The organism is Aquabacterium sp. (genome assembly GCF_048860245.1).
Classification (GTDB): Bacteria; Pseudomonadota; Gammaproteobacteria; order Burkholderiales; family Burkholderiaceae_C; genus Aquabacterium.
In genome coordinates, this window is record NZ_JBLIZW010000048.1 from 1 (window position 1) to 114,730 (window position 114,730).

Below are 114,730 nucleotides of genomic sequence, written 5' to 3' on the forward strand. Positions count from 1 at the left end.
CCTGATCTGAGGCCATTTCGGGGTGTTTTGCCCTCATCACGCGACCTCCAGACGGACTTGTCCCAAGGTGCGCATGCGCACGAGGTTATAGGCGGCCATGGCCATCATGAAGACTTGGTCGACCTTCTTGATGCCGCGCACCATCACCTGACGGATCGGGCCAATGAACTTGGCCCAGCCAAAGCCCTGCTCGATGAGCTTGCGCTTTTGCATCGAGATGCCGTAACCCTCGGTTCTGGCGATCTCATCAGGCACCGCTGACTTGCGGTTGGACTTGTTCTGCGCCACATGCGGCGTGACCTTCATGTCTTGCAGCGCCTTGATGAACTCGGCCGCGTCGTAGCCCTTGTCGGCGCCCAAGGTGATGTTCCCTTCGGGGTTGGCCTGGCGCACATCGGCCACCATGGCCTTGGCCGCTTCGCGCTCAGCATGGCCATCAGCCTGCGTGACCATGGCGTTGACGATCAGGCCATTGCGGTTCTCCATCAGCGTGTGGCCCATAAAGCGCAACTCGCTGGCCGTCTTGCCTTTGCGAAACAGCCTGCTGTCTGGGTCAGTGCTGGATTCATGCGTCTCGTTGCTGCGCGACTTGCCTCGGAAGTCGCCGCCATCGTCGTCGTCCTTGCCGTCTTTGCGCACGAAGCTCTTGTGGCCCGCCCAGGCTTGAATCAAGGTGCCGTCCACGCTGAAGTGCTCCTTGGACAACCACCGCTTCTTGTCTGCCTGCTTGAGCACGGCGTTGAAGAAGGCCACCACAGCATCGTGCTCAATCAGCCGCTCGCGGTTCTTGGTGAACACTGTTGGCACCCACACCGAGTCGTCCATCGACAGGCCGATGAACCAGCGAAACAGCAGGTTGTATTGCGTCTGCTCCATCAACTGGCGCTCCGAGCGAATCGAGTACAGCACCTGCAGCAGCATGGCGCGCAGCAGCTTCTCTGGCGCGATGCTGGGGCGACCGCCTTTGGCGTCTTCCTCGTACATCCCGGCGAACAACTCGCCCATCTCGGCCAGGGCCTTGTTGACCATCGTGCGGATGACCCGCAGCGGGTGGTTGGCTGGCACGAAGTCGTCAAGCTTCTTGAGGGTGAACAGGCCTTCGGTGAAGGTGTCGGCGCCGCGCATGGTGGGTGTCGCTTCAGGTCGTTGAGGTGCTACGCTGATAACGCATCACGCCACTGGGGCGTGGACTTGGCTGTTGGGTATTTCCGCGGCCTGTTAGGGCTACGCCCGAACAAATTAGCTTGTTGACAACCCACTACCTTAGCGGGTCATGACTCTTATAAGGCAGGTGCCGTGCCAGCTTGTTGACCACCAAAGTATGTGACGAGTTGCACACTTTTCAACGCATCCGAAAGGGCGTGACACAATTTTCGTCAACCTTGTTAGGCATGTAACGACAAAATTTGTCACCCCTTTGGGTGGGTGACACTCCATGTCACTCAACTCTCTTTGGCCGGCGCGTGAAACCGCTGCCCCTCTCGCAGCGGTTCAATCAAGTGCTGACTATCCAGCGCCCGGATTTGCGACAGGACCGCTGGTACTTCACCAGGCTTCGGGTGCGTGATGTACACACACACCTCACCATCCAATTGCGCCAGTTCGCGAGCCAAGGACTGGGGCGCAAGATGCCCACTGATGTCGGCCAACCACGCCTCGTCGTTACCAAACGCGGTCTCGATCACCAGTTGCGCAATCTGCTGCCCATGCAGCGCCTGCCACAAGGCAGGATTGGGCCCCGTATCGCCGGTGAACACCCACAGCCCCTGGGGCGTTTCAACACCAAAACCCACGGCGGGAACGGTATGCGCTGCGGGCAAGACACTGACGCGCCGAGCGGGCAAACCGCCTCGAGCCGGAAAAGTCAGCACGTCTCCGACCGCAAACTCATGAAAAACCAGAATGGGATGGTCTGCAGAGGGCAAGCGTGTGAAATCAGGCCAGATGACGCCATTGAACACGTGCTTGCGCAACGCATCCAAGGTCTCAGGCAATGCATGGACATGGATGGGACGCAAAGAGCTTGGTCCCTCTGCGCCCATGCGCAGCTTCATGACCGTATCGGCCAGAAGCGGAATGCTCAGAACATGGTCTAGATGGCTGTGACTGAGCAGAATGTGGTCAATGCGTGCCAACTCGTCCAGCCGCAGCTCCCCGGCACCACTCCCGGCATCAATCAGGATGTCGTCATCCAGAAGGAACGCTGTGGTGTGGCAGCGAGCGGCAATCGAGCCGGAGCAACCCAGCACGCGAATCATGCAATCAACCTTGCATGAATTGCATCTGCGTCCCTGCCAACTCGATCACGTCGCCGTTGCGCAGGTGCACGGGATCATTGCCAACAGGGGCACTGTTCACCGTTGGGCGAGCGCCGCCTTCCACATGTGCAAAGACATAGCCACCCGGACGCTTGGTGATCGAAGCGACCTGCACGCCAGGCTTACCAACTGTGGTCACCACTTTGGTCAGCGCGACCTCGCGCCCGGCAGCCGCACCGTTGAGAACTTTGATAGAGGCCGGGGGCTGACTGGCCAAACCACCAAAGCCGCTGCTGGCACCCAAACCACCTGTCTGGGTGTTGCCAAAACCGGCGTGCGTCGACGCGCTCAATGGCGAAGCCACTGCACCGGCACCACCCGACGACATCGGTGAAGCGCCAGGCATGGGCATACCCGGCCGCATGATCATGGTCTTCTCGTAGTCCGTTCCTTCTTCAACCATGTACTTGATCTTGTACTTGCCAATCTCAACCGTATCGTTGTGTTGAAGAAGTTGCTTTTTGACCGCCTTGCCGTTGATGTACGTGCCGTTGGTGCTGTTGAGGTCCTCAATGAAGACGTCGCTGCCCACCATCTGCAAAACAGCATGCTCACCACTGACCGCGAGGTTATCGATCACGATGTCGTTGTAAGGGCGGCGACCGAGAGAGGTCTTGTCCTTGGTGATCTGGACCTCTTTGATGACGACGCCGTCGAGCGAAACAACCAGTTTTCCCATGCGAAACCTCTCGGGTATTGATCTTCAATGACGCTCAGTTCATGCCGCCCAGTCGCTTGAACGGCCACCAGGACTTTGAAACAGACTCGCTCGCACCTTGAGCATGGGCCAGCACCACAGCAATGTTATCCCTGCCACCAGACTCATTGGCAGCCGCCACCAACGCAGCACCCATGGCAGCCAAGTCCGTGTGCTGACTCAACACGTGGGCAATTTGCGGATCCGTCAACATGTCCGACAAACCGTCCGAACACATCAAATAAACATCCCCGGACTGGACATCGTGCTGATGGGTTTCCAGCAAAACTGTGTCTTCCACACCCAATGCCCGTGTCACCAGATTCTTGTTTGCGGCGAATTGCGCCTGCTCTGGTGTCAGGATGCCAGCATCAATTTGTTCTTGCAGTAACGAATGGTCTTTTGTGATTTGCTGCAACAAGCCGCCACGCCAGCGATAACCACGTGAATCACCAATGTGACCCATGATCAGTCGGCCAGGGCGAAACACGGCCAGAACCAATGTGGTCCCCATGCCCGCATACGTGGGATTTGAATTGGCTGCACCAAAAATGGCTGCGTTGGCGTTGTCGACGCAAATGTCCATTGCGCGACGCACGTCGCCGTCGCTGGCAGAGGTTCCCGCCTCCATCAACCAGCGCCCCAACTCGGACTTGATGAAATCACACGCCATGCCGCTGGCCACTTCACCGGCCGCATAGCCGCCCATGCCGTCGGCTAGCACAGCGACAGCACAGCGCTCATCCAAGGCAACGGAGTCCTCGTTATTGGTCCGTATCCGCCCTGTATCGGTTTGACTATAGAACTCGAAGTCCATTTATTGATTGTCGCCGGGATTTAAGGTCTTGGGGATCAGGGTAGTCGCCCGAAGTGGGGGGGAAAGATCACCCCAATTGAATGTCGATGCCCTGCAGTCCTGCCGCAACCGCTCGCAAGTCTTCGGCCATCTGCAAGCCGCTGGCGTAGCGAATATTCGGGTGTTTCTCCAGTGCCAATGCCACGATATCACCCAAAGCCGCCGGCAAATCAGGCCGCAAATCGCACACATTCGGAACGGGGTCGCGCGCAATGGCTCGCATCAAAATGGCCATCGAATCGTTGCGATAGGGCAACTGCCCCGTCAGCAACTGAAACATCGTGACCCCGAGCGAATAGAGATCACTTCGCCCGTCAATGTTCTGGCCGGACAACTGCTCGGGCGACATGAAGGTCGGCGTTCCCAGGACCACCCCGGTTCGGGTTCGGGTGGCATCGGCCACGCGCGCCACACCGAAGTCCATCACTTTGACGCAGTCGCGCTTCAGATCCACCATGATGTTGGCGGGTTTGATGTCGCGATGGGTCACGCCACGGGCATGCGCATAAGCCAAGGCTTCGGCCACACGCGCCATGATGGGCAGCAGGGTGGTGAGCGGCAACAAGCGATCCGGCAAGGTGAACTGGGTCAGGTCCGTTCCCTCGACCAATTCCATGGCGATGTACGCCAAGCCCTCGCTCTCCCCGGCGTCGATGATGCTGACGATATCTGGATGTTGCAAGCGCCCGGACATTTCTGCTTCCCGCAGAAACCTGGCACGGGCGTCCGCCAAGTCCGGCCCCGTGAACTCTTGCGTCAGGGCCATCGTCTTGAGCGCCACCTTGCGATCCGTCGTCGGGTCATACCCCAGGTAGACGGCCCCCATCGCTCCTTTGCCGATCTGCCCCTCAATGATGTACTTCCCCAACTGGCGCTGCCGCACCTCGGGCATGGGTCTGGGAGGCAAGGTTCCCCAGGTGTTCACCGTTGCCGACTGAGCCAGGTTACGCGCTCTCAGCAACCTGAGCTTGACCTGATTCCACTGTGCATCGATGTCCGCCATGTGCTCGTACACATCCCGCGCAGCGTCATACCGAGAGACTTTCTCGAAGGCCACGCCCAAGCGGTCCATGACTTCCAGCGCCACTTCCCTGTTGGCTGGCCCCGGCAAAAAGCCTTTGAGCAAATCCCACGCCTTGTCCACCTGACCGGAGGTCAAAGCCTGGAGCGCCATCCGGATGCGCGCATGGTCCGCATCCGTTGCCGCATCGTTGACAGGTGGAACCGATTCAGCAGGGCGAGAGGGCGCGTCATCCTCAGGGAAGAACGACGACAACTCGGACGGCAACTCGGATGGCGGTTGGGTGTACTCCTGCGCATCCATGTAGGACAGCACCGTCTCCGGGCCATAGTCCGTGTCGGTCCGCTTGGGCCGAACCTCCGCAGGTGCCGTATCCACGAAATCCTGCACCGCGCTCACCAATGTCTTCTTCCGAGCGGGGGGGCGGGTTGTCCGAGGCTTCTCATGACGCAGCAACCACCAAGCCATGCTGCTCAGCACGAGCAGCATGACAAACAGGATGATCAGAAACGTCACGATGCTCATGCGATCGCCTTAGGCCTCTTGTGCCGGCGCAGAGCGCGCGAGCGCCGTACCCACAGCCCAAACCAACACGGCACCCAGTACACCCGCGCTGTATCGAATCACCGTTGTTTCAGGCAAGTAGTGCGACAAAGCTGGGTCTGACACCGCCAAGGTGCCGGCAATCCAACCGAGCAGCATGCCGCCGGCCGTGATGATGAGCGGAAATCGATCCATCAACTTCAGGACCACACTGCTCCCCCACACGATGATGGGAATGCTGACCAGCAAGCCCAAAATCACGAGGGGCATCTGATGTCCTTGCTGCCCGGAGCTTTGCGCCGCCCCCGCAATGCCAATGACGTTGTCCACGCTCATGATGAAGTCGGCCACGATGATGGTCTTGATGGCGCCCAGCAACTTGTCGCTGGCTTGGAGGTTGCCATGCTCATCGTCATCGGGCGCCAGGAGCTTGACACCGATCCACAGCAACAATGCTGCGCCCACGAGCTTCAGGTAGGGCAGCGCCAGCAAGGACATGGCAAAGAAAATCAGGACCACGCGCAACAAAATGGCGCCCAGCGTCCCCCATACGATGCCTTTGCGACGCAGTTCTGGCGACAGATTGCGGCAAGCCAACGCAATCACCACGGCGTTATCCCCACCCAAGAGGATGTCGATCATCACGATTTGGCCAACCGCCAGCCAGAACTCGGGGGTCAATAAAGCTTCCATGTTGCGCAAAATAAATCAGCCCCTGAGTGTAGGGGCTGAAAAGTGACAACAAATCAAGCAGATGCCCGCATTTAGCGGGCATCTGTCACGATTTGTGAAAAGGTGCTCTTAGATCAGGCTCTTGAGCAGCTTACCCATTTCAGAAGGATTGCGAGTCACCTTGAAGCCGCACTCTTCCATGATGGCCAACTTGGCATCAGCCGTGTCCGCGCCGCCCGAGATCAGCGCGCCAGCGTGACCCATGCGCTTGCCCGGAGGCGCCGTGACGCCCGCGATGAAACCGACGATCGGCTTCTTCATGTTGGCCTTGCACCACTGAGCAGCTTCGGCCTCGTCCGGACCACCAATTTCGCCAATCATGATGACGGCATCGGTATCGGGATCGTCATTGAAGGCGCGCATCACATCGATGTGCTTCAGACCGTTGATGGGGTCACCACCAATGCCCACGGCACTGGATTGCCCCAAGCCCAGCTCGGTCAACTGCGCCACGGCCTCATAGGTCAGCGTGCCCGAACGAGACACGACGCCAATGCGGCCCTTGCGGTGGATGTGACCAGGCATGATGCCGATCTTGATCTCTTCAGGGGTGATCAGGCCTGGGCAGTTGGGCCCCAGCAGCAAGGTCTTCTTGCCGCCAGCAGCCTCCTTGGCCTTCATCTTGTTGCGCACCATCAGCATGTCGCGCACAGGGATGCCTTCGGTGATGGCGATGACCAGATCCAGATCAGCCTCAACGGCCTCCCAGATGGCATCGGCGGCACCGGCGGGCGGCACATAGATCACCGACACGGTAGCGCCAGTATCTTGCGCCGCTTCCTTGACGGAGGCGTAGATGGGGATGTCAGAGAACTTCTCGCCGGCTTTCTTGGGGTTCACGCCCGCCACGAAAGCGTTCTTGCCATTGGCATAAGCCTGGCAACCGAGGGTGTGGAATTGACCGGTCTTGCCCGTGATGCCCTGGGTGATGACCTTGGTGTCTTTATTGATGAAAATGCTCATGACGAAGTCCTTGTGTTCGGGGCTCAGGCAACGGCGGCGACGATCTTGGTCGCGGCTTCGGCCATGGTGTCTGCGGAGATGATGGGCAGGCCGGAATCGGCCAGCATCTTCTTGCCCAGGTCTTCGTTGGTGCCCTTCATGCGGACCACCAGCGGCACGTTCAGGTTCACGGCCTTGCAGGCCGTGATGACGCCATCAGCGATGGTGTCGCACTTCATGATGCCGCCGAAGATGTTCACCAGGATGCCCTTGACATCAGGGTTCTTCAGCATGATCTTGAACGCTTCGGTGACCTTCTCGGCCGTGGCGCCACCGCCCACGTCCAGGAAGTTGGCAGGCTCGCCACCGAACAGTTTGATGGTGTCCATGGTGGACATGGCCAGACCGGCGCCGTTCACCAGGCAGCCGATGTTGCCGTCGAGCTGGATGTAGGCCAGATCGAACTTGGAGGCCTCGATTTCAGCAGGATCTTCTTCGTCCAGATCGCGCAGCGCCACGATTTCGGGATGACGGAACAGTGCGTTGGCGTCGAAATTGAACTTGGCGTCCAAGGCAATGATGTTGCCCTTACTGTCGCGATTCAGCGGGTTGATTTCAACCAGCGACGCGTCCGTTTCCATGTAGCACTGATAGAGCTTCTGGCAAACATCGATGAACTGCGCCACCGAGTCGGCGGGCATGGCCACACCCTTGGCCAGCTCTTCACCCTGCGCCTGCGTCAGGCCAACCAGCGGATCGACGAAGATCTTCACGATCTTCTCGGGGGTGCTGTGGGCCACTTCTTCGATGTCCATGCCACCTTCGCTGGAGGCGATGAAGGCCACCTTCTGCGTGCCGCGATCGGTCACCACGGACAGGTAGTATTCCTTCTGAATGTCGGCGCCTTCTTCGATGTAGAGACGGCGAACCTTCTGACCTTCCGGGCCGGTCTGATGCGTGACCAGTTGCATGCCCAGGATGTCGGTCGCGCGTGCCTTGACGTCCTCGATGGACTTGGCCACCTTCACGCCGCCGCCCTTACCGCGACCACCTGCGTGGATCTGTGCTTTGACGACCCAGACGGGGCCACCGAGTTTTTCGGCCGCTGCCACAGCTTCGTCAACGGAGAAGGCCGGGATACCTCTTGGGACCGGCACGCCAAATCGGCTCAGGATCTCTTTGCCTTGGTATTCATGAATCTTCATCGGGATCTCGCAGTCAGGTGTTGCGTTCTATGTCGAAGATGACAAACCCGCCAAGGCCGATCAGACCCGAGCGGGGGCATGACATCCATGATGTTGGATGCAGTGCAGCAATCAGCATAGCATCGCAGCCCCCCAGGATAGAGGGGTAGTTTCCTGAGGGTAAACCGCGTTTGCTGTGGATTAAGACGCAATCGCGATCAGTCGTCTTCTGACAACGACAGGCCGTCGCCACGCACCACACGCCGAACCACCTCACCCGAAAAGCCGCGGGATGCCAGAAAGCGCATCTGCCGCGCCCGATCTTCGGGGGTCGCGGGAGGCTCGCCATAGCGACGCACCCACAGCGCGTGAGCCCGATCAAATTCGGTGTCACGCAGGGCTTGCACCGCTTCGCGGGCGACGTCAGCCGGCAACTGATGCTGCGCCAACTCGGACTGAATGCGGGCGGCCCCGTACCGGGCGGACTTGCGGTGCAGCAGGGATTCGGCAAAACGCTGCGCTGAAAGCCAGCCCTTGCCTTCCAGCTCGTTGAGCACCTGCTCGACCTGCTCCGGCGACTCAGCATGAGGCGCCAGCTTGCGGGTCAACTCGAGCCGGGAATGCTCCCGGGCTGCAAGATATTTAAGCGCCCGCCCCTTGAGTGACAAGGCCGGGCGCTTGGACGCCGAAGCGTCAGACTTCGTCATCTTCGACGGTGTCCACGGCCGCGACGGGCGGCAACAGTGCAATGCCCAGCGAGTCGCGGATCTTGTTTTCGATCTCACGCGCCAGATCGGGGTTCTCGCGCAGGAATTCGCGGGCATTGTCCTTGCCCTGACCGATTTTCTCGCCACCATAGGCGTACCAAGCCCCGGCCTTGTCCACGATCTTGGCTGTCACGCCCAGGTCGATGATTTCACCTTCGCGGCTGATGCCTTCGCCGTAGAGGATGTCGAACTCGGCCGTCTTGAAGGGGGGCGACACCTTGTTCTTGACGACCTTGACCTTGGTTTCGCTGCCGATGATGTCGTCGCCCTTCTTGATCGAGCCGATACGACGGATGTCCAGGCGCACGGACGAGTAGAACTTCAGCGCATTTCCGCCGGTGGTGGTTTCGGGACTGCCAAACATCACACCGATCTTCATGCGGATCTGGTTGATGAAGATGACCATGCAGTTGGTCTTCTTGATGGTGGCCGTCAGCTTACGCAGCGCCTGACTCATAAGACGGGCTTGCAGGCCAGGCAAGGCATCGCCCATTTCGCCTTCGAGTTCGGCCTTGGGGGTCAAGGCGGCCACCGAGTCCACCACGATCAGATCCACCGAGCCGGAGCGCACCAGCGCATCCACGATTTCCAGGGCTTGTTCGCCCGTGTCAGGCTGCGAGATCAACAGGTCTTGCAAGTTCACGCCGAGCTTTTGCGCGTACTGAACATCCAACGCGTGCTCGGCATCAATGAAGGCGCACACACCGGCTTGCTTCTGCATTTCAGCGATGACTTGCAGGGTCAGCGTGGTTTTGCCGGACGACTCAGGGCCGTAAATTTCGACCACACGGCCACGCGGCAGACCACCTACGCCCAGCGCGATGTCCAAGCCCAGAGAGCCGGTCGACACCACCTGAATGTCTTCAACTACCTCCCCCTCACCCAAACGCATGATGGAGCCCTTGCCGAACTGCTTTTCGATCTGGGCCAGAGCGGCCTGCAAGGCTTTGGCTTTTTCTGCACTGAGGGCGGATTTGGCAGCAGCGTCCATTCAAATTCTCCGGTGGCTAACGTGTGTTGTTGGTCGCCATTATGGCAAAAGCTGGATGTTTGTACAGTGCTTTTCTGAATTTATTTGCCCCTCTGTGGAGGGATTCGTTGAGCGCTGCTGCATCGCAACAAAACTCATTAGACTGTGCACATGGCCCCACCTTCGTCAGACGACCGGCCTCGTAGCCGGCAGCGCAAGCCCGTCGCCCCCGATATGCGTCACGCTCAACGCCCCGCCCGACGGCGACGGATGAGCGAGGCGCCCGGCACACGCCCTCGCGTGAATCTGGCCTTGCAAGGCGGCGGCTCACATGGCGCCTTCACTTGGGGCGTGCTCGACCGACTGCTGGAAGACGATGGGGTGGATCTGGCCGGCATTTCAGGCACCAGCTCTGGCGCGCTCAACGGTGCGGTCATGCTCACCGGCTACATCCAGGGCTTGAAGCAAGGCTCCCCCCAAGCTGCTCGCGCTCAGGCCCGCACGGCGTTGCACGATTTCTGGCGGGACGTCAGCCAGCATGGCCCATTGTTTTCGCCGCTGAGCCTGCAAGCCAACGGCACCTTGAGTACGGCGTTCAATTTTGATCAATTGCCCGCCTATCAATGGATGAATGTCTTCATGCGCGCATTCAGCCCGTATGAATTCAACCCCCTGAACCTCAATCCTCTGCAAGGCGTACTCAAGCGTCACGTGGACACAGACGCACTGCATGAGGGCTGCGCCCGCTGCGGGATTCCGTTGTTCGTCACCGCCACGGCCGTGCATTCCGGTCAGCCCCGTGTGTTCACCGCACAGGAGTTGTCGCTGGATGCCCTCATGGCGTCCGCCTGCCTTCCGTTTCTGTTCCAGGCCATCGAGATTGAGGGGGAGCCCTACTGGGACGGCGGCTACACCGGCAACCCCTCTCTGCATCCACTGATTTATCAAACCGAGCTGTCTGACATCTTGCTGGTGCGTCTGACCCCGCTGCACAAGGTGGACACCCCCACCCACACCATTGACATCATCGACCGGCTCAGTGAAATCGCCTTCAACGCCAGCCTGGTGGGCGAGTTGCGCGCCATCGCTTCGGTCAACCAGTTCTATCAGGAGCAGCGCCTGGACCTGGGCAAGTACAAGCGCCTGCACATGCACATGGTGGCGGACGACGAGGGGCTGAGCCCCTTCAACGCGTCCAGCAAATTCAACACGGATTGGTCTTTGCTGCAGCAACTTCATGCACTGGGCAGAGCAGCCGCGGACACCTGGTTAACAGCACATCGTGACAAGATTGGTGTCGCCAGTTCCTTTGACATCAATTCGGTATTTCTGCACCACGGCGGCCAACACCTTCCCCGCAAGCCTTGATCTGCGGCAAGACCTGCCTCGCGCGCTGGCGCAAGATAGAGACATGGCGAAATTGATTGGTTCGCCACCTTCATTCAACAGGAGACCCTATGGATTTGGACAACCACCCTCTGGCACGTGACTTTCCTGAGTTCAAGGACAAGATCCATGAACTGAAGACCGGCAACACCCACTTCGCGCGCTTGCATCGCGAATATGAAGAAGTGGACAAAGCCGTGGTGCGCCTGGAAACCGGGGTGGAACACGGCTCTGACGCCGAACTGGAACAGAAGAAGAAGCTGCGCGTGGTGCTCAAGGATGAGCTGTACGGCATGCTGAAGGCCTGATTTCGGCCGACCAGACAAGTTAAGGCACTCGCTGTAGCCGCCTGACCGGGCGGGTCTGACAGCGCCTCGGGGCACGACGCCACAAGCGTCGCGCCCTTTCTTGTTTTTGGCTTGGATCATATTGGTCGCACATCAGCGACGTACCCTCTTAAAATGGTGGGTTATGACCGAGTCTGCCCGCCCCTCTGCCGCCGCCACGTCCGGCGCGTCTGCCACCTCTCACACCGCTGCTGTCCCGCCCATGCGCCTGTCCGGCCTGGAGCCGGTGAGCATTGGTGAAGGCACGCTGTTCGTCAACGTCGGTGAGCGCACCAACGTCACGGGCTCGAAAGCCTTTGCACGCATGATTCTGGAAGGGCGTTTTGAAGACGCCCTGTCGGTGGCGCGGCAGCAGGTCGAAAACGGCGCCCAGGTCATCGACATCAACATGGACGAGGCCATGCTCGACAGCAAGGCTGCCATGGTGCGATTCCTGAACCTGATCGCCGGCGAACCCGAAATCGCCCGCGTGCCCATCATGATCGACTCGTCCAAGTGGGACGTGATCGAGGCGGGCCTCAAGTGCATCCAGGGCAAGGGCATCGTCAACTCGATTTCGCTGAAAGAAGGCGTCGAGAACTTTGTCCATCAAGCCAAGCTGATCAAGCGTTACGGCGCGGCCTCCGTGGTCATGGCCTTCGACGAAGCCGGTCAGGCCGACACGTATCAGCGCAAGGTCGAAATCTGTGAGCGCGCCTACCGCATCCTGGTGGACGAGGTGGGCTTCGCACCCGAAGACATCATCTTCGACCCGAACATTTTCGCCATCGCCACGGGCATTGAAGAGCACGACAACTACGCCGTGGACTTCATCGAGGCCACGCGCTGGATCAAGCAGAATCTGCCGGGCGCCAAGGTGTCGGGCGGGGTATCGAACGTGTCGTTCAGCTTCCGCGGCAACGAGCCCGTGCGCGAAGCCATCCACACCGTGTTCCTGTACCACGCCATTCAGGCGGGCATGGACATGGGCATCGTCAACGCCGGCATGATCGGTGTGTACGACGACTTGGATGCCCACCTGCGCGAACTGGTGGAAGACGTGGTGCTCAACCGCCAGCCGGTTTACAAGGAAGGCGAAGACACCTCGCTGACACCGACCGAGCGACTGTTGGGCATTGCCGAGCAGGTCAAGGGCGCAGCCAAGGATGATTCGGCCAAACTGGCCTGGCGCGGCACGCCCGAGCACCCGGTCAGCGTGGAAGACCGCCTGAGCCATGCGCTGGTGCACGGCATCACCGAGTTCATCACCACCGACACCGAAGAGTGCTACCAAAAGATCAAGGCTGGCGGAGGCCGACCTCTGCACGTGATCGAGGGCCCGCTGATGGCCGGCATGAACACGGTGGGGGACCTGTTCGGGGCAGGCAAGATGTTCCTGCCGCAGGTGGTGAAATCGGCCCGCGTGATGAAGCAGGCCGTGGCCCACCTGGTGCCGTACATCGAAGAAGAAAAGCGCCAACTGGAAGCGGCGGGCGGCGATGTGAAGGCCAAGGGCAAGATCGTGATCGCCACCGTCAAGGGCGACGTGCACGACATCGGCAAGAACATCGTGACCGTGGTCCTGCAGTGCAACAACTTCGAGGTGGTCAACATGGGCGTGATGGTCCCGTGCAAGGACATCCTCGACAAGGCCAAGGAAGTGGGTGCCGACATCATTGGTCTGTCGGGCCTGATCACCCCCTCATTGGAAGAGATGCAGTACGTGGCGGCCGAAATGGAGCGTGACGAGTACTTCCGCTCGCGCAAGATCCCGCTGCTGATCGGGGGCGCGACCTGCTCGCGCGTGCACACGGCCGTGAAGATTGCGCCCAACTACAGTGGCCCCGTGGTCTACGTGCCTGACGCCTCGCGCGCCGTGGGCGTGTGCTCGGAGTTGCTGAGCCCCGAGCGCCAGGATGCGTACATTGCCGAACTGAATGCCGATTACGCGCACGTTCGCCAACTGCACGCCAACAAGAAGGCCACCCCGCTGGTGACGCTGGCCGACGCGCGCGCCAACAAGGCCGAAGTGGACTTTGCCACCTACACCCCCGAGGTGCCCAAGTTCATTGGTCGCCGCGTGTTCAAGAACTACGATCTGGGTGAACTGGCGCAGTACATCGACTGGGGCCCCTTCTTCCAGACCTGGGATCTGGCTGGCCCCTTCCCCGCCATCCTCGACGATGCCGTGGTGGGCGCCGAGGCCAAGAAGGTCTACGCCGATGCGCAGGCCATGCTCAAGAAGATCGTGGAGGGCCGCTGGCTGACCGCCAATGGCGTGATCGGCCTGTACCCCGCACAAACCGTGCAGGACGACACCATCGAGGTGTATGCCGACGAGTCGCGCACCGAGGTGCTGATGCGCTGGAACCCCCTGCGCATGCAGACCGAGCGCCCGGTGGTGGACGGCGTGAAACGCCCCAACCGCTCGCTGGCTGACTTCATTGCCCCACGTGAGGCCAAGCCCGACTACATCGGCCTGTTCGCGGTGACCGCCGGCCTGAACATCGAGAAAAAGGAAGCCGAATTCCTGGCAGCGCAAGACGACTACTCGGCCATCATGCTCAAGGCGTTGGCAGATCGTCTGGCCGAGGCTTTTGCCGAGCGCATGCACCAGCGTGTGCGCACCGACTTCTGGGGCTATGCAGCCGCTGAACAGTTGGGCAACGAGGCCCTGATCAAAGAGCAGTATCGTGGCATCCGCCCGGCGCCGGGCTATCCGGCCTGCCCGGACCACACGGTCAAGCGCGACATGTTCAAGGTGCTGGATGCCGCCGAGGTCCACATGCACCTCACCGAGAGCATGGCCATGACTCCGGCCGCCAGCGTGAGCGGCTTCTACATGGCGCACCCGGATGCGGCGTACTTCAACGTCGGCAAGATCGGGCACGATCAGGTGGAAGACTGGGCCACACGCACGGGCATGACCGTGACCGATGCCGAGCGAGCACTGGCACCACAGCTGTAAAGCAGTGAAATAAGTCGCACAGGCGTCGGATCATCACCCCTCCTGTTGCCGGCGCTTACAAGGCACACGCCTTGTAAGCAGCCTTTCGGGCATGAACATGGCACCCTCCCGCCATGTCTCGCACACCCAGCCCTCTTCGCCCCTCACGGATACGCCTTTGGCCTTGGCTGGCAGCGGTGTGCGCCAGCCTGATCCTTTCAGCCTGTGGCGGGGGCGCAAGCAACACTTCCTCCGATCCTGACAGCAAGCTGACGGTATCGGCTGCCATGGTGCCCGGGTCTGATGCCGAAGCGTATCGCTTTCTGAGCCAAGCCACCTTTGGTCCGACCGAGGCCGATGTCGCTCGGGTCAAGCGCATTGGCTACGACAACTGGATCGACGAGCAGTTCAACACCGCGCTGCAGAGTTCACACCTTGCCATGGCCGAATCGGCCGCAGCAACCATGGGGCGGACTCAAGCGACCGCCGGCGAGGTGGGCTATAGCTGGTGGACGCACGCTGTCAGAGACCCGGCGCAGCTGCGACAACGCGTGGCCTTTGCGCTGTCCGAGATTTTTGTGATTTCGACGCTGTCGATTGACGATGGCCGTCGCGTTGCGAGCTATCTCGACATGCTGACCACCAAGGCAGATGCCAACTACCGTGACTTGCTGGAGTCCGTCGCCATGCATCCAGCCATGGGCCAGTATCTGTCACATCTGGCCAATCGCAAGGAGGATGGGACCGGCCGCGTCCCGGATGAAAACTTCGCCCGGGAGGTCATGCAACTGTTTTCGATTGGCCTGTACGAGTTGGGTGACAACGGCCGACCGAAGCTGCAAGCTGGTCAGGCGACAGAGACCTACACCGCCGCCGACATCAAGGGACTGGCGCGCGTGTTCACAGGCTTCAGCTGGTACTGGCCTTCGACCAAATCTGCGCTGGTCTGGTGGAAGTGCTTTTGGCGCACCACCGAGTGCAAAGATGCCAGCCAAGATGTCACAGCCATGAGCGCCTATCCGCAGGCCCACTCCACGGCGGAAAAACAATTTCTGGGCGTGACTGTGCCGGCGCAGGACACGGCCGATCCACAAGCCAGCCTGAAGGCCGCGCTGGATCGACTGGCCACGCACCCCAATACGGCACCGTTCATCAGCAAACAGCTGATTCAGCGCCTGGTCACCAGCAATCCCAGCGATGCCTATGTCTCAGACATCACGCGGGTTTTCCGCGGCAGCCAGGGCAACCTTCGCGCTGTCGTCAAAGCCATCTTGTTGCATGACGAGGCGCGGCACCCCGCCGCATCGGTGCTGCGAACCTACGGCAAGCTGAAAGAACCGGTTCTGCGACTGACCAGCCTGATGCGTGCCATCCCCCACACCAGCGACCGGTACAACGCCACGGCCTCATTGCCCTTCTATCAAAGCGACGACACCAGCGACCCAGGCAATCAACTGGGCCAGGCGCCGCTGCGTGCGCCCTCGGTGTTCAACTTCTTCCGACCGGGCTACGTCGCCCCCCAGAGCGCCATGGCCCTGCAAGGGCTGGTGGCCCCGGAAATGCAGATCACCACAGAAACCTCCGTGCTGGGCTACGCCAACTTCATCCTCCGCGCACTGGACCAGGGATTTGGGCAATGGAACAGCAGCACCACCAACTGGGACCTCCGCTTTGACCTCAGCAGCTGGGATAACCTGGTGAGCACCCCGGACACCTTGGTGGACACCCTGGCCAAGCGATTGATCGGGCACACCTTGCCAGATGATGCGCGCGCACAGGCCATCGCCGCCGTGTCCGCACTCCCCATCAATTCGAGCAACGCGACGACCCTGGCCAAACAACGCAGACAGCGCATTCAAGCCGCCATTGCGGTGATTTGTGTCACGCCCGAATTCATCGTGCAGCAATAAGGAAGGAGATCACGATGAACCACCATCGTCGCGCGTTTCTGAAACAAATGGCTGCACTGTCCGGCATGGGCGCTGCCGCACCGTTGGCCATCAATTTGGGTGCGCTCACCGAGGCCGCCGCGCAAAGCGCTGGCGGTGGCTACAAAGCACTGGTCTGTATTTTTCTCAACGGCGGCAACGATGCCTTCAACACGGTTCTGGCAACGGACAGCACTTCGTGGACCCACTACACCGCGCATCGCACGCCCGCAGACAGCAGCGCGGGCATCGCGCTGCCTGTTGCCGGCACCGCGGCGGATTCGGCTGCCGGCAACAACGACCCTGCACGTCTGGGCGGCATCTTGCCCATCGATCATGCGAATCGCGCTGTCCACAGTGGGCGGACATTTGCCCTGCATCCCGCGCTGACCGGCCTGCGCGGACTGTATCAATCCGGTCAGGCTGCGGTGCTGGCCAACGTGGGCCCTTTGCTGAGTCCCACCACCAAAGCCAACTACGCCGACCCGACGGTGGCCAAGCCGGCCAAGCTTTTTTCGCACAACGACCAGCAATCCACCTGGCAATCCTTCCAGCCCGAAGGCGCCAGCGAAGGCTGGGGCGGCTTGATGGGGGACTGCCTCATGGCAGCCAATGGAGCAAGCCGCAATGAGGTCGATGCAGCCATAATCCGCCGATCGTTCACCTGCATGTCGCCCTCTGGGACTTCGGTATGGCTGGCAGGCAAGTCGGTCTTGCCATACCAAAGTGGCTCATCCAGCGTGACGAGCTTGGGGAGCGGCGGCAAAGTCTACGGCCAGGCTGCTGTGTTGGATGCCATGGCTGCGGTGCTGGGCAAGGCCAGTTCAGACGGAAGCTACGCCGTCCCCGCCCGCAACCTGCTGCATGCCGACCACCAACAGGTGGTGCAACGCGCCCTGCAGGCAGCCGATCTGTTGGGCTCGGGCTTGGTCGGACAAGGTGTGTCGCCATGGGGCAGCACGGTGACCTCTGGCAACTACAGCCCTTCGAATGATCCGCTGTTGAAGTACACCAGTGTGGTGGACGGCACGCAAAAGCTCAACAGTCTGGCCTTGCAGCTTCAAATGGTGGCTCGCATCATCGCCACCAACACTGTGGCCAACCTGGGGCTGTCGCGGCAGTTCTTCATGGTCAGTCTCGGCGGCTTTGACACCCACGACAACCAGATTCGCGATCACGCCGAGCGCATGCTGCAACTCGACCATGCATTGACGTATTTCAATCAGGTGCTGAGCGGCATGCCTGCCGGAGACATGCGCAGCCAAGTCACCACCTTTACCGCCTCGGAGTTTGGCCGGACCTTCACCAGCAACGGCGACGGCACCGATCACGGATGGGGGTCGCATCAGTTCGTCGTCGGCGGCGCGGTCAATGGCACCGATGTGTACGGCACCTTCCCGCAATACAGCACGGCGGACAGCAAAGGCGCTTTCAGCAGCCCCGACCAGATTGAAAACGGCTCACTGATCCCCTCCACATCGGTCGATCAATACGCCTACACGCTGGGCAAATGGATGGGGGTCAGTCATGGCGAACTGAGCACCCTGCTGCCTCACATTGGCGCGTTCAACTCGCCCGATTTGGGCTTCATGAAGAGTTGATTCACAGCAGCGGCTTCAAGTAGCGGCCGGTGTGGCTGGCATCGAAGGCCGCAACGTCTTCCGGCGTACCGGCCACCAGCATCTGCCCACCACCCGAGCCCCCCTCGGGCCCCATGTCGATCAGCCAGTCGGCCGTTTTGATCACATCGAGGTTGTGTTCGATGATGACGATGGTGTTGCCCGCATCACGCAACTGATGCAGCACTTTCAACAGCAAGGCAATGTCATGGAAGTGCAAGCCCGTGGTCGGCTCGTCGAGGATGTAGAGCGTGCGCCCCGTATCCCGCTTCGACAACTCCAGCGCCAGCTTCACCCGTTGCGCTTCACCACCTGACAGGGTCGTGGCCGACTGCCCCAGGCGGATGTAGCCCAGGCCCACGTCCATCAGCGTTTGCAGCTTGCGGGCGATGCTGGGCACCGCGCTGAAAAACTGCAGCGCCTGCTCCACCGTGAGGTCGAGTATCTCGTGGATGTTCTTGCCCTTGTACTGGATCTCCAGCGTCTCGCGGTTGTAGCGCTTGCCATGACAGACGTCACAAGGCACGTACACATCCGGCAGGAAGTGCATCTCGACCTTGAGCACGCCGTCGCCCTGGCAGGCTTCACAACGGCCGCCCGCCACGTTGAAAGAAAAGCGCCCGGCGTTGTAGCCCCGCTCGCGGGCAGCGGGGACGTCGGCCATCAACTCGCGAATGGGCGTGAACAAGCCGGTGTAGGTGGCAGGGTTGCTGCGCGGGGTGCGGCCAATCGGCGACTGGTCCACGTTGATGACCTTGTCAAACAACTCCAGCCCGTCGATCTCGTCATGGGGCTCGGGCTCCATGTGGCTCTGATACAGCTTGCGCGCCACGGCGGCATACAAGGTGTCGTTGACCAGTGTGGATTTGCCGGAGCCCGACACGCCGGTCACACAGGTCAGCAAGCCCACCGGAAACTCGGCCGTGACGCCCTTGAGGTTGTGCCCCCGTGCGTTGACCACACGCAGACGCGGCGTCTCGTCGGTGAAGGCGTGTCGGCGCGCGGGCACCGCGATGCGCAAGGCGCGCGCCAGATACTGGCCGGTCAGGCTGTCGGGGTTGGCGGTCACCTCATCCGGCGTGCCCTGGGCCAGCACACGGCCGCCATGCACCCCGGCGCCTGGGCCCATGTCGATGACGTGGTCGGCGGCGCGAATCATGTCTTCGTCGTGCTCGACCACGATCACGCTGTTGCCCAGATCACGCAGGTGCTGCAGGGTGCCAATCAGGCGATCGTTGTCGCGCTGGTGCAAGCCGATGCTGGGCTCGTCGAGCACGTACATCACCCCCGTCAACCCGGACCCGATTTGCGAGGCCAGTCGAATGCGTTGCGCTTCGCCCCCCGACAGCGTGTCGGCGCTGCGATCGAGGCTCAGGTAGTTGAGCCCGACATCGTTGAGAAAGCGCAGGCGTGAGCGGATTTCGTTGACCACCTTGGCCGCGATCTCGGCCTTGGCCCCGTGCAATTGCAGGTCGCTGAAGTAGCGGTGGGCCTCGGCCAGCGTGGCATGTGCGATTTCATAGATGGCCTTGGTGTCGCCTGTGACGGCGTCCAGCAATTTGACGTGGCGGGCCTCGGTGCGCAGGCGGGTACCGTGGCAGTCCGGGCAGGCCTTGGGCTGCTGATAGCGGGCCAGTTCTTCACGCACCGTGGGGGAGTCGGTTTCCTTGAAGCGCCGCTCGAAGTTGGGGATGATGCCTTCAAAGGGGTGCGTGCGCTTGACCTTGCGCTTCTTGCCGCTGGGGCCATCGGCCTCGTAGCTGAACTCGATCTCTTCCAGCCCGGAGCCATACAAAACCACGTGCTGGATGCGTTCGGGCAAGTCCTCGAAGGGCTGGTCCATGTCCACGTCGTAGTGCTTGCCCAGACACTCGATGAGGCTGTAGGTGTAGGTGTTGCGTCGGTCCCAGCCCTTCACGGCCCCACTGCCCAGGCTCAGCGAGGGGAAAGCCACCACCCGCTGCGGGTCAAAGGCAATCACATGCCCCAAGCCGTCGCAGGTCGGACACGCCCCGGCAGGCGCATTGAACGAGAACAAACGAGGCTCAAGCTCAGCGAGCGAGTAGCTGCACACCGGGCAAGCGAACTTGGCCGAGAACAGGTGCGTTTGCCCCGAATCCATCTCCAGGGCCAAGGCCCGGCCATCGGCCAGGCGCAAAGCGGCCTCAAAACTCTCGGCGAGACGCTGCGCCATGTCGGGACGCACCTTCAGGCGGTCCACCACCACGTCGACGTCGTGCTTTTCGTTCTTGGCCAGGGGCTGCAGCGCACCGGCCTCCACGATCTGACCGTTGATGCGAAAGCGGATGTAGCCCTGGGCCTGCATGTCGGCAAACAGCTCGGCGTGCTCGCCCTTGCGGTCACGCACCACGGGCGCCAGGATCATCAGCTTGGTCTCTTCGGGCAGCGCCAGCACGGCATCGACCATCTGACTCACGCTCTGCGCCTGCAAGGGCTGGCCATGCTCCGGGCAAAACGGCGTCCCGGCTCGGGCGTACAGCAGGCGCAGGTAGTCGTGGATCTCGGTGACCGTGCCCACGGTCGAGCGGGGGTTGTGGCTGGTGGCCTTCTGTTCGATCGAAATCGCAGGCGATAGCCCCTCGATCACGTCCACATCGGGCTTGTCCATCAACTGCAGGAACTGGCGGGCATAGGCGCTCAGGCTCTCGACATAGCGGCGCTGCCCTTCTGCATACAGCGTGTCAAACGCCAGGGATGACTTGCCTGAGCCCGACAAGCCGGTGATGACCACCAACTCGTTGCGCGGCAAATCCACATCGATGTTTTTCAGATTGTGCGTACGGGCGCCGCGAATGTGGATGTGAGGAGCCTCAGCAGGCATGGGCGAACGAGAGCGAGCCATTGGAATCACCAGTACGACAGGGCAACCGAGCATCATAAATCGCAGCCATGACGCCTGTCACGCATTCACTGCAACCCCAGGCACCAAGCAAGAGTTTGGCCAAAAGTGCAAAAAATGCACAACAAGCCCGCCACCGCACACCCGATACACGACCAATGGCATACGATTACTAAACAAGTAACAAATTGTCACGATCATGTCCGGGCGCAGCGCCATCCGTCAACGCTCTGTCTCTGCGCTCGCCATCTTGGTGCTGGTCGGAAGTTTGTCGTTGACGGCCCTGGTGGCTGGCTGGCTGCAACAAAACATGCGCGACAACGCGCAAATGCGTTTCGAGCGACATGTTCAGCGACTCGAGGACAACATTCGAGGCCGCTTCGTCAAAGCCACTTACGGACTGAGTGGGCTACGAAGCACCTTCTTGGCCAATGGCGGCCGTCCGTTGGATCGAGCACAGTTCCGCACCTGGATGATGGCGCGCAACATCCCGGACGAATTCCCTGGTATCCGGGGCCTCGGCTTCATCGAACGCGTCGAACGCATCGATCTGGATGCATTCATGGCTCGCGAACGAGCAGATGGCGCGCCGGACTTTGCCGTCCGCACCACAGGGCAAGCCCCCAATCTGTTCGTCATCAAACTCATTGAACCACTGACCCCCAACCGTGCGGCCTGGGGCTACGACGTGGGATCTGAGGCCATTCGACGTGAAGCGGCCGAGCGAGCCATCGACACTGGTGCACCGGCACTGACCGGTCACATCACCCTTCTGCAAGATGCGGCCAAACGGCAAGGCTTCCTGTATGTCGTGCCGGTCTTCAAAAGCGCAGACGTTCCGCCGTCTGTCGAGCTCAGGCGTCAGCAACTGGTTGGCCTGCTGTATGCGCCCATCGTGTTGGACGAGTTCCTGGCCGATGTCGTCAAGGCAACCGACCAACAGTTGGCTTTTCAGTTGTACGACGCCATCACCCCCTTGTCGACACAGTTCATTGTCAACAAGGTCCCCGCGTCTCAGCAAAACGCAAGCCATCTCTACGCAGAGCGCACCTTGCACGTCGGTGGCAGGGACCTGACGTTGCGGATGCGAACCACCGCCGCCTTTGAGACCGAAGTAGACCGCGTCACCCCCGCCAGCATTGGCCTCTTCGGCATTGTGCTGAGTGTCATGATGGCGATGATCGTCTGGCTTCTGGGGATGGGGCACGCCCGTGCCGAAGCACTGGCGCAAAGCATGACCGCGGACATTCAAAGAGCGCGCGCGCAAGCCGAGGCGGCCCTGCGCGACACACGCGTCCTCCTCGACACCTTGAGCCGCTACATGCTCATCACGATGTCCGATCCGCAAGGGCGCATCACGGAAGTCAACGATGCGTTTTGCGAGGCCAGCGGCTATCGCCGGGAAGAGCTGATTGACCAGTCCCACAGCATGCTCAAAAGCGGCGTGCAATCGCCCGAGTCGTGGCGAGCCATGTGGGAAACGATCACCAGCGGCCAACCCTGGCGCGGCGAGATCTGCAATCTCACCAAAGACGGGCAGGAGTTCTGGCTGCAAAGCATCATCGCACCCATGTTCAATGCACAGGGCAACATTGAACGCTACATTTCGATTTGCGCAGAGATCACGCAGAACAAGCGTGTGCAGCAAGAACTGGCCAAGGTGACCGAACGCTACGCGCTGGCCACGGACGGCGGCGACACCGGGTTGTGGGAGTGCAAGGACCTGCACAAGGGCGAGTTGTGGTGGTCCCCCCAACACTACCGTCTGATCGGCTACGAGCCGGGCGACTTCACGCCCAGCTTGCATGGGTTCATTGAACGCCTGCACCCGGATGACCAGACTCGCATTTACGACGAACTGCTGCAAGCGGCCGATAAGGCAGGCTTCGACATCGATTTCCGGCTGCAGACACGCACGGAGGGATACCGCTGGTTCAGGTCACGCGCCAAGGTCTTCCGTGACGACGCAGGCACGCCGGTTCGCATGGCAGGCATCATTCGCGATGTGCACGATCACCGCATGGCACTGGTCAAAATCCAGGAACACGGCGACGCACTCCATGCCATCTTCTCGCTGAGCCCCGATGGCTTCGTCGCGTTCAGAAAAGACGGCACCGTCGGCTATGTCAGCCCAGCGTTCTGCAGGCTGACACAACTGTCTGCGGATGACGTGACAGGACTGAACGAATCCGCCTTCCTCACGCGCCTGATGGCGCTGAGCAAAGACCCGCTGCGATTGCCCACGCTGACGCGGCTGAGCAAAGAACATGCGCACGAACGCATGGTGATCGAAATGAAGCCCCCCCTGGCGCGCATGCTGGAATGCCAGTTGCACGAAGGCCATGGCGAAGGCGTCAACAAGGTCTTGCACCTGCGCGATGTCACCCATGAGACCGAAGTCGACGCCATGAAGAGCGAGTTCATGTCCATGGCCGCCCATGAACTCCGCACGCCCATGGCCAGCATCTATGGCTTCACCGAATTGATCCTCAAGCGCAAGATGTCGGACGCCATGCGTCAGGACATGCTCGAGAGCATCTACCGACAGAGTCAGGCGATGATCAAGATCATCAATGAACTGCTGGATCTGGCGCGCATCGAAGCGCGACGCGGCAGCGATTTCCAGCGGGTGCCGGTCGACCTCACACAAGCACTGGACGCGGTGGTACGCGACTTCAAGCCGCCCGAGGGGCGTGATACCCCCGTGGTGGGCGCGCCAACGACGATGCAAACGGTACTGGCCGACCCAGACAAACTGCGTCAGGCCATCGTCAACATTTTGTCGAACGCCTACAAGTACTCACCGCAAGGCGGTGCCGTCGAGATCGACTTCCCCAGCAAGAATGAATCGCAACCGTGGGTCGGCATCCGCATCAGTGACCATGGGATGGGACTGACTCCCGAGCAATTGGCGCACGTGGGTGAACGCTTCTATCGCGCAGACAAATCCGGCAACATCCCGGGCACCGGACTGGGCGTCAGCATCGTCAAACAAATCATGGAGTTGATGGACGGTCACCTCGACATTCAAAGCACACCTGGCGCAGGCACACAAGTAACCCTGTGGTTGCCAGCCATGCCCGCTCAAACGCCTTAAGCGCGAACCCCTCGCCTTATTCGGCTTCGTCGACGCAGTGCGCCACGATGGAGCCCAGGCTCTCGATCTCGACCTTGACAGTGTCACCGGCCCGCAGGAACTTGGGCGGGTTGAACGCCGCGCCCACGCCGGCACAGGTACCAGTGAAGATCACATCGCCCGGCTCCAGCGTCATCACTTGCGTGAGCTGCGCAATCTGTGCCCACACGTTGTGCATCATCAGGCGCGTGTTGCTGTGCTGGCGCAATTCGCCATTGACCCAGCAACGCAGTTCCAGCGCGTGCGGGTCATCGACCTCGTCGGCCGTGGTGATCCAGGGTCCAAACGGCGCATGGGTGTCAAACGACTTGCCCAACGTCCATTGCGAGGTGCGTTTCTGGATGTCACGCACCGACACATCATTGCCCACGGCATAACCAAACACCACTTCGTGCGCCCGATCAGCAGGCACATGGCGGCAACGCTGACCAATGATGGCCACCATCTCGCCTTCGTAGTCCGTCATCTGCGAGATGCGCGGCAGCACGATGTCATCAAAGGGCGCGTGAATGGCGTTGGCCAGCTTGGGAAACCAGATCTGGTGCTCAGGCACCGTCCGGGACTCGCCCACGATGTGCTCGTTGACGTGCTCCAGGTAGTTCAACCCGATGGCCAGGGTTTTGCCCGGACGCGGCACCGGCGCCAGCACGTGCACGTCGTCCAGCGAGGCATCGGCGGCCGCGTGTTCACGCAAGGCTGCCACCTCATCCTTGAACGCCGCCCAGCGCGAGATCAAATCGATCATGGGTTGGTGCGGCGACAACACGCCGCCCAGTGCACGCCCCAGAGAAATGATCTCGGAGCCGCGCACCAGCCCCACATCCGTCTGCCCCTGGTATTCGTAGGTGCACAGATGCATGGCCCGACCTCAGCGTGCGGCGTTCAGCGCGTCGCGGGTTTCTTGCGCCACGCGCCGCGCCGCGCTGGCAAAGTCATCGCCACTGCTGGCGTACAGCACCGCACGCGAACTGTTGACCACGATGGTGCCGGTGATGGCCCCGCTGGCATCGGTGGTCAGACCAGCCTTGACCGTGGCCACGGCATCGCCACCTTGCGCGCCCACACCGGGGATCAGCAAAGGCAGCGTCGGCGCCAGTTCACGTACGCGGGCAATTTCTTCGGGGAAGGTCGCGCCCACCACCAGGCCCATTTGCCCATTGGTGTTCCAGGGGCCTTGCGCCTGCTTGGCAATGTGCTCGTACACGCGTGGCTGGCCTTCCACATCGGCCAGACGCAGGTTCTGCAGGTCCGAGCCCCCCGGATTGGACGTGCGACACAGCAGGATGACACCCTTGCCTGGGTACTTCAAGAAGGGCTCCATCGTGTCAAAACCCATGAAGGGCGACAGCGTCACCGCATCGGCCTGATAGCGCACGAAGGCTTCGCGGGCGTACTGGTCGGCGGTCGAGCCGATGTCACCGCGCTTGGCATCCAGGATCACCGGCACCTGCGGGGCCGCACGGCGCATGTGCGCCATCAGCCGCTCCAGTTGGTCTTCCGCACGGTGGGCCGCAAAGTACGCGATCTGCGGTTTGAACGCACAGACCAAGTCCTTCGTGGCGTCCACGATGGCCGCGCAGAAGTCATAGATGCGATCAGGCTGGCCCTTCCAGGCCCCCGGGAACTTCGAGGGCTCAGGGTCCAGGCCCACGCACAGCAACGAGTTGTTCTGCTGTTGTGCGTGACGCAGTTGCTCGGTGAAGATCATCGCTGCGCCTTTGCCTTACTTGCCGATGCGCTGAGCCAGCTCAACGGCCTTGCCGATGTAGTTGCCAGGGGTCATGCCCATCAGACGGGTCTTCTCGTCTTCCGGCAGTTCCAGGGTCTCGATGAAAGCCTGGATGGACTCCTTCGTGATGGCCTTGCCGCGGGTCAACTCCTTCAGACGCTCATAGGGGTTGGGCAATGCGTAGCGGCGCATCACGGTCTGGATGGGCTCGGCCAGCACTTCCCAAGCGTTGTCGAGGTCATCGGCCAAGGCTTGCGGGTTGACTTCCAGCTTGCCCAGACCACGTGCCAGGCTGTCATAGGCCAGCAGGGTGTAACCGAGGGCCACGCCCATGTTGCGCAGCACGGTGGAGTCGGTCAGGTCACGCTGCCAGCGGCTGATCGGCAGCTTCTGGCTCAGGTGGGTCAGCACAGCGTTGGCCAGGCCCAGGTTGCCTTCGGCGTTTTCGAAGTCGATCGGGTTGACCTTGTGCGGCATGGTCGACGAACCGATTTCACCGGCCTTGGTCTTTTGCTTGAAGTAGCCCAGGCTGATGTAGCCCCACACATCGCGCGACCAGTCGATCAGGATGGTGTTGGTGCGGGTGACGGCATCAAACAGTTCGGCCATGTAGTCATGGGGCTCGATCTGGATGGTGTAAGGGTTGAAGGTCAGGCCCAGTTGGTTCTCGATCACGCTCTGGCTGAACGCCTCCCAGTCCTTGTCCGGGTAGGCCGACAGGTGGGCGTTGTAGTTACCCACGGCACCGTTCATCTTGGCCAGCAGCTTGACGTCGGCAATGCGCTCACGGGCATTGGCCAGGCGGGCCACCACGTTGGCCACTTCCTTGCCCACGGTGGTGGGCGAAGCGGTCTGGCCATGGGTGCGGCTCAGCATGGGGATCTCGGCCAGCGAGTGGGCCAGGCCGCTCAGCGTGCCGATCAGGCCGTCGATGGTTGGCAGCACCACTTGCTCACGAGCCGCCTTCAGCATCAGGCCGTGGCTGGTGTTGTTGATGTCTTCCGACGTGCAAGCAAAGTGCACGAACTCACCGGCCTTTTCCAACTCGGGGTGCGTGGCAAAGCGCTGCTTGATCCAGTATTCCACGGCCTTGACGTCGTGGTTGGTGGTCTTTTCGATGTCCTTGATGGCTTGGGCATCGGCTTCCGAGAAGCGGGACACCAGACCACGCAGGTACGAGCGGGCCGCGTCCGACAGCGGCGCAAACTCAGGCAGACCGGCGTCCGACAGGGCAATGAACCACTCGATTTCGACTTGCACGCGGCGGTGCATCAGACCGAATTCGGACAACAGCGGGCGCAGAGCGGACACCTTGGAGGCATAACGGCCGTCCAGCGGCGACAGAGCGGAGAGAGCAGACAGGTTCATGGCGTTGTCCGAATCGTGAAACGGTGAGACGTGCGTGCTCGCGCCCATGCAGGCGCAAGCCAATCTGCCATTTTACCGCCGCAGACCCACCAGAAGATCAAGCCCCAGCAAGGAGTTCACGAACCCTCATTCGCACTCAAAAACAGAACAGTATCGATCGCACCACACCTCCTCGACCACCCCCTTCGAGGGAATGACCCCAGATTCCGGCGTAAAGAAACGCAAATCGGCCACAGACTCATAAAATTGTCAGGACTCTCACACTGCGACACAGCATGAAACTGATTGGATCCCTCACCAGCCCGTTCGTCCGCAAGGTCCGCATCGTGCTGGCTGAAAAGAAACTGGACTACAAGTTCATCGTGGAAGACGTGTGGGCGGCCGACACCCGGATCGCCGAAGCCAACCCGCTGGGCAAGGTACCTTGCCTGGTCATGGAAGGGGGCGAGGCCATTTTTGACTCACGGGTGATCGTTGAGTACGTCGATACCCTGTCGCCCGTTGGCAAACTCATCCCGCTGACCGGCCGCGAACGTGTGGAAGTGCGCACGTGGGAAGCCCTGGCTGACGGTTTGCTGGATGCTGCTGTGCTGGCCCGCATGGAAGCCACCTGGAATGGGCGGACCGAGGCCCAACGCAGCCAGGCCTGGATCGACCGCCAGACCACCAAGATTGACGCCAGCTTGCAGGCCATGAGCAAGGGCTTGGGCGAGCGCCCCTGGTGCACCGGCACCCACTACAGCCTGGCCGACATCGCCGTCGGTTCGGCACTGGGCTACCTCGACTTCCGCTTTCCGCAGATCGACTGGCGCGAGCGTCACCCGAACCTGGCCAAACTCGCCGAGAAATTGGCGCAACGTCCCAGCTTCGCCGACACCGCTCCGCCCGTGGCCTAAGGCTTCAAGGCAAACGAGTCGGCACTGACTCGCCTCCAGAACTGTTCAAACACAGCCTGGGGCCACGCCCCTTCGCCCCGCTCGGCGGCCAGCAAGGCGCCCTCTGTGGCAAACGGCAACAAATTCGACAACCGTCGAACCTCGGTACCCGAGACACGTCGCACGATGTGATCGGCCGTGATCTCCGACGGATGATGCAAGCCAGCTGCCTGCATCAACTCCTTGAGCGCCAACAAGGTGTTGCGATGAAAGCGGTACACACGCTCAGCCTTGTCGGGCACCACCAGCGCCCGCTGCCGCAGGGGATCTTGTGAGGTCACCCCCGTCGGGCAATGGCCCGTGTGGCAGGTTTGCGCCTGAATGCACCCCAGCGCAAACATGTACCCACGCGCGGCATTGCACCAATCGGCCCCCAGCGCCATGGCCCGCGCGATGTCAAACGCGCTGATCACCTTGCCCGCACAGCCCAGCTTGATGCGATCACGCTGACCGATCCCGACCAAGGTGTTGTGCACCAACAGCAAGCCTTCCTGCAATGGCGCCCCCACATGGTCGGCAAACTCCAGCGGCGCTGCTCCGGTGCCGCCCTCGGCCCCATCGACCACGATGAAGTCCGGCCACAGGTTGGTCGTCTGCATGGCCTTGACCATGGCAAACCACTCCCAGGGGTGGCCAATGCAGAGCTTGAACCCCACCGGCTTGCCACCCGACAACTGCCGCAATTGCTCGATGAACTGCATCATCTCAAGGGGCGTTGAAAATGCCCGATGGGCCGCGGGGGACACACAGTCCTGGCCCATGGGCACACCCCGCGCCTCGGCAATTTCCGGCGTCACTTTGGGGCCCGGCAAGACCCCGCCATGCCCGGGCTTGGCCCCCTGACTCAACTTCAACTCGATCATCTTGACCTGCGGACTGCGCGCGGCCTGTGCAAACTTGTCGGGGTCAAATTGCCCATCGGGGGTGCGACACCCGAAGTAGCCTGAGCCGATTTCCCAGATCAGGTCCCCACCGGGCTCGCGGTGGTAACGACTGATTGACCCCTCACCCGTGTCATGGGCAAAGCCCCCTCGTTTGGCACCGGTGTTCAGTGCCAGCACCGCCGGCCCGCTCAAGGCGCCAAAACTCATGGCCGAGATGTTGAACACACTCGCGTCATACGGCTGGGTGCACGACGTGCCCACGCCACCAATCCGGATGCGGAAGTCCTCGGAGGCGATGTGTGAGGGCTGCATCGAATGCGTGATCCACTCGTAGCCCGTGGCACCCACATCCTTTTGCGTCCCGAACGGGCGCTTGTCAGGCTCCCCCTTGGCGCGCTGATAGACCAAGGAACGCTGCTGCCGTGAAAACGGCGCCGCCTCGCTGTCACTCTCGATGAAATACTGACGGATCTCGGGGCGAATGAATTCCAGCAAATACCGCAGATGCCCGATGACCGGGTAGTTGCGCAAGACCGCCCGAGCAGGCTGCCGAATATCCCGGATACCCAAGGCGACCAACGCCAATGCCAGCAGCGCCAACCACAGCCCCCAAAGCTGCCCTCGCCACACAAAGGCCTCTGCACCCAACACGCAGAGCAAGGCACACATCGCCAAGGGTGCATAGCGAATCGGCACGTGTTCATTCAACCGCGTCAACCACTTGGGCATCGCATCCTCCGAAGGCTCTTGCCATCCATCCTGGATGACCCTCATCATGCGCCAGCCAAACCCCTGACAGCAGCATGTTTCCCCTCATCGTGGCGGTTTGGCGCTACACTCCCGCACATAGCGCCGATTTGTCCGGATTGCGGGCGCTCAAAAAATTCCGCTAAAGAGGGCGCTGCTGACCGGCCCCTGCTTTGATGCGAGGCCGGTTTTTTTATTGTTTTGAACGTCGTAGCGTCATGTCTTCTCTCGGGGTTGTGACCCCTGCCTCCATGCACTTTGGCACCCCGCTGCCGCTGCAGAGCGGTTCGGTGCTCAAGGACTACACCCTGGTCTACGAGACCTACGGGCGACTCAACGCCGACCGCAACAATGCGGTTCTGGTCTGCCACGCACTCAACGCCTCGCACCATGTCGCAGGCCTGCATGCCGACGAGCAAGGTCAGCCTATTCCCAAGAGCCAGGGCTGGTGGGACAACATGATCGGCCCCGGCAAGCCGCTGGACACCGACAAGTTTTTCGTCATCGGCATCAACAACCCCGGCTCCTGCTTTGGCTCGACCGGCCCGATGCACACCAACCCCGACACGGGCAAACTGTATGGTGCTGACTTCCCGGTCGTGACCGTGGAAGACTGGGTCAACGCCCAAGCCCGCCTGCTGGATCGCCTGGGCATCGAAAAACTGGCCGCCGTGCTGGGTGGCAGCCTGGGCGGCATGCAAGCCCTGAGTTGGACGCTGCAACACCCCGAGCGCGTCAAACACTGCGTGGCCGTGGCCACGGCCCCCAACCTGTCGGCACAGAACATTGCCTTCAACGAGGTGGCCCGACGCGCCATCGTCACCGACCCGGACTTCCACGACGGCCACTTCTACGAGCACGGCGTGGTGCCCCGCCGCGGCCTGCGTGTGGCCCGCATGATCGGGCACATCACTTATCTGTCGGATGATGTGATGGAAGAGAAGTTTGGCCGCGAAATGGTCGGACGTGAGTTGGGCGGCGCCCCCCACTACAGCACCCAGGACATCGAGTTCCAGGTCGAAAGCTACTTGCGCTACCAGGGCGACAAGTTCAGCGACTACTTTGATGCCAACACCTACTTGCTGATCACCCGCGCGCTCGACTACTTCGATCCCGCACGCACACATGGCGGCAACCTGTCTGCGGCCATGGCACAGGCCCTGGCCAAGTTCCTCGTCGTCAGCTTCACGACCGATTGGCGCTTCTCGCCAGCCCGCTCACGCGAGATCGTCAAAGCCCTGGTCGACAACCGCCACGACGTCAGCTACGCCGAGATCGATGCCCCCCATGGCCACGATGCCTTCCTGCTCGACGACCCTCGGTACCACAACGTGGTGCGCGCCTACTTTGAGCGCATCCACTCTGAACTGACGGCTGGCTGAGGAGCGCAACATGAGTGAAACCCATCTGCATCATGTGATTGCGCAGCTCATTCCCCCTGGCTCGCGCGTACTGGACTTGGGCTGCGGCGATGGCGCGCTGCTGGCCCTGCTGCGCGACACCCGTCAATGCACGGGCTACGGCGTGGAGCTGGACGACAACAAGGTGCTGGCCTGTGTGCAGCGCGGCGTCAACGTCATCCAGCGCAATCTGGAAGAAGGCCTGAGCATCTTCGAAGACAACAGCTTCGACGTGGTGCTGCAACTCAACACCTTGCAGCATTTGCGCAATACCGAAGCCATGCTGCGAGAGACCGCTCGGGTCGGCCGACAGGGCATCGTCAGCTTCCCCAACTTTGCGCACTGGCCGCACCGGTTCAGTGTGCTGCGGGGACGCATGCCCGTCACCAAGACCCTGCCCTACCAGTGGTACGACACGCCCAACATCCGGGTCTCGACTTTTGCAGACTTTGAAGTGCTGGCGCGCAAGAACGGCCTGCACATCCTGGAGTCGTTTGGATGGCATGAAGGCCGCCGGGTCGATCAATGGCCGAACCTGCTGGCCAGCACCGCGGTCTTCAAGTTCGACCGCGCTTGATGAAAAAGGTGAGGGAGCCCCCCCTCACCTTCGTACCCATCAGAAGTTGTGACGCACGCCAACGGCGTAGGTGTAGCCATTCTTGTAGCCTGCCTGCTTTTCATCATCCAGCATGAAGGCTGCGTACACATCGGTGCGCTTGGAGAGCTTGTGGTCATATGCCAGCGACAAAATGGCATGTGTCACGCGCGGCGCGGTACCACCATGCGCTGCTTTCTCCGTGCTGGCACCGTACGATGCCAGCACCTTTCCAGCCGAGCTCACGGGCACCGAAGCGCCCAATTGGTACAGCGATGTTGCCATGCCTGCAGTACCGGCAAAGCCATGGTTCTCAATTTGGCCATACTGACCATAGAACTTGGCAAAGCCAGCGTCATAGCTGGCGCTCATCAAACCCAGCGTCTGGCGCTGCCCCTTGGTGAAGTTGGCCTTGGGTGCCTCCGCAGCTCCCACAGTTTGCCAAGTGCCCGCGAGTGCCAATGGGCCGGCACTGTAGTTCACTGCCACCGCGTAACTGGCGCGCTCACTGCCATCGGTCTGCTCACCTGGCTGCCCCTGAACCGTCGCGGAGAAGCCGGAGACATTGGGCGTGGTGTAGCTCACCGCATTGCTCCAGCCTGAGTCACCTTTGTCATTACCCCAGGTGCCATAGGTCAGCAAAACAGCCGGGGCAAAACCAAACGAACCACCAAATGGGTTAAAGATGGCCGTGTGCAGGTAGGGCAGCGCGATCTGACGACCCAGCGTCACCTTACCCCAATTGCCCTGCAGCCAGAGGTTGGCCGCACGGGACCAGAATGGATCAGACGTTCCGAATCGACCAGCAGCGCCCGTGTCTGGGCGCAAGAAGGCCTCCAGCACATAGCCTGCCTTGAGGCCATCGCCGAGGTCTTCCGTACCCTTGAAGCCGATGAAACTGGTCTCCATCGGATTGCCATCCACCTTGGTCAGCCGCGTATTGGCCGCGCTGCCTTTGAGACCGCTGGACTGAAAAGACCCCACCGACAGATCAATCAAACCATAGGTTTGAACCGTACTTTGCGCCTGAGCAGCCGAGGCAGCGCACAAGACAGTGATCAGTGCGGGGATAAAAGACTTCTTGAAGGACATGCCAACTCCTGAAAGCAAGTTTGGAAACTGTTCAATCGCCAAATTGCGTGAACTGTATACAGTTACGCAGTTTTCATGCCAACCCAAATCAGTGATTTGAGCGAAGTTACGCACCAGAAAATGAAAAAGGCGCCCCGAAGGGCGCCTTTTATGCACAAATCAGATCAGATGATGATCAGAAGTTGTGACGGATACCGATGGCCACGGATTGACCGGATTCCAGATCGGTGTTGCGCTCGTTCACGAAAGCGCCGTACACATCGGTACGCTTGGACAATTGATAGTCATAGCCCAGCGAGAACACTTCGTTCTTGGTCGAGTCTTCGCCTGCAGCCTTGCCCTTCTTTTGGCCGAACGAAACCAGCACAGCAGCCTTGTCGTTCAGAGGCACGGAAGCACCCAATTGCCAGATCTTGTCCTTGTAGTCTTCTTCAGTGGTGCCGACACGAGTCGTCTTCACGTCAGAGTACTGCAAGAATGCCTTGGCGACACCCAGATCGTAGCTGGCACCCAGGTTCCAAACCTTTTGGTCAGCCAAGTAAGCGGTGTTGGCGCTGGTGTAACCAGCCTTCACGTAGGTCAGCATGGCGCTCAGCGGGCCAGCGTTGTACGAACCAGCCAAGGTGTAGCTGTTCTTGGTAGAGGAACCAGCAGCTTCCTTCAGAGCAGCCTGGGCCACCACGTTGAAACCTTGCAGGTTGGGCGACTCATAGGTCACCGAGTTCACCCAGCCGGTGTCGAAGCCGAGAGCTGCGGAGTCAGCAGCGGATGCACCCAGATTGTAGAAATGACGCATGGTGGGCGACACCAGCATCGAGCTACCGAAGGGGTTGTAGGTGTAACCCGAGGTGAACAGGGGGTTGTCGTATTGGCCCAGTGCCACGCGACCAAAACCACCGCTCAGGGCAACGTTCGAAGCACGGCTCCAGAAGCCGCCAGCCATGTTGCGCGTATTGGGGCCGCCGGCTTCGCCAGTATCCGCAGCCAAGAACGATTCCAGCGTGAATTCAGCCTTCAGGCCGCCGCCCAGATCTTCCACACCAGCAAAGCCGATGAAGCTGGTGGTCATCATGCCGCTACGCACTTGGGTCGTACGACCAGAGTCACCCTTGTCGTGTGCGCCTTCCAGCGAAGCAACGCCCATGTCGACCAGACCATACAGCTTGACGCTGGATTGAGCTTGAGCAGCGCCAGCAGCAGCCAGCAGAGCGGCCACGGCCACCAGGGATTTCTTAGCAATCATCAAGTTCTCCTGTTGAGATGAACGAATCTGAACCGATTCACAACCAAAGGTGGGGCTCGTGAATCGTTGAGATCATTGTGGGACGGAAATTCCAACAAGTGCACTACAAGCAAGATGCATGCACACCAGTAGGTGGGTTTTCCCGCCTTTTTTGTGGCCGCTACACAACAAAAACCCTGCTGAAGTGCCGGCCAAAGACCTTAACGCACCCCGACGTCATCACGTCGACACATTGGCATGGCTCGATGTCTTCAGGCGCCGGCACTCAGCAGCTCACCGACCGAGCACCAACAGAATGGCGTCCCCGTAGGCCTGCAACTTTTTGGCGCCCACTCCGCTGATCTGCGCCAGCTCGCCCAGCGTCTGTGGCGCCGTCCGAGCCATGTCGGCCAGCGTCGCATCGTTGAACACCAGATAGGCAGGCAAGTTGTGTTCGCGTGCCACCTCCGCACGCCAGGCCTTGAGTTCGCCGAACCGGGCCATTGCGTCACCAGTCAGATCGGCCAGCATGGCGGCCTTTGCACCAGATTGGGGCGAACGACCTCGCGCACGCTTGGGTGCATCGGCGGGTTCGCGCAGTGTCAGTTGCACCGTCCCCTTCAAGACCGCTCGTGCGCTGTCGGTGAGCGCCAAGGTGTTGAACTCACCTTCAGCGACGACATATCCGAGGGCCACCAATTGCCTCAAGACGGCACGCCAATGGTTGTCAGACAAGTCAGCCCCGATGCCAAACGTGCTCAAGGTCTGATGTCCATACTGCGCCACCTTGTCGGTGTGCTTGCCGCGCAAGACGTCAATCAGGTGCCCCGCCCCGAATCGCTGCTGCCCGTGCTGCCAGAAGCGGTAAATGCAACTGAGCAATTTGCGGGCGGCCTCCGTGCCATCCCATGTGGCGGGCGGGTGCAGGCAGTTGTCGCAGTTGCCGCAAGGCTGACTGGCCTCACCAAAGTAGTCCAATAACCGCATCCGGCGGCAGTCATGCGCTTCCGCCAGCGCCAGCAAGGCGTCGAGCTTGCCGCGCTGAATGCGCTTGAACTCGTCTGAAGCGGGGCTCTCGTCGATCATCCGGCGCTGGTTCACCACGTCGGCCAGCCCATACGTCAACCAGGCATCGGCCGGCAGACCATCTCGCCCGGCCCGGCCTGTCTCCTGGTAATAGCCTTCGATGTTTTTGGGCAGGTCCAGGTGCGCGACAAACCGAACGTCGGGCTTGTCGATGCCCATGCCAAAGGCCACGGTGGCCACCATGATCAAGCCATCTTCGCGCAGGAAGCGGTTTTGGTTGCGCTGCCGAATGGCGGCGTCCAACCCAGCGTGATAGGGTAAGGCGGGAATCCCCTGCTGCGACAGCCATTCCGCCGTTTCCTCCACCTTGCGCCGACTCTGGCAGTAGACGATGCCCGCATCACCCTCGTGCTCATCGCGGATGAAGCGCAGGAGTTGCTGGCGCGGGTTGTCTTTTTCCACCAAGGTGTAGCGGATATTGGGGCGATCAAAACTGCTGATGAAGACCCTGGCCGACTGCAAATCCAGGCGCTCGATCATGTCGGCGCGGGTTTGATCGTCGGCGGTGGCCGTCAAGGCCAGGCGCGGGACATCCGGGAATCGCTCATGCAGGACGCTGAGTTGGAGGTAGTCCTCCCGGAAGTCGTGCCCCCACTGGCTGACGCAATGCGCTTCGTCAATGGCAAACAGGCTCAACAAGCCGCGTTCATGCAGGCTGGCCAATTGCGCCTGAAAACGCAGATTGGTCACGCGCTCAGGGGCGGCATAGAGCAAGACCAGTCGCCCCGACATCAGTTCACGCTCGATGCGCTGCGTGTCTTCGAGCGTGAGGGTGCTGTTCAGGAATGCAGCATGCACCCCCACTTCTTCCAAGGCCCCCACCTGGTCGTGCATCAAGGCAATCAGGGGGGACACCACGAGGGTGACGCCTAAGCCCGCACGATGACGTGCGATGGCGGGCACCTGGTAGCACAAGGACTTCCCGCCGCCAGTGGGCATCAGAACCAGGGCATCGTGGCCGGCCACCACATGGTCAACGATGGCCTGCTGCTGCCCTCGAAATGCGGTGTAGCCGAAGACTTCCTGAAGGATGGCCTGGGGCTGAGACGAAACGACAGACACGATGAGGGCAAGGACGCGACGAAACGCGCAAAGGCAAGGACGAAGTCCGCCATTGTGCGCCCGTCTGCCCGAGATCATGGCCCCATCGCACTTGAGAGCGATGGGCGCCCAACTCAGGCCTCTCTAAAGAAGGCGACGGAATTTTGAAGTGCCTGAGCTTGCTGCTCCAGTGACGCTGCTGCGGCGGCAGCTTGTTCGACCAACGCAGCGTTTTGCTGCATGACCGTGTCGATCGACCCGACGGCCTGGCTGACCTGGTCAATGTCCATGGCCTGCTGGCGCGTGGTGACGGTGATCTCCGAGACCACGTCCCGCACATGCCGCACGGCGTTGACAGCATCGGCAATGGTTTGACCGGCGCCGTCGACCAAACCGGAGCCACGCTCGACACGCGCCACGCTGTCGTCAATCAGGGTCTTGATTTCGCGGGCGGCCGTGGCGCTGCGCTGCGCCAACGAGCGCACTTCAGCGGCGACGACGGCAAAGCCTCGTCCCTGCTCGCCAGCGCGTGCAGCCTCGACGGCGGCGTTCAACGCCAGGATGTTGGTCTGGAATGCAATGCCATCGATGACACCAATGATTTCTGCCATCTTGCGCGAGCTGGCCTGAATGTCCTGCATGGTCTGGACGACGTCATTCACGGCGGAACCACCGCGTTCGGCCACATCGCTGGCGCGGGCGGCCAATGTTTGCGCCTGCTCGGCGTGCTCGGCACTCAGGCGCACCGCGGTCGACAACTGCTCGATGGTGGCGGTGGTTTGCTGCAGGTTGGACGCCTGTGTTTCGGTGCGGGACGACAAATCCATGTTGCCAGAGGCGATCTCTTTGGCGGCATGCGCCACCATCTGGGAAGCCTCACGCACCTGGGACACCACCCCGAGCAAGCTGTCATTCATGCGACTCAAGGCCCCATTCAGCAAGCTCACCTCATCGGTGCCATGTTGATCTAGGCGCCGCCCCAGACGACCGTCGGCCACGTCCTGCGCCACGGCGACGGCGGCCTGCAAGGGCTGCGTGATGCTGCGCATGATGATCACACTCAGCGCCACACCCAAGCCCACAAACACCACCAGGATGACCAGCAACTTCACACCCGCGGCTTGACCACGCTCGTGCATTTCATCCAGCCCGGACGCCCGGCCCTGCTGGGCGGCAGCCATGACAGCCTCAACCAACTTGTCCAAGTGTTCGGTGGGTGGGCGATCCTTGCCTTTGACGAGTTTGTCCACCGCATGCGCGCTCTGATCGGCATCGGCGACGGCGTAATGTTTCAGCGCCTCCAGATATTGCTGGCTCAGTGTCGACAAGGACGCCTGCGCCTGACTCACAGGCGAAGAGTCCAGCGCCAGCTGCGCATACAGCGTGGTCAGTTCTTTGAGTTGAGCCTGAGCCTTGTCGCCTTCTTTGATGAAGGCGGCTTTGTACTTGTCGAAGGCGGCCTGATCACCCCCGCGAAGCAACAAGTTTTTCCACTCTTGAATTTGAATTTTGAAGGTCACCTGGACCTCGCGCGCCAGGTTGACCGCCTTCTCGAAGTCGGCTGCCCGCTGCCCGCATGACTCAAATTGGGTCACATCCGCGCGATGCACTTGCCACGCCAATCCCCCCATGAGCACCATGCCCAGCAAGAGACTGATGGCCAATGCGGCCACGCGCACGCCGATTTTGAATTGATCCAATCGCATGGATGCTCCTTGTGTTCTTGTACTGCAGAGGCACCGCACCGGAACCACGTACACGCCAGCCTCCCCAGACCAGCCGCTCCGGTATCCATGAAGGCCCATCGGCCCCTGTTAAACAAACTTGAACAACTCGCGTAGATTGACGCAGAAATGCCGTGAATTGTCCGAATCCCTATCCATTCAGTGGCACAGCTTGGGGTTTGAACGGCTGCCGTGCCCCGCTTCATGGGGTCACACTGCCGCCCAACACATCGTGAGAAGGAGTCGTGTCGTGAAGCTGGCTGAATGCGTGGTCTTGGTGACTGGGGGAAGTTCGGGGCTGGGCGAGGCGGTCGCCAACATGGCGCATCAGCAGGGGGCCCGTGTGATCGTCGCCGACCGTGTGGCGCCACGCCCTGAAAGCGTGCTGCGTCAAGCAGACCCCGAGGGACAACGCTGGCACTGGCAAGAAACCGATGTCAGTGACGAGGCCCAGGCCGAACAAGCGGTGGCGGCCGCGATGTCGCGCTTTGGGCGACTGGACGCCCTGGTCAATGCCGCCGGGGTGGCGGTGGTGGAGAAGCTGCAGGGGCGAGAGGGCCCGCACCGACTGAGTTCGTTTCAGCGTGCCATGACGGTCAACCTGATGGGCAGCTTCAACATGATGAGACTGGCTGTGCCGGCCATGCTGCAATCCCCTGAGCCCGAAGAGCGCGACGCGCAGGCTTCGCGCGGCGTGATCATCCACACCGCGTCCGTGGCCGCCTTCGATGGCCAGATTGGTCAAGTGGCTTACGCGGCATCCAAAGGCGGCGTGGTGGCGATGACCTTGCCTGCGGCACGCGAGTTGGCGCGGGACCGCATCCGGGTCATGACCATTGCACCCGGCGTGTTCATGACCCCCATGATGGCCAGCCTGCCCGAGGCCGCGCAGGCCTCGCTGGCCGCCACGGTGCCGCACCCATCCCGCCTGGGTCAACCCGCCGAGTTTGCGGCCTTGGTGCTGCACATCATCGAAAACGATTACCTGAATGGCGAAGTGATTCGGCTGGATGCCTCGTTGCGCATGGCGCCACGCTGAAATCTGAGTCAAACTCAAAATGCGACACCCTTGAATGACACGATGCATTCAAGGGTTAGCCCTGCTCAGCAAGATGGCATGAGGACGGCATGATGAGCACATTTCTGAGTCAGACTCAAATTCATAGTGCCCACCGTCCAGCGACTCCCCTCCCGCAGCGCCCGTTCGCAGTCCCGCCTTCATGAATTGTTGAGTGCGGCTCGACGCGTGTTTTCCGAATGCGGCTACCAGCGCGCCACGATGGCGCAAATTGCGGAAGCCGCCGGGGTGTCCGAAGCCACGGTGTTCACCTACTTCGCGGGCAAGCGCGAGCTGTGCATCCAGGTCATCACGCATTGGTATGACGAGCTGAGCCGTGAGCTCGAACGCGATGTCCCCACTTTGCCCAATGTGCACGCCAAGCTGCGCCATGTCGTGCGAGCCCACCTGGTGACCCTGCTGGCCGATGGGTCGGGCATGTGCGCCCTGGTGCTGGGTGAAGGCCGCGCAGCCGAGCCGGAGTTGTCTGAAGCCATTGCCACCTGCAAGCGCCGCTACACCGCGCCCTTGATGGACGCGCTGTCGGCGGGTCAGGCACAAGGACTGGTGCGCGCCGACATGCCGCTGCGCCTGTTGCGTGAGCTGGTGTATGGCTCGATGGAGCATGTGCTCTGGGACGCCATCGCATCCGCCAAGCGCCCCGACATCGACGCCACCGCCGAGCAGCTGACCGAATTGCTGTGGAGCGCCCTGCAACCACGCGACGCCACCTTGTCTGCCCTGACCCGTCTGCGCGACGAAGTCAGTGCGGCCCTGGCGCGCGTCCCCTCTTCTTCTGCCGACCTGCCCTCGCAGGCTTGATTTGCCATGCCCGTCATCGAGAGCCAACTCAATCCGCGCAGCGAAGCCTTCAAGGACAGCGCACGCGCCATGCAAGCCCTGGTGGCCGATCTGGAAGCGCAATGGGATCGCATTGCCCAAGGCGGGGGGAAAGGCCCGCGCGCCAAGCACTTGGCACGCGGCAAGCTGCTGCCCCGTGATCGGGTCGAGCAACTGCTCGATGCCGGGTCGCCATTTCTGGAAGTGGCGCCGTTGGCGGCACTGAATGTGTACGACAACGCCTCGCCTTGCGCGGGTGTGATCGCAGGCATCGGGCGCGTGTCGGGCGTGGAGTGCATGATCGTCTGCAACGACGCCACGGTCAAGGGCGGCACGTACTACCCGCTGACCGTCAAGAAGCATTTGCGCGCCCAGGAAATCGCGCAGCAAAACCGCCTGCCCTGCATTTATCTGGTGGACTCGGGTGGCGCCAACCTGCCCAATCAGGACGAGGTGTTCCCGGACCGGGACCACTTCGGTCGCATCTTCTACAACCAGGCCAACATGAGTGCCGCCGGTATCCCGCAAATCGCGGTGGTGATGGGGTCGTGCACGGCAGGCGGCGCTTACGTACCTGCCATGAGTGACGAAACCATCATCGTGGCCAATCAAGGCACCATCTTTCTGGGTGGCCCCCCTTTGGTCAAAGCCGCCACTGGTGAGGTGGTGACGGCCGAAGACCTGGGCGGCGGCGATGTGCACACGCGCTTGTCGGGAGTGGCCGATCACCTGGCGCGCGACGATGCCCATGCCCTGGCCCTGGCACGACAAGCCGTGGCCCGACTGAACTGGCGCAAACAACCCGAGCTGGCTTTGCTGCCCGCGCGCGCACCGGCTTACGACGAGCAAGAACTCAACGGCATCATCCCCACGGACACCCGCAAGCCGTTTGATGTGCGCGAAGTGATTGCCCGCCTGGTCGATGGCTCCGAGTTCGACGAGTTCAAGGCCCGCTATGGCAACACCCTCGTGTGCGGCTTTGCGCACATCGAAGGCATGCCCGTGGGCCTGATTGCCAACAACGGCATCCTGTTCTCGGAAAGCGCCAACAAGGGCGCGCACTTCATCGAGCTGTGCTGCCAGCGCAAGATCCCGCTGGTGTTCTTGCAGAACATCACCGGCTTCATGGTGGGCCGCAAGTACGAAAACGAGGGCATTGCCCGCGCCGGCGCCAAGATGGTGACCGCGGTGTCGTGTGCGCAGGTGCCCAAATTCACCGTGATCATTGGCGGCTCGTTTGGTGCAGGCAACTACGGCATGTGCGGCCGCGCGTTCAACCCGCGCTTCATCTGGATGTGGCCGAATGCCCGCATCAGCGTGATGGGCGGGGAACAAGCCGCCAGCGTGCTGGCCACCGTCAAGCGCGATGGCATCGAAGCCAAGGGCGGCACCTGGTCGGCCGACGACGAAGAAGCCTTCAAAGCCCCCATCCGCGCGCAATACGAGGCGCAGGGGCACCCGTACTACGCCTCGGCCCGACTGTGGGACGACGGCGTGATCCGCCCCACGGACACCCGTCGCGTGCTCAGCCTGGCCCTGAGCGCGGCGCTCAACGCCCCCATCCCCGACACGCGCTTTGGCGTGTTCCGCATGTAAGCCCACACGCCCAAGGACCTCAGCATGTCGACCCTCGATTTTCGCCATGAAGGCGCCGTGGCGCACGTGTGGCTCAACCGCCCTGAGCTGCGCAATGCCTTTGATGCCGGCACCATTGCCGACCTCACCCAATGTTTCCGCCAACTGGCACAGACGCCGGGGCTGCGGGTGGTGGTGCTGGGCGCGCATGGCAAGGCATTTTGCGCAGGCGCCGATTTGAACTGGATGCGTGACATGGCGGGCTACTCGTGGGACGAGAACCACGCCGACGCCACCCGCCTGGCCGACATGCTGTGGGCCATTGCCAGCTGCCCGGTGCCAGTGATCGCCCGCGTGCAGGGAGATTGCTATGGCGGTGGGGTCGGACTGGTGTCCGCTTGCGACATCGCCATCGGCACCCATGCAGCAGGCTTTGCCCTGTCGGAAGCACGGCTGGGATTGGCCCCGTCCACGATCAGCCCATATGTGTTGCGGGCGATCGGTGAGCGTGCCGCGCGACGCTACTTCCTGACCGCCGAGCGCTTTGACGCCGCCCAGGCCCATGCACTGGGCCTGCTGCATGAGGTGGTGGATGCCGATGCGCTGGACGAGCGGGTCCACACGCTGGTGCAAGCCATGGTGAGCAACGGCCCGCAGGCCGTTCGGGCAGGCAAGCAACTGATTGGCGACATCGCCGGTGCGGCCATCACCCCCGCCTTGCGTGACCAGACCGCGCGGCACATTGCCGACCTCCGCGCCAGCGAAGAAGGACGCGCCGGACTGCACGCCTTCCTGAACAAATCCGTGCCGCCATGGCAGCAAGGTGAGTGACCATGTTCCAGAAGATCCTGATTGCGAACCGCGGTGAAATCGCCTGCCGTGTCGCGACCACCGCCCGACGCCTGGGCATCCGGACCGTGGCGGTTTACTCGGATGCGGATGCGTCAGCACGCCATGTGGCGATGTGCGATGAAGCCGTGCACATTGGCGGCAACCGCCCGCAAGACAGCTACCTGCGCGCCGACCGCATCCTGGCCGCTGCCGTGGCCACAGGCGCCCAAGCCATCCACCCCGGCTACGGCTTCCTCAGCGAGAACGACGCTTTTGCACAAGCCTGCCACGACGCCGGCGTGGTGTTCATCGGCCCACCGCCATCGGCCATCGCAGCCATGGGCAGCAAGTCGGCGGCCAAGGCGCTGATGGAGCGGGCGGGCGTTCCCCTGGTGCCCGGCTACCACGGCGACAACCAGGGCCCGGCCTTCTTGCAAGCGCAAGCTGACCGCATGGGGTACCCCGTGCTGATCAAAGCCAGTGCAGGTGGCGGCGGCAAGGGCATGCGCGCAGTCCATCAGTCGTCGGACTTCGCGGCGGCCCTGGCCTCGTGTCAGCGCGAGGCGCAGGCCAGCTTTGGCAGTGCGCACGTGCTGGTCGAACGCTATGTGACCCAGCCCCGCCACATTGAAATCCAGGTGTTTGGCGACACCCACGGGCACTACGTGCATCTGGGTGAGCGCGACTGCTCGGTCCAGCGTCGCCACCAGAAGGTGCTGGAAGAAGCCCCCGCGCCCGGCATGACCGCCGAGCGCCGCGCACAGATGGGCGAAGCCGCGGTGGCCGCCGCGCGCAGCGTGGGCTATGTGGGCGCAGGAACCGTCGAGTTCATTTGCGAGCAGGACGGCCGGTTCTACTTCATGGAGATGAACACCCGCCTGCAGGTCGAGCACCCGGTCACCGAGGCCATCACGGGCCTGGACCTGGTCGAGTGGCAACTGCGGGTCGCGGCCGGCGAGCCCCTGCCGCTGGCGCAAGCCGACATCCGTTTTTCGGGCCATGCCATCGAAGCCCGCATCTGCGCCGAAAACCCGGCGCAACAGTTCTTGCCGGCCACAGGTACCTTGCAAGTCTTGCGTGCCCCTGCACACCAAAGCTTTGCGGTGGCCCCGGTGCGCATGGACTGTGGCGTGCGGGAAGGCGATGCCATCACCCCGCACTACGATTCGATGATTGCCAAGCTCATCGTGTGGGGCGAAGACCGCAGCGCCGCGCTGGCACGGCTGGACGCCGCGCTGGCCGATCTGCACATCACCGGCTTGAGCCACAACGTGAGCTTCCTGAGACGCGTGGCGGCCACCCGCTCGTTCTCGCAAGCCCAACTGGACACGGCCCTGATCGAGCGTGAACATGCGGCCTTGTTTGAGGGCCCGCCCTTGCCCATCGAACACGCGGTCGCGGGCGCCATCTTGCGCCTGCACTGCGACGAAACCCGTCAAACCGGTGCCGACCCCTGGTCGCGCCCGGATCACTGGCGGCTGCACGGCCAGGCCCGCCGGGAGATTCGCCTGCATGTCGACGAACAGTCCCTGCGGGTGATTCAGACCGTGCAGGCCGACGGCACCTGGCAACTGAGCTGGGATGCGGTCACGGTGTCTGTGCGCCCCTTCAGCCTCTCTGACGGGCCAGTGCTGGACGCCGACGTGCACGGTCAGCGGCTGCGCCTGAGTGTGTACCGGCATGGTCAGGATCTGGATGTGTTCACCCCGGCCGGGCATGCCCGGGTGCAACGGGTGGACCCCTTGCATCAAGGGGATGCCAGCGGTGCCGGATCGGGGCGGCTGACCGCGCTGATGCCCGGCAAGGTGGTGGCCATTCTGGTTCAAGAGGGGCAGACCGTGAAGCAAGGCGATGCGCTTGCGGTGACCGAAGCCATGAAAATGGAGCACACCCTGACCGCTCCGCACGATGGCACGGTATCCGCCGTGCTGTGCGGGGTCGGCGATCAGGTGGCCGAAGGCGTGGAATTGCTGCGCCTGGACGTGGCTGCCTGACACCCTTACCAGATCACACCATGAGCCAGACAATGTTTCCTCCCCACGTCACCCTGGTCGATGTCGGACCCCGTGACGGCCTGCAAAACGAATCGCAACCTGTCCCGGCTGCGGCCAAGATCGAACTGGTCCACCGCCTGCAGGCCGCCGGCCTGCGCGAGATCGAAGTCACCAGCTACGTCAGCCCCAAGTGGGTCCCACAGATGGCCGACAACGCCGAGGTGATGGCCGGCATCCAGCGCCAAACCGGCGTGCGCTACAGCGTGCTGACACCCAATATGAAGGGCTTTGAAGGCGCACTGGCCGCCCAAGCCGACGAGGTGGTGATCTTTGCGGCGGCCAGCGAAGCCTTCAGCCAGCGCAACATCAATTGCTCGATCGCCGAATCCATCGAGCGCTTTCGCCCCGTGGCCGAGGCGGCCCGTGCGCACGGCATGAAGGTGCGTGCGGCGGTGTCGTGCGCGCTGGGGTGTCCCTACCAAGGCGAGGTGTCACTGGACACGGTTGAAGAGGTGGTGCAACGCCTGCTCGACATCGGCACCCAGCATGTGGGCGTGGCCGACACCATCGGGGTGGGCACAGCCGGCCGCGTCAAGGCCGTGATGGCGCGCGCCTTGAAGCATGTGCCCGTGGCCGAGTTGAGTGGTCACTTCCACGACACCTATGGTCAGGCACTGACCAACATCTACGCCAGCTTGAAAATGGGCATCCACACCTTTGACGCCAGCGTGGCCGGCCTGGGGGGCTGCCCCTACGCCAAGGGCGCCACCGGCAACGTCGCCACCGAAGACGTGGTGTACCTGCTGCACGGCCTGGGCATCCAGACCGGCATTGACCTGGACGCATTGGTCGATGCGGGAGCCTACATCTCGGGCGTGCTGGGTCGCAAACCGGTTTCACGCGTCAGCAATGCCTTGCTGGCCAAGCGGCAAACGTCCTGACGACGGCCTGCCCCGTTCCTTTTCCCATCGCTTTCGCTAACGAGACTGCTTACCGAGGAGACAAACATGAGCCTGCCGGGACTGAATCATCACCTGGGCGAAGACATTGATGCCTTGCGCGACAGCGTGCGGACCTTTGTGGACAAGGAACTGGCCCCGCGTGCGGCCGACATCGACCGCGACAACTTCTTTCCCATGGACATGTGGAAGAAGTTGGGGGACCTGGGGCTGCATGGCCTGACCGTGTCCGAGGCCTACGGTGGCACCAACATGGGCTACCTGGCCCACATGGTGGCCATGGAGGAAGTCAGCCGGGGCAGCGCCTCGGTGGGACTGAGCTACGGCGCGCACTCCAACCTGTGTGTGAACCAGATTCACCGCAACGGCACCGAGGCCCAAAAGCAGAAGTACCTGCCCAAGCTGGTCAGTGGCGATTTTGTGGGCGCGCTCGCCATGAGCGAACCCAATGCGGGTTCGGACGTGGTCAGCATGAAGCTGCGCGCCGACAAAAAGGGCGACCACTACGTGCTCAATGGCAGCAAGATGTGGATCACCAATGGTGGCGACGCCGACGTGCTGGTGGTCTATGCCAAAACCAACCCCGAGGCCGGCGCCAAGGGCATGACGGCCTTCCTGATCGAAAAGGGCATGAAGGGTTTCAGCAAGGGCCAGCACCTCGACAAGCTGGGCATGCGAGGCTCAAACACCTACCCCCTGTTCTTCGAAGATTGCGAAGTCCCCGTTGAGAACGTGCTGGGCGGCGAGGGCAATGGCGTCAAGGTGCTGATGAGCGGCCTGGACTACGAGCGTGCGGTGTTGTCGGGTGGCCCGCTGGGCATCATGCAAGCCGTGATGGACAGCGTCGTGCCCTATGTGCACGAACGAAAGCAGTTTGGTCAGGCGATTGGCGAGTTCCAGCTGCTGCAAGGCAAGTTGGCCGACATGTACACGGTGCAGCAAGCCGCCCGGGCGTTTGGCTACACCGTGGCGAAAAACCTGGATGCACTGGGCAGCGCGCATGCCCGCCACGTGCGCAAGGATTGCGCTGCGCTCATTTTGTGGACCGCAGAAAAAGCCACGTGGATGGCCGGCGAAGGCATCCAGATCTTTGGCGGCAACGGCTACATCAACGACTATCCGCTGGGGCGCTTGTGGCGTGACGCCAAGCTGTACGAGATCGGCGCAGGCACCAGCGAAATCCGCCGCATGCTGATTGGCCGCGAGCTGTTTGCCGAAACCGCCTGATCAGCCAGCCTGACAGGCCACCGCACCGTCCACAAAGGCCAGCAACTGGCCTTTGTGCATGGGCACCCAGGGCTCATCGGTGGTCAGGGGTTCGGTGGCCACCACCACCACGCGGTCGCCCGCCTGGGTGAGGTCAGCAAAGTCCACCTCAATGTCTTCGTCTTGCAGGCGTGCGCGCCCAAAGGGGTGCTGCCGGATCAGGTACTGCAGCTTGGTCGTGCAATGAGCCCACAAGGCATCGCCCTGACTGAGCATGAAGTTGAAAGTGCCGTGGGTGGCCACCTGGGGCACCAGCTCGCCCAGGGTGTGCGTCAACTCGGCCACCGAGGGCATGCTGGCATGGCTCTTGGCCAACTCCTGCATCAACCAGCAAAAGGCACGCTCGCTGTCGGTGTCGCCCACCGGGCGAAACGCGGCATGCAGCTTGGGCGCAAAGTCCACCAGATTGCCGTTGTGCGCGAACACCCAGTAGCGGCCCCACAGCTCACGCACGAAGGGGTGGCAGTTTTCCAGCACCACACGCCCCTGTGTGGCTTTGCGAATGTGGGCAATGGTGTTGCGGCTCTGAATGGGGTAGCGCTTGATCAGCTCGGCCACCGGCGAGTCTGCGGCCGCCAGATGGTCCACAAACAAACGCACGCCACGCCCCTCGAAGAAGGCGATGCCAAAACCGTCTGCATGCTCGCGCGAACGCTGGGCAAAGCCTGAGAAGCTGAAAACGATGTCGGTGGGCGTGTTGCCGTTCATGCCCAAGAGCTGGCACATGGGACGTGTCCTAAGGAATGCAATGCGAGATGCCGCGATGATACGGCGTCCAGCTTGGCGACCGTGCCGCTTTAGCCGCGCTGACGAACGTCTCGCGGCGGATCTTTCGGCAATGCGCTGCAAATGAGCAGGTTGTCGTCATGCTGCTGCACGAACGCGATCATGCCCATCATTTCCAGCGTCTCCGGGTCGCAAGACTGGTACTCCACCCAGTCGTGCGACATTTCGGCGGCGCGCCACAGGGCTTCCTGCAGCAGGAAGCCATCGGTCGACGCCAGCATGGGCAGGTGCTGACCCGCCATCTCAGGCTCATCGCTCTTGAAGAGATAGGTCCCTTCACGGTCGATGCCAAACACGAACAGGTCCCGGTCCCGGAACGGGCCATCGGGTTGATGCAATTGCTCCAGCGCCCCGTCCAGACCGCGCTCCATGATCAACAGATTGGCGTTGATCACCAGGTCTTTGGCCTCGTCTGCGCCGCCGTGAGCCAGGTGAACGCCCTTGACCGAATCCGTGAGGCCATCGGCGCGCTTCATCAAGGTCTCGGTGGCTTTGTAGGCCTGGTCGATGACTTCGGTGTTTTCGCGCGTCAGGTTGTCCAGGTTATCGAGTGAGTGGCTGATTTCTTCGAGGGTTTCACGCTGCTGAGAGGTGGTGTTCGACAACACCGTCACCCGACTGGCAATGCCGTGCACGCCTTTTACGACCTCACCCAGCGTGGCAGACAGCTCCTGAATGTGCCGCGTCCCGTCGCCCACGTGCCGGGTCGACGCTTCGATCAAGTCACTGATTTCGGCAACGGCCTGCGCACATCGCTTGGCCAGTTGGCGAACCTCGCCGGCCACGACCGCAAAACCAGTTCCGGCCTCGCCGGCTCGGGCGGCCTCCACCGCGGCATTCAAGGCCAGCATGTTGGTTTGCAACGCGATCTCCTCGATCATGTTGACGACCTCACCCATGCGCCCGGCCCCTTCTTCGATCGCACGCATGGTGTCGACCGCTTCCGGCATGGATGCCGCGCCCGCTTCAATGGTTTCGTTGACCTGTTTGACCGACAGCGCAAGGTGCTCGGCTGCATCGGCTCCGGCGTCAACGACCCCATGAATCCGACGAATGCGACTGGTGACTTCCTTCAAAGATTGCGATTGCTGCTCGGTGCGCTGCGCCAACTGCACCGTGTCTTCACTCAACTCTTTGCCGGCCATGGCCACCAGCACCGCGTGGCTGCGAATCCCCGACACGAGTCTGGAGAGCTTGCTGGCCATGTCCTCCATCACGGCGCCCACATGCGCCAGTTCATCAGCCCCATCCACACGCCGGGGTGGGGTCAGGCGCCCCTGGCCCATCTCGTCAATGTTGTAGGTCAGCTTCTTCAAGGAACCCAGCAACGCCGAATGCATGGCCAGCACGGCATAGCCCAGCACCAGAAAATCCAGCAACACCACCAGGATGTAGCCCGCGATCACCCGGTACTGATGATGCAGCCGCGACTCCAGCCGCTCGGTCAGGCGCTGTTGCAAGGTCTGGTTCAGCGTCATCAACCCTTGCAGAACCTGGCTACCACGCGCCATGACGTCCTGAGCCGACGCATTGGGTTGATCCGCTCGCAGGATCTTCACGGTTTCAGCGGCGTACTGGTCCATGAGTTGCTGCGTGGTCACCCAGCCGGCTGAGGGCATCTGCCCCGCCCGTTGCGCCGCATCGAACATGTACTGCATGTCCACGACCTGATCCACCACCTGCTTGGACAAGCCCAGCACCGCACGCTCATCGGCCGCAGACACCACGCCACTGCCCAAAATGGATGCTGCTTCACCATGCATTTGTGACACCGTCTCCATCAGTGGGATGTAGCGGTCCACCAAGGCCACAATGAGGAAATACGTTGCGGGCTGCGGGTCCATCAGCAGATATGACTCTTCACCCGCGATCAACAGCAGATGTCGCAAGGACTGCACCTGCTGCGTGTGTGCCGCAAACACCCGCTCGGCCTGCTGCTTCTTACCAAGGGCATCCACGGGCTTGCTGCGCGCATCCATCAAGGCCATCAGGTTTTGCTGGATGCCTTGCCATTTGTCCACCATGAGCGGCGAGCCTGACTGCTTCATGGCCGCGTCCAGTTCACTGATGGCCGCTTTCAGTTGCTCGACGGTTTGTGCTGGCTCGCCAGCAGGCAAAGACACGCCTGCGGCCTCCATGTTCGACAAGCTGCGGTGCCGCTGGGTGTAATGCACGACCTCCGTGATCTTGGGCAGCCAGTGCACGCCCTGAATCTCGTGTCGCGCCACGCGCATGGTCTGGACCTCACTCCAGATGCCATAGCCACTCAAGCCCAGCACAATGATGAAGGCCAGGATGCTGAGTGTCGCAATCTTGACCGACAGGTTCCGGCTCCGCATGAGGTTCATGCCCGGATCCAGCAAGTGCTTGAGCAGTGCTTTGTTCATCGCAATATCAGGAGTTGGCCGACGACAGCCCGACGCGCCGTTGTGCAGCGCGCAGCAGCCACCCCGGTATATCGTCCAAGGAAACGACATCCTGAGCCCCGCCTTGCCGCAAAGCTTCCTTGGGCATGCCGTACACCACGCTCGACGCTTCGTCTTGCGCGGCCGTCAGCGCCCCGGCGGCACGCATGTCCTTGAGCCCCCGAGCCCCATCATCCCCCATGCCCGTCATGACCAGCCCAATGGCATTGGCCCCGGCACATTGCGCAACAGACTTGAACAGCACATCGACACAGGGCCGGTGGTGATTCACGACCGGGCCGTCAAACACCTCGGCAACATACTGGGCGCCGCTGCGCTTGAGGCGCATGTGCTTGCCGCCCGGCGCAAACAGCACGCGGCCGTTGATGACTCGGTCGCCATCCTTCGCCTCCATCACTTCGAGGGCGCACAAGGTGTTGAGCCGTGCGGCCAGACTGGCCGTGAAGTTGGGGGGCATGTGCTGCACGATGACCATGCCGGGTACGGTGCGGGGCAAACGGGTCAGGACGGCCTCGATGGATTGCACACCACCGGTCGAGATGCCGATCGCGATGACCCGATCCGTCGTCTCGACCATGGCCTCTGCCCCGGTGTGCGTCACAGGTGGCAGGACGTGCGTCACGGGACGCGGTGCACCGGGCTTCATCGGGGCTGCGCCCGCAATCGTTCGGCGCAAGGCCGACAAGTTGGCCTTGGCTGCTGCTTTGACGGCCGCCACGATGCCGTTGCCGTCGTCTTCCAGAAAGGCCTTCAGCCCCAGTTTGGGCTTGGTCACAAACCCCACAGCCCCTGCAGCCAGCGCCTGCATGGTGGTCTGTCCGCCCTTTTCGGTCAGGGTCGAGCACATCACCACCGGCGTCGGACGCTCCGCCATGATCTGCTTGAGAAAGCTGATGCCATCCATCCGGGGCATCTCTACATCCAGCACGATGACGTCGGGCCAATTCTGCTTCATGCGTTGCATGGCAAAAATGGGATCCGATGCCGACCCCAGCACCGTCAACCCGGCCCCCGTGAGCAAATCGCCGAGGTGCTTGCGCACCACCGCCGAATCGTCCACGATCATGACTTTGATCTCACTCATCACTCTCAGCCTTTGGTGGGCACGCGCGCACACCCTCGTGTCATCGTCACCTGACCTTGGGCCAACTCGATCGCGACATTGCGCGGCTCATTGCCGCCCACATCCACGCACTGGAGTTGGAACCCGTAGCGGTCAATCAGCGACCATGCCTGCTCCACATTGCGTTCACCAATGTTGAACTTGACTTTGACCTCATTGGGCATGGTGTCGGCACCGCCGTACAGGTGCACTTCGTAGTCTTGTGTTTTTGTACCGGTCTTGGCAATTTCGCGCACCAGCAACTCCAGCGCCTCATCGCCAAATCGACCATCGAGCACGGCCTGAGGGGGCCGCTGGCGAGACGGCAACAGAAAGTGGCACATGCCCCCAATCTGGCGACGCGGGTGCCACAGCGTGATGGCCACGCACGACCCCAGCAAAGTCTTGACGGTGGCGCCCGTGGTGCCGAAGTACCACTGCCCAGGCAGCAAGAACACTTTCTCGCCGCTGGATGGCTTGAACCGCGCGGGCTTCTGGCTGTCAAACTCGAGCATAGATCGCAGGCTTGACTGCTACCAGCCCCGTGTTGAGGTTGCTGAGGGACTCGGAATGCCCCGTGAACAGGTAGCCACCCGGCTTGATCAGGGGCATGACACGGCGAACGATCTCCGCCTTGGCATCGCTCTCGAAATAAATGAGCACATTGCGCAAGAACACCACATCGAACATGCCGATGTCAGGAAGCGGCTGCATCAGGTTGGCCTGCATGAACTGCACATTAGCACGCAGCTCTTTTTTGACCAACAACTGCCCATCGTAAGGACCGTTGCCTTTCAGACAAAAGCGCTTCAGGTAGGCGGGACTGGTATTGCGCGCCCGCTCCATCGGGTAGAGCGCACGCCGTGCGGCGTCCACCATGGCGGTCGACAAATCCGTGCCGACGATTTGCCACCCCCGCGCACCGATCTTGTCTGCCAACAGCATGGCAATGCTGTAGGCCTCCTCTCCGGATGAGCTGGCCGCGCTCCAGACACGGAAGTCGCCGCCACCTGGACGTCGCTGACGCAAGAGATCGGCCAGAAACTCGAAGTGCTGTGGCTCGCGGAAGAAGTAGGTTTCATTGGTGGTCAGGCGATCCACCACCTTGACCAGTTCAGCCTGGTCTTTGCCCTTGATGACCAGGTCCACATAGGCATCCAGATCACTCAGGCCCCGCTCACCTGCCAGCTTCTGCAGGCGGCCAATCACCAGTTGACGCTTGGCCGGCACCAGCTTGATCCCTGAGATCTGATGGAAAGCTGCCGCGACGGCATCAAACGATTGCTGCGACAGTTTCATCCCTCAATCCCTTGTGCCGACTCGGCGGCCATCAGTGGTGTGCGTATTCCGCGATCAGGGTGGTCAGCGTTTCACGCGCCAGCACCCGCTCCAAATCCAGCACCGACAAAATCGTGCCCTTGGCCTTGGCCATGCCCAGCAAGAACTCTCTGGGCATGGGCGTCCCCAACGGCGGAACGGGCTCGATGTCGTCCTCGGTCACTTCCAGCACTTCCGAGACCCCATCGACCAGCAGCCCGACGACCAACGGACCGTCGGAATCACCATGGCCCACCGTCACGATCACCACGCTGCTGCGCCGACCAATCTGCGCAGGCTCTTGTCCGATCCGCGCCTTCAGGTCGATCACGGGGACCACCGCACCTCGCAGGTTCATGACCCCTCGCACAAACGGTGGGGTCAAGGGCAGGGGCGTGATCCGCCCCACTTCCAAGATCTCGCGAACCTGCTCGATGCTCACCACATGCGTATCCTGTCCGACCAGCAGGCAGAGGTACTGCCGCGTCAGCACGCCATCCGACGAAACAGGATGACCATGTTGATCCAGCACAGCAGGCAGGGATGCATGACTCATCTCACACCTCACGCAACTGGAAGTAGGACATCAGCTGCTGCAGGCTGGTGGCCTGCGCGGCCAGCTCTTCAGACGTGGCCGACAGTTGCTCGGCGGCCGATGCGTTCTGCTGCGTGGCGCCATTGAGGTGATCCATCGCGCTGTTGATCTGCGCGACACCATCAGACTGCTCCCCGCACGCTGCGGCAATTTCCTGGACCAGCTCGCTCGTCTTGTTGATGGACGGCACGATTTGCTGCAAGAGGCCGCCCGCGCGCTCTGCCAGCACCACACTGGAGCCAGCCAGTTGGCCAATTTCCTGAGCCGCGACCTGGCTGCGCTCCGCCAGCTTGCGCACCTCGGCCGCCACCACCGCAAAACCACGGCCATGCTCACCCGCACGCGCGGCCTCAATGGCGGCGTTCAGTGCCAGCAGGTTGGTCTGGTACGCGATGTCGTCAATGATGGAAATCTTCTTGGCAATGTCCTTCATCGCATCGACCGTGTGCGTCACAGCCTGACCACCTTCTACCGCTTCCTGCACGGCCTTGGCCGCCATGCCATCGGTCACATTGGCGTTGTCCGCGTTCTGGCTGACGGAAGCTGCCATTTCTTGCAGCGAGGCACTGGTCTGCTCAACGCTTGCCGCCTGCGATGCCGCCGACTGCGACAAGGATTGCGAGGTGTCCGACACTTGGGCTGCGGCCGCTGTGAGCTGATTGGCCGACTGCCGCACTTCCACAATGGTCTCACTGATGGTGTCGATGAGGCCGTTGAACTTCTCACCCATCATGCGGAAGAAGGGCTCCTTGCCTTCCAGGTTCATGCGCTGCGAGAAGTCGCCCTTGTTGGCCCCGTCAACCAGGTCAGAAATTTCCTTTTCGGCCAGCACTTCGGCCGTACGGTCTTTCCACTCGACCACCGTGCCCAATCGCACCCCTTGTGGATCGACGATCGGATTGGCGGCCAGCGAGAAGGTCAAACCACTCAGGGCAATCTGTGTCTTGTGCTCGCTCTTCAGGCTGCCCAGGATGTTGCGCTGGTGCGCCGGATTGCGATGGAAGCTGTCAAAGCTGCTGCCCACAATCCGGTTGGCATCGAAATGCGGCAAGGACTGGCGCAGGGCCATTTCATTGCCACGCAGCATGGCGAGCACCGCGTCGTTGGCGTACACGATTTGCCCATCAGCATCGGCAATCATCAAGTTGGTAGAACAACTGTCGAGGGCCTGACGCACACGTGCGTTTTCGGACGCCAGTTGCGCCTCACGCTCACGTGCGGCCAACTCGTCGGTCATGTCTTTCCACTCGACGACAGTGCCCAGGCGAACGCCTTGTGCGTCCATCACAGGCGTTGCGGCCAGATCAAAGCGGCGACCACCCACACTCAAGCGCGTCTGGTAGGTGCTGGTGAGTCGATCCAGCACCGCACGCTGGTGCCCGGGTGACTTGTGGAAGTCATCCATGTTGCTGCCCACAATCCGTGTGGCATCGAACTTCGGCAAGGCGGTCCGCAGATCGGCCTCCGCCGCACGCATCATCGACTGCAGCGCCTTGTTGGCGTACACGATGTTGTAGTTCGAATCGGCCACCATGACATTGGTGGCGGCGACATCCAAGGCCTGCTTGATGCGCGTGTTCTCGGCCAAGACGGCCGCATCCCGCTCATTGCGCTCACGCAACCCGGTCTGCATCGACTGCAGGGCTTGCATCAGCTGTGCGGTTTCATTCTGACCTTCTGTGTCCAGACGCTGCGTCAGGTCGCCCGCCTTGATGGCATCGGCGGCCGTCACGGCACGGCGAATGGGCTGCGTCACCGAGCGCACCACGGCAAAACCAATCGCAGTGGCCACGGCCAGCAGAACCAGAATCGCTGACATCAGCTTGAGTCGAGCCGCCTGCGCAGTCGTCGCACGGGCCTGCAACACCTTGTCCAACGCGGCATAGCCGGACCGGAGCATGTCGAACTGCTTGTCGACGACCTTCGTCATGTCGCCGAAGTACGCCAGCGGGTCACTGTTGAGTTCCGAGGCGCCCAGAATGCGGCTGTTCACCATGTCCAATGCCGCATCAATCTGACCCAGCGCGTCCTTGACGACACCGTCCAGAGACTTGGCAATGCTGTCATCGGCTTCGCTGGCAGCCGCCAGTTGTTTGCTCAGGTGGCGGCGGCTTTCCTGCAAGCTGAACCCCATCGCGATCAGGTCACTGCGCTCCAGATCGGTGAGCGACTTGCGCATCAGCAAGCCCGTCCCACGACCACGCAGTTGCGCCAAGCTCTCGGTGACACGCACGCCATCGATCACCAAGGCCGACTGCAAGAAGTACCCCGATGCTTCCGGATCCAAGGTCAAACCATAGCCATCGGCCAGAGACTCCAGCAAATCCGCGCTCTCAGCAATCAGCGCGGTGTGCGCCTTGAGCGAAGCAGGCGAGTCCAGCGCACCGGTTTCCACCTGCTTGGCCAGCAAGCCCCACCGAGACTTGATGGACACCCATCGGCTTTGCAGCGATTTGTTGGGCGCATTGGCAATGGCCTGCGTCACCCCGTCAATGCGGTCCGTGATCTGCTTTTGAACGTCTGCGCGCTGCGCTGCCATCTGCTGATTCCCCAGTAACACCAGGGTGGACAAGCCACGATGCTGTTGCAAGCCGTGCAGCAGTTCCGTCATCCCCTGCACAGCGGGCAGACCTTGCCGCTCCAGGTCAGTCGCCTCAATCTGCTTGGCCGCCTCTTGCAAGTACAGCATCAAAGGCACCACACACATCACCATCGACAAAATGCCGATGACGGCGAACTTCTGCCAAAGCATCAGTCGGGACAAAACATGTTTCATACAAGGCGCTCCGATGGCAAACCAGTTTCAGCAGAAGAAATCAGAAGGACGAGAAGTGGCTCTCATCAATGTCATGCGAGGGATTCATGGGGCGCGCCATCACCGTGGTTTGTCGATGAGGCTGATTGGAGGACGAAGACGCCGTCGCTTGCGGGGCTCGGGCAACGGGGCGCTCCATCACCTTTGCCACCGCGGGCGCCGGGACATGGTTCAAACGAGATGTTGGTGCACTGGATGTGCCGCCCGACTGACGCAACCTGAAATACGCCATCAACTCTTGCAACTGGGTTGCTTGTGCAGACAACTCTTCAGAGGTTGCCGACAACTCCTCAGCCGCCGAGGCGTTTTGCTGCGTCGCACCGTTGAGGTGATCCATCGCACTGTTGATTTGCGAAACGCCCTCGGACTGTTCGCCGGACGCGGCCGCAATCTCTTGCACCAACTCACTCGTCTTGTGGATCGACGGCACGATCTGCGAGAGCAACTGCCCTGCCCGCTCGGCCAACGCCACACTGGAGCCGGCCAACTGCCCGATCTCGTGCGCCGCCACCTGGCTGCGCTCGGCCAGCTTGCGCACCTCGGCAGCCACCACCGCAAACCCACGCCCATGCTCACCGGCCCGGGCCGCCTCGATGGCGGCATTCAGCGCCAGCAAATTAGTCTGGTAGGCAATGTCGTCAATGATGGAAATCTTCTTGGCGATCTCCTGCATCGCCTCCACGGTGCGATCCACCGCCTGACCACCTTCAACGGCCTCTTGCGCAGCCTTGGTCGCCATGCCGTCGGTCACATGGGCGTTGTCAGCGTTCTGGCTGACCGATGCGGCCATTTCCTGCAAGGAGGCACTGGTCTGCTCCACGCTGGCCGCTTGCGACGCCGCCGATTGCGACAGCGACATCGAGGTGTCTGACACCTGCGCGGCCGCGGAGGTCAATTGCTCGGCCGCAATGCGCACCTCCACAATCGTCTTGCTGACGGTGTCGATCAAGTCATTGAACTTCTCGCCCATCATACGGAAGAAGGGCTCCTTGCCCTCCAGATCCATGCGATGCGAGAAGTCGCCCTGGTTGGCACCATCCACCAACGAGGTGATCTCACGCTCTGCCGCCACCTCGGCCGTCCGGTCCTTCCACTCCACCACCGTGCCCAAACGCTGGCCTTGTGCGTCATGGATGGGGTTGGCTGCCAGCGCGAACGTCAAACCGCTGAGTTGAATCTCGGTCTTGTGCTCGCCCTTCAGGCCCGACAACAGGTTGCGCTGATGCGATGGGTTGCGATGGAAGCTGTCAAAGTTGCTCCCCACAATGCGGCTGGCATCAAAGCTCGGCAAGACGCGGCGCAGCGCCATTTCATTGCGACGCATCATGGTCAACACCGAGTCGTTGGCATAAACGATCAGGCCATTCGCATCCGCAATCATGACGTTGGTCGAACAACTGTCGAGCGCCTGTTTGACGCGCGCATTGTCGGCCGCCAGTTGGCGTTCACGCTCCAGCGTGGCCAGCTCCTGCGTCACATCACGCCACTCGGCAACCACGCCCAAGCGCTTGCCATCTTGCCCCATCACGGGGTTGAGGATCAGGTCCACACGGCGCCCGCCCAGATCCAGACGTGAGCGGTGCACCGTGCGCAACTGTTCCAACATGCCACGCATGACGGCGGGCTCTTTGTGGAACTCATCCATGTTGGCACCCACCACACGCGACGCGTCAAAGCGAGGCAGATCCTTGCGGAAGTCGGCCTCTGCCTCACGGAACATCTCTTTCAGTGAGTGGTTGGCGTACACGACGTTGTACTCGGCATCGGTCACCATCATGTTGGTGGCGGCCACATCCAGCGCCTGCTGGATGCGCGTGGCTTCATCCGCCCGCTTGCGCGTGTCGGCAAACTCGAAACCCAATCGCGTTTGCACACGCTTGAGCGACAGCATCATGTCGGCGATTTCGTCATGCCCCGAGGCATCGACCACGCCGTCGAAATTCCCCTGACCATACCGTTCCATGTGACCTTCTGCCGAGCGCATCAGCTTGGTGATGCGCTGTGCCAAACGCACGCCACCCCACAGCATCAGCGCACCCGTCACCACCGGCCAACTGATGAGCAGCGGATCCGGCTTGATCGATGCCACCACGCTGCCCGCCACGGTCAGTGCAGCCAAGACCCCGAGCATCGAGAACTTCCCGCCCACCGAGGCATGCGTCCACACTTTGGACAACACATTGATGCGCGCCAGCCCGCCCGTCTTCACCGGCTTGCCTTCAATCACGGAAATACCGGGAGCGCGGCCCTCACGGATGCGGGCATACAAGTCCTCTGCCGTCTCCACCTGCTCGCGCGTCGGGCGCGTGCGCACCGACATGTAGCCCACGACTTCCGAGCCTTCGCGAATGGGCGTGGCATTGGCCACCACCCAGTAATGGTCCCCATCCTTGCGGCGGTTCTTGACCAGCCCTGTCCAGGGTCGCCCGGCCTGCAAGGTTCGCCACAAGTCGGCAAACGCTTCAGCAGGCATGTCCGGGTGGCGAACCAAATTGTGCGGTTGGCCAATCAATTCGGAGGACTGAAAGCCACTGGCCTCGATGAAGTCCTCATTGATGTAGGTGATGCGTCCCTTGAGATCGGTCTTCGACACAATGGTCAAGCCATCACGCAACAGGAACTCTTTTTGGGTAACAGGTAGATTGGTGCGCATGATGTTCAGATCTCAGGTTGAACACGAACATGTCCTGCTGGACGTGTTGACTCAATGGCGTAATGCACAAGCGCCGGTACATCGACCACCAGGGCCACTTCACCAGACCCCAGGATGGTGGAGCCCGCAATGGCTCGCAAATGACGGAACAGACTGCTCAATGGCTTGATGACGGTTTGATACTCGCCATGCAGCTTGTCGACGATCAGGCCGATGCGGGTCTGGCCATCGCGCGCGACCACGAGGCTGCGCCGCCCCGCAGGAGGCGGCTGCAGTCCATGCAACCTCGCCAAGTCAAAGAAAGGCAAGACCTCGCCGCGTAGGTTGAAGTAGCCCACGCCCGGCTGTGGCGACTGTGCACATTCGGGCGGCACATCAATGCACTCCGACACCACCTCCATTGGCAGCACGTAGTAGGTGTCCCCCACACAGGTCAAGAAGCCATCGATGATGGCCAGCGTCAAAGGCAAGCGAATTTGCGTCGTGGTGCCACGGCCCCACTCGCTGGCGAGTTGCATTTGGCCGCGCAAGCCTTCGATGCTGCGCTTGACCACATCCATGCCCACCCCGCGTCCCGAAATGTCGGTGACCTGATCTGCCGTGGAAAAACCCGGCGCGCAAATCAGCTGATCGATCTCGTGCTCGCTCAAGGACTGCTCGGCAGAGACCAGGCCGCGCTCCATCGCCTTGCGTAAGATGCGTTCACGGTTGAGCCCGCGGCCATCGTCACTGACCTCGATCATCACCTGCCCACCTTCGTGGTACGCATGCAGGGCCAGGGTGCCGCGCTCCGGCTTACCTGCCGCCAGCCGCTCCTCGGGCGTTTCCAGACCATGATCCAGACTGTTGCGAACCAGGTGCATCAGCGGGTCGGCAATCACCTCGACCATGGACTTGTCCAACTCGGTCTCGGCACCGGTGATGACCAGGTCCACCTGCTTGCCCAAGTTCTTACTGACGTCCCGCACCACACGGTGAAAGCGGGCAAACGTTTCCCCAATTGGCACCATGCGCAAGGCCAGTGCCCCATCCCGCGCCGACTCCACCAGGGTGCGGATGCGCAAGGCGGCCTCCGCAAACGTTGCGGAGCCTTCCTGCTGCGCCACCAACTGGGCACCCGAGCTGGCAATCACCAGTTCGCCCACCAGGTCGATCAACTTATCCAGCTTGTCGGCCTGCACACGCACAAACCGCGGGTCGTCTGACGCGCGACGGTCTCTCGATCCTTTGCGGCGGTCACCCTGACCGGTTCGGCGATCGCTGGGTTGGGCATCCAGCAGAGGCGTCACCTCAGGCTCATCAGACGATCCACTCACCGTCACGGACTCGACGACCACCGGCAACATGGCCGGCGCTGGCTGTGACTCGGCTTCCGTCGACAGCAGCGCAGCTTCGCCGCCCAACGGCTCGATCACCAGCTCACAGTCATCCACGGCAAACTCGAACACACTGACGATGGAGGCGCGGTCGCCCGTGGTTTCGTAAACCGCTTCAAAACCCAGGTGGCAGTCCTCCGCGTCCAGCGCCTCAATGTCTGGCACGCTGTCATCCAGCAATCGCACGCTGCGCAGGGTCCCTTGCGTTCCCATGTACCGCAGGAAGGACAGAGGGTCGAGACCATTGCGCAGCGCATCTTTGCCAAACTGCACCCACACGCGCCACAAGCCTTCCAGCTCATCCGCCTGAAGTGCAGCCAACTCCGCGGCCGGCGACGACGCAGTGACCTCTGCCCCACCACCGAGCAAGGCCATCAACTGCCCCGACAGCTCCACACTTCTGGCGCTGATCTCCGGATCACCGTCGTGGGACTCCACATCCCCCAACAGCATCTCCATCTGATCGCGACTGGCCAACAGCAAGGCCATGGCCTCGTCGTTCAATTGATATTGGCCGGACCGCACTTCCTCCAGCAAGGTTTCCACACTGTGTGTGAAGCTCACCACGCGGTCGCAGCCAAACAGCCCTGCCGTCCCCTTGATCGTGTGCGCTGCCCGAAAAGCCGAGTTCAGCGTTTCGGCATCGTCAGGAATCTCATCCAGCGCCAGCAACGCTGCCTCGAACTGCTGCAGCATTTCGCGCGCTTCTTCCAGAAAGCCTGCACGCGCTGCCGCCAGGATGTCATCGTCGCTCATGTCATGCACGCTCATCGCTGCTCCTCATGCGCGCCTGGGTGCAACGTGGCATCCAGTCCATAGAGGTTCAGGACCTCCCTGACAGACGATGACAAGGGGTGCAAGCGCAACTCCAGCCCACGCCGGGCCAGGCCACGCTGCAGCGCCAACAACAACTGCAAGCCAGCACTGTCCAACTCGGTGATGCCACTGACATCCACCTCCGTTGTCCCCATATCAAGCAGCGGCAGCACCGATTCACGATGCTGCGCAATGGAATGGATCGTCCATTCTCCAGACAGTGCAGAACTGTGGTCGCTCACGGGCGCATCCCTCCGGGCTGAGTCAGATCCATCCGGCGATCACGCCGCGCACAACTTCGCAACGGCATCCACCAACTGGGAGGGCTGGAAAGGCTTGGTCACCCACGCCCGCACACCCGCCGCACGCCCCTCGGCCTTCTTGGCCTCTTGCGACTCGGTGGTCAGCATGATCACCGGCGTGAACTTGTAGTTCGTGGTTTTCAAATGTTTGACAAACGTCAGGCCGTCCATGCGGGGCATGTTCACGTCGCACACAATCAGGTTGATCTTGCGACCGTCCAGCTTGGCACAAGCGTCCATGCCGTCAACAGCCTCGATGACCTGATAGGCGGCCTTCTGCAAGGCCATCTTCACGACCTGGCGGAAGCTGCCAGAGTCATCAACAATCAGGATGGTTTTACTCATGATGGGACGTCCTCAAAAAAACTCGATTCCGGTTTCCCGTTGAATCGTTGTATTGCCGTGATGCTGCGAGCGCTGCTCTTCCATGGTGTAGCTCGCATCCAGTTGGGCCAGCCATTCACCGGCCTTGGTCATACTGAGATCACCACCCTGCTGGAGATGCTCACCCATGCGTGCCATGTCCTCCATGACACACGTCAGGATCTGACTGAGTCGATCCTGCATTTGGAAATTCATCAGCACGCGCTCCACTTCGTCGCGCACCAGCACGCCGGTCTCCTGCAGATCGCGGGATGAACGGTTCAAATCATTGAGGCTGCTCAACAACGTCGAGATCACCGCCCGCGCCCGTTGATCCACCAGCAAACGCAGCGATTCATCGCTGTCATCAAAGCCCGAGGTCTTGATCCGCAAGGACTGCAAGGTTTCATCCAGGGCAGTCACGCGCGACATCATCTGATTGGCCGCCGAACCCGACTGGTTCGACAACTGACGCACCTCTTGCGCCACCACCGCAAAGCCGCTGCCTTGCACACCGGCGCGCGAAGCCTCAACCGACGCATTGAGCGCCACCATATTGGTTCGCCGCGCCAGCTGACGGATCTGCGTGGCGGTCTGACGCAAGCCCGCCACCTCCACATTCAACTCATCCAGCCTGCGGTAAGCCTCGCGCCGCGCCTCCATCGACTGCTGCAACGGCTCCATCAAGGCATTGACGGCGTCCTGACTGTGCGCCAACACCTCATCCACGCCCGCATCGGTCAAGCCCGCTGCATGCCCCTGCGTCACCTGAACAGCTTGATCCAGGCGTTCCGATATGGAGCCAAAAGACGACAAGATGCTGCTGGTCGACTCTTCAGAATGCTGCTTGGCACTTTCGATCTGACGACTCCAGACGGGCAACACCTCGGCCACCAAGGGGGCCTGTTCGCCCCGCATGTTCGTCAAACCGCTGTCCTTGTCCCGTGTCATCAGGCGCACGCCAAACAAGGTCATGCCACCCAACAAAATGGCCGCCCCCCCGGACGAAAGCCCCAGCCACTCCCCCGCAAAGCACGCCATCACCACACCGACCGTCGCGACGAGCGCCGGCGCCCAGCGCCCAGCAGGGCTGCCTGAGTCCGAGGGCTGATCTTCGTAGGTGGAAAGGGGCATCTTGTGTCCTGCAGGGTTGACCAACCGACAGAAAAAAGGAAACACATCGTCTATTCGGCCATCTCACGGAAATCTTGAATCGTGAAAAGCGCCCCTGAGCCGCAGAAAAGGCCGCCAAGCCACGCCATTCTTTCCACATTGCGGCAAACATCTGCATTTAGGAAACCGCAACTTCGACCGATAAGCCTGAGATAGAGCCTTACCCACGAGAAGGGGCGTCCGTCATGCCACAGCCATTCCGCCTACCGGAACGACTGAACTTTCATCTGCCCAACTGGCGCCCCAGCCCCGAATGGCTAGAGGGCATGCGAGAGTTTTTCCGCTACCACGGCATTCTGGCACCCATGGTCCGTTTAATGCGTCAAATTGGTTTTGCGCACAAGGCTTTACTGGTCGCCGCGGCTTTTGCTGCCCCCACCAGCTTCATCGCCGTGATGCAATTGCAGACACAGTGGTCGCAATGGCAACGAGCCAAAATTCAGTACGATGGCTGGCACTTTCTGGTCAAGGCGCAAAAGCTCCGCCACGCCATTGATTTCATACCAGGGCACGACACACCCGCCTCACGCCAGCAAATTGAGCAAACCTACCTGGCACTGGCCGCCACACACGACGAATTGGTCAGTACGCTCGGCAGCAAGGAGGCTTGGTCCACGCTTCAAGCCGCCTACCTCAAGCTCAACACCCCCAACAAGCAGGACTGGGATGCCAGTCAGCCGCTCAAGCAACTCGCCCAAGCCACCGATGCGCTCAGCGACGTGGCCGCCGATCAGGCTCGACTGACGCTCAACTCCTCCCCGGCCATTCAGATGCGTGCACACATCTTGGTGCATGGGATCGCCGCCGTGAGCACGCAACTGGAAGCCTTGCAGTCCCTTCAGCAACAAGCATCGACCCCGCGCTCCACCGTCGCCCCGTCGCTGCTGGCGGAGTCGACCATTTTGAAAGTCACGCTCAATGCCCTCATCCACGACACACGGCGACTGCAGGGCGAAGATCAAACCGTCAGCCCCTCCCTGCCAGACGCCTTGATCGCGCAGATCAAGCAGTTGAGCGCCAGCGTCTCGCTGGTGGCCACCGTGGACCCAGAGAAGCAAGCCAGCGTCCTCAACAGGATCCCCCCCATCCTGCAAGCATTGCGTCAGCACGAGCAGCGACTGATGGATGAGCTGGGCCTCGCCCTGTCCCAGCAAGAGCAAGCCATGTGGCACCAGTTGCTCAAATTGCTCACCATCGTGATCGTCGGCACACTGGCCTCGGCTTACATGATGGCGGCCTTCTCTCGCGTCATGCGCGGGGGCATGCACCTCATCCAGCACGAGGTCGAGCGCATGGCACGCGGCGACCTCAGCGGACGCAAACTGCCCCAGGGGGATGACGAGGTGGCACACACCCTGCTCAGCTTGCGCGAGTCACTGGCCCGTCTCTCCGACCTGTTTACCGTCGTCCGACGCGGCGTCGCATCGGTCTCGCATGCCTCAGGAGACATTTCATCGGCCAGCGAGTCCCTGGCCGAGCGCATTCAGACCGCCACGGATGCCATCGCTGGCTTGCAACAAGGGGTGGCCACCACCCTGGACTATCTTGAATCCAACCAGCAGTGCGTCGCACAAGCTGTGGAGCGGGCCCACCATGTGACCGCCGATGCGCGCCGCAGCCGCCGGGCCATGACCAAACTGGCCGATGTGATTGAAAGCCTGCAAACACGCAGCCGCGAAATCAGCAAGATCGTGACTTTGATCGATGGCATCGCCTTCCAGACCAACCTGCTGGCCCTGAACGCGTCCGTCGAAGCGGCCAAAGCGGGCCCGGCAGGCAAGGGCTTTGCCGTCGTGGCCTCAGAGGTGCGCGCGCTGGCCTTGCGCGTGGGCGAAGCCGCACAACAAATCGGCGAGGTGGTGAATGCTTCCACGCACGAAACCGCGCAAGGGCAGGAGATTGCACGCACCACGGTCGAGGCCGTGCGCGCCACCGAAGCCAATGTCGATGACATGGGCCTCATCCTGCACCGGTTGGCGCAGATCACCCGAGACGGTCGCCAAAACACCGAGCTGATGGGCCGCACCATGGGAGAGGTCGACAGCAACAGCGAGCAAACCAGCGCCCTGGTCGTTCAGGTCGCGCATGCCGCCCGAGAGCTGCGCCACCAAAGCCTGAAACTGGCGGAACAAGCGTCGCGCTTCAAGCTGGGGTAGCCGGCAAGGGCCCCAAAGGAGCGCCCCAGCTTTGGGGAGGAAAGAGTGTGCCCGTTGGAGGTGATAATGCCTCGGCTAACTAACGGCACCCTCATTTAACCAACCTACGTTTTCAGGAATCGGCCATGGCCGCCATCAACAAAGTCATCCTCATCGGCAACCTGGGTCGCGACCCCGAAGTGCGCTACACCCCCAACGGTGCAGCGGTGTGCAACGTGTCCGTCGCCACCACCCGCAACTGGAAGGACAAGAACAGTGGCGACCGCGTTGAGGAAACTGAATGGCACCGCGTGGTTTTTTATGACCGTCTGGCCGAAATCGCTGGCGAATACCTGAAGAAGGGGCGCCCCGTGTACGTGGAAGGCCGCCTGAAGACCCGCAAGTGGCAGGACAAGGACGGTCGCGACAACTACACCACGGAAATCGTGGCAGAACAAATGCAATTGCTGGGTGGCCGCGAGGGCGGCAGCTCAGGCTACGGCGGTCAAGGCGGTGGCGATGACTTCAGCCAGGAAGCACCGGCAGCACCAAGCCGTCCTGCCGCACGCCCTGCGCCAGCACCTCGTCCCGCGCCCGCACCTGCGCCCAAGTCGTCGACGGGCTTCGACGACATGGATGACGACATTCCGTTCTGACCCCTCACGGCGTCCCCCACACACCCAAGCCCGCAGTTCCCTGCGGGCTTTTTTCATGCTGCGCCGAACACATCCCCGCCATGCTGGTCGGCATGACGATCCAGCAATCCCAAGACCATCGCCTGGGAATAGCGGCTGGCCACAGTACTGATGAAGCGAGGGAAGTCCACGTGCGCAGTGTCATCGGCACGATCCGAGATCGTGCGCAGGATCACGTACGGCACCTCAAAGTCATGACAAACCTGGGCCACCGCAGCCCCTTCCATTTCCACCGCCAACACGTCAGGAAGGTGGTGCCTCAAGGTATCGCAGTCCGCAGCAGAACTCACAAACTGGTCCCCGCTGACGATGAGCCCCATGTGCACACGCGGGGCATGGAGGCCCAGCGCATCCAGATGCACCTGCGACAACGCCCCACCGGCGGCCAGCGATGACACATCCAACACCTCGGCCACGCGATCACGCACTCGTCGGGTCAACGACCGCTCAGGGTGCAGTCGCGTGATGCCCTGACCTGGCAACTCGTACTTCGGGAACAAGGGGGAGGCATCCATGTCATGCTGCATCAAGGCATCCGCCACCACCACATCGCCCACGCGCACCGCAGCCCCCAGGCCGCCCGCCACCCCCGTGAAGATGACGGCACACACGCCAAATTCCGCCACCAGCAGCGTGGTGGTCAAGGCCGCAGCCACTTTCCCGATGCGTGACAGCACCGCCACCACCGCACGCCCCTGCAAGTGCCCGATCCAGAAATCACGGCCCGCTCGGCGAACGACCTCGGCATCCGGCATGCTGTCAATCAGTGCCTGGAGTTCTTCCGGCATGGCGGCCATGATGCCAATACGATCTGCAACAAACGACATGATGTGCGACGCGAAACAAAGCGCACATCATCACACCAATCGAGCAGGCAGAAAAAAACCACCCAGAGGGTGGTTTGTGGAAAGCCGGACGGCATCAACGCGACCGTGGCACAAGTGCCCCTGCGCATTGCCCAACCCCCGAAAGGGCCGAGATATAGAAAATTCCCTGAGCGGCGCCTTTTCGAGATGTTTTGTAACCAGCGCACCAAAACATTCTAGGATGCATCCAAATCTATTCCGCGCAAAAATGATCGTTTGTTACCATTTCGCATCGGACGCCCCCGAAACAGGGGCACGCGAGGATAATGCCGCCCATTGAGCGTCAAACCAACCATGGAACCCACAGAAGCACCAGATAGCGCCGAATTCTCAGCAGATGCTGCCACCAGCTGGGTGTCGGTCTGCCTGAGCAACATGCTGGCACGACACGGCATCACGGCGCGCAGACAGGCCGCGGAAATCGCGCACATTTGCGCGATTTCGGTCAGCCAGGCTCGTCGCAAGCTGCGTGGCGCAGCCTGGCTGTTTGATGAGGTCCTCCTGCTGTGCTCGCACTTCGGGGAGTCCATGGATGTCGTCTTCAGCCAGGCGCACGGTGGTCTCGGCACCACCACCAAGGTGGCCGTCTGTCAGGCCACGCTGTTGATGGATGGTCAGCGCATTCCTTGTGAAGTCGAACTGGGGCCCCTTTGCAGCAATGCCGAGGAATCCCCCACCCAACTCTTCGCCAAGCGAGACAGCGAGGGCTGGTTTGCCGGCACCCGCGCTGGCCTGAGTCGCATGGGCCCATTGGGGCCGTGTTACCTGGTCAAACACCTGCAACTGGTCACACCGGAGCCGGATGCCAAGGCACGCATCGCCGTGCTGGACGACGACCAAGGCGCGGCCGAGGCCCTGACCGACTGGTTCAATGAAGTGGGCTATGACGCCCACGCCTTCACGCAGGCGGATCAGCTGCTGAAGGCATCCGCCAACCCGTTCGATGCCTATGTGCTGGACCTGTTGCTGGGCCATGGTCAAACCTCTCAACACGTGGTGGAACACATCCGGCTGCGGCAGCCGCGCGCGCCCATCGTCTTGCTGACAGGGCAGTTGCGCGAAGGCAATGCCTCCGAGTCCACGCTGGCCACGTTGCTGCGCACGCAGGATCTGACCTTTTTTGAAAAGCCCGTTCGCCCCGCCATGTTGACCGCGGCCATTCAAAGCACCCTTGATCGGCTGAGCCAACTGCCATGATGTTGCTGGTGCGTCAACGCTTGACGGAAGCTTCCACACGCATGCGCGCCCAAGGCCGACGCCTGCTCGCCTTGCCGCTGATCCTCGTCAGCATCTGGTTCCTGGTTCGCATCACGGCGCTGGCCAGTCCGTCGGATGCCTTGGGCTGGCATGCGCTGGCCGCCTATGCGCAGTTCATGCCGCTGCTGTACGTCGGCGCCTACATTGCGCTGCCTCAGCGGGGCGCCTGGCTGTGCTGGGCGCACTATGCGGCGCTGTGCGTTCTGTACGCATGGCTGTTCGCTGTGGGCGGGCACGTGCCCCCGTCGTCGATGTCGGGCCTGGCGGATGACTTTTGGTTCACCATGCTGCTGAGCCATCCGTGCTACATCCTGGCGCTGCATTACATCTCGGCGCTGCGCGGCCGCATCCGCGCCGCCAAACAAGCCGCAGGGCAAGACAAGGAGCGCTTCCTGGCCATGCTGTCGCACGAGATCCGCTCGCCCTTGCAGGCCATGCTGGGCTCCATTGATCTGCTGGCCCTCAAAGTCAAAGAAGGCACCGCCGAGCAACGCGCCGTCAACCGCATGCGGGTGGCCGCCACACAGCTGGACACTTATCTGCGAGATGTCACGGCGTTTGCTCGCCTGGAGAACCCCACCTGGAAGCTGAACGTCGGCCCCGTGGTACTGGTGCCTTTGCTCAAGGATGTCTGCGACCACTATCAGCACAAGGCGCAAGACAAGGGGCTGAGCCTCAGCCTGGACGTGTGCGAACTGCCTGCTGACTGGCCCATTCAGACCGACCCGCAGCGCCTTCGCCAGATTCTGGACAACCTCGTCAGCAACGCGCTGAAATATTCCGAGCATGGCACCGTGCAGGTTCGTGCCGCACTGGCCGGGGTGGCGCTGGACGAGGTCACCATTGAGGTGCAAGACACCGGCATGGGCATCCCGGCAGAGGCCCAAGACAGCATCCTCGAACCCTATGTTCGCCTGGACGAGTCCATCGACCCCAGGATTGAAGGCACTGGTCTGGGCCTGTCCATCGTGCGCACCTTGGTCGAGCGCTTGGGCGGGCGACTGTCGGTCGACAGCATCCCCGATCTGGGCAGCTGCTTCCGCGTCACCTTTCCCTGCAACCCGGGCTTGCAGAAGAGACAATAATCGTTCGTTTCAACGTTCGAGCACCGCCCATCAGCGGCCATTGTCATGAGCACGCCCTTGCAAACTTTGCCTCTCGGCACCCCTCTGTCCCCCTCTGCAGCACGCGTCATGCTGCTGGGTTCCGGTGAACTGGGCAAAGAGGTGCTCATGGCGCTGCAACGCCTCGGCGTCGAAACCATCGCTGTCGATCGCTACGACAACGCCCCCGGCCAGCAGGTGGCTCACCACGCCCGTACCATCACCATGAGTGATGCCGAGCAGTTACGCACGCTGATCGAAGCCGAGCGCCCCCATTTGGTCGTCCCGGAAATCGAGGCCATCGCCACGGCAGAGCTGGAGCGCCTGGAAGCCGCAGGCGTGGTACGCGTTATCCCCACAGCACGTGCGGCACGCCTCACGATGGACCGCGAAGGCATTCGCCGACTGGCGGCCGAAACCCTGGCGCTGCCCACCAGCCCCTATCGCTTCTGTGACTCCCAGGCCGAACTGCAAGCGGCCATCGATGGCACAGACGGACAGCCTGGCATTGGCTACCCCTGCATCGTCAAGCCCGTGATGAGCTCTTCAGGCAAAGGGCAAAGCAAGATTGACGGCCCCGCCGACGTGGCCGCAGCATGGGACTACGCCATGGCCGGTGGCCGCGTGAGCCACGGTCGCATCATCGTCGAGGGCTTCATCGACTTCGACTACGAAATCACACAACTCACCGTGCGCGCAGCGGGCCATGGCGATGCCGCCCAATCGGTGTGCACCCATTTCTGCGAACCCATCGGTCACCTGCAGGTCAGCGGTGATTACGTGGAAAGTTGGCAGCCTCACCCCATGAGCCCCACGGCATTGCAGCGCGCCCGAGACATCGCCAAGACCATCACCGACAACCTCGGCGGGCAAGGCCTTTTTGGCGTCGAGCTGTTCGTCAAGGGGGACATGGTCTGGTTCAGTGAGGTCAGCCCCCGCCCTCACGACACTGGCCTGGTGACCCTGAGCACCCAGACGCAAAGCGAATTTGAACTGCACGCCCGTGCCATCCTGGGCCTGCCCGTGGACACCAGCTTGCGCAGCCCTGGCGCCTCGGCAGTGATTTATGGGGGCGTGGACACCCAGGATGTGGTGTTTGACGGCGTGGCCGACGCCTTGGCTGAACCCGGGACCGACCTGCGCCTGTTCGGCAAACCCGAAAGCTTTGTCAAACGCCGCATGGGTGTGGCACTCGCCACAGGCGAGTCCATTGACACCGCACGCGACAAGGCCCGACGTGCGGCCGCCAAGGTCAAACCGCGCGCCGTCGCGCGCTGACCCACCGCACTCAACGACCGTGCAAAGGTGGCATCCAGCCGCCGGATGACAACAATCCGGCATCGATGCCACCGGTTCGCGACAACAGCCCGGGCAGATCGATGATCTCGATTTCGGCATACCGCAAGATGACCACGCGCTCCCGCTCCAGCGCTCTCAGTGCCTTGTTGACGGTCTGACGGGACACCCCCAGCATGCGCGCCAGATAAGCCTGCGGCAAACGCACGTGCCGCCGCGCGGATTCGGGCTGCAATTGCCCGAAGTTCAGCGCCGAAAACAGCAGGCGCCGAGCCAGTTGCTGCTCCATCGTCAAGGTCGCCTGATCTTCCATGGCTGTGAGCATCAGCCGCAACTTGCTGCATGCCAGACGCGCCACATCGCGCCAATACTGCGGGTGTTGTGCCAGCCAATCTTCAATGTGGGTCTGCGCCACCACCAGCACCGTGGAATCGATGTCCGCCACGGCATCCTGGCTTCTTGGCAACTGATCCAGCAGCGAAATCTCGCCAAACCAGTGATAAGGCTCGACGTAGAGCGTCAAGCGGTGGCTGCCATCAAAAGGATGGCTGGACCCCAACTGCAACGCACCGGCCACCACACAACACAAGGCGGCCGATTTGTCCCCACGCGCGAACAAGCTTTCCCCAGCACGCAGGTGGACCAGCCGAGAACGCGCCAGCAAGGCCTGCTGCAAGGGCTCGGGGCAACTGCCAAACCACAAATGGGTTTTGAGCGCGGGCAGCAGACTGCTCGGTGTGGGCTCGGATCTTTTGATCATTGTCGATTAACGGCAAACAGATGGGGATTTATTCACATCTGGGCAAAAAGGTTGAACGGGGCGCGTGAGATTGTCCAACATTTGACAATCTATTAGGGATTCTTCCCATAGGATCGAGCCCATATCTGGAAAAACCCTTAGAAAACATGACCCAAGCAGTACACCCTGGATCCATTCTGCGCGCCAAGTTCATGGAACCCAATGGCCTGTCGGCCAGCGGCTTGGCCATTCGCCTGCATGTCCCCGCGCCTCGCGTGAATGACATCGTGCGTGAGCGTCGTGGCATCAGCCCTGACTCGGCTCTGCGCTTGGCTCGTTTCTTTGGCACCACCCCTCAATACTGGATGGACCTGCAAACCGCCTACGACCTGCGCGTCGCAGAAGACCTGGCTGGCGAGCAGATCTGCCGTGAAGTGAACCCCATTCAGACCCTCAGCGACAACCGCGCTGCGGCCTGATTTTCCGGGCCTCAGAGCCCACCGCTTGGCAAGCCTGATCAACTTGCTGGCAACGAAGGATTAACCCGATGCCCTGCATCGGGTTTTTTTTCGTCTGATCACTGGAATGCCACTTCCGCAAAGCTGCGCAGCTTGCGGCTGTGCAGTTGCCCGGACAAATCAGCCCGCAAACGCTCGATGGCCCGCAAACCAATGCGCAGGTGCTGATCGACCCGCTCCCGGTAAAACTGATTGGCCATCCCCGGCAACTTCAGCTCGCCGTGCAGCGGCTTGTCACTCACGCACAGCAAGGTGCCATAGGGCACGCGAAACCGGAATCCGTTGGCCGCAATGGTGGCGCTTTCCATGTCCAGCGCCACCGCCCGGCTCTGGCTGAAGCGCCGCTCGGGCTCGCGCTGGGGCAACAACTCCCAGTTGCGGTTGTCAGTCGAGGCCACCGTGCCCGTGCGCATGATGCGCTTGAGCTCATAGCCGTGCAGTTGGGTCACATCGGCCACGGCCCCCTCCAGCGCCAACTGGATCTCGGCCAGAGCCGGAATCGGCACCCACAGCGGCAGATCCTCGTCCAGCACATGGTCCTCCCGCACATAGCCATGCGCCAGTACGTAGTCACCCAGTTGCTGTGAGTTGCGCAGCCCTGCACAGTGGCCCAACATGATCCACGCATGCGGCCGCAGCACGGCAATGTGGTCGGTGATGGTCTTGGCATTGGCGGGCCCCACACCGATGTTGACCATCGTGATGCCGCTGCGATCCCGGCGAATCAGGTGATAAGCCGGCATTTGAGGCAAACGCGGCGGCACCGCACCCAAGGCATCTTCGGCCTCGACCGATTGCCCCACACGCCGGGTGACGACATTGCCCGGCTCGACAAAAGCGATGCAGTCGTCGTCATCGCGTGGGTGCGCAGGATCCGGCGCGCGCCGCATCAACTCGTGCCCCATGCGCACAAATTCGTCGATGTAGAACTGATAGTTCGTGAACAGAACGAAGTTCTGGAAATGTGCCGGAGACGTCCCGGTGTAGTGCTTCAGCCGGTGCAAGGAATAGTCCACGCGCGGTGCGGTGAACAAAGCCAAGGGCCGGGCCCCGCCTCGGCTCTCGTAGGTGCCATTGGCGATGCCATCGTCCATGGCACCCAGATCAGGCAGGTCGAACAAATCACTCAGCAACACGCGTCGCTCTGGTGGCAGGCTGCCTTCCAGATGCTGATGCTCGCTCAGCGCAAAGTGAATGGGAATGGGCGCTGTGCCCAAGCCCACCTCAAGCGACACGCCGTGGTTTTCGAGCAGCAACTCGAACTGCTCCCGGTAGTAATCGGCATACAGGTCCGGACGCGTCAGCGTGGTCTCGTAGGTGCCTGGGCCGGCCACGAAACCGTAGGACAGCCTGGAATCCGCGCGGGCCACCGTGTCGGTATGGATGCGCACGAACGGGTACTTGCCTCGCACCGGATGGCGGAACGTCTCCCCCGCCACGAACCGCTTGAGGCAATCCCGCAGATGGTTCACCTGTGCGTCATACACCTCGAAGACGTAGGCCAAAGCCTGATCGGCCTTGCCAAATCGTTGGGTGCTGAACTTGGGCGCTGCCATGGTCACCTCCTGAACGCGAGTCAAGATGAAGACCATTGTGCGCGCGACTGCATGACATCCCGGCGCAAGCGGCAGACGCGCGCCCGCGCTGTCGCAATCAGCCGACAGGTCAGCGCGATGAGGCGGCGCTGGCGCCCGCCGCGCCTTCGGTCACGAACGCCACCCGGTTGAGTCCGGCGGTTTGCAAAACCCCGATCAGCTCGGCCACGCGCCCGTATGACACGGCCTGATCGGCGCGCAGTTGCACTTCGGTGTCCGGCTTGACACGCGCCTGCTCGGTCGCACGCTTGGCCAGTGCCTCTTGTGTGATGACCACATCGTCCAGATACAGCTTGCCGTCGGCGTTCAACCCGACGTTCATCACCACGGGCACCGGCTGAGTCGGTGGCGGCGTTTCAGCATTGGGCAAATCCAGCTTCAGCTTGGAAGTCATCATCGGCGCCGTGATCATGAAAATGATCAACAGCACCAGCATGACGTCGATCAGCGGCGTCATGTTGATGTCACTCATGGGCTGACTGCCCTGGGGTCGCTCAAGCCGGCCGAATGCCATGATGCTGTGCCTGTTGAAGAAAGGTCAGCGCGCCTGACGCGCCAGCAAGGTCTCACGCAGGTCGTGCGCAAAGCCTTCCAGATCAGCTTCGCAGGACGACACGATCTTGCCAAAGATGTTGTAGGCCAGCACGGCCGGAATGGCGACCGCCAACCCCGCAGCCGTCATGATCAGGGCCTCGCCCACCGGGCCGGCCACCTTGTCCAGGCTCACCGAGGCCTCGGTGCTGATGCCCATCATCGCGTGATAGATGCCCCAGACGGTGCCAAACAGCCCCACGAAAGGCGAAACAGCCCCCACAGAGGCCAGCAACACCTGCCCCGCCTGCAGTCGAGCCAGCACGTCATGCAGGCTGTCACGCAGGCGACGCGTCAGTTGCGCCTCCAGCTGCGCCTCGGCCTCCAGCGTACCGACTTCGGCGGGCGTGTTCACGGCTTCCACCAAAGGCAGGAGCACGGCTTCGCGATCTTGCTGAGCCAGTGCTTGCTGCGCTGCGTCCATCGAGTTGGCACGCCAGAAGGCTTGGGCGCCACGCGTCAGATCGTGACGGGCGCGTGTCAGCATCCAGCCCTTCCACAAGATCACCACCCACGCCCCGATGGACATCAGCAGCAGCAAGATTGCCACCGCACGCCCAATGGCATCACCTTGCTCCCAGTACTGCGCCAGACCACCCATGGTGTTGTGCTCCCTTGTGTCTCAGCCTTGATCGGATTACTTCAGGCCCAGCACGTCGTCCATGCCGAACAGACCGTGCGGCTGGTTGGCCAGGAAACGCACCGCGCGCAGGCTGCCCTGTGCGTAGGTGGCGCGGCTGGATGACTTGTGTGTGATCTCGATGCGCTCACCAATGCCCGCAAACAGCACGGTGTGGTCACCCACCACGTCGCCGCCACGGATGGTGGCAAAGCCGATGGTGGACGGATCACGCTCGCCGGTCACGCCTTCGCGGCCATACACGGCACATTCCTTGAGGTCGCGCCCCACGGCCTCGGCCACCACTTCGCCCATCTTGAGCGCGGTGCCGCTGGGGGCATCCACCTTGTGACGGTGGTGCGCTTCAATGATCTCGATGTCGTAGCCTTCCTTCAGCGCCTTGGCGGCCTGCGCCAGCAGCTTGAAGACCACATTCACGCCCACCGCCATGTTGGGCGCCATGACGATGGCGATGTCACGGGCAGCGTCTTCGATCTCGGCCTTCTGCTCGTCGGTGAAACCGGTGGTGCCGATCACCATCTTCACGCCCAGCTCGCGGCACACGCGCAGGTGTTCCATCGTGCCTTCCGGACGCGTGAAGTCAATCATGTACTGCGCGTCCTTGAAGCCGGCCAGCAGATCCGACGTGATGGCAACGCCGCTGTTGACGCCCAGGAAGGCGGCTGCATCCATGCCCAATGCGGGGCTGGACGCCAGATCCAGTGCCCCAGCCAGGTGGGCATCGGGCGCATTCTGAACAGCCTCAATCAGCATGCGGCCCATCCGACCGGAAGAGCCCACGATGGCAATGGCGTGCGAAGTGCTGGCAGAAGAACTCATGAGGAAACTCGGTAGGAATCAGGAATTAGGGGGCTGGACACTGCGCCGGTCAAACTTCAGCGCGAACCGCTGTCCAGCGGTGGGTAGTTGCGCACGGCACCTTGCGGCGCTTTGCGCACCACATCCACCTTCGGTGGGCGTGGCAAGGCCGCAATCTGCTCAGGCGTCATGTCTTTGGGCGCCTCTTTGCCTTCTACAGGCTTGTCGATCGACGCCACAAACTCGCGCTCGGAGGGAAGCGGCTCGGTGTCAAAGCGATCCACCACTTCATTTTTGAAGAAGATGGTGACGCGGCGCTTCTGATCCGGCACGCCTTGACGACGGATGGTGAAGGCATAGTCCCAGCGGTCGGCGTGGAAGGGATCCATCAGCAGAGGCGTGCCCAGAATTTCGCGCACCTGCATGCGACCCAGACCGGGCTGAATCTGTGCCATGACCTCTTGCGTCACCACGTTGCCCTGGACGACGTCAATGCGATAAGGCTCCAGCGCGCCAAACAGGGTCTCGGGCTTACGCCAGGCCGAGTCACTGCCACAGGCTGTCAGCAGCACGGCAGGCACCAGCACCGCAAAGGCGCGGCAAATCGAAGTCAGCGTCATGAATTAGCTCGTTTGAGTCAGAGAAACGTCGCAACCAGGCTCGACATGACCCGAGAGTTTCTCAGGTTACGGGCATGTCGATATCATTGGGCATTCTAGCGGGGGCCGATCAAGGTTGTGCCGCATACGGAGCAGACCATGAATCAAGCAGAAGAACTCAAGAGCAGCGGGCTGAAGGCCACCCTGCCCCGCATCAAGATCCTGGAAGTCTTTCAGCGCGCCAGCCAGCGCCACATGACGGCCGAAGAGGTCTACAAGGTTCTGCTCAACGAGGGCTCCGACATTGGCCTGGCGACGGTCTACCGCGTGCTGATGCAGTTTGAACAAGCCGGTTTGTTGTCACGCAACCATTTCGAAGCCGGCAAGGCCGTGTTCGAGCTGGATGAAGGCAAGCACCACGACCACCTGGTGTGTGTCAGCTGTGGTCGCGTCGAAGAGTTCTACGATCCGGAAATCGAGCGCCGCCAACAACAAATCGCCGAAGAGCGCGGCTACCGCCTGCAGGACCATGCCCTGTCACTGTACGTGGTCTGCAACAACCCGGAATGCCAGTCCAAGGCCGGCCTGGGTGGGCTCCACCATCACGGTCACGGCCACTCGCACGGCGCCTGATCGCGCCGGGGCGATCAGCCGAGGTCGCCCCGCTCCATCGCGCGCTGATGCCGCTCGATGAACTCTTTGTAGGTGTCGATCCCGCGCAATTGCAAGACGGTGTTGCGCACCGCCGCTTCGACCAGCACCGCCAAGTTGCGGCCCGCATCCACGGCGATCACCGCCTTGCGAATGGGAACGCCCATCACTTCTTCGTACAAGGGCTCGTAGGGCAGACGCTCGAACTCGCGCTCCATGGTTTCCTTGCGGACCAGGTGCACGATCAGCTTGAGGCGCATCTTGCGCCGCACGGCGGTTTCACCAAAGATGGCCTTGATGTCCAGCAGGCCAATGCCGCGCACTTCCAGCAAGTTGCGCAGCAACTCGGGGCAACGCCCTTCGATGGCCGTACGAGACACCCGATACAGGTCCACCGCATCATCGGCCACCAGGCCATGTCCGCGTGAGATCAATTCCAGGCCAAGTTCGCTCTTGCCCAGGCCCGATTCGCCGGTCAGCAACACGCCCAACCCCAGGATGTCCATGAACACGCCGTGCCGGGTCATGCGCTCGGCGAAATGCTGCGTCAGGTAGCCCCGCAGCACGTCGATCACGTGGCCGGCCGATTCCTGCGTCACGAACAGGGGAATGCCTGCTCGGCCACACATGGCGATCAGTTTGTCGGAAGGGGCTTGCGCATCGGCCACCACGACCACCGGAGGCTCCAGCGTCACGATGCGCTGAATGCGGCGCTCCTGGTCTTCAGGCGACGAGTTGGCAAAGTAAGCCGTCTCACGCCGCCCCACGATCTGGACGCGGTAGGGATGGATGTAGTTGAGGTAGCCCACCAGGTCGGCCGCAGACTGGGCGGTCTGCACCGCCTCTTCGTCAAAGCGACGCTCGGGATGCGCGTGACCGGCGATCCACTCCCAGCGCAAGGCTGAGCGGTTGGCTTCGAAGAGCGCCTCGGCGCTGATGATGGCTAGGTCTTTGAGGCTGGGCATGCTGGTGCAAAAAACTCAGATGACCATGATGCCGCAAACCTCGGACGCCGGGGAATCAGGCCACCGATTTCAGCGGCTGCCAGCGCTCAATCAAGCCATGAACGTGTGCTGCGTCACCTTCTGTGCGCAGCTTTTCGCGCAGCTCACGGTCGGACAGCAACTCGGCGATCTCGGACAGGATTTCCAGGTGACGCTGGGTGGCGGCCTCGGGCACCAACAAGAAGATCAGCAAGTTGACGGGCTCATCGTCCGGCGCATCAAACGGGATGGCCTGGCTCAGACGGATCACAGCCGCCAAAGGATTTTTCAAGCCCTTGATGCGCCCGTGTGGAATGGCCACACCATGCCCTAAGCCGGTCGAGCCCAGACGCTCACGCGCGAACAGGTTGTCCGTCACGGTGGCGCGCGCGATGGCGTGTTGATTCTCGAAGAGCAACCCCGCGGCTTCGAAGACGCGCTTCTTGCTGGTGGCGTCCACGTCCACCAGAACCTGGCTGGCGGGAAGAATGGCTGAAAGTCGATTCATCTTGTTACAAGCAGAGGCGACGGCGGAAGCCTTGACCCATGCTTCCCGGGACGGATGAAGGGCGGATTATAGTGACAAGCTGAGTCGATGCGGCACATGTCTTGTCACCTGATTTCGGTGATTTTGCACTGCCTGCTGCACCGCAGCAAGCCAGTCTGATTCCAACATGAAAAACGGCCCCGAAGGGCCGTTAACTTGGCGTAGACCTGCGCTGGCGTCCCGCAATCAGGCTTTCACCAAGCACGCTGAGCGAAGCTTGAAGCAACAGCGCGTGCTTATTGAACTGCGTCCCAACCAGAGTCGTGACGCTTCAGCGATTCGTGATGGTGTTCCTGAACGCGATCCTTATGCTTGACAACCTGGCGGTCCAGCTTGTCCATCAGTTGATCAATGGCGGCGTAAAGGTCTTCGTGCGAGGTCTCGACAAAGATGTCCTTACCCTTGACGTGCAGAGTGACTTCAGCCTTCTGGCGGCGGTCCTTTTCCTTTTGCTTTTCAACGGACAGGATGACGTTGACATCCACAACCTGATCGAAATGGCGGGTTACCCGATCGAGCTTCGTCAGCACGTACTCACGCAGAGCAGGGGTAACTTCGAGATGGTGACCACTGATCGTCAAATTCATACTGCCTCCTTTCGAGAGCAGAAACGTTGCAAACACTCCCGAGCCTGACTTTGAACTGCTTTTTGACAGCACCCAAATTTGCGACCCGGGGAATTCAGTGTGCCCCTGTCCGCATCGGATGACAAGGGCGTGACATTGGTGTTTGTCTGGATTTAGAAACCAGTTGTGCCGACATCGCCTCAACCGTTGTGTCAGGTCAAACAAACGTTTTCAGCAGGGACTGACCCCACCAAAGCTGTGGCAGGCAAGTCGCCTCCCGACAAAGCCAGATGACAATAGCGGTCATGAGCAACCTGCGTCCTGCGGCCCCGGCGGCCATTCCGTCTCCCGAACTGTGGGCCATGGCCCTGTTGGCGGTCACGGCCCCCACCCTGATCGCACCCCACGACCCACCGTCGGTGACCTTCTACAACCAGGCCCTGGCGGTGCTGGGCTGGGGGGTGTTCATTGCGTATGCCGCGCGCCTGGCCAGCCCGGCCCGGTGGGTGTCTGCCGCACGACCGCTGCGCGCCTTGCAGGCTGCGCTGGGCATCATCGGCGCCGCCGCCGCGTGGTCCAGCACCATGGGGCATTTGCCTGGTGGCCTGGGCATGATGGGATGCGGCATGAGTCTGGCCGCCATCGTGGCGCTGGAAGCGGGCTGGCGACATGGCCAGCACGCCAACGCGGATACCGTGGCCGAAGTGTTTTTCGGCGCGCTGGCAACCGCCGGCGCCATGGGCATGGTGCTGGCCATGATCCAGGTGTTTCACCCCGGCTGGGCGGATGGCATCCTGGTGGCGGCCCCCACCATGGTCGGCCGTGCGGTCGGCAACCTGCGGCAGCCCAATCACTTCAGCACCATGATGGTGTTTGCGGCTTGCGGCGCGGGCTGGCTGGGTGCTCGCAGGCGGCTGGATGGCTGGCTGTCCGCGGCCTTGGTGGCCGCCTTCATCGGCATCGTGGTGTTGACCGCGTCACGCACCGGCATGGTCGGCATGGTGTTCCTGAGCTTGTGGGGCCTCTTTGACAAGCGCATGCCGCGCCTTGTGCGCTGGACGCTCATCGGTGCCCCTTTGGTTTACGGTCTGTTCTGGGGCGGCATGTGGTTCTGGGCCCACGCCGACAAGTCGGTGGCTTTTGCTGCCGAGGCCCGCCTGCATGACGGCAGCGACATTTCGTCGTCCCGCTTCGCGATCTGGGCCAACGTGCTGGAAATGATTCGACAGCAGCCCTGGACTGGGGTCGGCTACGGCGAATTCAATGTGGCCTGGACCCTGACTCCCTTCCCGACCCGGCCCGTGGCCTTCTTTGACCACACCCATAACGTGGTGCTGCAATGGGCCGTCGAACTGGGCTTGCCTGCGGCTTTGCTGCTGTGCTTGCTGTGTGGCTGGGGCTTTGTGGCCCTGGCGCGAGGTCTACTGCAGAACGACACCGAAGGCCAACCTTCCGAGCATCGCTCCACCATTGGCGCGGCCAGCGCGATGGTCGCCATGGCCGGCCTGCACAGCCTGCTGGAGTACCCCCTCTGGTACAGCTACTTCTTGCTGCCGACGGCTTTTGCGTGGGGGCTGGGTCTGTCGGTTCTGGCCACTGCACGTGCAGGCCTCCCGGCCGAACCGGTCACGCAAGGCAACTCGGCCAGCCCGCTGTTGGCGTGCGGCATCATCATGGCCACCGCCGCCGTCTGGTGTGCTGCGGACTACCAAGCGGCCGCCAACATCTATGCCCCGCGCCCCGGCGCTGGCGCGCTGGACAAGCGCATTGCCTTCGGCCAAGGCATGCCGTGGTGGGGCTATCAGGCGGACTACGCTGACGTCACCATCGGCGATGATGATGAACCCGCCAAGCCCCCACAGGATTTCCGTCGCACGCTGCACAACCTGCTGGATGTGCGTCTCATGATCGCGTATGCACGCTCATTGGCCGAAAACGGCGAAGTGGACAAAGCGCGCTTTGTGGTGGCGCGCATGAAGGAATTCAAAAACACGCTGGGCACCCGTTTCCTGGATGAGTGCAAAGCCCCTCAGGAAGACGGGGATGAGGCGCCGCCCTTCCAGTGCGCGCCCCCGGAGAAGGCCTACACCTGGCGCGAACTGTTGCCCCAGTAAGCCCAGGTGCCCTGCAAGCCCCGCCTTCCGCCCTCAGGCGCCGCGCACCCAATGCCCCGACTTGCCACCCTGCTTTTCCAGCAGGGCCACGTCGGTGATGACCATGCCCTTGTCGGCGGCCTTGCACATGTCATAGATGGTCAGCAGCCCCACCTGCACGGCCGTCAGGGCCTCCATCTCCACGCCGGTCACCCCCACGGTTTGCACGGTGACACGGCAGACCACCGCACACGCAGGCTCGTCCAAGTCGAACTCAACGGCCACACGCGACAAGGCCAGCGGGTGACACAGGGGGATCAGGTCCGCCGTGCGCTTGGCCCCCTGGATGGCCGCAATGCGCGCCACGCCCAGCACATCGCCCTTACCGGCCTTGCCTTCTTTGACCAACGAAAAAGTCGCTGGCTGCATGATGATGCGCCCTTGCGCCACCGCCACACGCACGGTCGCTTGCTTGCTGGAAACATCAACCATGTGGGCCTGGCCCTGCTGGTCAAAATGGGTGAGTTCGCTCATGGCTGAAGATGTAAAGAAACGCGAAAACAAGAACTCGGGGCAAGCACTGCGATCCGAGCATTCTGGCTTCGCAGCATACTGCGCAGTCTGATCATCCTGTTGGCATACATGGCATCGTCCTTTCGAAGCATGGCCTTTTGGCCCCGCCTGCGCCCAGCCCGGGTGCCACGCTCCCTCGCGCTGACGTTGGCCGTCGCATGCTGGCCGCTGGCCTGCGGGGTGCCCGCACAGGCCCAAGAGGCTCACACTTCCGGCACCCCCAACGCGGTGGCCTTGCCCGCGCTGGGAGACTCGGTGGGACAAGACCTCTCGCCCATGGCCGAGCGTCGACTGGGGGACCGCATCATGCGCAGCATCCGGCGAGATCCGGACGTGATCGATGACCCGCTGATCCTGAGCTACGTCGAAGAGATCTGGGAGCACTTGCTCAAAGCCGCCCGACAGCGTGGCGAGATCGGCACCGACCTGGATACCAGTCATGCCTGGGAGCCGTTTCTGGTGCGAGACAAGACCGTCAACGCCTTTGCCTTGCCAGGCGGCTACATCGGTGTGCACCTGGGCTTGCTGGCCATGACGACCAGTCAGGATGAGCTGGCATCGGTGCTGGCGCACGAGTTGTCGCACGTGACCCAACGCCACATTGCGCGCATGATGGGGCAACAGGCTCGCCAATCTTGGGTGAGCCTGGCTTCGATGGTTTTGGGCATCCTGGCCGCCAGCCGCAACCCGGCTGCGGCACAAGCCATGATCTACGGAGGGCAGGCCGTGGCCATTCAAGGCCAGCTGAATTTTTCAAGAGACATGGAGCGCGAAGCCGACCGTGTCGGGTTTGGGGTGTTATCCGACGCTGGGTTTGAGCCCGCTGGCATGGCACTCATGTTCAGCCACCTGGAGCAAGCCTCTCGCCTGAACGACGATGGCAGCTTCCCGTATCTGCGCACGCACCCTTTGACCACCGAGCGCATCGGCGAAGCCCAGGCACGCTTGGGCATCCAAGGCTGGCATCAGGCCCTGAGCAATGGGCCCGCATCCGACTCATCGCTTGCGGCATGGCATGCCTTGATGGCTGCACGGGCACGGGTCTTGACCGACACACGCAGCGACGCACTGCACACACTGGCTACCGCCGTTCCGGCCAAGAACGCATCCAGCCTGCAAGCGGTCAGCACTTTGTACGCCGCAGCCGTTGCGCAGCAGCGAACCCGTGATCTCGTGCGGGCGCAGCAAACGCTCCAACAGGCGCGCCTCAGCGCCAAACTGCTTCCGCCAGCACAACAAGGCGTCGTCGATCGTGTGGTGGCCTACAGCCAAGTCGACATGCTCCTGGACGCAGGCCAAGCTGCCGAAGCCGCCAGGACCCTGTCCAAACTGTCTGAAGCGCCTCGCATCAGTGAGCCCCTGTCCCCTCGCCCGGATTTGTTGCTGCGTGCGCGGGTGGCCCTGGCGCAGCATGCCGCGCCCGACATGTGGCAGGACGCGGCCTACCGTCTCCAGACTCACGTGAGCGACCACCCGGGCGACGCCAGTGCATGGGCGCTGCTGTCAGAGCTCTGGCAACACCTGAACCAACCTCTGCGCGCAATCCGAGCCGAAGCCGAAGCGGTTGCCGCCCTGGGAGACCTGCCGGGTGCCATTGACCGCATTCAAGGCGCAGTGCGCCGCTTCCGGCAGCCCGATGCCGCCGATGTGATCGAGTTAAGCGTCATGGATGCACGACTCAAGGCGTGGCAGCGCCAGCAGCGCGAAGACATGCGCGACGAAGCCGCGCAATGACCCTGCTCGCAACACAAAATTTGCAAACGAGAATCATTCGCAATATGATGCATCCATGGCTCGGCGCATCGCGCTGACAGGGGACACCAGAGCCATGGTGTAGATGGGGTGTGGGGCTCCATCTTGATGTTCACCGCCGAGGGGCCAAACCCTCGGCGGTTTTTTTTCGCGATTGCTTTTCGGTTCAGGGCACCCGCCCATGCAAGGTTTTGCTGATCTGGCTATGATGTTTTGAACCGAAGGGGGAGTAGCACCGAGCCATGGGCGCGGGTGACACCTCGTCAGCACGTTGAGGACGCAGAGGCGCCACTCAACCGGGGCTCACGGCAGGCGATCCAACCTGTCTGCAAGACCTTTCGGCGCTGCATGTTGCGCTGCCCAGCGTGGGTGGCCCATGTCCGTGCCGAAAGGAGCATCGCATGTTCTCTCTAGCCCCAACCTGGCTCTGGCTGGTCTTTCTTGTCTTCGTCGTGCTGGCCTTGGTGGTGGACTTCGTCGTCCTCAAAAAACAAGGCGCTCACGAGGTCAGCGTGCCCGAGGCCATCCGATGGTCCGCCATCTGGGTGGCACTGAGTCTGGCCTACAACGGCTTGCTCTGGTGGGGCTTTGCCGAGGCCCACGGCCCCGAGGTGGGCCAGACCAAGGCGCTGGAATTCCTGACGGGCTACCTCATTGAAAAGTCATTGGCGGTCGACAACATCTTTGTCTTCCTGATGATCTTCACCTACTTCTCGGTACCCGCGGCTTACCAAAAGCGCGTGCTGATGATCGGCATCATTGGCGCCATTGTGCTGCGCACCGCCATGATTCTGGTGGGGGGATGGCTCATCAGCCAGTTCCACTGGATCCTGTATGTGTTTGGCGCATTCCTGGCCCTGACAGGCATCAAGATGTGGTGGGCGGCCGATCAGGAACCGGACTTGGAGAGTAACCCGGCGTTGAAGCTGCTGCGCAAGCTGATGCCCGTGAGCCCTCACTTTGACGGCGAGCGCTTCTGGACCCGGCACAAGGGCGTTCGCATCGCCACCCCCTTGCTGCTGGTGGTGGCCCTGGTGGGCTTCACCGACGTGATCTTTGCCGTGGACTCGATCCCGGCCATTTACGCGATCACCGCCGACCCCTTCATCGTGCTGACGTCCAACATTTTCGCCATCCTGGGCTTGCGCGCCATGTACTTCATGCTGGCCGCCATGGCCGCGAAATTCCACCTGCTGAGCTATGGGCTGGCGGTGATCCTGGTCTTCATCGGCACCAAGATGATGCTGATTGACCTCTACAAGATCCCCGTGCTGGTGTCGCTTGGGGTGGTGATCGGCATCCTGGCCGTCACGATGGTATGGAGCGTCAAAACCGCGCCCGCCATTGGGGGCAGCAAGACGGTTGAGCGCTGAAGCGCGCCTGGGTTGACCTGCCCTTCGCATCCGCCCCAGCGTGGCGGATGCACCTCATGGTGATAGGGTGACTTCACAATGTTGTTGAGAATCGATATCATTTGCATCAACAACCGCATTCATCACTTTACTCGGATCGAACCCATGACCATTTCTGCCGTGCCGGGTCGCGCTGCGACTGACACCGTCCTCGCCAACCCCTTGCCGCTGGGCGCCCTCGCCGCAGGCGTCGGCCTGAGCCTGTTGAGCGGCGCCGTCCTGGCCCAAGCCAACGCCACTGCCGCAGCAGAGGGTGGCAATGGTGAAGCCCAGACGCTGCCAACCATTTCCGTCAAGGCTCAAGCCGACCGCAAGCCCGAAGCCAAATCGACGTACCAAGCCGTGACCACCACCATCGGCAAGGGCAAGCAGGCTTTGCGCGACATTCCCCAGTCGGTGACCGTGGTCACCGAAAAGCTGATCAGCGACCGCCACCTCGACACCGTCAAGGAAGTGCTGCACAACACATCCGGCATCAGCTTCCAGGCAGCAGAAGGCGGCGAAGAAGACATCCGCCTGCGCGGCTTCTCACTGCAAACCACGGGCGACATCTTCTTGGACGGCGTGCGTGATCCTGCCATCTACGACCGTGACACCTTCAATCTGGACCGTCTGGAGTTGCTGCGCGGTTCAGCCTCCATGCTGTTCGGTCGCGGCTCCACAGGCGGTGCCGTCAACCAGGTCACCAAGGCGCCGTATCTGCAAAACGCGAACGAGGTCAACGTCACCGCGGGCAACCACGCTTACCTGCGTGCCACGGGCGACTTCAACATCCAGACGGGCGAAGACGCCGCCCTGCGCATCAATGCCATGAAGACCAAGGCCGACAACAACGGTGCCGGCTCCAGCATTGACAAAGAAGGCTTGGCCCTGGCCTACCGCTGGGGCATCGGTAAGGCCGTTGAGCAGCAACTGAGCTACCAGCACATCGACAACGACAACGGCATCAACTACGGCCTGCCTTGGATCAAGCCCACGTCGTCTGCCACACAGGGCACACAGACTGTGATCTCGAGCCTGGATCCGTCGAACTACTACGGCATGCGCAGCGACTACAACTCCAGCCAAGGCGACACGCTGACCTATACCAATCAGGTCAAGCTGGGCGGCGGATCGGAGTTGAAGACGGCGGTTCGTCGTGGTGAATACAAGCGCGATTTGCATGCCAGCACCATCCGTTTGACCTCCGGGTCAGCGCTCGATAATTTCAGTGACGCCACGGTCTTCACTCGCCCGGGATCGCAACTGAAGATCCAGAACATGGAGCTGCTGCAGGCGCAAACCGACTACACCGGCAAGCACAAGTTCTTTGGCATCAAGAACGACATCGCCGCCGGGATTGATTTCTCGCGCGAACGTCGCTCGGTCTATGCCGCCAAAAATGCGGCCCAAGGCGGCATCACGATCACCAAGCCCACCACCACCGCAGGCACCCCGAACGATGGCGCATGGGTCAATGAGAGCTCGCGTGTTCTGGGCCTGAACAACGAGTTCACCGCAACCGGCGCCGGCACCTACCTGCAAGACCTGGTGCAAGTGGCCGATCACTGGAAGGTGCTGGGCGGTTTGCGTTACGACTACATGGAAGGCGACTACACCACCTACAACCTGGCGACCGGTGTTCAGAGCGCCAACTACAAACAGAACATCCACGCCTGGAGCAAGCGTGTGGGCGTGCTGTATCAACCGAATGCACTGCACTCGTTCCATGCCTCGTATGGCACCTCGTTCAACACCTCGGGCGACACGTACTCGTACAGCACGCTGAGCGCCAACACGCCCCCTGAATCGAGCGAGAACATCGAACTGGGCGCCAAGCTGGACTCGGAAGATGGTCGCGTGACCACGCGCTTTGCGCTGTTCCGCGCCACGAAGAACAACGAGCGCAACACCGATCCAGACAGCTCGGCCACACAACTGCTGCTCTCCGGCAAGCGCCACGCAGCGGGCATCGACATGGATGTCACCGGCCAGATCACGGATGCGTGGGAAATCTATGCGTCGTACACCTGGATCCCTGAGGCGCGCGTGGACCGTGCAGTGCCCGGCCTGACCGGCGGCAACCGTGCCGGTGATCGCCCTGGCCTGACACCGCGTCACAGCGGCACCGTGTGGAACACCTACCGCATCCTGCCGCAGTTGCGCGCAGGCATGGGTCTGAACTTCCGCAGCAAGATTGCCCCGGCAGACATCCCGAACCCTGCCAACGGCTTCTACTACGCGCCAGGCTATGCCACCGTGGACCTGATGGGCGAATACACTTTCAGCCCGACCTACACGGTGAAGGCCAACATCACCAACGTCGGCAACAAGCTGTATGGTGATCAGGTCTACCGCGGCCACTATGTGCCGGGTACCGGCCGTCTGGTGCAAGTGACCCTCAACGCCAAGTTCTAACGGCGCATTCATCAGGTGGCGTGCCCCATGGGACGCCACCTGCTCGTCCATTCAGAAGTGCTTTGTCATGCTGCTCCACATCCCCAATGTCCTGACCGCCGATGAGTTGCGTCAGTGTCGTGCCATCCTGGACGATGCACCTTGGATTCCAGGCCAAGTGACAGCTGGCCGTCAGGCCGCCCTGGTCAAGGACAACGAGCAACTGGCCCAACAAGGCGAGCATGCCAAAGCATTGCGTCAAATCATCGTGCCCGCCCTGGACCGGCACAACTTGTTTTTCTCGGCCGCGCTGCCTCGCCGCATCGTGCCCCCGCTGTTCAACCGCTACGGCGTGGATCACCCTCGCTATGGCAACCACGTGGACAATGCCATCCGCGTGAACAACGAACTGGGCCAACGCGTGCGCACCGACGTCTCGGCCACGCTCTTTTTCGCGGACCCCGATGAGTACGACGGCGGCGAACTGGTCATCGAAGACACCTTCGGGAAAAAAGGCGTCAAGCTGCCTGCGGGCGACATGGTCATCTACCCCGGCACCAGCGTGCATCGCGTGGAGCCTGTGACCCGTGGCCATCGTCTGGCCAGCTTCTTCTGGATCGAAAGCATGGTCCGCAGCGACGAGCAACGTCGTCTTCTGTACGAAATGGACATGAACCTCATGCGCTTGCGCGAGCAGCACGACCACGACGATGCGATCATCGGTCTGACCGGGACGTATCACAACCTGCTGCGCATGTGGGCTGAAGTCTGACCCTCTCTCCTCCCCTCTTGAAATCAAAAACACCATGACTCTGTTGACTCGCACCCTGTTCAGCGTCGCCCTCGTGGCATCGAGCACCCTGGCCAGCACCGCCTTTGCGCACGGCGCATTCAAGTGCGACGTGCCCAGCAAGGAGTGGAAATTGCGTGAAGACCTCGAAGACAAGCTGAAGGAAGAAGGCTGGGACGTTCGCAAGATCAAGATCGACAACGGTTGCTACGAGGTATACGGCTTTGACAAGAAGGGTCGCAAGCGCGAGGCCTACTTCAATCCCAAGACCTTTGAACTCGTGGGCGACGTTCAGCAGTGATGTACGTCTGGGATCCGCTGGTTCGACTGGCACACTGGACCTTGGTGTCGGCCGTGTGCGTCGCCTGGTTGTCGATGGAAGACATCGGCCTGCCGCACACCTGGCATGAACCTGCAGGCTATGTGGCTGCGGCGGTCGTGCTCACCCGCACGGTATGGGGACTGATCGGCCGCGGGCATGCTCGATTCACATCGTTCGTGCGCTCACCGCAGGCCGTGCTCACCTACGGTCAGCAAGTGCTCAGGCATGCCGAACCCCGCTACATCGGCCACAACCCGCTGGGGGGGTGGATGGTGATCGCCCTGCTCGCGTGCGTGGCAGGCATCGCCTGCACAGGTTGGCTGCAAACCACCGATCGCTATTGGGGATCCGAGCCCCTGGAGGTCGTGCATCGCTCGCTGGCCTGGGGCTTGTTGGGCCTGGTGACGCTGCATGTCAGCGGCGTCGTGTTCACGAGCCTGCGCCACAAAGAGTCCCTGGTTCGGGCCATGATCACCGGGCGCAAGCCCGTTCGTTCCGAATTGGACATCCACTGAACGTTGCTGTCATGTCCGTACCGCCTGCCCCCCACGAAATCCCGGCCGATGTGGTCCATCTTGAAGACTATGCTCGCCACGCCCAGGCACGCTTGCATCCGGCTGTCTGGGCCTACCTGAGTGGTGGTGCGGGCGACGAGCTGACGCTGACCGCCAACCAGCAGGCGTGGCAGTCGATCAAGTTGTTGCCGCGCGTGTTGCGCACCCTGCATGGGGGCCACACACACACCACGCTGCTCGGTCAATCTTTGAGCCACCCCATCATGCTGGCGCCTGTGGCCAGTCATCGACTGGCGCACCCGGATGGTGAACTCGGCGTGGCCTATGCCGCCGCAGCGCAAGAAGCCGGCATGATCCTGAGCACACAGGCCAGCACACGACTGGAAGAGGTGGGGCAAGCCTTCCTGCATGAACCCGGCCACGGCCCCTTATGGATGCAGCTGTATGTGCAGCACGACCGTGCGTTCACACTGGAACTGGTGCGGCGCGCCGAAGCGGCCGGCTACCAGGCCCTGGTGATCACGGTCGATGCGCCCACCAGCGGTGCCCGAGACCGTGAACGCCGGGCACACTTTCAACTCCCGGCAGAACTGGCGCAGGTGAATCTGCAAGGCATGGCCACACGCAACACGCCCCCCCAAGGCAGTGACCCGCTGTTTGATGGTTTGATGGCTCACGCCACCACGTGGGACGACATCGCCTGGTTGCGCGCCAACACGCATTTGCCCATGGTGCTCAAAGGCGTCCTGCATGCCGACGATGCACGCCAGGCGCAGCAACTCGGCATCCAGGGCCTGATCGTGTCAAACCACGGCGGACGCACACTGGACACCGCCGTGAGCACCGCCTGGGCACTGCCCCGCATCGCCGATGCCGTCGGCCAGGACCTTGAACTGATCGTGGACGGCGGCATTCGCCGGGGCACCGATGTGCTCAAGGCCTTGGCCTTGGGCGCGCAGGCCGTGTTGATCGGACGCCCGTACGTCTACGCGCTGGCCACCAGCGGCGCGCTTGGCGTAGCCCATGTGCTGCGCTTGCTGCGAGATGAGCTGGCCATTGCCATGGCGCTCACCGGCTGCAAAACACTGGCCGACATCCACCCGGGCTTGCTGATTCAGGATGGCTCAGGCGCCATTGGCGCGTAGCCGCTTCGGACTGCGCTTGCGCCCCAGGCCCATCTGCTTGGCCATGGTCTTGATGAAGACCCACAGGGCGCTCTCGGTCGGCTTCGGGGGCTCACCTCGGCCAATGCGCTTGAGTTGCCCGGTGTACCAGGTCACCTCCATCAGCCCCATGCGATCAATCATGGGGATGCCGGTCTTCTGCGGCTTCACTTGGTGCCTCGGTTGTTGCCCCGCCAGCAAGCGATGGCACACATCGGGTTCGATCGCCAGCGCACGCGCCAGGCCCACCATGTCCACCGCACCGGACTCAATGGCCGCAGCCATGCCCTGCAGGCTACGAAAGCCCCCCGTCACCACCAGCGGCGTCTTCACGGCCTGCCGCGCCTTCTCTGCAAAGGCCAGGAAATAGGCCTCACGCTGGCGTGTGCTGTCCTTGACCGGCGCCTGCTCGGCCTTCACCCCGGTCATGGCCGGCGCCTCGTATGTGCCGCCCGAGATCTCGATCAGGTCAATGCCCGCCTCTGCCAAGGCGCGGATGGTGTCCAGCGACTCCTCTTCGGTGAAGCCGCCTCGCTGAAAGTCGGCCGAATTGAGCTTGATGCCAATCGGGAAACCGGGACCCACGTTCTCACGCATGGCTTTCAGCACCGCCAGAACAAAGTGGCGACGCTTTTCCGGCGTGCCACCCCATTCGTCCGTTCTGCGGTTGTGATGGGGCGACAGGAACTGGCTGACCAGATAGCCATGCGCGCCATGGATCTGCACCCCGGTGAATCCGGCCTGCTTGACGATGCCTGCCGCACGGCCAAACCGAGCCACCAGTTCACGCACTTCAGCATCCGTGAGTTCACGCGGCGTGGGGAAGAAGGCCTGCATCTCCTGACGAAATGGCACGGCCGATGGCGCCACATTCTCTTTGTTCAAGCCTTTGGGCGCCTGCTTGCCAGGGTGGTTCAACTGCACCCAGCAATGCGCGCCGTTGCGGGTCGCCGATTGCGCCCATGCGCGCAACTCAGGCAACTGACGGTCATCTTCGATCACCACGTTACCTGGCTCGCCCAAGGCCCGTCGGTCGATCATCACGTTGCCGGTGATGCACAAGCCCACACCACCATCGGCCCAGGCGCCATACAAGGTCGCCAGTTCTGGTGTGGCCTTGCCCTCACGGGTGGCCAGGGCCTCGCTCATGGCGGACTTGAAGAAGCGGTTTTTCACCGTGGCCCCATTGGGCAAGGTAAAGGACTGCGCCAGCACGGCTTGAGGACTCATGTTTTCACTCCCGAACGCGAATCAATCAACAGAGCACGGTCTGAATTGAACACCAAAGTGATCAAATATTGATGTGCATGGGCCACATCGCCTCGCAAACCCTGAGGGAGCCTGGTTTTGCCCATGAAAAGCAGTACCATCGCTGGATAAGCTCATAGACGGGCCGTCTGACTTGCCTCAGACCCCAGAGCACGATACGAGACACCAAGCTGACACCTAACGGAGTGATTTGACATGGCAACTGCAAAGAAGGCCCCGGCCAAGACCGCCGCCCCCGCCAAGCGTGCACCCAATGCGGCTTTCCTGAAGCCCCTGACCCCTAGCCCCGCTCTGGCCGCTGTGATCGGCGCTGGTGCCCTGCCCCGCACCGAAGTGACCAAGAAGGTTTGGGACTACATCAAGCAGCACAACCTGCAAGATGCCGCCAACAAGCGCAACATCAATGCTGACGCCAAGCTGAAGCCCATCTTCGGCAAGGACCAAGTCACCATGTTTGAACTGACCAAGCTGATCAGCCAACAACTGAGCTGATCTGGTCATCAGACCAAGCAAAAACCCGGCGATGCCGGGTTTTTTTACGTCGGTTCGCTGTGCGTCAGCCCCGTATGCCCACGCTCGGCGGCCAGCCATTGCAAGACCGGGATGGTCCCAGGCAAAACGGGCGCCACCTCCACGGGCAAGGTCTGCCACGCCATGTGCTGGCCCTCTTTCATCTCGAACTCACCCGCCCAGTCATACACCTTGCAGAAGTGCAGGCGCACCCGGGCATGGGGGTAGTCCATGATCTCGACCTGCCAGGGATAAGCCTCGCCAATGGTCACGCCAATTTCTTCGTGCAGTTCACGGCGCAAGGCTTGTTCCACCGTTTCACCGGCCTCAAGCTTGCCACCCGGAAACTCCCAATAGCCGGCGTACACCTTGCCTTCTGGGCGTGATGTCACCAAAAAACGCGACTCCTGACCGTGCGCATCACGCTCGATCAATACCCCCACGGCCACTTCCACCAAAGGGCGATCGGTGGGTTCCATCACATGGTAAGACTTGCGCTCGCTCATGCGCATTCTCCTGCACCCAGGCGACCCGCATGGTCTCGGGCAAATTGATACGCCACGCGGCCAGAACGTGATCCGCGCTCCAGCGCCCAGACCAGGGCTTCTGGGCGTGCCTGCTCAATCGCTTCAGTGGACAGACCAAAATGGCTCAACCATTGAGCCACGATGGCCAGATACTCATCCTGACTGAAGGGGTAGAAGCTGATCCACAAGCCAAACCGCTCTGACAGCGAGATCTTTTCTTCCACCGCCTCGCCCGGGTGCAATTCACCATCGGCCGTGTGCGTGTAGGTTTTATTGTCCGAGTGGTATTCAGGCAGCAGGTGGCGCCGGTTGGATGTGGCAATGATCATCACGTTGTCACCACTGGCAGACACGGTGCCGTCCAGAATGGATTTCAATGCCTTGTAGCCGGGCTCGCCCTCATCAAAACTCAGGTCATCGCAAAAGATGATGAAGCGCTCGGGCCGCTCGCTGACCAGCTCGATCAGGTCAGGCAGATCAATCATGTCCGCCTTGTCTACCTCGATCAATCGCAGCCCTGCCGCAGCGTGCGCCTGCAACCCGGCCTTGACCAGGGACGATTTGCCCGTGCCCCGCGCACCCGACAACAAAACATTGTTGGCCGTCTTGCCGGCCACGAATTGGGCCAGGTTGCACGCAAAGCGAGCCTTCTGCGTATCGACCTCTTGCAGGTCCTCATAGGCCATCTGAGCCACATGCCGAACCGGCTCCAGCCAACCTGAGGCCCAGGCTGCCGAGGCACGTTTGCGATAGCGAAAGGCCACAGACGCCGACCAGTCGGGGGCGGCAACCGCATGGTGGGGAGACGGCAGCAGCGCGTCGAGTCGCGAAACCAGCGACTCGGCCTTCTGCACCAGTTGAATCAGGTGGGGATCAAGCGTCGACATGCGTCCAGTGTAGCGACGCCAGCCCCGCGCTCAGCGCAGCAGTTGCATCAGGACCGCATCAAGGTGCTCGGTTGGCAGTCGCTTGAAGCCACTGCGCACAAAGCGGTGCAGGCGGCCTTGCAGCACACTCACGGCCAAGGATGCACCCACTTGCGCATCCACCGTGGGCGTGGCGGACTGGCGGGCGTCGGCCAGCCCCTTGTACGCCTGTTTGAGCAGCGACTCGATCCGATCCCAGCACTGGTTGATGCGCACCGACAGCCGCGCATGCTCCAGCGCCAAGGCGTCCCCCACCAGCACGCGGCTCATGCCGGGGTTCTTCTCGGCAAACTGCAGCACCAGCGTCATCAGTCGAGCCACCTGATGCGCAGCGTCGCTGTCCCGCTCCAGAATCTGATTGCCCAAGGTAAACAGGCTGTCTTCGATGAAGGCAATCAGCCCCTCAAACATCTGCGCCTTGCTGGCGAAATGGCGATACAGCGCCGCCTCACTGACCTGAAGTTGCGCCGCCAAGGCCGAAGTCGTGATGCGATCGGCATCGGGTTGCTCCAGCATGGTCGCCAGCGCTTGCAGAATTTGCAGCCGGCGCTCTCCTGGTTTGGGGCGCTTGCGCACCGCAGGAGAAGTGGATGGTTCGCTCGATGACGTCATCGTCTCTACAGCCTCGTCGTCACGCACCCCATTGCCCCCTGTTGTTGGACTGGCCTAGCCTCACGCCCTGCCAGCGTGCCATGCGTGCAGGGCACGCAGTTTTTTGATTCTGGCACACACCCAGGGCGGGCGGCCATGCAGGTGGATCCCGACTTCCGGGCCGTGCGGATTGCCTTGCAGGTAATGCTGCATCCAGACCGTGCGCAGCCCCAGCCGGCGGGCGCTCTTGAGGTTGGCCACCGTGTCCTCGACCAGCACGCAGCGGTGGGCAGGCAGCCCGTGGCGTGCCAGCACGACGCGCATCATGCGGGCATCGGGCTTGGGTCGCAGGTCACCAAACACGCGCATGCCCTCGATCGAGATGACCCCCTCGAAGCACGAGGCCAGATCCAGTGCCGTGAGCACGCGCTTGGCATAGTCCGCCGGCGCGTTGGTGAGCAGGAACTTGCGCCCGGGCAGGCTGCGCAGCGCGGCGCGGTCCACCGGAGGGATGTGCAGTTGCGCTTCCAGACCCGGCAGCGTGTGGGTCTGCGCCAGAAAGTGCGCCGCGCGGATGCCGTGATGCTTCTCCAGACCCAGCAAGGTGGCGCCATAACGGCGCCAGTAGTGCATGCGCAAGCGGTCGGCATCGTCACGCGCCAGGCCAAGGTGCTGCACGATGTAATCGGTCATCGAGCGGTTGAGCCGCCAAAACACCGCTTTGCTGGCATCGTGCAGGGTGTTGTCGAGGTCGAACAGCCAGATCGGTGCCCGCTGGCCCTGACACAGGTCTGCACTCATGTGCCGGCCTCGTTCGGCAGGCGCTTCAAGGTCGCCCAGTGCAACACATAGGGCGGCAGCTGCGGCCGGTGCAAGATGGGCGACTGGATCGCCTGCCATGTCACCTCCCCGACGTCGCGGCCCGTGTGCTGCCTCACCCAGGCAGCAAAGGCCGGATCTTGCAGATCTTGTGCGGTGGCAACGACGTTCACCTCGTCCGGCATGGGCACGGGCCACGTCAACTTGGGCGTCTGCACCAAGGGCGCACGGCCCCACGCCAACCGGAAATTGCCCCCCACATGGTGATGCGATACCAGCACCACCGGCGGCACCTGACCCCACGTGCGCTGCAGTTGCTCACCGACCTGGACCAGGGGCAGATTCTGTCTCGTCTGCATTTCACCGGCCACCGGCCAGACGATGCGCAGCGGCAGCATCACCCCGCACAGAAGGGCCAACGCCACGCCCCCACGCACCATCACGCGGCTCGCCACGGAGGCGTCCACGTCGACGGAGGCGGCCAACCAGACGGGCACGAAAAACAACAGCGGAAACAACCAGCGGGCCTTGAACGATTCGGCGCCGATCACCAGGACAAACACGAGCAACACCGCTGTCACAACCCACAGCAGGCGCGTCATCAACTGCTGCGCGTCGCTGTCACGCCGGGCGCGCCACCATAACGGTGCAGCCACCAGCAGCCAAGGCAGCACAAAGGCCAGCACACCTTTGCACAGGGCCACCAGCAGCGACACCCAGCCGGCATCGTCGTGCGCGCCGGCCAGCTTTTGCGTGGTCTGCGCCACCACCTCGGGATGCTGGAGCAGCCAGACGCCATGTGGAGCGCACAAAACCACCATCACCCCGATGGCCAATGCCACCCCGGCTGGCTGCAAGCGCCGCCGCCAGTCCGGCAAGGACAGCAAGGTGAGGAACGCGGCCAACACGAAGATGACGGCGTTGTGCTTGGAGAGCAAGGCCCCCGCAGCGGCCATGCCGGGCCAGACGTAGCCCCACACGGTACGCCGCCGCACGGCCCACAGGCAGCCCCACAGCATGATCGACGCCATCGTGGCCGCCATCATGGAGTGGGTCAGATCGCGCTGCGCCTCCCAAACGAAAGCCGGCAACCACGCCAGCCCCACCAGGGACAGGACCCGTTGCCGCGCCGACAGCCCCAACTCATGGCCAATGCCGATGAAGCTGGCTGCCAACATGAGCAAGAGCGCCACCTTGAACAGGTAGAGCACCGCCAAGCTCGGGCCCGTCGCCTGCTCCAGCCCCCACAGCAACCAGGTGTAGAGCGGCGGCTGATTGCTGTAGCCCCACTGAAGACGTTGTGCAAAGATCAGCTGCTCAGCCTGATCCAGCTCGGCGGTGGGAGACGCCCAGGCCTGCAGCCCCGCCACGACCACCAGGTACACGAACCCGGTGACCAGCAGCCAGGCATCCCCCCGCGTCCAGCGCGGCACGCCTGCCTCGTCGGTGCGCATGAAAGATCAGTGCGAACGGATCATCGTGCCGTAAGCCTGCTCGGTCAGGATTTCGAGCAACATGGCATGCGGTACACGGCCATCGACGATGTGCACGGCATTGACGCCGCTCTTGGCCGCGTCCAGGGCGCCAGCGATCTTGGGCAGCATGCCGCCGCTGATGGTGCCGTCGGCCACCAGCTCGTCAATGCGGCGGGCGGTCAGGTCGGTCAGCAGATTGCCCTCCTTGTCGAGCACGCCCTTGATGTTGGTGAGCAGCATGAGCTTTTCGGCCTTGAGGATCTCGGCCAACTTCGACGCGACCAGGTCGGCGTTGATGTTGTAGCTCTCGTTCTGCGCACCAAAGCCGATGGGGCTGATGACGGGGATGAACTGGTCATCCTGCAAGGCCTTGACCACGCTGGGATCGATGGATTCGATCTCGCCGACCTGACCCACGTCGTGTTCGATCGTGGGGTCCTTGAGATCCTGCAGCTTGAGCTTGCGTGCACGGATCAGGCCACCGTCACGGCCGGTCAGACCCACGGCCTTGCCGCCCGCCGCATTGATCAGGCCCACGATGTCTTGCTGCACCTCACCGGCCAGCACCCATTCCACCACTTCCATGGTTTCTTCATCGGTTACCCGCATGCCCTGGATGAACTGGCCCTTCTTGCCAATCTTGTTCAGTGCAGAGTCGATCTGCGGGCCGCCGCCGTGCACCACCACGGGGTTCATGCCCACCAGTTTGAGCAGGACCACGTCTTCTGCAAAATCTGCCTGCAGCGCGGGATCGGTCATGGCGTTGCCGCCGTACTTGATCACGATGGTCTTGCCGTGAAACTTGCGGATGTAAGGCAACGCCTGCGCCAGGATTTCGGCTTTGTCGCGCGGAGCAATGTGAGCGACGGATTCAGCGGTGTGAGCAGAGTTGGGCATGGCAGACGCGCGGTACAGAAAAGGTCAGTGAAGGCGCCTATTCTAGAAGCCACAGCGGCACTCCCCGTCAACCCTGACCGGATCCCGAGCGTTTCAGTTCATACTGGGGCCGTTGTACCCCATCGACCTGAAGGATTGAGCCATGAAGCACCCTCTGACCCGCACCCTTGGCGCCCTGCTGCTGGGCCTCGGCGTAGCTTGGTCCGCCTGGGCCCAACCGGTCGACGGGGAAGTCAAGAAGATCGATGTCGATGCCGGCAAGATCACCCTGCGTCACGGCGAAATCAAGAATCTGGACATCCCGGCGATGCAGATGTCGTTCCGCGTGAGCAATCCCGCTTGGCTGAAAACCCTGCAGGTAGGCGACAAGGTCACCTTCCAGGCCGACAAGGTGAACGGGCAGTTCACGGTCACGGCCATTGAGGTCCGCAAGTAAGTCTCTGCCGCAGACGTCAGAAGACCCAGATCAGCGCGGCCGTCATGGTGACGTAGCGCGCCAATTTACCCAGCGCCATGTAGGCCACGCACGGCCAGAACGGCAAATGCAACCAGCCTGCGACCGCACACAGGGGATCCCCGACCACGGGTAGCCAGGACAAGAGGCAGGCCGGTGCGCCATGCCGGTGCAACCAGGCCATCGCCTGCGCCCCCGCCTTGCCATGCTGGGCAGGCAGGTTGGGCTGCACAGTCGTTAGCGCGTCTTCGTCTGCTGCGGCCCAGTGAAGGCGCACCGCAGCCTGGTGCGCGGCATGCCCCATCCACCAGGTCACCGCCCCGCCCAGCGTGTTGCCCAGCGTGGCCACCAGCACGGCAGGCCAGAACAAGTCTGGCTGGGCTTTGACCAAGGCAAACACCGCCGGCTCGGAGCCCAGGGGCAGCAAAGTGGCCGACACAAATGCCACGAGAAACACCGCGCTCAAGCCCACTTCGGGCAGCGCCAGCCAGTGCATCAGCGCGGACAAAGCCGCCATCACGGAGGATTCCATCGCACCATTGTGCCCGGATCGCCCAAAGAAAAAGGGCTGGTGAAACACCAGCCCTTTCACGTCATGCAGCGTGTAATTTCGCGGGGAAATTAGAAGCTGTAGCCGACCGTGGCAGAGAACACGGAGGGGTGGAAGCGATAGAACAGACGCTCTTCGGTGTGATCAGTGCGGATCACCACGTCGTTACGCACAGCGGCGGTGGCCCAGCCAGCGTTCAGCGACCAGTTCTTGTCGATTTGATAGGTGCCACCAACCTGGAAAGCCAAACCGAACGAATCGCTGGAGCTGATGCGCACTTTGCCATCGCTGTACAACTCGTTGCCGGCAGCCGTCGAAGTCACCTTGAACTTGGTGTAGTTCAGACCCACGCCCACGTAAGGACGGAGTGCAGCAGATTGCTCGAAGAACTTGTAGTTCAGGAACACCGTGGGAGCCGTTTGCTTGACGCGCGCGACGGTCACGTTGTTGTACAGGTTCACGTGGGAACCCGTGGCCATAGAGCCATATGCACCCGCGGCACCAGCAGCGCCAATTTTTGGATTTGCGGCCAATGCTGCCAGCACGTCAGCACGGAGCGCAGGGTTGGTAAAAGCGTCTTTACCAAATGCTGCCTGAATTGGCGCAGCAGCAGCAGCACCGGCCTTCACGGTATCGCTGACCAGCAACTTGACGTCGTGCGTCGGGGGGGTGCCCGCGACCAATTCGACGCTCCAGTTGTTGCTGAGCGCACGCTCAATGCTGAAGATCAGCGTGGACTTCGGCTGAACTTCGGTGCGGTTACCTTCTGGCAAGTTGATCATCAAGCGGCCAGCACCCGACGGCACAGGCAAGGTACCCACGAGGTCACTGCTGGTTGCACGAGGATCAACGCGACCAGCGCCCAACTTGATGGTGTAGCCCGACAGAGCGGACTGAGCGCAGGCAGAGCCAGCAACCAGGGTTGCGGCGATCGAGAGGGTCAGGGTAGAGATTTTCATAACTTGACAATGCTGAGCAAGCTGTGTTGCACGATGTAATCTGACATTCTATGTGCAACGATTGCAAACCACATGCAACACAACCTGCTCAACATTAGGGGTTTACCCCAAGCAACCTGAGACGCCTGCTCAGAATTTGTACCCTGCTGTCAACATGAAGATGGACGGGTGAAACCGATAGAAGCCGCGCTGTTCGCTGCCCGGCGTCCCTTCTGTGCGAATCACGATGTCGTTGCGCACGGCCGCCGTCGCCCACGCGGCATTCAGCAGCCACTGCGGGGTGATCTGATAGCTCGCGCCCATCTGGAAGGCCAAGCCAAAGGAGTCGCTCACAGTGGCCTTGACCTTGCCGTCGCTGTAAAACTCGGTGCCCGTTGCGTTCACATTGGGCTTGACCTTAGTGTAGTTGACCCCCACGCCCAAATAGGGGCGAAAGGTCGCCTTGGCACTGCCAAAGCGATAGTTCAGAAATGCCGTGGGAGCAAACTGGGTCAGCGTGGACACCACCTTGCCGTCATAGGCATTGATGTGCGCCGCGCCCTGCGCAGAGGCATACGCCTGCAAACCTGCGGCCCCACTGCCATACACCGCAGCGTTGTAAGTGGGATAAGTGGCATACACCGCCGCTGCAGCCTTCAGTGATGGGTTGTTGACGCGCAGTTTGACGTCATGCTTGGGCGGGATGCCCAGCAGCACTTCGGCCTCCCAGTGCTCATCCAGGCTACGCGCAATGCTGAACACCAGGGCCGCCTTGGGCATCACCTCCAACTGCAAGCCACTGGGCGCAGGACTCAAGGGCACAGATGGGTTGTGCGTTGGCAAGAGCCCCGACAGGTCACTGCTCGTGGCCCGAGGGTCGATGTAGGCCCCACCCACTTTCAAGGTGTAACTCTGCGCGCACGCGCCTCCCGCCGCCATCATGGCCGCGACGGCCAGCGTGAAGTTCGACATCTTCATGGTCATGTCCATCCGTAAGTCAAAAACACCGAGATCCGTCGGCCAACTGGCTTTCGGGCCATAGCCAGATCATGGTATTTATTTGATTACGTTAAATGTCAGGGGTTTACGCTTACGTCAACACAAAACATTCCCGGTCAGCGACCTCTGTCACGATGGGCTCACTCCGTCAAGAAAGTGGCCCGTTTGGCTCTGGTCATCCAAGCGCCGGGCGGCTATACTCTGCCTCCTTTTTAAGCAGCCCTGATCGTTTCAGCGGTCGGGGCTGCGGCGTCTTTGCCCGGCCTTCATCGGCCCCTCCAAGGTTCACCCATGCCCTCCGAAACCCTGTCCGCCAGCCCGCTGTCGGTCGGCCACATCGTGTTGCCGAACCGACTGTTCGTGGCGCCCATGGCCGGGGTCACGGATCGCCCGTTTCGGCAGTTGTGCAAGCAGCTCGGCGCAGGCTATGCCGTGAGTGAAATGGTGACCTCGCGCAAGGACCTGTGGAACAGCCTGAAAACATCCCGTCGCGCCAACCATGATGGCGAGACCGCACCGATTGCGGTCCAGATTGCCGGGACCGATGCGGCCATGATGGCGGAGGCCGCCGCCTACAACATCGACCGCGGCGCCCAGATCATCGACATCAACATGGGTTGCCCGGCCAAGAAGGTGTGCAACAAGTGGGCCGGCTCAGCCCTGATGCAAGACGAACCGTTGGCCCTGCAAATCGTGGAGGCCGTGGTCGCCGCCTGCGCCCCCCGCAACGTGCCGGTGACCTTGAAGATGCGAACCGGCTGGAGTCAACAGCACAAGAATGCAGAGCGCATTGCCCGCGCAGCAGAGCAAGCTGGCATCGCCATGTTGACGGTGCATGGTCGCACCCGCGAGCAGGGCTACAAAGGACGAGCCGAATACGACACCATTGCCGCCGTCAAGGCGGCTGTCAGGATTCCGGTGGTGGCGAATGGCGACATCGTGTCGCCCGAAAAGGCGCGCGACGTGCTGCAGTACACCCAAGCCGACGCCATCATGGTGGGCCGGGCTGCGCAAGGTCGCCCCTGGATCTTTGGTGACATTGCCCACTACCTGCAGCACGGCCAACATCGTGCGGCGCCGCTGACCTTGCAGGTGCAGCAATGGCTGTTGGCCCACCTGGAAGACCACTACGGTCTGTACGGCGAATTTGCGGGCGTGCGAACGGCGCGCAAGCACATCGGGTGGGCCGTCCGCGGCCTGCCAGGCGGCGAAGCGTTTCGCCAGCGCATGAACGCGCTGGAAGACTGCGCCGCGCAAGTGCAAGCCGTGCGAGATTTTTTTGATGACCTCAGCGTGACCTGCGACCGCCTGCCCTCCCCTGAGGCCACTGCGTTCGTCGACGATGAGAGCGATGCGGCAGGTGACCGGGAGACAGCCTGCACGCTGGATTGAGAAGTATGAGCAAGAAGAACATTCAAGAGTGCATTCGAGACAACCTGGAAGGGTACTTTCAGGACCTGCGTGGCGCCGAGCCGCATGCTGTGTACGACATGGTGGTCAACGCCGTGGAGCGTCCCATGTTGGAAGTCGTGATGCAGCGCGCCGACGGCAACCAGTCCAAGGCGGCCGAGTGGTTGGGCATCAACCGCAACACGCTGCGCCGCAAGTTGCTCGAACACAAATTGATCAAGTGACCCGTTTTTGACATTCCACGATCTTTGAACTGAAGGAAAAACCATGGCTCTGACCGCCTTGCTGTCCGTGTCCGACAAGACCGGCATCGTTGAATTTGCCCAGGCGCTGAACGCCCAGGGCGTGCGCCTGCTGTCCACCGGCGGCACCGCCAAGCTGCTGGCTGAAAAGGGCTTGCCCGTGACCGAGGTGTCGGAAATCACCGGTTTCCCTGAAATGCTGGACGGCCGCGTCAAGACCCTGCACCCCCGCGTGCACGGCGGCATCCTGGCTCGCCGTGACCTGCCCGAGCACATGGCAGCCCTGAAGGAACACGGCATTGACACCATCGACATGCTGGTGGTCAACCTCTACCCCTTCGCCCAAGCCACCGCCAAGGCCGACTGCACGCTGGAAAACGCCATTGAGAACATCGACATCGGCGGCCCCACCATGCTGCGCGCTGCCGCCAAGAACTGGCAAGACGTGGCCGTGATCATCGACCCCGTCGACTACGAGCAAGTGCTGTCCGAAATGAAGGCCGACGGCATCACCCGTTCGACCAAGTTCATGCTGGCCAAGAAGGTGTTTGCCCACACCGCTGCTTACGACGGCATGATCACCAACTACCTTACCTCGCTGGAAACATGTGCCGAGTTGGCCACCGAAGCTGTGCCTGCCAAGGCCGAATACCCTGCCGTCTACAACCTGCAACTGCACAAGGTGCAAGGCATGCGTTACGGCGAGAACCCACACCAGTCGGCAGCCTTCTACCGTGAAGCCGCGCCCGTGGTGTCCACGCTGGCCAACTGGACCCAGATTCAAGGGAAGGAGCTGTCCTTCAACAACATTGCTGACGCCGATGCGGCTTGGGAATGTGTGAAGGCTTTTGAAGCCCCCGCTTGCGTGATCATCAAGCACGCCAACCCCTGCGGCGTGGCCGTGGGCGCCGGCCCGCTCGAGGCCTACACCAAGGCCCTGAAGACCGACCCCACCAGCGCGTTTGGCGGCATCATGGCCTTCAACCGCGTGGTCGATGCCGACGTGATCGACGCCATCAACACCAACAAGCAGTTCGTGGAAGTGGTGATCGCACCGAAGTTCACCGACGCGGCACGTGCAGCTTACGCCTCCAAGCAAAACGTGCGTCTGCTCGAAGTGCCTTTGGACGACGCCACCCGCAAGCTGGGCAACGCCCTGGACTTCAAGCGCGTGGGCGGCGGCATGCTGCTGCAATCGTCTGACAACATCGACATCGTGGGCGACATCAAGGTCGTGACCAAGCTGCAGCCCACCGAGCAGCAAATGAAGGACATGCTGTTTGCCTGGACCGTGGCCCGCTTCGTCAAGAGCAACGCCATCGTGTTCTGCAAGGACGGCATGACCATGGGTGTGGGCGCCGGCCAGATGAGCCGCCTGGACTCGGCTCGCATCGCCTCGATCAAGGCCCAGCACGCTGGCCTGAGCCTGCAAGGCACCGCCGTGGCGTCGGACGCTTTCTTCCCGTTCCGTGACGGTCTGGACGTGGTGGTGGATGCGGGCGCAACCTGCGTGATCCATCCCGGTGGTTCGATGCGCGACGACGAAGTCATCGCCGCTGCTGACGAACGTGGCATTGCCATGGTCTTCACCGGCACGCGTCACTTCCGTCACTGATCAAACAGCGACTGTCAGCAAAGGGCCCTTCGGGGCCTTTTGTTTTTTGCGCAGCCTATTTACTTCGCGCACGAAACAAATATACTTCGCGCACGAAACAAATGCGCAGCGCAACATGTCATCCCGACCTCGACTGATCTTCTTGCTCAACAGCGCGCAGCGCCACCTGCAGCAGTGGATGGCGGCACAGCAGGAGGTGGCCACACCCGCCGCCGTACCTGCCGCCTCACCTGCGCAGAGTGGGGTCTTGTTCATCCTCGACAAGGGCGATGGCGCCACCATGGGCGAGTTGGCCAAAGCGTTGGATCTCGCCCCGTCTGCCGTATCCGGACTGATTCAGCGCATGGAAGCGTTGCAGTGGGTCTGCAGACGCCCCTGCACGCTGGACGCCCGCACACAACGCGTCTGGCTACAGGACGCAGGGCGCGCGCAGCTTCCAGCCTTGAAAAGTGCCCTGGCGCGCATCAATCACCAACTCACCGCCGGCTTCACGGACGACGAGCTCCACACCGTCGCCCGCTGGCTGCAGCATGTTCAACACCTTCACACCCAAGACAAGCCATGAGTCACGCCCACAGCACTGAATCCGTCACATTCACGTGTGCGGACGGCACCACCTTGCATGGCCATTTCGTGCGCGCACAAGGGGATGCCGCCCCAGGCCTGCCCGTGCTGCTTTGCCCTGCCACGGGCGTCAAGCAGCATTACTACCTGCGCTTTGTGAGCTGGCTGGCACATCAGGGACACGATGTCTTGGTATTCGACTACCGCGGTATTGGCCTGTCCCTCCACGGGCGACTGAAGGACTGCAAGGCAACCTTGGCCGAATGGGGCCAACAGGATCAGGTCGCCGCACTGGAATGGTTGCTGGCCCGCACCGGGCAGTCCCAAGCGCTGCTGCTGGGGCACAGCGCCGGTGGACAAATGATTGGCCTGCTTCCGAACCACCACAAAATTGCTCGACTGGTGGGGGTGTCGGCCTCCACCGGCTGGTTGCGTGGCATGCGCCCGGCCTTTCGCCTGCAAGCGGGTTTTGCCCTGCGTGGCGTGATCCCGCTCGGGGTGCGATTCAAAGGCTTTGCCCCCACCGCCGCCATCGGTCTGGGTGAAAACCTGCCCGCTGGCGTGGGCCTGCAATGGGGGCAATGGTGTTCTGCAGGAGGCTACGCCACCAATGCCGTGCGCCATCAACCCGATCGCGATTTCCATGCGCAAGTTCGTACCCCCATCACGGTCCTGCATGCCGAGGACGACGACATTGCGACCCCCGCCACCGTCGCGGACCTCCTGCGCACCTTCCCGGTCGCCCCCAAGCAGGCCATCCGAGTCAAACCGGCCCAACATGGGCTCAAGAGCATTGGGCACATCGACTGGTTCCGCAACACCCACCAGGCCTTGTGGCCCCTGATCGCACAAGCGCTCAAGGGATGAGTCGGAGCCCGGTTATCCTTGGGCTCTCATGAGAATTCTTGGCATTGACCCCGGCTTGCAGACCACGGGCTTCGGCATCATCGACACCGAAGGACCGAAGCTTTACTACGTCGCCAGCGGGACGATCAAAACCAAGGAAGCCGCGCAGGGCGATCTGCCCACCCGACTCAAGCTGATCTACGAAGGCGTGCGCGAGGTGGTGGCCCGATATGAGCCACAAGAGGCCTCGGTTGAAATCGTGTTCGTCAACGTCAACCCGCAGTCCACCTTGCTGCTGGGGCAAGCGCGCGGGGCCGCCATCGCCGGGCTGCTGTCCAACGCACAGTCACCCAAGGTGTCCGAGTACACGGCCCTGCAAATGAAAAAGGCCGTCGTGGGGCATGGCCATGCGGCCAAGGCACAGATCCGGCACATGGTGATGCGCCTGCTCGAGTTGCCACGCGAACCGCACAACGACGCGGCCGATGCGCTGGGACTGGCCATCTGCCACGCTCACGCGGGTCATGCCATGGCCCAGATGGCCCGCGCCACCGATTTGAACCGGCGCACGCACGCGCAGATCAAGGGCGGCCGGGTGTACTGACCCTCGGCCCCGCGTGGATCACATGCCTTCTTTGATGAGGCGGCCCGATACCGGCTGCACCGGACGGGCATTCATCGGGTACAGGCGGCTGAACACCGAGATTTGCTCAGGTGACATGGATGCAGGCTGCTTCATCACCAGCCACAACACGCCTTCTGTGCAGGGTGGCGTGGTCAGTGAACCCATGTAGGTGTAGTACTGGCGTCGCTCAGGGATCAGCCCCGCCAGATCCATCATCGCCATGCCCTGCTGATCCAGGCCCTTCTCAAGCGGGATGTTGTTCCAGACCATCTGCACCACCGGGTGCGCCTTGCCCTGCTCCATCAACACGGCCACGACGGCGAGCTTGCCATCGGCGTCCTTGTGAACCAGGTGCGCCACCATGTCGAAGGGGCGACCGTTGATGCGCTCTTCGCTGGGACGATGGAAGTGAAATTGCACCAACTCATACCGATGCCCCTGCACCGTGATGCTGTTGCCCGGCTCGACGTTGACCTGGACGGTGTGCCCGTTGTCCGTCACGCGGAAAATGGTGGGGCGGTAGTCGAACTGGATCGGATCCAGCTCGACCGGAATGCCATCGCGAATGTCGATCGGGCTTTGGCGACGACCCAACATGCAGGTGCTGAACTCGGGCTTCAAGCGCCCCCAGCTGTCAGGTCCCGTTGCGCCACCGTAGGCCCAATGCACCTCATGCCCCATCGGGTCCGCCTTGGACAAGGTGCCGTGGTTGTCGGCCACGATGGTTTCCTGTGGGTGCGCACTGGCAGGCTTCTTGCGCACAGCCGGGGCACGCGAGCGAACCTGCACCACCGGCGGGGCCGCACGCCGCGTACGGACCTCGTTGATCTTCTGGTCGATCATGTCCCGCAGATCGGTCATGGACACATCACCCTTGTCGCCTGCGCCCGCCTTGGGATCGGCCTTTGCATCGGCGCGTGGCTCGGACTTGCCTTCGGATTTGGCCTCCGTGCGCAGTGTGGGCTTGATGGACACACGCCCTTCACTGCCATCCCCGCCATGCCCTTCGGCCGCCCAGGCTGCGGACAGCACCCCGGCACTCAGGCAGAGGGTCAAAGAAATGGCAAGTCGATGCAAAGTCGGGCGCAACATGGTCGAAATCTCCAGCAGACGCCGGGTTTTCGGCCAGTGCAACGCAGAACTTGAACGTCTGCGTCATGAGAAACCAAAAGTGTGAAGTCAGCCGATAGGCCGGATTCTGTGCAGCCCCGTGTCTCGCGACGCTGGGCCGTGACCGCCATTCCTCTGGGCCGCCTGTCGCCAGAGCGGCTCAATGCCACCTACCCGCACACTCCCCGGGCCAGGTCATCGTGTGCCTATTTGGTGTTGCTGCGCGTAGAGATTGCCCGTTTCACCCGAACTGAATCGGCTCGTCTCTGTTGCTCTGATCCTCACCTCACGGTGGAGAGGTGTTACCTCCTACGCTGCCCTGCGCAGTCCGGACCTTCCTCCAGTACGCCCTTTCGGGACTTGTACCAGCGGCGGTCTGGCTGACTTCACCTTCGCATTATCGCCGCAGCTGAAGCCCCCACGCGAGCAATCCGGTCAACATCAGCAACAAAGCGGCAAAAGCCAAGGCCACGGTGCTGTGCATGACCATGGGTGCAATCACCCCGGCCACGATGCCGTTGGCGGCGCTGGCCACAAAGGCCTGCAGCGACGCCGCCATGCCCCGTCGCGCGGGAAACAGGTCCAGCACCATCAAGGTGACCACGGGCGTGAGCATGGCCCAGCCCAAGGCGTACAGGGCAATGGGGAACAAGGCCCAGCGCACGTCGGCCTGGAACACCACGTTCGCGGCCAGGTTGAGCAAGGACACCGTCAACATGATGGCAAAGCCGATGCGAATCTGACGCGCCGGGGCGATGCGCCCGGCCAGACGCCCGCTGAGCCACGCCCCACCCATGATGCCGCTGATGGTGCACGCGAAGAACCAGAAGAACTGCGTGGGCGCCAGACCCAGGTGTTCGCCCAAGAAGGTGGGCGCCGACAGCACGTAGAGGAACATGCCGTTGAAGGGAATGCCACTGGCCAGCGCCAGCAACAAGAACTTGGGATGGAGGCCCAACTCCAGATAGCCCTTGAGCAGGTGCCCCGCTTCAAACGGCTGCCGCTGAGAAGGGTGGAGCGACTCGGGCAGCAGCCACCAGTTGCCCAGCCACAGCAACACACCCACCAGCGCCAGGAACCAGAACACCGCGTGCCAACTGGAATGCACAAACAGAAAGCCGCCGACGATGGGCGCCACCGCCGGTGCCACCCCGAAAAACAGGGTCACCTGGGACATGACGCGCTGCGCATCCGCCGGAGGGAACAGGTCGCGGATCACCGCGCGCGACACCACGATGCCCGCCCCGGTCGACAAGCCCTGCAAGGCCCGGAACGCAATCAGGTGCGTGATGTCGGTCGACAGGGCGCAGCCCACCGATGCCAGCGTGAACACGGCGATACCGGTCAGCACCACCGGCCGCCGCCCCAGGCTGTCCGACAGAGCGCCATGAAACAGGCTCATGAACGCAAAAGCAAACAGGTAGGCCGACAGCGTTTGCTGAATTTGCAGGGGTGTTGCCTGCAGATCAGCTGCAATTCCCGCAAAAGCAGGCAAGTAGGTGTCGATGGCAAACGGCCCCAGCATGCCCAGACAGGCCAGCAAGACCGACAGGGCCCACATGGGGCCCTTCCAAAGGTGGCGCGCGTCAGGATTCATGCTGATTCAGTCAATGTCCTGCGCGCTGAAGGCTCGCCAGAAAATCCGCCGGCGACTGGAAGCCGATCACGCGGGTGCCCGCCACCTCTTGCCCATTCGCATCAAAGAACACGATACCCGGCGGCCCGAACAGCTGGAAGCGCTGCAACAAGGCCCGGTCGTCGGTGCTGTTGAGCGTGACATCGGCCTGGAGCAACACCACAGAACGGAGTCGGTCTTGTACCAGTGGATCGGTGAAGGTGTCGTGCTCCATTTCCAGGCACGAGGTACACCAGTCCGCATAAAAGTCCAGCATGACAGTCTGGCCGGCCGCCTTGGCCTGCGCCAGCGCCGCATCCAGCTCGGCCACGGAGCGCACCCGCTGGAACGGCAGCACGCTTTGGTGCTCGGCCGCCGCGGCACTGCGCCCCAACCACTGCGTCTGCACATAAGGCCAAGCGGGGCGACTGACCCACGCGGCCATGACCAACATCAGGACACCAAACAGGGCCTTCACGACTTTCATCCACGGCCCCGTGCGTGGCAACAGGCTACCCGCAGACAAGCCGACCAGCAACAAGGGCACGCTCATCCCCCAAGCCATGGCGTACAAGGCCGCGGCCCCCAGCCAAACGTCCCGGGTCTGGCTGATGTAGAGCAGCGCCCCCGCCAAGGGGGCCGACACGCAGGGGCTCACGATCAAAGCGGACACCACCCCCATGGCAAACACACTGACAAAGCGCCCGCCAGGCAAGCGACTGGAGCCCGCACCCAGCCAGCTTTGCACCGCGGCCGGCAACTGCAACTCGTACAGGCCAAACATGGACAGTGCCAGCAAAACCATCAGCACCGCAAACGCCAAGACCACCCAAGGGTGCTGCAGATACGCCGACAGCCCCTGGCCCAGCAGCCCGGCGGCCACGCCCAGCGCGGTGTAAACCAGCGCCATGCCTTGCGAATAGCTCAGCGCCAGCGCAAAGCCACGGGCCCGCCCCACCTGCTCACGCTGCCCCACGATGATGGACGACAGAATGGGCACCATGGGCAACACGCACGGCGTCAAGGACAACAACAGTCCTGCCAGCAGAAACACGGGCACGACCACCCACAGCTTGCCGGACGCCAAGGCCTGCCGAATGCGATCGCCGCCCTGGCCCTCGCCCCCGGCATCTGGCTGCGCGGCCAACCCCGACGACGCATCAAACGGCTGAACACCGGTCACGCTGCCCTGCGCATCCAGCGTCACTTTGAATTGCCGCTGCTGGGGCGGGTAGCAAATCCCGGCATCTGCGCAGCCCTGATAGCCCACCGTCAGCCGCCCCTCTCCTTTGGCCCCGTCAGGCAAGTTGGCCCCGCCCCCCACATCAGCGTGGTAGACCTCCAGCACACGATCAAAGTTGGGGTCGTGCTTGGACTGCCCCGGCGGCAGATCCCAGGCCAGGGTCACAGGCTCCCCCCCGGCCGCCTGCCATTGCAACTTCATCTGCTCGCGATACAGGTAAACGCCGGGCGCCAAACGAAAATCCACAAGCACCGCGCGCGGCCCGGAAACCGCCACATTCAGACGAAAAGCTTGGTCTACTGGCAAAAAAGTCTGCGCCAGCGCAGATTGGCCCAGCCAAAGAACAGGCAATATCGATATGAGGATAAAGAAGAAGGCCCAGCGCCAGCGCGCGGGGGTTGCACTGGAATAATTCATGGACCCTATTCTGACGCGCTCAACGAACCCTGCTGTTCGCGTGAGGTCTTTCTTCAGCCATCCAACGGAGCTCTGCTCATGAAAGCCCAAAACATTCTTGAAACCATTGGCCGCACCCCCCATGTGCGCATGAACCGACTGTTCGGCGCTGGTGCCGAGGTCTGGATCAAAGCCGAACGCGCCAACCCCGGCGGCTCGGTCAAGGACCGCATTGCGCTGGCCATGGTCGAAGAAGCCGAGCGCACTGGCGCTCTGAAGCCGGGCGGCACCATCATCGAACCCACCTCGGGCAACACCGGCATCGGTCTGGCGATGGTGGCTGCCGTGAAGGGCTACAAGCTGATTCTGGTCATGCCTGACAGCATGTCCATCGAACGCCGTCGCCTGATGCTGGCCTACGGCGCCCAATTCGACCTGACCCCACGCGAAAAGGGCATGAAGGGCTCGATCGCCCGCGCCCAGGAACTGGCGGCGACCATTCCTGACGCCTGGATCCCTCAGCAGTTCGAAAACCCGGCCAACGTGGCCGTGCACGAACGCACCACGGCACAAGAAATCCTGGCCGATTTCCCCGAAGGCCTGGATGTGCTGATCACTGGCGTGGGCACCGGTGGACACCTCACAGGCTGCGCCAAGGTGCTCAAGGAAAAGTGGCCCAACCTCAAGGTCTTTGCCGTCGAACCCAAGGCTTCGCCCGTGATTTCGGGTGGCCAACCCTCGCCACACCCGATCCAAGGCATCGGCGCAGGCTTCATTCCCGCCAACCTTGACACGAAACTGCTGGATGGTGTGATTCAGGTTGATGCCGAAGACGCCCGAGAATATGGGCGCCGTGCTGCGCGCGAGGAAGGCTTCCTGGTTGGCATTTCCTCGGGTGCGACCTTGGCTGCGATTGCACAGAAACTGCCTGAACTGCCCGCCGGTTCGCGCGTCCTGGGCTTCTGTTACGACACGGGCGAGCGTTATCTGTCTGTCGACGGCTATCTACCCGCCTGATTTACCGCTGAATCTGGAGTCATGTCAGTCTATTACCGGCGCTTTTATCGTTCCCCTTGGGCGATGCTGGCGGCGCTCGTCGCCAGCGTGCCGGCTTTCTATGACTCCATGATGCCCACGCAGGCCACTTGGGCCACGTGGATGTATGTGGTCAGCGGCGTCATCGTGCTGTGGACCGCCTGGCAGGAGCGTTTGCACGCCAAGCGCGCCCAGTCCGACGACGAAGACACCTACACCTGGGGCGCTCGCCCGGTAGAGGAACGCCTGGACTGGTTTCTGGGCGCCTCGCTGCTCTTGAGTGCGGTGCTGCCGCAAAGTAACGAGTCTCGACTGGCTTTGGCCTGGCGCTTGGCCATCGCCGTGCTCATGCTGTATCGGTTGGTGATGATCAGCCTGCCGCTGTTCACCCGAACTGGTCTGGCCCGCTTGCTGGCCATGGGTGGCGCGGTGCTCGCCCTGTGCGGCATCGGTTTTTACTGGCTGGACCCCGAAGTCCAAACCTTGAATGAAGGTCTGTGGCTGGCGTTTTCCACTGCGGCCACCGTGGGGTATGGCGATGTGGTCCCCAGCACCACGGCCTCGCGCATTTTTGCCGTGTTCGTGGTGCTGCTGGGTTACGGCCTGCTGTCGCTGGTGACTGCGAGCATTGCCGCCATGTTTGTGGGCAACCAGGAGCGCAAAGTCGAACGCGAGATCTTGCGTGACATGCACAAACAACTCCACACTGTGCGCGAGGAAATTGCCGAGTTGCGTGCCGAACTGAAGAAGTCCGCCGCGCAGCATCAGAATTCGGATCCCCGACCACCCCACACATGAAGTCAGACAAGCCTGCTTCCCACCGCCGATCGGCCGTCACCCGCCCCTACGGTGGCGTGACGGCAGCAGACCGACGCAAGGAGCGGCACGACAGACTCATGGCCGCAGGCCTGACGGTCTTTGGCGCCAACGGCTTTCATCGCAGCACCGTGCGCGACGTCTGCACCGAGGCCGGGCTGACAGAGCGCTACTTTTACGAGTCGTTCAAAACCCTGCTGGATTTGTTCAATGCGGTCTACATGGCTCTGTGGACACGACTGAACCAACACATCCAGGTGGCCAGGGATCAGGTCCCGCCCCACCTTCCCCGCCTGGCACAAACAGAAGCTGCCGTCGCGGTCTGGTTGAACTTCCTGAGCGAAGACCGACGCCGGGCTCGCATCCTCTTGTGGGATGCCTTCATCCTGCACGACATGGAGCGCCCGACCGAGTCCCAGACCGACACCGACCGGGACTTCTCCAAGCGCCTTTATGTGTTGATCACCACGCTGTTCCCGGATTTCCCGGCACTCGGCGTTTCACCCGAAAGCCTGGCGGCCGGCGTGATGGGCGCCCTGATCTACATGACCAAGCAATGGGTACAAAGCGGCTACGCCATGTCGCATGATGAGGCCCACAAGCACATCATGCTGGTGCTGAAAGCCACGCGGGCGCTGTACCAAGAATTGCAAGCTGAGGCACAGTGCGACCGCCCCTGACCCCAAGGGCCAGACCTTACCGCAGACGCCAGTGCAAGGTCTCGCCGCCACGCAGCGGCTTGATCTCGGCCTCACCGAACGGCAGGCTTTCTGGCACGACCCAGTCTTCATGCACCAGGGTGATGGTGTCGGTGTTGCGAGGCAGGTTGTAGAAGTCGGGGCCGTAGAAGCTCGAGAAGGCTTCGAGCTTGTCGAGCGCGCCCACGGCCTCAAAGGCTTCCGCGTACAACTCCATGGCACAGGGCGCGGTGTAGCAACCGGCGCAGCCCGATGCGTGCTCCTTCAGGTGCGACGCGTGAGGCGCGCTGTCGGTGCCCAGGAAGAACTTGGGACTGCCACTGGTCGCAGCCTGCACCAGCGCGACACGATGCTCTTCGCGTTTGAGGATGGGCAGGCAGTAGTAGTGCGGGCGGATCCCACCGGTGAAGATGGCATTGCGGTTGTACAGCAAATGCTGGGGCGTGATGGTGGCCCCCACGAAACGATCCGCCTCGGTGACGTACTGTGCAGCTTCCTTGGTGGTGATGTGCTCGAACACGATCTTCAGTTCAGGGAAGTCCTTGCGCAGCGGGATCAGCTTGTCATCGATGAAGGCCTTTTCGCGGTCGAACACGTCGATGGCGCTGTCGGTCACCTCGCCGTGCACGCAGAACACCAGGCCCTCACGCTGCATGGCTTCCAGCACCTTGTAGGTCTTGCGCAGGTCGGTCACGCCCGCATCGCTGTTGGTGGTGGCCCCGGCTGGGTACAGCTTGAACGCGACCACGCCAGCCTCTTTGGCGCGCACCACTTCGTCAGCGGGGGTGTTGTCGGTGAGATAGAGCACCATCAGGGGCTCGAAGTTCACACCGGCCGGCACCACGGCGCGGATGCAATCACGGTAGGCTGCAGCCTGCTCGGCCGTGGTCACGGGTGGACGCAGATTGGGCATGACGATGGCTCGGCCGAACTGACGCGCTGTGGCAGGCACCACGGCGGCCATGGCCGCCCCATCGCGCACGTGCAAATGCCAGTCGTCAGGGCGGGTGAGGGTCAAGGTGGAGGGGGTGGTCGTCATGGCACGTGCCGCAAAAGTCATCGGATAAGGGTTGATTTTCGCATCTCTGCTTCACAATGTGGTGCACGACCGAGCTCCCAACCTCCCTTCATTGCAAGAGGCCTTTGTCATGGCAGACCTGAACCCCAGTTCCGCGGGCCGCACCTTGGTGCGCACCCTGTTCATCGGTGGCGCCGTTTTGTTTGGCCTGTGGTCGCTGAGCCCGGTCGTCGTCATCTCGGCGGGTGAACGCGGCGTCAAAACCACCTTCGGCAAGCCCGACGAGCAGGTCTACGACCCGGGCATCCACTTCCGCGTGCCCCTGGCCCAATCCATGCACGTGATGGATGTGCGCCTGCAAAAGGGTGAAGGCGAAGGCGATGCCGCGTCCAAAGACTTGCAGTCCGTTCACACCCGCATTGCCATCAACTACCACCTGGATCCCAAACAAGTGGTCAATGTCTTCCGCAACATCGGGCCCAGCACCGAGATTGCCGCCGATCGCATCATCATCCCCGCAGCACAGGAAGCGGTGAAAGCCGTCACCGCCCGGTTCACGGCAGAAGAACTGGTCTCGCGACGCACCGAAGTGCGGGATGCCATTGGCAGCCTGTTGCGCGAAAAAATGCAACGCCACGGCCTGGTGCTGGACGAATTCGCCATCGTGAACTTTGCCTTCTCGCGCTCGTTCAGCGAAGCAATTGAAGCCAAGGTCAAGGCCGAGCAGGAAAAGCTCAAGGCGGAGCGCGACCTCCAGCGCATCGAAGTCGAGGCCAAGCAGAAGGTGGCCAGCGCCAAGGCCGAAGCCGATGCCTTGGCCTTGCAACGTCAACAAATCACGTCCGACCTGTTGGCCTTGCGCCGCATTGAGAACGAACGTGAGGCCATCCGCAAATGGGATGGCAAACTGCCCAGCGTGACGAGCGGCGCCGTGCCATTCATCAACGTCAACGACAAGAATTAAGGCATGTCTGCGCCAACGATTTTTCTGATCAATCTGGACCGATCGACAGACCGACTGGCGCAAGCTGCCGCCGTCCTGGATGGCTTGGGGCTGAAATGGGAGCGTGTGCCGGGCGTGGAAGGTGCCAAGCTGGATCCGGCATGGCTGCAACGGACCAACCCGACGCCTGCGCCCCACAACGAGTGGTTTCGGGCCCTGACGCCAGGCGAGATCGGCTGCTTTCTCAGCCACCTCAAGTGCTGGCAACTGATTCACGAGCGCCAACTGGATTGCGCCTTGATTCTGGAAGACGACTTCGCGCCGAAAGACATCGTGTCGGCAGAGACGCTGTCACTGCTGGCCCAATCCGCCGGTCAATGGGATCTGCTCAAGTTGAGCCGGTTGGGCAAAAACGCCCCCCTGGTGTCTCGTCTGTCTGATCAGATTGAGCTGTGCCGCTGGGGCCAAGGCCCGGTCGATGGCACCGCCTACATGGTGTCCCGCCAAGGCGCGGCCAAACTGGTCCCGCACCGCGAACACATCTATCGCCCCGTGGACTTCGACTTCAAGCACCACTGGGAGCGCGACCTGACCTTGATGGCAGCACGCCCGGACTTTTTCCGCCAACGCAGCCACGAAGAAGCGGCCTCGGTCATTGGCGGTCGCACCGATTACCGGCGCTATCCGTTTGCCCAAAAGATGGCCGTGTACCTGCGCAAATGGCGCTACCACCTGCGCTTCTGGCTGGCCGACGCCCTCGGCATCGGCCGCAAGCGCGTGCTGTAACGCCCCCGATCGGGGTCATGCCCCGTCCGAATGCCCTGCCTGCTGCAAGCGCCACATCTCGGCATAGCGTCCGTTGGCCGCCAGCAGTTGTGGGTGAGTGCCGCGCTCGATGATGCAACCGGCCTCCATCACCAGAATCTCATGCGCGTGCACGATGGTCGAAAGGCGATGCGCAATCACCAGCACCGTCTTGCCCTGCGCCACCGCCGCAAGCTCGGCCTGGATGGCGCGCTCATTGGCCGAGTCCAGTGCAGACGTCGCCTCGTCGAACACCAGCACTGGCGGGTTCTTGAGCAGCGTGCGCGCAATGGCCACGCGCTGCTTTTCGCCGCCCGACAACTTCAGGCCACGCTCACCCACCATCGTGTCGTAACCCTTGGGCGTGCCAGCGATGAAGTCATGGATGCGGGCGGCCTGCGCCGCCGCCACCACCTCGTCCTGTGTGGCCTGCGGACGCCCGTAGGCGATGTTGTAGGCCACCGTGTCGTTGAACAGGACCGTGTCTTGCGGCACGATGCCAATGCTGCGCCGCAAGCTGTCTTGCGTGAGGCTGCGCAGGTCGTGCCCATTGACGGTGATGCGCCCGCCCTGCACGTCATAGAAGCGGTACAGCAAGCGCGCCAGCGTGGACTTGCCTGACCCCGACGGCCCCACAACGGCCACCGTCTGTCCGGCCGGGATCTCGAAGCTCACCCCGTGCAGGATCGGCCGGGCGGGATCGTACGCAAACTGAACCTGATCAAAGCGCACGCTGGGCGGGCCGCTGAGCAGCAAGTGCTTGGCATCGGCGGCATCCGCCACCTCGCGCTCACGCTCGATCAGGGTGAACATCTTGTCCAGATCGGTCAGGGACTGCTTGATTTCGCGGTAGATCACGCCCAGGAAGTTCAGCGGGATGTAGAGCTGGATCATGAACGCATTGACCATGACCAGGTCG

Annotated in this window: 101 protein-coding genes, 1 other RNA gene and 1 riboswitch (1 of these 103 cut by a window edge); of the genes, 44 read left to right on the top strand and 58 right to left on the bottom strand. The window is 61.9% G+C overall.

The window, feature by feature from the left end; all coding sequences use genetic code 11:
* Positions 1-36: 36 nt before the first annotated feature.
* The 10 genes from ACMV18_RS05340 to recA form a co-directional block, all read right to left on the bottom strand.
* The gene (locus tag ACMV18_RS05340) at positions 37-1,125 is read right to left on the bottom strand and encodes an IS5 family transposase (RefSeq protein WP_420816988.1); all 1,089 of its coding nucleotides are present in this window, start codon (positions 1,123-1,125) and stop codon (positions 37-39) included.
* Positions 1,126-1,442: 317 nt separating this feature from the next.
* Positions 1,443-2,258, bottom strand: coding sequence for an MBL fold metallo-hydrolase (locus ACMV18_RS05345; protein WP_420816989.1), 816 nt, complete (start codon positions 2,256-2,258; stop codon positions 1,443-1,445).
* A gap of 4 nt (positions 2,259-2,262) precedes the next feature.
* The gene (locus ACMV18_RS05350; RefSeq protein ID WP_374257453.1) at positions 2,263-2,997 is read right to left on the bottom strand and encodes an FHA domain-containing protein; all 735 of its coding nucleotides are present in this window, start codon (positions 2,995-2,997) and stop codon (positions 2,263-2,265) included.
* 34 nt (positions 2,998-3,031) lie between these two features.
* A complete protein-coding gene (locus ACMV18_RS05355) occupies positions 3,032-3,832 on the bottom strand; it encodes a Stp1/IreP family PP2C-type Ser/Thr phosphatase (protein WP_420816990.1) in 801 nt (266 codons plus the stop codon).
* Between the two features lie 67 nt (positions 3,833-3,899).
* Positions 3,900-5,417: a serine/threonine-protein kinase gene (locus ACMV18_RS05360; RefSeq protein WP_420816991.1), complete on the bottom strand. Its 1,518-nt coding sequence runs from the start codon at positions 5,415-5,417 to the stop codon at positions 3,900-3,902.
* A gap of 9 nt (positions 5,418-5,426) precedes the next feature.
* A complete protein-coding gene (locus ACMV18_RS05365; RefSeq protein ID WP_420816992.1) occupies positions 5,427-6,128 on the bottom strand; it encodes a TerC family protein in 702 nt (233 codons plus the stop codon).
* A 108-nt stretch (positions 6,129-6,236) separates the two neighbouring features.
* Positions 6,237-7,130, bottom strand: a complete 894-nt coding sequence (sucD, locus tag ACMV18_RS05370; RefSeq protein WP_374257446.1) for a succinate--CoA ligase subunit alpha — start codon at positions 7,128-7,130, stop codon at positions 6,237-6,239.
* Between the two features lie 23 nt (positions 7,131-7,153).
* A complete protein-coding gene (gene sucC / locus ACMV18_RS05375) occupies positions 7,154-8,314 on the bottom strand; it encodes an ADP-forming succinate--CoA ligase subunit beta (RefSeq protein WP_420816993.1) in 1,161 nt (386 codons plus the stop codon).
* Between the two features lie 197 nt (positions 8,315-8,511).
* Positions 8,512-9,000, bottom strand: a complete 489-nt coding sequence (gene recX, locus ACMV18_RS05380; protein ID WP_420816994.1) for a recombination regulator RecX — start codon at positions 8,998-9,000, stop codon at positions 8,512-8,514.
* Positions 8,987-10,051, bottom strand: coding sequence for a recombinase RecA (gene recA / locus ACMV18_RS05385; protein WP_374259352.1), 1,065 nt, complete (start codon positions 10,049-10,051; stop codon positions 8,987-8,989). The genes recX and recA overlap by 14 nt, the downstream gene beginning before the upstream one ends.
* Before the next feature lie 213 nt (positions 10,052-10,264).
* Here recA and ACMV18_RS05390 point away from each other — a divergent pair, with 213 nt between their 5' ends.
* From ACMV18_RS05390 to ACMV18_RS05410, 5 genes are all read left to right on the top strand, one after another.
* On the top strand, positions 10,265-11,398 hold the full coding sequence (locus tag ACMV18_RS05390; RefSeq protein ID WP_420816995.1) for a patatin-like phospholipase family protein: 1,134 nt from the start codon (positions 10,265-10,267) through the stop codon (positions 11,396-11,398).
* Positions 11,399-11,487: 89 nt separating this feature from the next.
* Positions 11,488-11,724 carry a YdcH family protein gene (locus tag ACMV18_RS05395; protein WP_374259354.1) on the top strand — a complete coding sequence of 79 codons (237 nt, stop codon included), beginning with the start codon at positions 11,488-11,490 and terminating at the stop codon, positions 11,722-11,724.
* A gap of 163 nt (positions 11,725-11,887) precedes the next feature.
* The gene (gene metH, locus ACMV18_RS05400; RefSeq protein WP_420816996.1) at positions 11,888-14,710 is read left to right on the top strand and encodes a methionine synthase; all 2,823 of its coding nucleotides are present in this window, start codon (positions 11,888-11,890) and stop codon (positions 14,708-14,710) included.
* 113 nt (positions 14,711-14,823) lie between these two features.
* Entirely contained in the window at positions 14,824-16,599 is a 1,776-nt protein-coding gene (locus ACMV18_RS05405) for a DUF1800 domain-containing protein (protein ID WP_420816997.1), read from the top strand.
* A gap of 14 nt (positions 16,600-16,613) precedes the next feature.
* The gene (locus tag ACMV18_RS05410; protein ID WP_420816998.1) at positions 16,614-18,218 is read left to right on the top strand and encodes a DUF1501 domain-containing protein; all 1,605 of its coding nucleotides are present in this window, start codon (positions 16,614-16,616) and stop codon (positions 18,216-18,218) included.
* Position 18,219: 1 nt separating this feature from the next.
* Here ACMV18_RS05410 and uvrA read toward each other — a convergent pair whose 3' ends face one another.
* A complete protein-coding gene (gene uvrA / locus ACMV18_RS05415) occupies positions 18,220-21,099 on the bottom strand; it encodes an excinuclease ABC subunit UvrA (protein WP_420816999.1) in 2,880 nt (959 codons plus the stop codon).
* A 196-nt stretch (positions 21,100-21,295) separates the two neighbouring features.
* On the opposite strand from uvrA, the gene ACMV18_RS05420 reads away from it, so the two are divergent.
* Positions 21,296-24,193, top strand: coding sequence for a CHASE domain-containing protein (locus ACMV18_RS05420; RefSeq protein ID WP_420817000.1), 2,898 nt, complete (start codon positions 21,296-21,298; stop codon positions 24,191-24,193).
* A 16-nt stretch (positions 24,194-24,209) separates the two neighbouring features.
* Here the strand turns inward: ACMV18_RS05420 and ACMV18_RS05425 are convergent, their stop codons facing one another.
* The 3 genes from ACMV18_RS05425 to purB are packed head-to-tail and all read right to left on the bottom strand — an operon-like array spanning position 24,210 to position 27,329.
* Positions 24,210-25,091: a fumarylacetoacetate hydrolase family protein gene (locus ACMV18_RS05425; RefSeq protein WP_420817001.1), complete on the bottom strand. Its 882-nt coding sequence runs from the start codon at positions 25,089-25,091 to the stop codon at positions 24,210-24,212.
* A gap of 9 nt (positions 25,092-25,100) precedes the next feature.
* A complete protein-coding gene (gene pyrF, locus ACMV18_RS05430) occupies positions 25,101-25,940 on the bottom strand; it encodes an orotidine-5'-phosphate decarboxylase (RefSeq protein ID WP_420817002.1) in 840 nt (279 codons plus the stop codon).
* A 15-nt stretch (positions 25,941-25,955) separates the two neighbouring features.
* Positions 25,956-27,329, bottom strand: a complete 1,374-nt coding sequence (gene purB / locus ACMV18_RS05435) for an adenylosuccinate lyase (protein WP_420817003.1) — start codon at positions 27,327-27,329, stop codon at positions 25,956-25,958.
* Positions 27,330-27,604: 275 nt separating this feature from the next.
* Here purB and ACMV18_RS05440 point away from each other — a divergent pair, with 275 nt between their 5' ends.
* Complete coding sequence (locus ACMV18_RS05440; protein ID WP_374257863.1) at positions 27,605-28,225, top strand: glutathione S-transferase; 621 nt, start codon at positions 27,605-27,607, stop codon at positions 28,223-28,225.
* On the opposite strand, the gene ACMV18_RS05445 is transcribed toward ACMV18_RS05440, so the two are convergent.
* Positions 28,222-29,877, bottom strand: a complete 1,656-nt coding sequence (locus ACMV18_RS05445; RefSeq protein ID WP_420817004.1) for an FMN-binding glutamate synthase family protein — start codon at positions 29,875-29,877, stop codon at positions 28,222-28,224. The two genes, ACMV18_RS05440 and ACMV18_RS05445, sit on opposite strands and share 4 nt — an antisense overlap.
* 110 nt (positions 29,878-29,987) lie before the next feature.
* Positions 29,988-30,062: riboswitch (SAM riboswitch) on the top strand.
* A 51-nt stretch (positions 30,063-30,113) separates the two neighbouring features.
* Between ACMV18_RS05445 and metX the strand changes: the two genes are divergently transcribed.
* Positions 30,114-31,277 carry a homoserine O-succinyltransferase MetX gene (metX, locus tag ACMV18_RS05450; protein ID WP_420817005.1) on the top strand — a complete coding sequence of 388 codons (1,164 nt, stop codon included), beginning with the start codon at positions 30,114-30,116 and terminating at the stop codon, positions 31,275-31,277.
* A 10-nt stretch (positions 31,278-31,287) separates the two neighbouring features.
* On the top strand, positions 31,288-31,872 hold the full coding sequence (metW, locus tag ACMV18_RS05455) for a methionine biosynthesis protein MetW (protein ID WP_374257858.1): 585 nt from the start codon (positions 31,288-31,290) through the stop codon (positions 31,870-31,872).
* Positions 31,873-31,911: 39 nt separating this feature from the next.
* Here the strand turns inward: metW and ACMV18_RS05460 are convergent, their stop codons facing one another.
* The 4 genes from ACMV18_RS05460 to ACMV18_RS05475 form a co-directional block, all read right to left on the bottom strand.
* Positions 31,912-32,982 (bottom strand): porin, encoded by a 1,071-nt coding sequence (locus ACMV18_RS05460; protein WP_420817006.1) that lies wholly within the window; start codon positions 32,980-32,982, stop codon positions 31,912-31,914.
* A gap of 175 nt (positions 32,983-33,157) precedes the next feature.
* Positions 33,158-34,225, bottom strand: coding sequence for a porin (locus ACMV18_RS05465; protein ID WP_420817007.1), 1,068 nt, complete (start codon positions 34,223-34,225; stop codon positions 33,158-33,160).
* 273 nt (positions 34,226-34,498) lie between these two features.
* Positions 34,499-36,352: a DNA helicase RecQ gene (gene recQ, locus ACMV18_RS05470; RefSeq protein WP_420817008.1), complete on the bottom strand. Its 1,854-nt coding sequence runs from the start codon at positions 36,350-36,352 to the stop codon at positions 34,499-34,501.
* Positions 36,353-36,465: 113 nt separating this feature from the next.
* Positions 36,466-38,037 (bottom strand): methyl-accepting chemotaxis protein, encoded by a 1,572-nt coding sequence (locus ACMV18_RS05475; protein WP_374257853.1) that lies wholly within the window; start codon positions 38,035-38,037, stop codon positions 36,466-36,468.
* Between the two features lie 268 nt (positions 38,038-38,305).
* On the opposite strand from ACMV18_RS05475, the gene ACMV18_RS05480 reads away from it, so the two are divergent.
* The 7 genes from ACMV18_RS05480 (at position 38,306) to ACMV18_RS05510 (ending at position 46,538) form a co-directional block, all read left to right on the top strand.
* Positions 38,306-39,094, top strand: coding sequence for an SDR family NAD(P)-dependent oxidoreductase (locus ACMV18_RS05480; RefSeq protein ID WP_420817009.1), 789 nt, complete (start codon positions 38,306-38,308; stop codon positions 39,092-39,094).
* A 126-nt stretch (positions 39,095-39,220) separates the two neighbouring features.
* Positions 39,221-39,934, top strand: coding sequence for a TetR/AcrR family transcriptional regulator (locus tag ACMV18_RS05485; protein WP_420817010.1), 714 nt, complete (start codon positions 39,221-39,223; stop codon positions 39,932-39,934).
* Between the two features lie 6 nt (positions 39,935-39,940).
* Positions 39,941-41,548: a carboxyl transferase domain-containing protein gene (locus tag ACMV18_RS05490; RefSeq protein WP_420817011.1), complete on the top strand. Its 1,608-nt coding sequence runs from the start codon at positions 39,941-39,943 to the stop codon at positions 41,546-41,548.
* 24 nt (positions 41,549-41,572) lie between these two features.
* Positions 41,573-42,358: an enoyl-CoA hydratase/isomerase family protein gene (locus tag ACMV18_RS05495; protein ID WP_374257849.1), complete on the top strand. Its 786-nt coding sequence runs from the start codon at positions 41,573-41,575 to the stop codon at positions 42,356-42,358.
* A gap of 2 nt (positions 42,359-42,360) precedes the next feature.
* Entirely contained in the window at positions 42,361-44,352 is a 1,992-nt protein-coding gene (locus ACMV18_RS05500) for an acetyl/propionyl/methylcrotonyl-CoA carboxylase subunit alpha (protein WP_420817012.1), read from the top strand.
* A 32-nt stretch (positions 44,353-44,384) separates the two neighbouring features.
* Positions 44,385-45,293, top strand: a complete 909-nt coding sequence (locus tag ACMV18_RS05505; RefSeq protein WP_420817069.1) for a hydroxymethylglutaryl-CoA lyase — start codon at positions 44,385-44,387, stop codon at positions 45,291-45,293.
* Positions 45,294-45,359: 66 nt separating this feature from the next.
* On the top strand, positions 45,360-46,538 hold the full coding sequence (locus ACMV18_RS05510; protein ID WP_420817013.1) for an isovaleryl-CoA dehydrogenase: 1,179 nt from the start codon (positions 45,360-45,362) through the stop codon (positions 46,536-46,538).
* On the opposite strand, the gene ACMV18_RS05515 is transcribed toward ACMV18_RS05510, so the two are convergent.
* The 12 genes from ACMV18_RS05515 to ACMV18_RS05570 all read right to left on the bottom strand — a co-directional run bounded on the left by ACMV18_RS05515 (position 46,539) and on the right by ACMV18_RS05570 (position 62,262).
* Entirely contained in the window at positions 46,539-47,303 is a 765-nt protein-coding gene (locus ACMV18_RS05515; RefSeq protein WP_374257845.1) for a class II glutamine amidotransferase, read from the bottom strand.
* Positions 47,304-47,374: 71 nt separating this feature from the next.
* On the bottom strand, positions 47,375-49,750 hold the full coding sequence (locus ACMV18_RS05520; RefSeq protein ID WP_420817014.1) for a methyl-accepting chemotaxis protein: 2,376 nt from the start codon (positions 49,748-49,750) through the stop codon (positions 47,375-47,377).
* 7 nt (positions 49,751-49,757) lie between these two features.
* On the bottom strand, positions 49,758-50,873 hold the full coding sequence (locus tag ACMV18_RS05525) for a protein-glutamate methylesterase/protein-glutamine glutaminase (RefSeq protein ID WP_420817015.1): 1,116 nt from the start codon (positions 50,871-50,873) through the stop codon (positions 49,758-49,760).
* A 5-nt stretch (positions 50,874-50,878) separates the two neighbouring features.
* Entirely contained in the window at positions 50,879-51,406 is a 528-nt protein-coding gene (locus ACMV18_RS05530) for a chemotaxis protein CheD (protein ID WP_420817016.1), read from the bottom strand.
* Complete coding sequence (locus tag ACMV18_RS05535; protein WP_420817017.1) at positions 51,393-52,190, bottom strand: CheR family methyltransferase; 798 nt, start codon at positions 52,188-52,190, stop codon at positions 51,393-51,395. The genes ACMV18_RS05530 and ACMV18_RS05535 overlap by 14 nt, the downstream gene beginning before the upstream one ends.
* Before the next feature lie 31 nt (positions 52,191-52,221).
* Complete coding sequence (locus ACMV18_RS05540; protein ID WP_420817018.1) at positions 52,222-52,764, bottom strand: chemotaxis protein CheW; 543 nt, start codon at positions 52,762-52,764, stop codon at positions 52,222-52,224.
* Position 52,765: 1 nt separating this feature from the next.
* A complete protein-coding gene (locus ACMV18_RS05545; protein ID WP_420817019.1) occupies positions 52,766-55,579 on the bottom strand; it encodes a methyl-accepting chemotaxis protein in 2,814 nt (937 codons plus the stop codon).
* Between the two features lie 40 nt (positions 55,580-55,619).
* Entirely contained in the window at positions 55,620-58,271 is a 2,652-nt protein-coding gene (locus ACMV18_RS05550) for a methyl-accepting chemotaxis protein (RefSeq protein WP_420817020.1), read from the bottom strand.
* A gap of 5 nt (positions 58,272-58,276) precedes the next feature.
* Positions 58,277-60,418 (bottom strand): chemotaxis protein CheA, encoded by a 2,142-nt coding sequence (locus ACMV18_RS05555; protein WP_420817021.1) that lies wholly within the window; start codon positions 60,416-60,418, stop codon positions 58,277-58,279.
* Positions 60,415-60,705: an STAS domain-containing protein gene (locus tag ACMV18_RS05560; protein WP_374257833.1), complete on the bottom strand. Its 291-nt coding sequence runs from the start codon at positions 60,703-60,705 to the stop codon at positions 60,415-60,417. The genes ACMV18_RS05555 and ACMV18_RS05560 overlap by 4 nt, the downstream gene beginning before the upstream one ends.
* 39 nt (positions 60,706-60,744) lie before the next feature.
* On the bottom strand, positions 60,745-61,110 hold the full coding sequence (locus ACMV18_RS05565; protein ID WP_374257832.1) for a response regulator: 366 nt from the start codon (positions 61,108-61,110) through the stop codon (positions 60,745-60,747).
* A gap of 12 nt (positions 61,111-61,122) precedes the next feature.
* Positions 61,123-62,262, bottom strand: a complete 1,140-nt coding sequence (locus ACMV18_RS05570; protein WP_420817022.1) for a methyl-accepting chemotaxis protein — start codon at positions 62,260-62,262, stop codon at positions 61,123-61,125.
* A gap of 224 nt (positions 62,263-62,486) precedes the next feature.
* Between ACMV18_RS05570 and ACMV18_RS05575 the strand changes: the two genes are divergently transcribed.
* A complete protein-coding gene (locus ACMV18_RS05575; RefSeq protein WP_420817023.1) occupies positions 62,487-64,457 on the top strand; it encodes a methyl-accepting chemotaxis protein in 1,971 nt (656 codons plus the stop codon).
* Between the two features lie 125 nt (positions 64,458-64,582).
* Positions 64,583-65,092, top strand: a complete 510-nt coding sequence (ssb, locus tag ACMV18_RS05580; RefSeq protein ID WP_420817024.1) for a single-stranded DNA-binding protein — start codon at positions 64,583-64,585, stop codon at positions 65,090-65,092.
* Positions 65,093-65,145: 53 nt separating this feature from the next.
* Here ssb and ACMV18_RS05585 read toward each other — a convergent pair whose 3' ends face one another.
* Positions 65,146-65,958 carry a 5'-methylthioadenosine/adenosylhomocysteine nucleosidase gene (locus tag ACMV18_RS05585; protein ID WP_420817025.1) on the bottom strand — a complete coding sequence of 271 codons (813 nt, stop codon included), beginning with the start codon at positions 65,956-65,958 and terminating at the stop codon, positions 65,146-65,148.
* Between the two features lie 333 nt (positions 65,959-66,291).
* Here ACMV18_RS05585 and ACMV18_RS05590 point away from each other — a divergent pair, with 333 nt between their 5' ends.
* The 3 genes from ACMV18_RS05590 to purT are packed head-to-tail and all read left to right on the top strand — an operon-like array spanning position 66,292 to position 69,635.
* Positions 66,292-67,194, top strand: a complete 903-nt coding sequence (locus ACMV18_RS05590) for a helix-turn-helix domain-containing protein (RefSeq protein WP_420817026.1) — start codon at positions 66,292-66,294, stop codon at positions 67,192-67,194.
* Positions 67,191-68,339, top strand: coding sequence for a sensor histidine kinase (locus tag ACMV18_RS05595; protein WP_420817027.1), 1,149 nt, complete (start codon positions 67,191-67,193; stop codon positions 68,337-68,339). Before ACMV18_RS05590 ends, ACMV18_RS05595 begins: the two co-directional genes overlap by 4 nt.
* Before the next feature lie 45 nt (positions 68,340-68,384).
* A complete protein-coding gene (purT, locus tag ACMV18_RS05600) occupies positions 68,385-69,635 on the top strand; it encodes a formate-dependent phosphoribosylglycinamide formyltransferase (RefSeq protein ID WP_420817028.1) in 1,251 nt (416 codons plus the stop codon).
* A 10-nt stretch (positions 69,636-69,645) separates the two neighbouring features.
* Here purT and ACMV18_RS05605 read toward each other — a convergent pair whose 3' ends face one another.
* Positions 69,646-70,413 carry a Crp/Fnr family transcriptional regulator gene (locus tag ACMV18_RS05605; protein WP_374256669.1) on the bottom strand — a complete coding sequence of 256 codons (768 nt, stop codon included), beginning with the start codon at positions 70,411-70,413 and terminating at the stop codon, positions 69,646-69,648.
* A 146-nt stretch (positions 70,414-70,559) separates the two neighbouring features.
* Between ACMV18_RS05605 and ACMV18_RS05610 the strand changes: the two genes are divergently transcribed.
* Complete coding sequence (locus tag ACMV18_RS05610; RefSeq protein WP_374256670.1) at positions 70,560-70,871, top strand: HigA family addiction module antitoxin; 312 nt, start codon at positions 70,560-70,562, stop codon at positions 70,869-70,871.
* Positions 70,872-70,969: 98 nt separating this feature from the next.
* On the opposite strand, the gene ACMV18_RS05615 is transcribed toward ACMV18_RS05610, so the two are convergent.
* From ACMV18_RS05615 to ACMV18_RS05635, 5 genes are all read right to left on the bottom strand, one after another.
* A complete protein-coding gene (locus ACMV18_RS05615) occupies positions 70,970-72,466 on the bottom strand; it encodes an AMP nucleosidase (RefSeq protein WP_420817029.1) in 1,497 nt (498 codons plus the stop codon).
* 109 nt (positions 72,467-72,575) lie between these two features.
* Entirely contained in the window at positions 72,576-72,977 is a 402-nt protein-coding gene (locus tag ACMV18_RS05620) for a biopolymer transporter ExbD (RefSeq protein ID WP_374256672.1), read from the bottom strand.
* A gap of 66 nt (positions 72,978-73,043) precedes the next feature.
* Entirely contained in the window at positions 73,044-73,697 is a 654-nt protein-coding gene (locus tag ACMV18_RS05625) for a MotA/TolQ/ExbB proton channel family protein (RefSeq protein WP_420817030.1), read from the bottom strand.
* Between the two features lie 36 nt (positions 73,698-73,733).
* Positions 73,734-74,555, bottom strand: a complete 822-nt coding sequence (gene dapB, locus ACMV18_RS05630) for a 4-hydroxy-tetrahydrodipicolinate reductase (protein ID WP_420817031.1) — start codon at positions 74,553-74,555, stop codon at positions 73,734-73,736.
* Positions 74,556-74,611: 56 nt separating this feature from the next.
* Positions 74,612-75,154 (bottom strand): outer membrane protein assembly factor BamE, encoded by a 543-nt coding sequence (locus tag ACMV18_RS05635; protein WP_420817032.1) that lies wholly within the window; start codon positions 75,152-75,154, stop codon positions 74,612-74,614.
* Between the two features lie 138 nt (positions 75,155-75,292).
* Here ACMV18_RS05635 and fur point away from each other — a divergent pair, with 138 nt between their 5' ends.
* The gene (gene fur, locus ACMV18_RS05640) at positions 75,293-75,766 is read left to right on the top strand and encodes a ferric iron uptake transcriptional regulator (protein WP_374256678.1); all 474 of its coding nucleotides are present in this window, start codon (positions 75,293-75,295) and stop codon (positions 75,764-75,766) included.
* Positions 75,767-75,780: 14 nt separating this feature from the next.
* On the opposite strand, the gene hprK is transcribed toward fur, so the two are convergent.
* The 3 genes from hprK to hpf form a co-directional block, all read right to left on the bottom strand.
* Positions 75,781-76,749 carry an HPr(Ser) kinase/phosphatase gene (gene hprK / locus ACMV18_RS05645; protein ID WP_374256680.1) on the bottom strand — a complete coding sequence of 323 codons (969 nt, stop codon included), beginning with the start codon at positions 76,747-76,749 and terminating at the stop codon, positions 75,781-75,783.
* A gap of 55 nt (positions 76,750-76,804) precedes the next feature.
* Positions 76,805-77,275 (bottom strand): PTS sugar transporter subunit IIA, encoded by a 471-nt coding sequence (locus ACMV18_RS05650; protein ID WP_420817033.1) that lies wholly within the window; start codon positions 77,273-77,275, stop codon positions 76,805-76,807.
* 275 nt (positions 77,276-77,550) lie between these two features.
* Positions 77,551-77,901 (bottom strand): ribosome hibernation-promoting factor, HPF/YfiA family, encoded by a 351-nt coding sequence (hpf, locus tag ACMV18_RS05655; protein WP_374256683.1) that lies wholly within the window; start codon positions 77,899-77,901, stop codon positions 77,551-77,553.
* Between the two features lie 284 nt (positions 77,902-78,185).
* Here hpf and ACMV18_RS05660 point away from each other — a divergent pair, with 284 nt between their 5' ends.
* On the top strand, positions 78,186-79,994 hold the full coding sequence (locus tag ACMV18_RS05660; RefSeq protein ID WP_420817034.1) for a Wzy polymerase domain-containing protein: 1,809 nt from the start codon (positions 78,186-78,188) through the stop codon (positions 79,992-79,994).
* A 33-nt stretch (positions 79,995-80,027) separates the two neighbouring features.
* Here ACMV18_RS05660 and moaC read toward each other — a convergent pair whose 3' ends face one another.
* Complete coding sequence (gene moaC, locus ACMV18_RS05665; RefSeq protein WP_420817035.1) at positions 80,028-80,507, bottom strand: cyclic pyranopterin monophosphate synthase MoaC; 480 nt, start codon at positions 80,505-80,507, stop codon at positions 80,028-80,030.
* Positions 80,508-80,636: 129 nt separating this feature from the next.
* Between moaC and ACMV18_RS05670 the strand changes: the two genes are divergently transcribed.
* The 7 genes from ACMV18_RS05670 (at position 80,637) to ACMV18_RS05700 (ending at position 88,858) form a co-directional block, all read left to right on the top strand.
* Entirely contained in the window at positions 80,637-82,280 is a 1,644-nt protein-coding gene (locus ACMV18_RS05670) for a M48 family metalloprotease (RefSeq protein ID WP_420817036.1), read from the top strand.
* 419 nt (positions 82,281-82,699) lie between these two features.
* On the top strand, positions 82,700-83,671 hold the full coding sequence (locus ACMV18_RS05675) for a TerC family protein (RefSeq protein ID WP_420817037.1): 972 nt from the start codon (positions 82,700-82,702) through the stop codon (positions 83,669-83,671).
* 144 nt (positions 83,672-83,815) lie between these two features.
* Positions 83,816-86,107, top strand: coding sequence for a TonB-dependent receptor (locus ACMV18_RS05680; RefSeq protein ID WP_420817038.1), 2,292 nt, complete (start codon positions 83,816-83,818; stop codon positions 86,105-86,107).
* Between the two features lie 67 nt (positions 86,108-86,174).
* Positions 86,175-86,858 (top strand): Fe2+-dependent dioxygenase, encoded by a 684-nt coding sequence (locus ACMV18_RS05685; protein WP_420817039.1) that lies wholly within the window; start codon positions 86,175-86,177, stop codon positions 86,856-86,858.
* A gap of 34 nt (positions 86,859-86,892) precedes the next feature.
* Positions 86,893-87,177, top strand: coding sequence for a PepSY domain-containing protein (locus ACMV18_RS05690; protein ID WP_374256694.1), 285 nt, complete (start codon positions 86,893-86,895; stop codon positions 87,175-87,177).
* Positions 87,177-87,713, top strand: a complete 537-nt coding sequence (locus tag ACMV18_RS05695) for a cytochrome b/b6 domain-containing protein (protein ID WP_420817040.1) — start codon at positions 87,177-87,179, stop codon at positions 87,711-87,713. The genes ACMV18_RS05690 and ACMV18_RS05695 overlap by 1 nt, the downstream gene beginning before the upstream one ends.
* Before the next feature lie 11 nt (positions 87,714-87,724).
* Entirely contained in the window at positions 87,725-88,858 is a 1,134-nt protein-coding gene (locus ACMV18_RS05700) for an alpha-hydroxy acid oxidase (protein ID WP_420817041.1), read from the top strand.
* Here the strand turns inward: ACMV18_RS05700 and ACMV18_RS05705 are convergent.
* Positions 88,838-90,106 carry an NADH:flavin oxidoreductase/NADH oxidase family protein gene (locus ACMV18_RS05705; RefSeq protein WP_420817042.1) on the bottom strand — a complete coding sequence of 423 codons (1,269 nt, stop codon included), beginning with the start codon at positions 90,104-90,106 and terminating at the stop codon, positions 88,838-88,840. The two genes, ACMV18_RS05700 and ACMV18_RS05705, sit on opposite strands and share 21 nt — an antisense overlap.
* Positions 90,107-90,340: 234 nt before the next feature.
* On the opposite strand from ACMV18_RS05705, the gene ACMV18_RS05710 reads away from it, so the two are divergent.
* The gene (locus ACMV18_RS05710; protein WP_374256701.1) at positions 90,341-90,637 is read left to right on the top strand and encodes an SWIB/MDM2 domain-containing protein; all 297 of its coding nucleotides are present in this window, start codon (positions 90,341-90,343) and stop codon (positions 90,635-90,637) included.
* 44 nt (positions 90,638-90,681) lie between these two features.
* Here the strand turns inward: ACMV18_RS05710 and ACMV18_RS05715 are convergent, their stop codons facing one another.
* From ACMV18_RS05715 to argB, 6 genes are read right to left on the bottom strand one after another with little or no spacing between them, the layout of a single operon-like run.
* Positions 90,682-91,161: an NUDIX domain-containing protein gene (locus tag ACMV18_RS05715; RefSeq protein ID WP_420817043.1), complete on the bottom strand. Its 480-nt coding sequence runs from the start codon at positions 91,159-91,161 to the stop codon at positions 90,682-90,684.
* Complete coding sequence (locus ACMV18_RS05720; protein ID WP_420817044.1) at positions 91,158-92,069, bottom strand: ATP-binding protein; 912 nt, start codon at positions 92,067-92,069, stop codon at positions 91,158-91,160. Before ACMV18_RS05720 ends, ACMV18_RS05715 begins: the two co-directional genes overlap by 4 nt.
* Positions 92,070-92,099: 30 nt before the next feature.
* Complete coding sequence (gene slmA, locus ACMV18_RS05725; protein ID WP_420817045.1) at positions 92,100-92,720, bottom strand: nucleoid occlusion factor SlmA; 621 nt, start codon at positions 92,718-92,720, stop codon at positions 92,100-92,102.
* Between the two features lie 60 nt (positions 92,721-92,780).
* Positions 92,781-93,500, bottom strand: a complete 720-nt coding sequence (locus ACMV18_RS05730; RefSeq protein ID WP_420817046.1) for a pyrimidine 5'-nucleotidase — start codon at positions 93,498-93,500, stop codon at positions 92,781-92,783.
* Positions 93,497-94,972, bottom strand: a complete 1,476-nt coding sequence (locus ACMV18_RS05735) for a glycosyltransferase family 39 protein (protein WP_420817047.1) — start codon at positions 94,970-94,972, stop codon at positions 93,497-93,499. The genes ACMV18_RS05730 and ACMV18_RS05735 overlap by 4 nt, the downstream gene beginning before the upstream one ends.
* 6 nt (positions 94,973-94,978) lie before the next feature.
* Complete coding sequence (gene argB, locus ACMV18_RS05740) at positions 94,979-95,890, bottom strand: acetylglutamate kinase (protein ID WP_420817048.1); 912 nt, start codon at positions 95,888-95,890, stop codon at positions 94,979-94,981.
* A 142-nt stretch (positions 95,891-96,032) separates the two neighbouring features.
* Between argB and ACMV18_RS05745 the strand changes: the two genes are divergently transcribed.
* A complete protein-coding gene (locus tag ACMV18_RS05745) occupies positions 96,033-96,326 on the top strand; it encodes a copper-binding protein (protein ID WP_374256710.1) in 294 nt (97 codons plus the stop codon).
* Between the two features lie 16 nt (positions 96,327-96,342).
* Here the strand turns inward: ACMV18_RS05745 and ACMV18_RS05750 are convergent, their stop codons facing one another.
* The 3 genes from ACMV18_RS05750 to ACMV18_RS05760 all read right to left on the bottom strand — a co-directional run bounded on the left by ACMV18_RS05750 (position 96,343) and on the right by ACMV18_RS05760 (position 98,810).
* Entirely contained in the window at positions 96,343-96,876 is a 534-nt protein-coding gene (locus ACMV18_RS05750) for a YqaA family protein (protein ID WP_374256711.1), read from the bottom strand.
* Between the two features lie 89 nt (positions 96,877-96,965).
* Entirely contained in the window at positions 96,966-97,853 is an 888-nt protein-coding gene (locus ACMV18_RS05755) for an OmpW/AlkL family protein (RefSeq protein ID WP_420817049.1), read from the bottom strand.
* A gap of 129 nt (positions 97,854-97,982) precedes the next feature.
* Positions 97,983-98,810, bottom strand: coding sequence for an OmpW/AlkL family protein (locus tag ACMV18_RS05760; protein WP_420817050.1), 828 nt, complete (start codon positions 98,808-98,810; stop codon positions 97,983-97,985).
* Positions 98,811-99,152: 342 nt separating this feature from the next.
* Here ACMV18_RS05760 and dusB point away from each other — a divergent pair, with 342 nt between their 5' ends.
* The 6 genes from dusB to ruvC all read left to right on the top strand — a co-directional run bounded on the left by dusB (position 99,153) and on the right by ruvC (position 104,112).
* A complete protein-coding gene (gene dusB, locus ACMV18_RS05765) occupies positions 99,153-100,223 on the top strand; it encodes a tRNA dihydrouridine synthase DusB (protein WP_420817070.1) in 1,071 nt (356 codons plus the stop codon).
* A gap of 5 nt (positions 100,224-100,228) precedes the next feature.
* Positions 100,229-100,465, top strand: a complete 237-nt coding sequence (locus ACMV18_RS05770) for a Fis family transcriptional regulator (RefSeq protein ID WP_374256714.1) — start codon at positions 100,229-100,231, stop codon at positions 100,463-100,465.
* 43 nt (positions 100,466-100,508) lie between these two features.
* Complete coding sequence (purH, locus tag ACMV18_RS05775) at positions 100,509-102,098, top strand: bifunctional phosphoribosylaminoimidazolecarboxamide formyltransferase/IMP cyclohydrolase (protein WP_420817051.1); 1,590 nt, start codon at positions 100,509-100,511, stop codon at positions 102,096-102,098.
* A gap of 115 nt (positions 102,099-102,213) precedes the next feature.
* Entirely contained in the window at positions 102,214-102,663 is a 450-nt protein-coding gene (locus ACMV18_RS05780) for a MarR family winged helix-turn-helix transcriptional regulator (protein ID WP_420817052.1), read from the top strand.
* Positions 102,660-103,529 (top strand): alpha/beta fold hydrolase, encoded by an 870-nt coding sequence (locus ACMV18_RS05785; RefSeq protein ID WP_420817053.1) that lies wholly within the window; start codon positions 102,660-102,662, stop codon positions 103,527-103,529. Before ACMV18_RS05780 ends, ACMV18_RS05785 begins: the two co-directional genes overlap by 4 nt.
* Positions 103,530-103,557: 28 nt before the next feature.
* Positions 103,558-104,112 carry a crossover junction endodeoxyribonuclease RuvC gene (gene ruvC, locus ACMV18_RS05790; RefSeq protein ID WP_374256718.1) on the top strand — a complete coding sequence of 185 codons (555 nt, stop codon included), beginning with the start codon at positions 103,558-103,560 and terminating at the stop codon, positions 104,110-104,112.
* A gap of 18 nt (positions 104,113-104,130) precedes the next feature.
* Here the strand turns inward: ruvC and ACMV18_RS05795 are convergent, their stop codons facing one another.
* The 4 genes from ACMV18_RS05795 to dsbD all read right to left on the bottom strand — a co-directional run bounded on the left by ACMV18_RS05795 (position 104,131) and on the right by dsbD (position 108,641).
* Positions 104,131-105,225, bottom strand: coding sequence for a carbonic anhydrase (locus tag ACMV18_RS05795; protein WP_420817054.1), 1,095 nt, complete (start codon positions 105,223-105,225; stop codon positions 104,131-104,133).
* Positions 105,226-105,304: 79 nt separating this feature from the next.
* An RNA gene (gene rnpB, locus ACMV18_RS05800) (RNase P RNA component class A) lies at positions 105,305-105,631 on the bottom strand.
* A 9-nt stretch (positions 105,632-105,640) separates the two neighbouring features.
* Positions 105,641-106,840 carry a multidrug effflux MFS transporter gene (locus tag ACMV18_RS05805; RefSeq protein ID WP_420817055.1) on the bottom strand — a complete coding sequence of 400 codons (1,200 nt, stop codon included), beginning with the start codon at positions 106,838-106,840 and terminating at the stop codon, positions 105,641-105,643.
* Between the two features lie 10 nt (positions 106,841-106,850).
* Positions 106,851-108,641, bottom strand: coding sequence for a protein-disulfide reductase DsbD (gene dsbD / locus ACMV18_RS05810; RefSeq protein WP_420817056.1), 1,791 nt, complete (start codon positions 108,639-108,641; stop codon positions 106,851-106,853).
* On the opposite strand from dsbD, the gene cysK reads away from it, so the two are divergent.
* The 3 genes from cysK to ACMV18_RS05825 are packed head-to-tail and all read left to right on the top strand — an operon-like array spanning position 108,597 to position 111,028.
* Positions 108,597-109,514, top strand: coding sequence for a cysteine synthase A (cysK, locus tag ACMV18_RS05815; protein ID WP_420817057.1), 918 nt, complete (start codon positions 108,597-108,599; stop codon positions 109,512-109,514). The genes dsbD and cysK overlap by 45 nt on opposite strands.
* A gap of 21 nt (positions 109,515-109,535) precedes the next feature.
* Positions 109,536-110,330 (top strand): potassium channel family protein, encoded by a 795-nt coding sequence (locus tag ACMV18_RS05820; protein WP_420817058.1) that lies wholly within the window; start codon positions 109,536-109,538, stop codon positions 110,328-110,330.
* Positions 110,327-111,028 carry a TetR/AcrR family transcriptional regulator gene (locus ACMV18_RS05825; protein WP_420817059.1) on the top strand — a complete coding sequence of 234 codons (702 nt, stop codon included), beginning with the start codon at positions 110,327-110,329 and terminating at the stop codon, positions 111,026-111,028. The genes ACMV18_RS05820 and ACMV18_RS05825 overlap by 4 nt, the downstream gene beginning before the upstream one ends.
* Before the next feature lie 16 nt (positions 111,029-111,044).
* On the opposite strand, the gene pyrC is transcribed toward ACMV18_RS05825, so the two are convergent.
* Positions 111,045-112,085, bottom strand: coding sequence for a dihydroorotase (gene pyrC, locus ACMV18_RS05830; protein WP_420817060.1), 1,041 nt, complete (start codon positions 112,083-112,085; stop codon positions 111,045-111,047).
* 109 nt (positions 112,086-112,194) lie between these two features.
* On the opposite strand from pyrC, the gene ACMV18_RS05835 reads away from it, so the two are divergent.
* Together ACMV18_RS05835 and ACMV18_RS05840 are read left to right on the top strand one after the other, a co-directional pair.
* Entirely contained in the window at positions 112,195-113,028 is an 834-nt protein-coding gene (locus ACMV18_RS05835; RefSeq protein WP_420817061.1) for a prohibitin family protein, read from the top strand.
* A 3-nt stretch (positions 113,029-113,031) separates the two neighbouring features.
* Positions 113,032-113,793, top strand: a complete 762-nt coding sequence (locus ACMV18_RS05840) for a glycosyltransferase family 25 protein (RefSeq protein WP_420817062.1) — start codon at positions 113,032-113,034, stop codon at positions 113,791-113,793.
* A gap of 15 nt (positions 113,794-113,808) precedes the next feature.
* Here ACMV18_RS05840 and ACMV18_RS05845 read toward each other — a convergent pair whose 3' ends face one another.
* On the bottom strand, positions 113,809-114,730 hold the 3' portion of the coding sequence (locus tag ACMV18_RS05845; RefSeq protein ID WP_420817063.1) for an ABCB family ABC transporter ATP-binding protein/permease. It continues 905 nt past the right edge of the window; only the last 922 of its 1,827 coding nucleotides appear in the window; the start codon falls outside the window, past its right edge; its stop codon occupies positions 113,809-113,811.

What these genes read in the sequence shown, in the direction of transcription:
- ACMV18_RS05340 (WP_420816988.1), bottom strand. Translation starts at nt 1,125, where the DNA reads ATGCGCGGCGCCGACACCTTCACCGAAGGCCTGTTCACCCTCAAGAAG.
- ACMV18_RS05345 (WP_420816989.1), bottom strand. Translation starts at nt 2,258, where the DNA reads ATGATTCGCGTGCTGGGTTGCTCCGGCTCGATTGCCGCTCGCTGCCAC.
- ACMV18_RS05350 (WP_374257453.1), bottom strand. Translation starts at nt 2,997, where the DNA reads ATGGGAAAACTGGTTGTTTCGCTCGACGGCGTCGTCATCAAAGAGGTC.
- ACMV18_RS05355 (WP_420816990.1), bottom strand. Translation starts at nt 3,832, where the DNA reads ATGGACTTCGAGTTCTATAGTCAAACCGATACAGGGCGGATACGGACC.
- ACMV18_RS05360 (WP_420816991.1), bottom strand. Translation starts at nt 5,417, where the DNA reads ATGAGCATCGTGACGTTTCTGATCATCCTGTTTGTCATGCTGCTCGTG.
- ACMV18_RS05365 (WP_420816992.1), bottom strand. Translation starts at nt 6,128, where the DNA reads ATGGAAGCTTTATTGACCCCCGAGTTCTGGCTGGCGGTTGGCCAAATC.
- sucD (WP_374257446.1), bottom strand. Translation starts at nt 7,130, where the DNA reads ATGAGCATTTTCATCAATAAAGACACCAAGGTCATCACCCAGGGCATC.
- sucC (WP_420816993.1), bottom strand. Translation starts at nt 8,314, where the DNA reads ATGAAGATTCATGAATACCAAGGCAAAGAGATCCTGAGCCGATTTGGC.
- recX (WP_420816994.1), bottom strand. Translation starts at nt 9,000, where the DNA reads ATGACGAAGTCTGACGCTTCGGCGTCCAAGCGCCCGGCCTTGTCACTC.
- recA (WP_374259352.1), bottom strand. Translation starts at nt 10,051, where the DNA reads ATGGACGCTGCTGCCAAATCCGCCCTCAGTGCAGAAAAAGCCAAAGCC.
- ACMV18_RS05390 (WP_420816995.1), top strand. Translation starts at nt 10,265, where the DNA reads ATGCGTCACGCTCAACGCCCCGCCCGACGGCGACGGATGAGCGAGGCG.
- ACMV18_RS05395 (WP_374259354.1), top strand. Translation starts at nt 11,488, where the DNA reads ATGGATTTGGACAACCACCCTCTGGCACGTGACTTTCCTGAGTTCAAG.
- metH (WP_420816996.1), top strand. Translation starts at nt 11,888, where the DNA reads ATGACCGAGTCTGCCCGCCCCTCTGCCGCCGCCACGTCCGGCGCGTCT.
- ACMV18_RS05405 (WP_420816997.1), top strand. Translation starts at nt 14,824, where the DNA reads ATGTCTCGCACACCCAGCCCTCTTCGCCCCTCACGGATACGCCTTTGG.
- ACMV18_RS05410 (WP_420816998.1), top strand. Translation starts at nt 16,614, where the DNA reads ATGAACCACCATCGTCGCGCGTTTCTGAAACAAATGGCTGCACTGTCC.
- uvrA (WP_420816999.1), bottom strand. Translation starts at nt 21,099, where the DNA reads ATGGCTCGCTCTCGTTCGCCCATGCCTGCTGAGGCTCCTCACATCCAC.
- ACMV18_RS05420 (WP_420817000.1), top strand. Translation starts at nt 21,296, where the DNA reads ATGTCCGGGCGCAGCGCCATCCGTCAACGCTCTGTCTCTGCGCTCGCC.
- ACMV18_RS05425 (WP_420817001.1), bottom strand. Translation starts at nt 25,091, where the DNA reads ATGCATCTGTGCACCTACGAATACCAGGGGCAGACGGATGTGGGGCTG.
- pyrF (WP_420817002.1), bottom strand. Translation starts at nt 25,940, where the DNA reads ATGATCTTCACCGAGCAACTGCGTCACGCACAACAGCAGAACAACTCG.
- purB (WP_420817003.1), bottom strand. Translation starts at nt 27,329, where the DNA reads ATGAACCTGTCTGCTCTCTCCGCTCTGTCGCCGCTGGACGGCCGTTAT.
- ACMV18_RS05440 (WP_374257863.1), top strand. Translation starts at nt 27,605, where the DNA reads ATGAAACTGATTGGATCCCTCACCAGCCCGTTCGTCCGCAAGGTCCGC.
- ACMV18_RS05445 (WP_420817004.1), bottom strand. Translation starts at nt 29,877, where the DNA reads ATGCCCAAGTGGTTGACGCGGTTGAATGAACACGTGCCGATTCGCTAT.
- metX (WP_420817005.1), top strand. Translation starts at nt 30,114, where the DNA reads ATGTCTTCTCTCGGGGTTGTGACCCCTGCCTCCATGCACTTTGGCACC.
- metW (WP_374257858.1), top strand. Translation starts at nt 31,288, where the DNA reads ATGAGTGAAACCCATCTGCATCATGTGATTGCGCAGCTCATTCCCCCT.
- ACMV18_RS05460 (WP_420817006.1), bottom strand. Translation starts at nt 32,982, where the DNA reads ATGTCCTTCAAGAAGTCTTTTATCCCCGCACTGATCACTGTCTTGTGC.
- ACMV18_RS05465 (WP_420817007.1), bottom strand. Translation starts at nt 34,225, where the DNA reads ATGATTGCTAAGAAATCCCTGGTGGCCGTGGCCGCTCTGCTGGCTGCT.
- ACMV18_RS05475 (WP_374257853.1), bottom strand. Translation starts at nt 38,037, where the DNA reads ATGCGATTGGATCAATTCAAAATCGGCGTGCGCGTGGCCGCATTGGCC.
- ACMV18_RS05490 (WP_420817011.1), top strand. Translation starts at nt 39,941, where the DNA reads ATGCCCGTCATCGAGAGCCAACTCAATCCGCGCAGCGAAGCCTTCAAG.
- ACMV18_RS05495 (WP_374257849.1), top strand. Translation starts at nt 41,573, where the DNA reads ATGTCGACCCTCGATTTTCGCCATGAAGGCGCCGTGGCGCACGTGTGG.
- ACMV18_RS05500 (WP_420817012.1), top strand. Translation starts at nt 42,361, where the DNA reads ATGTTCCAGAAGATCCTGATTGCGAACCGCGGTGAAATCGCCTGCCGT.
- ACMV18_RS05505 (WP_420817069.1), top strand. Translation starts at nt 44,385, where the DNA reads ATGTTTCCTCCCCACGTCACCCTGGTCGATGTCGGACCCCGTGACGGC.
- ACMV18_RS05510 (WP_420817013.1), top strand. Translation starts at nt 45,360, where the DNA reads ATGAGCCTGCCGGGACTGAATCATCACCTGGGCGAAGACATTGATGCC.
- ACMV18_RS05515 (WP_374257845.1), bottom strand. Translation starts at nt 47,303, where the DNA reads ATGTGCCAGCTCTTGGGCATGAACGGCAACACGCCCACCGACATCGTT.
- ACMV18_RS05520 (WP_420817014.1), bottom strand. Translation starts at nt 49,750, where the DNA reads ATGAACAAAGCACTGCTCAAGCACTTGCTGGATCCGGGCATGAACCTC.
- ACMV18_RS05525 (WP_420817015.1), bottom strand. Translation starts at nt 50,873, where the DNA reads ATGAGTGAGATCAAAGTCATGATCGTGGACGATTCGGCGGTGGTGCGC.
- ACMV18_RS05530 (WP_420817016.1), bottom strand. Translation starts at nt 51,406, where the DNA reads ATGCTCGAGTTTGACAGCCAGAAGCCCGCGCGGTTCAAGCCATCCAGC.
- ACMV18_RS05535 (WP_420817017.1), bottom strand. Translation starts at nt 52,190, where the DNA reads ATGAAACTGTCGCAGCAATCGTTTGATGCCGTCGCGGCAGCTTTCCAT.
- ACMV18_RS05540 (WP_420817018.1), bottom strand. Translation starts at nt 52,764, where the DNA reads ATGAGTCATGCATCCCTGCCTGCTGTGCTGGATCAACATGGTCATCCT.
- ACMV18_RS05545 (WP_420817019.1), bottom strand. Translation starts at nt 55,579, where the DNA reads ATGAAACATGTTTTGTCCCGACTGATGCTTTGGCAGAAGTTCGCCGTC.
- ACMV18_RS05550 (WP_420817020.1), bottom strand. Translation starts at nt 58,271, where the DNA reads ATGCGCACCAATCTACCTGTTACCCAAAAAGAGTTCCTGTTGCGTGAT.
- ACMV18_RS05555 (WP_420817021.1), bottom strand. Translation starts at nt 60,418, where the DNA reads ATGAGCGTGCATGACATGAGCGACGATGACATCCTGGCGGCAGCGCGT.
- ACMV18_RS05565 (WP_374257832.1), bottom strand. Translation starts at nt 61,110, where the DNA reads ATGAGTAAAACCATCCTGATTGTTGATGACTCTGGCAGCTTCCGCCAG.
- ACMV18_RS05570 (WP_420817022.1), bottom strand. Translation starts at nt 62,262, where the DNA reads ATGCCCCTTTCCACCTACGAAGATCAGCCCTCGGACTCAGGCAGCCCT.
- ACMV18_RS05575 (WP_420817023.1), top strand. Translation starts at nt 62,487, where the DNA reads ATGCCACAGCCATTCCGCCTACCGGAACGACTGAACTTTCATCTGCCC.
- ssb (WP_420817024.1), top strand. Translation starts at nt 64,583, where the DNA reads ATGGCCGCCATCAACAAAGTCATCCTCATCGGCAACCTGGGTCGCGAC.
- ACMV18_RS05585 (WP_420817025.1), bottom strand. Translation starts at nt 65,958, where the DNA reads ATGTCGTTTGTTGCAGATCGTATTGGCATCATGGCCGCCATGCCGGAA.
- ACMV18_RS05590 (WP_420817026.1), top strand. Translation starts at nt 66,292, where the DNA reads ATGGAACCCACAGAAGCACCAGATAGCGCCGAATTCTCAGCAGATGCT.
- ACMV18_RS05595 (WP_420817027.1), top strand. Translation starts at nt 67,191, where the DNA reads ATGATGTTGCTGGTGCGTCAACGCTTGACGGAAGCTTCCACACGCATG.
- purT (WP_420817028.1), top strand. Translation starts at nt 68,385, where the DNA reads ATGAGCACGCCCTTGCAAACTTTGCCTCTCGGCACCCCTCTGTCCCCC.
- ACMV18_RS05605 (WP_374256669.1), bottom strand. Translation starts at nt 70,413, where the DNA reads ATGATCAAAAGATCCGAGCCCACACCGAGCAGTCTGCTGCCCGCGCTC.
- ACMV18_RS05610 (WP_374256670.1), top strand. Translation starts at nt 70,560, where the DNA reads ATGACCCAAGCAGTACACCCTGGATCCATTCTGCGCGCCAAGTTCATG.
- ACMV18_RS05615 (WP_420817029.1), bottom strand. Translation starts at nt 72,466, where the DNA reads ATGGCAGCGCCCAAGTTCAGCACCCAACGATTTGGCAAGGCCGATCAG.
- ACMV18_RS05620 (WP_374256672.1), bottom strand. Translation starts at nt 72,977, where the DNA reads ATGAGTGACATCAACATGACGCCGCTGATCGACGTCATGCTGGTGCTG.
- ACMV18_RS05625 (WP_420817030.1), bottom strand. Translation starts at nt 73,697, where the DNA reads ATGGGTGGTCTGGCGCAGTACTGGGAGCAAGGTGATGCCATTGGGCGT.
- dapB (WP_420817031.1), bottom strand. Translation starts at nt 74,555, where the DNA reads ATGAGTTCTTCTGCCAGCACTTCGCACGCCATTGCCATCGTGGGCTCT.
- ACMV18_RS05635 (WP_420817032.1), bottom strand. Translation starts at nt 75,154, where the DNA reads ATGACGCTGACTTCGATTTGCCGCGCCTTTGCGGTGCTGGTGCCTGCC.
- fur (WP_374256678.1), top strand. Translation starts at nt 75,293, where the DNA reads ATGAATCAAGCAGAAGAACTCAAGAGCAGCGGGCTGAAGGCCACCCTG.
- hprK (WP_374256680.1), bottom strand. Translation starts at nt 76,749, where the DNA reads ATGCCCAGCCTCAAAGACCTAGCCATCATCAGCGCCGAGGCGCTCTTC.
- ACMV18_RS05650 (WP_420817033.1), bottom strand. Translation starts at nt 77,275, where the DNA reads ATGAATCGACTTTCAGCCATTCTTCCCGCCAGCCAGGTTCTGGTGGAC.
- hpf (WP_374256683.1), bottom strand. Translation starts at nt 77,901, where the DNA reads ATGAATTTGACGATCAGTGGTCACCATCTCGAAGTTACCCCTGCTCTG.
- ACMV18_RS05660 (WP_420817034.1), top strand. Translation starts at nt 78,186, where the DNA reads ATGAGCAACCTGCGTCCTGCGGCCCCGGCGGCCATTCCGTCTCCCGAA.
- moaC (WP_420817035.1), bottom strand. Translation starts at nt 80,507, where the DNA reads ATGAGCGAACTCACCCATTTTGACCAGCAGGGCCAGGCCCACATGGTT.
- ACMV18_RS05670 (WP_420817036.1), top strand. Translation starts at nt 80,637, where the DNA reads ATGGCCTTTTGGCCCCGCCTGCGCCCAGCCCGGGTGCCACGCTCCCTC.
- ACMV18_RS05675 (WP_420817037.1), top strand. Translation starts at nt 82,700, where the DNA reads ATGTTCTCTCTAGCCCCAACCTGGCTCTGGCTGGTCTTTCTTGTCTTC.
- ACMV18_RS05680 (WP_420817038.1), top strand. Translation starts at nt 83,816, where the DNA reads ATGACCATTTCTGCCGTGCCGGGTCGCGCTGCGACTGACACCGTCCTC.
- ACMV18_RS05685 (WP_420817039.1), top strand. Translation starts at nt 86,175, where the DNA reads ATGCTGCTCCACATCCCCAATGTCCTGACCGCCGATGAGTTGCGTCAG.
- ACMV18_RS05690 (WP_374256694.1), top strand. Translation starts at nt 86,893, where the DNA reads ATGACTCTGTTGACTCGCACCCTGTTCAGCGTCGCCCTCGTGGCATCG.
- ACMV18_RS05695 (WP_420817040.1), top strand. Translation starts at nt 87,177, where the DNA reads ATGTACGTCTGGGATCCGCTGGTTCGACTGGCACACTGGACCTTGGTG.
- ACMV18_RS05700 (WP_420817041.1), top strand. Translation starts at nt 87,725, where the DNA reads ATGTCCGTACCGCCTGCCCCCCACGAAATCCCGGCCGATGTGGTCCAT.
- ACMV18_RS05705 (WP_420817042.1), bottom strand. Translation starts at nt 90,106, where the DNA reads ATGAGTCCTCAAGCCGTGCTGGCGCAGTCCTTTACCTTGCCCAATGGG.
- ACMV18_RS05710 (WP_374256701.1), top strand. Translation starts at nt 90,341, where the DNA reads ATGGCAACTGCAAAGAAGGCCCCGGCCAAGACCGCCGCCCCCGCCAAG.
- ACMV18_RS05715 (WP_420817043.1), bottom strand. Translation starts at nt 91,161, where the DNA reads ATGAGCGAGCGCAAGTCTTACCATGTGATGGAACCCACCGATCGCCCT.
- ACMV18_RS05720 (WP_420817044.1), bottom strand. Translation starts at nt 92,069, where the DNA reads ATGTCGACGCTTGATCCCCACCTGATTCAACTGGTGCAGAAGGCCGAG.
- slmA (WP_420817045.1), bottom strand. Translation starts at nt 92,720, where the DNA reads ATGACGTCATCGAGCGAACCATCCACTTCTCCTGCGGTGCGCAAGCGC.
- ACMV18_RS05730 (WP_420817046.1), bottom strand. Translation starts at nt 93,500, where the DNA reads ATGAGTGCAGACCTGTGTCAGGGCCAGCGGGCACCGATCTGGCTGTTC.
- ACMV18_RS05735 (WP_420817047.1), bottom strand. Translation starts at nt 94,972, where the DNA reads ATGCGCACCGACGAGGCAGGCGTGCCGCGCTGGACGCGGGGGGATGCC.
- argB (WP_420817048.1), bottom strand. Translation starts at nt 95,890, where the DNA reads ATGCCCAACTCTGCTCACACCGCTGAATCCGTCGCTCACATTGCTCCG.
- ACMV18_RS05745 (WP_374256710.1), top strand. Translation starts at nt 96,033, where the DNA reads ATGAAGCACCCTCTGACCCGCACCCTTGGCGCCCTGCTGCTGGGCCTC.
- ACMV18_RS05750 (WP_374256711.1), bottom strand. Translation starts at nt 96,876, where the DNA reads ATGGAATCCTCCGTGATGGCGGCTTTGTCCGCGCTGATGCACTGGCTG.
- ACMV18_RS05755 (WP_420817049.1), bottom strand. Translation starts at nt 97,853, where the DNA reads ATGAAAATCTCTACCCTGACCCTCTCGATCGCCGCAACCCTGGTTGCT.
- ACMV18_RS05760 (WP_420817050.1), bottom strand. Translation starts at nt 98,810, where the DNA reads ATGAAGATGTCGAACTTCACGCTGGCCGTCGCGGCCATGATGGCGGCG.
- ACMV18_RS05770 (WP_374256714.1), top strand. Translation starts at nt 100,229, where the DNA reads ATGAGCAAGAAGAACATTCAAGAGTGCATTCGAGACAACCTGGAAGGG.
- purH (WP_420817051.1), top strand. Translation starts at nt 100,509, where the DNA reads ATGGCTCTGACCGCCTTGCTGTCCGTGTCCGACAAGACCGGCATCGTT.
- ACMV18_RS05780 (WP_420817052.1), top strand. Translation starts at nt 102,214, where the DNA reads ATGTCATCCCGACCTCGACTGATCTTCTTGCTCAACAGCGCGCAGCGC.
- ACMV18_RS05785 (WP_420817053.1), top strand. Translation starts at nt 102,660, where the DNA reads ATGAGTCACGCCCACAGCACTGAATCCGTCACATTCACGTGTGCGGAC.
- ruvC (WP_374256718.1), top strand. Translation starts at nt 103,558, where the DNA reads ATGAGAATTCTTGGCATTGACCCCGGCTTGCAGACCACGGGCTTCGGC.
- ACMV18_RS05795 (WP_420817054.1), bottom strand. Translation starts at nt 105,225, where the DNA reads ATGTTGCGCCCGACTTTGCATCGACTTGCCATTTCTTTGACCCTCTGC.
- ACMV18_RS05805 (WP_420817055.1), bottom strand. Translation starts at nt 106,840, where the DNA reads ATGAATCCTGACGCGCGCCACCTTTGGAAGGGCCCCATGTGGGCCCTG.
- cysK (WP_420817057.1), top strand. Translation starts at nt 108,597, where the DNA reads ATGAAAGCCCAAAACATTCTTGAAACCATTGGCCGCACCCCCCATGTG.
- dsbD (WP_420817056.1), bottom strand. Translation starts at nt 108,641, where the DNA reads ATGGGGGGTGCGGCCAATGGTTTCAAGAATGTTTTGGGCTTTCATGAG.
- ACMV18_RS05820 (WP_420817058.1), top strand. Translation starts at nt 109,536, where the DNA reads ATGTCAGTCTATTACCGGCGCTTTTATCGTTCCCCTTGGGCGATGCTG.
- ACMV18_RS05825 (WP_420817059.1), top strand. Translation starts at nt 110,327, where the DNA reads ATGAAGTCAGACAAGCCTGCTTCCCACCGCCGATCGGCCGTCACCCGC.
- pyrC (WP_420817060.1), bottom strand. Translation starts at nt 112,085, where the DNA reads ATGACGACCACCCCCTCCACCTTGACCCTCACCCGCCCTGACGACTGG.
- ACMV18_RS05835 (WP_420817061.1), top strand. Translation starts at nt 112,195, where the DNA reads ATGGCAGACCTGAACCCCAGTTCCGCGGGCCGCACCTTGGTGCGCACC.
- ACMV18_RS05840 (WP_420817062.1), top strand. Translation starts at nt 113,032, where the DNA reads ATGTCTGCGCCAACGATTTTTCTGATCAATCTGGACCGATCGACAGAC.